Source organism: Jiulongibacter sediminis (assembly GCF_001306455.1).
Taxonomy (GTDB): Bacteria; Bacteroidota; Bacteroidia; order Cytophagales; family Spirosomataceae; genus Jiulongibacter; species Jiulongibacter sediminis.
The window spans coordinates 288358-403700 of record NZ_LGTQ01000009.1 but is presented as its reverse complement, the minus strand read 5'-3'; the positions used below and the strand labels follow the sequence as shown (position 1 = coordinate 403700).

104 protein-coding genes (2 of these 104 only partly in view) are annotated in these 115343 nt (G+C 41.8%); 56 read left to right on the top strand and 48 right to left on the bottom strand.

Features of this window, described 5'->3' with window-relative positions; genetic code table 11:
- Window positions 1-2205 carry the 3' portion of an endopeptidase La gene (lon, locus tag AFM12_RS12500; RefSeq protein ID WP_055148927.1) on the top strand. Its footprint begins 264 nt before the window's first position, so the window shows 2205 of its 2469 coding nt (coding positions 265-2469); the start codon falls outside the window, past its left edge; it ends in the stop codon at window positions 2203-2205.
- Between the two features lie 73 nt (window positions 2206-2278).
- On the opposite strand, the gene AFM12_RS12495 is transcribed toward lon, so the two are convergent.
- Both AFM12_RS12495 and bamJ read right to left on the bottom strand, forming a co-directional pair.
- Window positions 2279-4333, bottom strand: a complete 2055-nt coding sequence (locus tag AFM12_RS12495; RefSeq protein ID WP_055148687.1) for a carboxy terminal-processing peptidase — start codon at window positions 4331-4333, stop codon at window positions 2279-2281.
- Between the two features lie 51 nt (window positions 4334-4384).
- Window positions 4385-5053, bottom strand: coding sequence for a BamJ family beta-barrel-assembly machinery protein (bamJ, locus tag AFM12_RS12490; protein WP_082391323.1), 669 nt, complete (start codon window positions 5051-5053; stop codon window positions 4385-4387).
- A 174-nt stretch (window positions 5054-5227) separates the two neighbouring features.
- On the opposite strand from bamJ, the gene AFM12_RS12485 reads away from it, so the two are divergent.
- Window positions 5228-6139: a hypothetical protein gene (locus AFM12_RS12485; RefSeq protein ID WP_055148685.1), complete on the top strand. Its 912-nt coding sequence runs from the start codon at window positions 5228-5230 to the stop codon at window positions 6137-6139.
- 29 nt (window positions 6140-6168) lie between these two features.
- Here the strand turns inward: AFM12_RS12485 and AFM12_RS12480 are convergent, their stop codons facing one another.
- The 6 genes from AFM12_RS12480 to rplS all read right to left on the bottom strand — a co-directional run bounded on the left by AFM12_RS12480 (window position 6169) and on the right by rplS (window position 11173).
- Entirely contained in the window at window positions 6169-6687 is a 519-nt protein-coding gene (locus AFM12_RS12480; RefSeq protein ID WP_055148683.1) for a KdsC family phosphatase, read from the bottom strand.
- Between the two features lie 79 nt (window positions 6688-6766).
- Window positions 6767-7375 carry a helix-hairpin-helix domain-containing protein gene (locus AFM12_RS12475; RefSeq protein WP_055148681.1) on the bottom strand — a complete coding sequence of 203 codons (609 nt, stop codon included), beginning with the start codon at window positions 7373-7375 and terminating at the stop codon, window positions 6767-6769.
- A gap of 28 nt (window positions 7376-7403) precedes the next feature.
- Entirely contained in the window at window positions 7404-7964 is a 561-nt protein-coding gene (locus tag AFM12_RS12470) for an OmpA family protein (protein ID WP_055148679.1), read from the bottom strand.
- A 169-nt stretch (window positions 7965-8133) separates the two neighbouring features.
- Window positions 8134-9690 (bottom strand): transcription termination factor Rho, encoded by a 1557-nt coding sequence (gene rho / locus AFM12_RS12465; RefSeq protein WP_055148677.1) that lies wholly within the window; start codon window positions 9688-9690, stop codon window positions 8134-8136.
- 245 nt (window positions 9691-9935) lie between these two features.
- Window positions 9936-10706: a diaminopimelate epimerase gene (dapF, locus tag AFM12_RS12460; RefSeq protein ID WP_055148925.1), complete on the bottom strand. Its 771-nt coding sequence runs from the start codon at window positions 10704-10706 to the stop codon at window positions 9936-9938.
- A 110-nt stretch (window positions 10707-10816) separates the two neighbouring features.
- Window positions 10817-11173 (bottom strand): 50S ribosomal protein L19, encoded by a 357-nt coding sequence (rplS, locus tag AFM12_RS12455; RefSeq protein ID WP_055148675.1) that lies wholly within the window; start codon window positions 11171-11173, stop codon window positions 10817-10819.
- A gap of 238 nt (window positions 11174-11411) precedes the next feature.
- On the opposite strand from rplS, the gene ispE reads away from it, so the two are divergent.
- On the top strand, window positions 11412-12221 hold the full coding sequence (gene ispE, locus AFM12_RS12450) for a 4-(cytidine 5'-diphospho)-2-C-methyl-D-erythritol kinase (protein WP_055148673.1): 810 nt from the start codon (window positions 11412-11414) through the stop codon (window positions 12219-12221).
- Window positions 12222-12223: 2 nt separating this feature from the next.
- Window positions 12224-12820 (top strand): cytochrome c oxidase subunit 3, encoded by a 597-nt coding sequence (locus tag AFM12_RS12445; protein ID WP_055148671.1) that lies wholly within the window; start codon window positions 12224-12226, stop codon window positions 12818-12820.
- On the opposite strand, the gene AFM12_RS12440 is transcribed toward AFM12_RS12445, so the two are convergent.
- Together AFM12_RS12440 and AFM12_RS12435 are read right to left on the bottom strand one after the other, a co-directional pair.
- A complete protein-coding gene (locus AFM12_RS12440; RefSeq protein ID WP_082391322.1) occupies window positions 12817-13569 on the bottom strand; it encodes a GLPGLI family protein in 753 nt (250 codons plus the stop codon). The two genes, AFM12_RS12445 and AFM12_RS12440, sit on opposite strands and share 4 nt — an antisense overlap.
- Before the next feature lie 7 nt (window positions 13570-13576).
- Complete coding sequence (locus tag AFM12_RS12435; protein ID WP_055148667.1) at window positions 13577-16381, bottom strand: TonB-dependent receptor; 2805 nt, start codon at window positions 16379-16381, stop codon at window positions 13577-13579.
- Window positions 16382-16486: 105 nt separating this feature from the next.
- Here AFM12_RS12435 and recO point away from each other — a divergent pair, with 105 nt between their 5' ends.
- Window positions 16487-17176 (top strand): DNA repair protein RecO, encoded by a 690-nt coding sequence (gene recO / locus AFM12_RS12430; protein ID WP_055148665.1) that lies wholly within the window; start codon window positions 16487-16489, stop codon window positions 17174-17176.
- Here recO and murI read toward each other — a convergent pair.
- The 3 genes from murI to AFM12_RS12415 all read right to left on the bottom strand — a co-directional run bounded on the left by murI (window position 17166) and on the right by AFM12_RS12415 (window position 21742).
- Window positions 17166-17930: a glutamate racemase gene (murI, locus tag AFM12_RS12425; RefSeq protein ID WP_055148663.1), complete on the bottom strand. Its 765-nt coding sequence runs from the start codon at window positions 17928-17930 to the stop codon at window positions 17166-17168. The genes recO and murI overlap by 11 nt on opposite strands.
- 43 nt (window positions 17931-17973) lie before the next feature.
- Window positions 17974-20604 (bottom strand): valine--tRNA ligase, encoded by a 2631-nt coding sequence (locus tag AFM12_RS12420; RefSeq protein WP_055148661.1) that lies wholly within the window; start codon window positions 20602-20604, stop codon window positions 17974-17976.
- 268 nt (window positions 20605-20872) lie between these two features.
- Entirely contained in the window at window positions 20873-21742 is an 870-nt protein-coding gene (locus AFM12_RS12415) for an aldose 1-epimerase family protein (protein ID WP_055148659.1), read from the bottom strand.
- 202 nt (window positions 21743-21944) lie between these two features.
- Here AFM12_RS12415 and rpsJ point away from each other — a divergent pair, with 202 nt between their 5' ends.
- Window positions 21945-22250, top strand: coding sequence for a 30S ribosomal protein S10 (gene rpsJ / locus AFM12_RS12410; protein WP_055148657.1), 306 nt, complete (start codon window positions 21945-21947; stop codon window positions 22248-22250).
- 56 nt (window positions 22251-22306) lie between these two features.
- On the opposite strand, the gene AFM12_RS12405 is transcribed toward rpsJ, so the two are convergent.
- Window positions 22307-23029, bottom strand: a complete 723-nt coding sequence (locus AFM12_RS12405) for a LytR/AlgR family response regulator transcription factor (RefSeq protein ID WP_055148655.1) — start codon at window positions 23027-23029, stop codon at window positions 22307-22309.
- Window positions 23026-24084: a sensor histidine kinase gene (locus AFM12_RS12400; protein WP_055148653.1), complete on the bottom strand. Its 1059-nt coding sequence runs from the start codon at window positions 24082-24084 to the stop codon at window positions 23026-23028. The genes AFM12_RS12405 and AFM12_RS12400 overlap by 4 nt, the downstream gene beginning before the upstream one ends.
- A gap of 237 nt (window positions 24085-24321) precedes the next feature.
- Here AFM12_RS12400 and AFM12_RS12390 point away from each other — a divergent pair, with 237 nt between their 5' ends.
- The 9 genes from AFM12_RS12390 to AFM12_RS12350 all read left to right on the top strand — a co-directional run bounded on the left by AFM12_RS12390 (window position 24322) and on the right by AFM12_RS12350 (window position 34651).
- The gene (locus AFM12_RS12390) at window positions 24322-26883 is read left to right on the top strand and encodes a TonB-dependent receptor (RefSeq protein ID WP_055148649.1); all 2562 of its coding nucleotides are present in this window, start codon (window positions 24322-24324) and stop codon (window positions 26881-26883) included.
- 31 nt (window positions 26884-26914) lie between these two features.
- The gene (locus AFM12_RS12385; RefSeq protein ID WP_055148647.1) at window positions 26915-27412 is read left to right on the top strand and encodes a PepSY domain-containing protein; all 498 of its coding nucleotides are present in this window, start codon (window positions 26915-26917) and stop codon (window positions 27410-27412) included.
- A gap of 153 nt (window positions 27413-27565) precedes the next feature.
- Window positions 27566-28519 carry an NAD(P)-dependent alcohol dehydrogenase gene (locus AFM12_RS12380; RefSeq protein WP_055148645.1) on the top strand — a complete coding sequence of 318 codons (954 nt, stop codon included), beginning with the start codon at window positions 27566-27568 and terminating at the stop codon, window positions 28517-28519.
- Window positions 28520-28735: 216 nt separating this feature from the next.
- Window positions 28736-30439, top strand: a complete 1704-nt coding sequence (locus tag AFM12_RS12375; protein ID WP_082391321.1) for a carbohydrate-binding domain-containing protein — start codon at window positions 28736-28738, stop codon at window positions 30437-30439.
- A 4-nt stretch (window positions 30440-30443) separates the two neighbouring features.
- Window positions 30444-31898 carry a CotH kinase family protein gene (locus tag AFM12_RS12370; protein ID WP_055148641.1) on the top strand — a complete coding sequence of 485 codons (1455 nt, stop codon included), beginning with the start codon at window positions 30444-30446 and terminating at the stop codon, window positions 31896-31898.
- A complete protein-coding gene (locus tag AFM12_RS12365) occupies window positions 31870-32655 on the top strand; it encodes a polyphosphate polymerase domain-containing protein (RefSeq protein ID WP_055148639.1) in 786 nt (261 codons plus the stop codon). The genes AFM12_RS12370 and AFM12_RS12365 overlap by 29 nt, the downstream gene beginning before the upstream one ends.
- Window positions 32652-33257: a DUF4956 domain-containing protein gene (locus tag AFM12_RS12360; RefSeq protein ID WP_055148637.1), complete on the top strand. Its 606-nt coding sequence runs from the start codon at window positions 32652-32654 to the stop codon at window positions 33255-33257. The genes AFM12_RS12365 and AFM12_RS12360 overlap by 4 nt, the downstream gene beginning before the upstream one ends.
- 12 nt (window positions 33258-33269) lie before the next feature.
- A complete protein-coding gene (locus AFM12_RS12355) occupies window positions 33270-33911 on the top strand; it encodes a DUF2490 domain-containing protein (protein WP_055148635.1) in 642 nt (213 codons plus the stop codon).
- 44 nt (window positions 33912-33955) lie between these two features.
- Complete coding sequence (locus AFM12_RS12350) at window positions 33956-34651, top strand: intradiol ring-cleavage dioxygenase (protein ID WP_055148633.1); 696 nt, start codon at window positions 33956-33958, stop codon at window positions 34649-34651.
- Window positions 34652-34802: 151 nt separating this feature from the next.
- On the opposite strand, the gene AFM12_RS12345 is transcribed toward AFM12_RS12350, so the two are convergent.
- Window positions 34803-35753, bottom strand: a complete 951-nt coding sequence (locus AFM12_RS12345; RefSeq protein WP_055148631.1) for a hypothetical protein — start codon at window positions 35751-35753, stop codon at window positions 34803-34805.
- Between the two features lie 40 nt (window positions 35754-35793).
- On the opposite strand from AFM12_RS12345, the gene upp reads away from it, so the two are divergent.
- Complete coding sequence (gene upp, locus AFM12_RS12340) at window positions 35794-36510, top strand: uracil phosphoribosyltransferase (protein WP_310586873.1); 717 nt, start codon at window positions 35794-35796, stop codon at window positions 36508-36510.
- A gap of 53 nt (window positions 36511-36563) precedes the next feature.
- Here upp and AFM12_RS12335 read toward each other — a convergent pair whose 3' ends face one another.
- The gene (locus tag AFM12_RS12335) at window positions 36564-37817 is read right to left on the bottom strand and encodes an ammonium transporter (RefSeq protein ID WP_229308499.1); all 1254 of its coding nucleotides are present in this window, start codon (window positions 37815-37817) and stop codon (window positions 36564-36566) included.
- A gap of 292 nt (window positions 37818-38109) precedes the next feature.
- Between AFM12_RS12335 and AFM12_RS12330 the strand changes: the two genes are divergently transcribed.
- Entirely contained in the window at window positions 38110-39369 is a 1260-nt protein-coding gene (locus tag AFM12_RS12330) for an MFS transporter (protein ID WP_055148629.1), read from the top strand.
- Between the two features lie 124 nt (window positions 39370-39493).
- On the opposite strand, the gene AFM12_RS12325 is transcribed toward AFM12_RS12330, so the two are convergent.
- Complete coding sequence (locus tag AFM12_RS12325) at window positions 39494-40768, bottom strand: sterol desaturase family protein (RefSeq protein WP_055148627.1); 1275 nt, start codon at window positions 40766-40768, stop codon at window positions 39494-39496.
- Between the two features lie 197 nt (window positions 40769-40965).
- Here AFM12_RS12325 and AFM12_RS12320 point away from each other — a divergent pair, with 197 nt between their 5' ends.
- Both AFM12_RS12320 and AFM12_RS12315 read left to right on the top strand, forming a co-directional pair.
- Complete coding sequence (locus AFM12_RS12320) at window positions 40966-42939, top strand: DUF3858 domain-containing protein (protein ID WP_055148625.1); 1974 nt, start codon at window positions 40966-40968, stop codon at window positions 42937-42939.
- 1 nt (window position 42940) lies between these two features.
- Window positions 42941-44860: a DUF3858 domain-containing protein gene (locus AFM12_RS12315; protein WP_055148623.1), complete on the top strand. Its 1920-nt coding sequence runs from the start codon at window positions 42941-42943 to the stop codon at window positions 44858-44860.
- A gap of 36 nt (window positions 44861-44896) precedes the next feature.
- Here the strand turns inward: AFM12_RS12315 and AFM12_RS12310 are convergent, their stop codons facing one another.
- Complete coding sequence (locus AFM12_RS12310; protein WP_055148621.1) at window positions 44897-45502, bottom strand: 3-keto-disaccharide hydrolase; 606 nt, start codon at window positions 45500-45502, stop codon at window positions 44897-44899.
- Between the two features lie 218 nt (window positions 45503-45720).
- On the opposite strand from AFM12_RS12310, the gene AFM12_RS12305 reads away from it, so the two are divergent.
- The 5 genes from AFM12_RS12305 (at window position 45721) to AFM12_RS12285 (ending at window position 50219) form a co-directional block, all read left to right on the top strand.
- A complete protein-coding gene (locus tag AFM12_RS12305; RefSeq protein WP_055148921.1) occupies window positions 45721-46272 on the top strand; it encodes a hypothetical protein in 552 nt (183 codons plus the stop codon).
- A gap of 6 nt (window positions 46273-46278) precedes the next feature.
- Window positions 46279-47196, top strand: coding sequence for an SMP-30/gluconolactonase/LRE family protein (locus tag AFM12_RS12300; protein ID WP_055148619.1), 918 nt, complete (start codon window positions 46279-46281; stop codon window positions 47194-47196).
- 240 nt (window positions 47197-47436) lie between these two features.
- Window positions 47437-48159: a 3-keto-disaccharide hydrolase gene (locus AFM12_RS12295; RefSeq protein WP_216598513.1), complete on the top strand. Its 723-nt coding sequence runs from the start codon at window positions 47437-47439 to the stop codon at window positions 48157-48159.
- Between the two features lie 61 nt (window positions 48160-48220).
- Window positions 48221-49156 carry a sugar phosphate isomerase/epimerase family protein gene (locus AFM12_RS12290; protein ID WP_055148617.1) on the top strand — a complete coding sequence of 312 codons (936 nt, stop codon included), beginning with the start codon at window positions 48221-48223 and terminating at the stop codon, window positions 49154-49156.
- Between the two features lie 70 nt (window positions 49157-49226).
- On the top strand, window positions 49227-50219 hold the full coding sequence (locus AFM12_RS12285) for a hypothetical protein (RefSeq protein ID WP_055148615.1): 993 nt from the start codon (window positions 49227-49229) through the stop codon (window positions 50217-50219).
- A gap of 43 nt (window positions 50220-50262) precedes the next feature.
- Here the strand turns inward: AFM12_RS12285 and AFM12_RS12280 are convergent, their stop codons facing one another.
- Entirely contained in the window at window positions 50263-50856 is a 594-nt protein-coding gene (locus AFM12_RS12280; protein WP_055148613.1) for a gluconate 2-dehydrogenase subunit 3 family protein, read from the bottom strand.
- 3 nt (window positions 50857-50859) lie between these two features.
- A complete protein-coding gene (locus tag AFM12_RS12275) occupies window positions 50860-52566 on the bottom strand; it encodes a GMC oxidoreductase (RefSeq protein ID WP_055148611.1) in 1707 nt (568 codons plus the stop codon).
- 159 nt (window positions 52567-52725) lie between these two features.
- Between AFM12_RS12275 and AFM12_RS12270 the strand changes: the two genes are divergently transcribed.
- The 3 genes from AFM12_RS12270 to AFM12_RS12260 all read left to right on the top strand — a co-directional run bounded on the left by AFM12_RS12270 (window position 52726) and on the right by AFM12_RS12260 (window position 56068).
- Window positions 52726-54879 (top strand): T9SS type A sorting domain-containing protein, encoded by a 2154-nt coding sequence (locus AFM12_RS12270; RefSeq protein WP_055148609.1) that lies wholly within the window; start codon window positions 52726-52728, stop codon window positions 54877-54879.
- A 146-nt stretch (window positions 54880-55025) separates the two neighbouring features.
- Window positions 55026-55529: a DUF8051 family protein gene (locus tag AFM12_RS12265; protein ID WP_131458346.1), complete on the top strand. Its 504-nt coding sequence runs from the start codon at window positions 55026-55028 to the stop codon at window positions 55527-55529.
- Entirely contained in the window at window positions 55526-56068 is a 543-nt protein-coding gene (locus AFM12_RS12260; protein WP_055148605.1) for a TetR/AcrR family transcriptional regulator, read from the top strand. The genes AFM12_RS12265 and AFM12_RS12260 overlap by 4 nt, the downstream gene beginning before the upstream one ends.
- A 9-nt stretch (window positions 56069-56077) precedes the next feature.
- Here the strand turns inward: AFM12_RS12260 and AFM12_RS12255 are convergent, their stop codons facing one another.
- The gene (locus AFM12_RS12255; RefSeq protein WP_055148603.1) at window positions 56078-56695 is read right to left on the bottom strand and encodes a hypothetical protein; all 618 of its coding nucleotides are present in this window, start codon (window positions 56693-56695) and stop codon (window positions 56078-56080) included.
- 187 nt (window positions 56696-56882) lie between these two features.
- Here AFM12_RS12255 and AFM12_RS19840 point away from each other — a divergent pair, with 187 nt between their 5' ends.
- On the top strand, window positions 56883-57047 hold the full coding sequence (locus AFM12_RS19840; protein ID WP_165492346.1) for a hypothetical protein: 165 nt from the start codon (window positions 56883-56885) through the stop codon (window positions 57045-57047).
- 2 nt (window positions 57048-57049) lie between these two features.
- Window positions 57050-57754 (top strand): DUF4386 domain-containing protein, encoded by a 705-nt coding sequence (locus AFM12_RS12250; RefSeq protein WP_055148601.1) that lies wholly within the window; start codon window positions 57050-57052, stop codon window positions 57752-57754.
- A gap of 3 nt (window positions 57755-57757) precedes the next feature.
- Here the strand turns inward: AFM12_RS12250 and AFM12_RS12245 are convergent, their stop codons facing one another.
- The 4 genes from AFM12_RS12245 to AFM12_RS12225 form a co-directional block, all read right to left on the bottom strand.
- Window positions 57758-58339, bottom strand: a complete 582-nt coding sequence (locus tag AFM12_RS12245; protein ID WP_055148599.1) for a Crp/Fnr family transcriptional regulator — start codon at window positions 58337-58339, stop codon at window positions 57758-57760.
- A gap of 565 nt (window positions 58340-58904) precedes the next feature.
- Window positions 58905-60239, bottom strand: a complete 1335-nt coding sequence (locus tag AFM12_RS12235; RefSeq protein ID WP_055148595.1) for a PhoH family protein — start codon at window positions 60237-60239, stop codon at window positions 58905-58907.
- Between the two features lie 112 nt (window positions 60240-60351).
- A complete protein-coding gene (locus AFM12_RS12230) occupies window positions 60352-61530 on the bottom strand; it encodes a thiolase family protein (protein ID WP_055148594.1) in 1179 nt (392 codons plus the stop codon).
- Between the two features lie 144 nt (window positions 61531-61674).
- Complete coding sequence (locus AFM12_RS12225) at window positions 61675-63066, bottom strand: purine-cytosine permease family protein (protein ID WP_055148592.1); 1392 nt, start codon at window positions 63064-63066, stop codon at window positions 61675-61677.
- A 113-nt stretch (window positions 63067-63179) separates the two neighbouring features.
- Between AFM12_RS12225 and AFM12_RS12220 the strand changes: the two genes are divergently transcribed.
- Entirely contained in the window at window positions 63180-63722 is a 543-nt protein-coding gene (locus tag AFM12_RS12220) for a hypothetical protein (protein WP_131458344.1), read from the top strand.
- Window positions 63723-63767: 45 nt separating this feature from the next.
- Here AFM12_RS12220 and AFM12_RS12215 read toward each other — a convergent pair whose 3' ends face one another.
- Window positions 63768-65171, bottom strand: a complete 1404-nt coding sequence (locus tag AFM12_RS12215; protein ID WP_055148588.1) for a PQQ-dependent sugar dehydrogenase — start codon at window positions 65169-65171, stop codon at window positions 63768-63770.
- Between the two features lie 104 nt (window positions 65172-65275).
- On the bottom strand, window positions 65276-66061 hold the full coding sequence (locus tag AFM12_RS12210; protein WP_055148919.1) for a 2-oxo acid dehydrogenase subunit E2: 786 nt from the start codon (window positions 66059-66061) through the stop codon (window positions 65276-65278).
- A gap of 284 nt (window positions 66062-66345) precedes the next feature.
- Here AFM12_RS12210 and clpB point away from each other — a divergent pair, with 284 nt between their 5' ends.
- From clpB to AFM12_RS12185, 5 genes are all read left to right on the top strand, one after another.
- The gene (gene clpB / locus AFM12_RS12205) at window positions 66346-68976 is read left to right on the top strand and encodes an ATP-dependent chaperone ClpB (RefSeq protein WP_055148585.1); all 2631 of its coding nucleotides are present in this window, start codon (window positions 66346-66348) and stop codon (window positions 68974-68976) included.
- A 481-nt stretch (window positions 68977-69457) separates the two neighbouring features.
- On the top strand, window positions 69458-70408 hold the full coding sequence (locus AFM12_RS12200; protein WP_055148583.1) for a Kelch repeat-containing protein: 951 nt from the start codon (window positions 69458-69460) through the stop codon (window positions 70406-70408).
- A 164-nt stretch (window positions 70409-70572) separates the two neighbouring features.
- Entirely contained in the window at window positions 70573-73503 is a 2931-nt protein-coding gene (locus AFM12_RS12195) for a DEAD/DEAH box helicase (RefSeq protein WP_055148579.1), read from the top strand.
- 93 nt (window positions 73504-73596) lie between these two features.
- Entirely contained in the window at window positions 73597-75033 is a 1437-nt protein-coding gene (locus AFM12_RS12190) for a sulfatase-like hydrolase/transferase (RefSeq protein WP_055148577.1), read from the top strand.
- A 109-nt stretch (window positions 75034-75142) separates the two neighbouring features.
- Window positions 75143-75742 carry an SET domain-containing protein gene (locus tag AFM12_RS12185; protein ID WP_055148575.1) on the top strand — a complete coding sequence of 200 codons (600 nt, stop codon included), beginning with the start codon at window positions 75143-75145 and terminating at the stop codon, window positions 75740-75742.
- On the opposite strand, the gene AFM12_RS12180 is transcribed toward AFM12_RS12185, so the two are convergent.
- The 3 genes from AFM12_RS12180 to AFM12_RS12170 all read right to left on the bottom strand — a co-directional run bounded on the left by AFM12_RS12180 (window position 75739) and on the right by AFM12_RS12170 (window position 78011).
- Window positions 75739-76890 (bottom strand): lycopene cyclase family protein, encoded by a 1152-nt coding sequence (locus AFM12_RS12180; RefSeq protein WP_055148574.1) that lies wholly within the window; start codon window positions 76888-76890, stop codon window positions 75739-75741. The genes AFM12_RS12185 and AFM12_RS12180 overlap by 4 nt on opposite strands.
- Before the next feature lie 2 nt (window positions 76891-76892).
- Window positions 76893-77672 carry a TIGR00266 family protein gene (locus AFM12_RS12175; RefSeq protein ID WP_055148572.1) on the bottom strand — a complete coding sequence of 260 codons (780 nt, stop codon included), beginning with the start codon at window positions 77670-77672 and terminating at the stop codon, window positions 76893-76895.
- 129 nt (window positions 77673-77801) lie between these two features.
- Window positions 77802-78011 (bottom strand): hypothetical protein, encoded by a 210-nt coding sequence (locus tag AFM12_RS12170; RefSeq protein ID WP_055148918.1) that lies wholly within the window; start codon window positions 78009-78011, stop codon window positions 77802-77804.
- A gap of 344 nt (window positions 78012-78355) precedes the next feature.
- On the opposite strand from AFM12_RS12170, the gene AFM12_RS12165 reads away from it, so the two are divergent.
- Window positions 78356-78703 carry a type II toxin-antitoxin system RelE/ParE family toxin gene (locus AFM12_RS12165; RefSeq protein WP_055148570.1) on the top strand — a complete coding sequence of 116 codons (348 nt, stop codon included), beginning with the start codon at window positions 78356-78358 and terminating at the stop codon, window positions 78701-78703.
- Complete coding sequence (locus AFM12_RS12160) at window positions 78690-78995, top strand: helix-turn-helix domain-containing protein (RefSeq protein ID WP_055148568.1); 306 nt, start codon at window positions 78690-78692, stop codon at window positions 78993-78995. The genes AFM12_RS12165 and AFM12_RS12160 overlap by 14 nt, the downstream gene beginning before the upstream one ends.
- A 63-nt stretch (window positions 78996-79058) precedes the next feature.
- Here AFM12_RS12160 and AFM12_RS12155 read toward each other — a convergent pair whose 3' ends face one another.
- Complete coding sequence (locus AFM12_RS12155) at window positions 79059-79997, bottom strand: alpha/beta hydrolase (RefSeq protein WP_055148565.1); 939 nt, start codon at window positions 79995-79997, stop codon at window positions 79059-79061.
- A 230-nt stretch (window positions 79998-80227) separates the two neighbouring features.
- On the opposite strand from AFM12_RS12155, the gene AFM12_RS12150 reads away from it, so the two are divergent.
- Both AFM12_RS12150 and AFM12_RS12145 read left to right on the top strand, forming a co-directional pair.
- Window positions 80228-80701 (top strand): Crp/Fnr family transcriptional regulator, encoded by a 474-nt coding sequence (locus tag AFM12_RS12150; protein WP_055148564.1) that lies wholly within the window; start codon window positions 80228-80230, stop codon window positions 80699-80701.
- Between the two features lie 83 nt (window positions 80702-80784).
- On the top strand, window positions 80785-81195 hold the full coding sequence (locus tag AFM12_RS12145; protein WP_055148563.1) for a DoxX family protein: 411 nt from the start codon (window positions 80785-80787) through the stop codon (window positions 81193-81195).
- Window positions 81196-81373: 178 nt separating this feature from the next.
- On the opposite strand, the gene gltX is transcribed toward AFM12_RS12145, so the two are convergent.
- The gene (gene gltX / locus AFM12_RS12140; protein ID WP_055148561.1) at window positions 81374-82867 is read right to left on the bottom strand and encodes a glutamate--tRNA ligase; all 1494 of its coding nucleotides are present in this window, start codon (window positions 82865-82867) and stop codon (window positions 81374-81376) included.
- 109 nt (window positions 82868-82976) lie between these two features.
- Between gltX and AFM12_RS12135 the strand changes: the two genes are divergently transcribed.
- The 5 genes from AFM12_RS12135 to AFM12_RS12115 all read left to right on the top strand — a co-directional run bounded on the left by AFM12_RS12135 (window position 82977) and on the right by AFM12_RS12115 (window position 88825).
- Complete coding sequence (locus AFM12_RS12135; protein WP_055148559.1) at window positions 82977-84416, top strand: sulfatase family protein; 1440 nt, start codon at window positions 82977-82979, stop codon at window positions 84414-84416.
- 113 nt (window positions 84417-84529) lie between these two features.
- Window positions 84530-85597, top strand: a complete 1068-nt coding sequence (locus tag AFM12_RS12130; RefSeq protein ID WP_055148555.1) for an NAD-dependent epimerase/dehydratase family protein — start codon at window positions 84530-84532, stop codon at window positions 85595-85597.
- Between the two features lie 444 nt (window positions 85598-86041).
- Window positions 86042-86983, top strand: a complete 942-nt coding sequence (rsgA, locus tag AFM12_RS12125) for a ribosome small subunit-dependent GTPase A (RefSeq protein WP_055148553.1) — start codon at window positions 86042-86044, stop codon at window positions 86981-86983.
- Window positions 86984-87222: 239 nt separating this feature from the next.
- A complete protein-coding gene (locus AFM12_RS12120) occupies window positions 87223-87906 on the top strand; it encodes a GNAT family N-acetyltransferase (RefSeq protein ID WP_055148551.1) in 684 nt (227 codons plus the stop codon).
- A gap of 40 nt (window positions 87907-87946) precedes the next feature.
- Window positions 87947-88825, top strand: a complete 879-nt coding sequence (locus tag AFM12_RS12115) for a DMT family transporter (RefSeq protein ID WP_055148549.1) — start codon at window positions 87947-87949, stop codon at window positions 88823-88825.
- 18 nt (window positions 88826-88843) lie between these two features.
- On the opposite strand, the gene AFM12_RS12110 is transcribed toward AFM12_RS12115, so the two are convergent.
- Both AFM12_RS12110 and AFM12_RS12105 read right to left on the bottom strand, forming a co-directional pair.
- Window positions 88844-89092: a type B 50S ribosomal protein L31 gene (locus AFM12_RS12110; RefSeq protein WP_055148547.1), complete on the bottom strand. Its 249-nt coding sequence runs from the start codon at window positions 89090-89092 to the stop codon at window positions 88844-88846.
- Window positions 89093-89226: 134 nt separating this feature from the next.
- Window positions 89227-90309, bottom strand: coding sequence for an aminotransferase class V-fold PLP-dependent enzyme (locus AFM12_RS12105; RefSeq protein WP_055148545.1), 1083 nt, complete (start codon window positions 90307-90309; stop codon window positions 89227-89229).
- A 213-nt stretch (window positions 90310-90522) separates the two neighbouring features.
- Between AFM12_RS12105 and AFM12_RS12100 the strand changes: the two genes are divergently transcribed.
- The 9 genes from AFM12_RS12100 to AFM12_RS12060 all read left to right on the top strand — a co-directional run bounded on the left by AFM12_RS12100 (window position 90523) and on the right by AFM12_RS12060 (window position 96419).
- Window positions 90523-91098: a DUF4494 domain-containing protein gene (locus AFM12_RS12100; RefSeq protein ID WP_082391318.1), complete on the top strand. Its 576-nt coding sequence runs from the start codon at window positions 90523-90525 to the stop codon at window positions 91096-91098.
- An 80-nt stretch (window positions 91099-91178) separates the two neighbouring features.
- Window positions 91179-92459 carry a serine hydroxymethyltransferase gene (gene glyA / locus AFM12_RS12095; RefSeq protein WP_055148543.1) on the top strand — a complete coding sequence of 427 codons (1281 nt, stop codon included), beginning with the start codon at window positions 91179-91181 and terminating at the stop codon, window positions 92457-92459.
- An 81-nt stretch (window positions 92460-92540) separates the two neighbouring features.
- Window positions 92541-93404 (top strand): twin-arginine translocase subunit TatC, encoded by an 864-nt coding sequence (gene tatC, locus AFM12_RS12090; protein WP_055148541.1) that lies wholly within the window; start codon window positions 92541-92543, stop codon window positions 93402-93404.
- Between the two features lie 148 nt (window positions 93405-93552).
- Window positions 93553-93882: an ArsR/SmtB family transcription factor gene (locus tag AFM12_RS12085; RefSeq protein ID WP_055148539.1), complete on the top strand. Its 330-nt coding sequence runs from the start codon at window positions 93553-93555 to the stop codon at window positions 93880-93882.
- A complete protein-coding gene (locus tag AFM12_RS19915) occupies window positions 93879-94697 on the top strand; it encodes an SRPBCC domain-containing protein (protein WP_229308498.1) in 819 nt (272 codons plus the stop codon). Before AFM12_RS12085 ends, AFM12_RS19915 begins: the two co-directional genes overlap by 4 nt.
- 88 nt (window positions 94698-94785) lie before the next feature.
- Entirely contained in the window at window positions 94786-95271 is a 486-nt protein-coding gene (locus AFM12_RS12075; protein WP_055148537.1) for an SRPBCC family protein, read from the top strand.
- Window positions 95272-95280: 9 nt separating this feature from the next.
- The gene (locus tag AFM12_RS12070) at window positions 95281-95658 is read left to right on the top strand and encodes a DoxX family protein (RefSeq protein ID WP_055148535.1); all 378 of its coding nucleotides are present in this window, start codon (window positions 95281-95283) and stop codon (window positions 95656-95658) included.
- A 90-nt stretch (window positions 95659-95748) separates the two neighbouring features.
- Window positions 95749-96114, top strand: coding sequence for an iron chaperone (locus AFM12_RS12065; RefSeq protein WP_055148533.1), 366 nt, complete (start codon window positions 95749-95751; stop codon window positions 96112-96114).
- Complete coding sequence (locus AFM12_RS12060) at window positions 96114-96419, top strand: MmcQ/YjbR family DNA-binding protein (RefSeq protein ID WP_055148531.1); 306 nt, start codon at window positions 96114-96116, stop codon at window positions 96417-96419. Before AFM12_RS12065 ends, AFM12_RS12060 begins: the two co-directional genes overlap by 1 nt.
- A gap of 3 nt (window positions 96420-96422) precedes the next feature.
- Here the strand turns inward: AFM12_RS12060 and AFM12_RS12055 are convergent, their stop codons facing one another.
- From AFM12_RS12055 to AFM12_RS12045, 3 genes are read right to left on the bottom strand one after another with little or no spacing between them, the layout of a single operon-like run.
- Complete coding sequence (locus AFM12_RS12055; RefSeq protein ID WP_082391317.1) at window positions 96423-97754, bottom strand: TolC family protein; 1332 nt, start codon at window positions 97752-97754, stop codon at window positions 96423-96425.
- Entirely contained in the window at window positions 97735-100926 is a 3192-nt protein-coding gene (locus AFM12_RS12050; protein ID WP_055148527.1) for an efflux RND transporter permease subunit, read from the bottom strand. Before AFM12_RS12050 ends, AFM12_RS12055 begins: the two co-directional genes overlap by 20 nt.
- A 2-nt stretch (window positions 100927-100928) precedes the next feature.
- On the bottom strand, window positions 100929-102044 hold the full coding sequence (locus AFM12_RS12045; protein ID WP_055148526.1) for an efflux RND transporter periplasmic adaptor subunit: 1116 nt from the start codon (window positions 102042-102044) through the stop codon (window positions 100929-100931).
- Window positions 102045-102331: 287 nt separating this feature from the next.
- On the opposite strand from AFM12_RS12045, the gene AFM12_RS12040 reads away from it, so the two are divergent.
- Window positions 102332-103690 carry an enolase C-terminal domain-like protein gene (locus AFM12_RS12040; protein ID WP_055148525.1) on the top strand — a complete coding sequence of 453 codons (1359 nt, stop codon included), beginning with the start codon at window positions 102332-102334 and terminating at the stop codon, window positions 103688-103690.
- 4 nt (window positions 103691-103694) lie between these two features.
- Here the strand turns inward: AFM12_RS12040 and AFM12_RS12035 are convergent, their stop codons facing one another.
- From AFM12_RS12035 to AFM12_RS12015, 5 genes are all read right to left on the bottom strand, one after another.
- A complete protein-coding gene (locus AFM12_RS12035) occupies window positions 103695-104363 on the bottom strand; it encodes a DUF2461 domain-containing protein (RefSeq protein WP_055148524.1) in 669 nt (222 codons plus the stop codon).
- Between the two features lie 80 nt (window positions 104364-104443).
- A complete protein-coding gene (locus AFM12_RS12030; protein ID WP_055148523.1) occupies window positions 104444-105223 on the bottom strand; it encodes a hypothetical protein in 780 nt (259 codons plus the stop codon).
- Between the two features lie 15 nt (window positions 105224-105238).
- Entirely contained in the window at window positions 105239-106474 is a 1236-nt protein-coding gene (locus AFM12_RS12025) for a DEAD/DEAH box helicase (RefSeq protein ID WP_055148916.1), read from the bottom strand.
- Between the two features lie 104 nt (window positions 106475-106578).
- On the bottom strand, window positions 106579-107337 hold the full coding sequence (locus tag AFM12_RS12020) for an SDR family NAD(P)-dependent oxidoreductase (RefSeq protein WP_055148521.1): 759 nt from the start codon (window positions 107335-107337) through the stop codon (window positions 106579-106581).
- Between the two features lie 84 nt (window positions 107338-107421).
- Window positions 107422-108333, bottom strand: coding sequence for a helix-turn-helix domain-containing protein (locus tag AFM12_RS12015; protein WP_055148519.1), 912 nt, complete (start codon window positions 108331-108333; stop codon window positions 107422-107424).
- 273 nt (window positions 108334-108606) lie between these two features.
- Here AFM12_RS12015 and azu point away from each other — a divergent pair, with 273 nt between their 5' ends.
- A complete protein-coding gene (azu, locus tag AFM12_RS12010) occupies window positions 108607-109116 on the top strand; it encodes an azurin (protein WP_095533222.1) in 510 nt (169 codons plus the stop codon).
- Between the two features lie 49 nt (window positions 109117-109165).
- On the opposite strand, the gene AFM12_RS12005 is transcribed toward azu, so the two are convergent.
- The 5 genes from AFM12_RS12005 to AFM12_RS11985 form a co-directional block, all read right to left on the bottom strand.
- Entirely contained in the window at window positions 109166-110080 is a 915-nt protein-coding gene (locus AFM12_RS12005; protein ID WP_055148517.1) for a mechanosensitive ion channel family protein, read from the bottom strand.
- A gap of 52 nt (window positions 110081-110132) precedes the next feature.
- Window positions 110133-112217: a hypothetical protein gene (locus AFM12_RS12000; RefSeq protein ID WP_095533224.1), complete on the bottom strand. Its 2085-nt coding sequence runs from the start codon at window positions 112215-112217 to the stop codon at window positions 110133-110135.
- A gap of 133 nt (window positions 112218-112350) precedes the next feature.
- Window positions 112351-112761 carry an OmpA family protein gene (locus AFM12_RS11995; protein ID WP_055148515.1) on the bottom strand — a complete coding sequence of 137 codons (411 nt, stop codon included), beginning with the start codon at window positions 112759-112761 and terminating at the stop codon, window positions 112351-112353.
- Between the two features lie 91 nt (window positions 112762-112852).
- Window positions 112853-114238 (bottom strand): glycoside hydrolase family 140 protein, encoded by a 1386-nt coding sequence (locus AFM12_RS11990; protein WP_055148513.1) that lies wholly within the window; start codon window positions 114236-114238, stop codon window positions 112853-112855.
- Between the two features lie 49 nt (window positions 114239-114287).
- Complete coding sequence (locus AFM12_RS11985) at window positions 114288-114731, bottom strand: type I restriction enzyme HsdR N-terminal domain-containing protein (RefSeq protein WP_055148913.1); 444 nt, start codon at window positions 114729-114731, stop codon at window positions 114288-114290.
- A gap of 32 nt (window positions 114732-114763) precedes the next feature.
- Between AFM12_RS11985 and AFM12_RS11980 the strand changes: the two genes are divergently transcribed.
- Window positions 114764-115343, top strand: the 5' portion of a protein-coding gene (locus AFM12_RS11980) for an AMP nucleosidase (RefSeq protein ID WP_055148510.1). It continues 197 nt past the right edge of the window; the window shows 580 of its 777 coding nt (coding positions 1-580); the start codon lies at window positions 114764-114766; its stop codon lies off the right edge, out of view.

Sequence of the window (115343 nt, the reverse complement as noted above, 5' to 3'; positions counted from 1 at the left end):
AGACAGACGAAAGAGGAGCCTACAGAAGATGATGTCTATAAGATTGGCACAATTGGTAACATTCTGAAAATGATTGTATTGCCGGATGGCAATGTTACTATCATCGTGCAGGGACGCAGAAGATTCAATATCAGGGAGTTTGTAAGAACCACCCCTTATCTGGTAGCCGCGGTAGATTATATCCCTGATTCTTTTCCGGGAGCTCGTAGAAAAGAGAGTAAGGCCCTGATAGAAAGCCTGAAAGAAACGGCAACGAAAATCCTGAACCTTAACCCGGAGATACCGAGAGATGCTCAGACGGCAATCAGCAATATTGACTCACCTATCTTTCTTACACACTTTTTATCATCAAACCTCAACATAGGAATTGCCGAGAAGCAGCTACTTCTTGAAACCTATGATGGGAAGGAACAGGCTCATAAATTGCTTGAGCATCTCCTCAAAGAGGTGGAGCTACTGGAAATCAAAAAAGATATCCAATCAAAGGCCAGTTCAGATATCGATCAGCAGCAGAGAGAGTACTACTTACGTCAGCAGATAAAAGTACTTCAGGAAGAGCTTGGAATGGATTCCCCTGATCAGGAAGTTGAGAAACTTCGAATGAAAGGGGCAAAAAAGAAATGGCCGCATGAAATCAATGAGCATTTCAATAAAGAGCTCAATAAAATCATGCGAATGAACTCTATGGCTCCTGAATATGGTGTGGCTCTTAGCTATGCCGAATTGCTGGTAGACCTGCCTTGGGGTGAAGTGAGCCAGGATAATTTCAATCTGAAGAGAGCGAAGAAGATTCTTGATAACGACCATTATGGCCTTAAAAAAGTCAAAGAGCGTATTATTGAATATCTGGCAGTTTTGAAGCTCAGGTCAGATATGAAGGCTCCTATTCTATGCCTTTATGGCCCTCCGGGTGTAGGAAAAACCTCTTTAGGGAAATCAATCGCTAAAGCACTTGGGAGAGAGTATGTAAGAATGGCTCTCGGCGGACTTCATGACGAAGCCGAAATTCGTGGGCACAGAAAAACCTATATCGGTGCCATGCCTGGTAAAGTGATTCAAAATATCAACAAAGCAAAAACGGCTAACCCAGTTTTTGTTTTAGATGAGATTGATAAAATAGCAAGAGATCACCGAGGTGACCCATCAAGTGCATTGCTTGAGGTTCTTGACCCCGAGCAAAACAATGCCTTTAAGGACAATTACCTTGAAGTAGATTTTGATCTTTCAAAGGTTCTCTTCATCGCTACTGCAAACTCTTTGGATACCATTCAGCCTGCATTAAGAGACCGAATGGAAATCATCGAGCTTACGGGTTACACGGTTGAAGAGAAAGTGGAAATTGCAAAACGACATTTGTTGCCTAAACAACTCAAAGAGCACGGGCTTACTTCAAAAGATTTGAAAATCAATAAACAGGCACTCATCAAAATTGTTGAGGGCTACACCCGTGAATCTGGCGTGAGAAGTCTGGAGCAAAAAATTGGGAGCGTGGTCAGAAAAGTGGCGAAATCTATTGCTATGGAAGAGGAGTACCCTCACAGCATGACCCCTGCCGACATAGAGGAGTTATTGGGAATCTCTCATTTTGACAAAGACCTTTATGAGGGTAATGAGCTTGCCGGAGTAGTAACTGGCCTGGCCTGGACGCCAGTGGGTGGAGACATTCTCTTCATAGAAACTAACCTAAGTCGGGGTAAAGGGAATCTTACCCTTTCAGGTCAATTGGGAGATGTTATGAAAGAATCTGCGATGACGGCTCTTTCATACCTGAAAGCTAATGCCGCGGATTTGGAGATCGATTATAAAATTTTCCAGCACTATGACCTACATATTCACGTACCACAAGGTGCAGTGCCTAAGGATGGGCCATCAGCAGGTATTACGATTTTGACTTCCATGGCTTCCATCTATACGCAGCGTAAAATCAAGAAGAACCTGGCTATGACCGGTGAGATTACTTTACGTGGGAAAGTACTGCCAGTCGGTGGTATAAAAGAGAAAATTCTAGCCGCCAAGCGTGCAAAAATCAAGGAAATAATTCTCTGCTACCGGAATCAAAAAGACGTGGAAGAAATTGGTGAGGAATATACCAATGGACTTACCTTCCATTATGTTGATATGGTCCAGGATGTTCTGGAAATTGCCCTTCTCAAAAAGAAAGTAGACAACCCGATCAGGTTTGAACTACCTGAAGAGAAAAAGTAAATTGAAATATTTAATAAACAAAAAGACTCCATTCAGGAGTCTTTTTGTTTATAACGTTCTTTTCTTAGTTAAGTCAAGACATCCTGATCAAATCAGTAAGAACTTTACCGGCTTCATTCAGGTATAAATCATCTGAATGATCATCTCCGGTTTTTGTTTTTCTAAGCTTCTTAATCGCAGTACGGTTTCCTTCATCTTCCTCCTTTTCTTTGAGGCGTTCTTCATAATTCAGTGAGAACTCGTCCTGATCTTTCTGCTCTTTATAGATTTCGATCTCTTTCTTTAAGGTCATCATCTCCTCAGAGCCCTCCAGACGTTTATCAAAGCTTGATCTTAGCTTTTCTCTCAATCGATCAGTCACGACTTTCTGGTCCTCAAAATCTGAACTTCTGATTTCATCATAAGGAAGAGCCGTAGGTCTACTACTTTCACCACTTTCAGTAGAAACCCATGGTGATGGGAAAGCGATATCAGGAATTACACCCTTCCGCTGAGTACTATTCCCTGTAATTCTATAGAACTTTTCTGTAGTCAATTTTAGCTGACCGTATCGCTCACGTTCTTCCAGCCCAGTTGTACCTGGCCTTTTATTCGATGCCACTTTTGGTGATAATAAAAACTGATCCAGGTTTACCAATTGCTGTACCGTACCTTTTCCAAAAGACTGCTCACCGACAATTAAACCACGATTATAATCTTGGATAGCACCGGCAAAAATCTCAGAAGCAGAAGCTGAATAACGGTTTTGAAGAATCAAGAGTGGACCGTCATACGTTACAGACGGGTCTCTGTCATTCTCTACATCTATACGTCCGCGTCCTGTTTTTCGTTGAACCACCGGCCCCTCAGGAATAAAAAGACCTGTTAAATCAATAGCCTCTGTTAATGAGCCCCCGCCATTATTCCGCAAGTCTACAATTACACCATCGATACCTTCATTTTGAAAATCTTCCAGAAACCGCTTCACATCTTTGGTTGTACTTTGAAAATCAGCACCACGGCGGGCTCCGTCAAAATCACGATAAAACATTGGAATATCAATCAAACCAATTTTATAAGTTTTACCGTCTTCCTCAATTTCCATCACCTCACCTTCAGCGACAGCTTCTTCCAGTTTTATTTTTTCTCTAACAATTCTCACCTCACGAGGCTCAGAACTAGCAGGAGCCTCTTTTGCTTTTAAGAGTAACCGCACCACTGTTCCCTTTTTACCACGAATCAGTTTTACAGCGTCGTCTGTTAACCAGCCAATGATGTCCTGAAACTCCCCATCATCACCCTGAGCCACACCGAGAATGTAGTCGTCTTTATTTGCGAGCTGGGTTTTAAATAATGGGCCTCCTGGAATAATATCGACGATCATCACGTAGTCACCTTCATTGCGAAGCTGAGCACCAATACCCTCCAATGACTGGCTCATGTCAATATTGAACTGGGCCGCCGTGCTCGGTATCATGTAAGACGTGTGAGGATCAATAGCCTCTGTAAATGCGTTCATGTAGGTCTGAAAAACATCTTCGGCTCTCCATTTGGCCACACGAGACTCATAACGTTCATATCTTTTCTGAAGCGTTTTCGCAATACTGGAATCCGAACTACCGCTTAATTTCATGCTCAGAGCCTGACCAAGCAGAATTTTACTCCATTCTTCATCGAGCTCCTCCTGACTAGCAGCCCAATCTAACTCGCGGCGATTGGCATTATACGTCTCATCGGACTCAAAGTTGAAGGGTTTTGAAAGATACTCCTCTATAAAAGCAAAACGATCTCTATAAATCTTTCTGAAGCGATTGTAAACAAGAAAAGGGAGCTCCAGATCTCCTGTCAATAAAGCATCATCAAGAGAATATCGATATTGCTCAAACTCCTCAATGTCATTTTTGGTAAAATAAGAATGGGACCGATCAACGTCTGACAAAAAATTATCAAAAACATGAGATGATAATGAATCATCCACCTGAAATTTCTGATAATGGTAATTACTCAAAAACTGCGTGGCGAACTGCTCAACACGCTTGTGAGTATTACTTGGCTCCAGATCTTCATAACTGTATTTGGGAGTTTCTGACTGAGCAAAAAGAGTCAGGCATGAGAAACTAACGAATAGCGTTAATACTAACTTTTTCATAAATCTTTGTTTAATAGATGCCCATAGGGCTGAAGAACCAAAGCTCTCCTATTACTGTACAATTTCCAGCAACTCAACGTCGAAAATCAACGTTGAATTCGGACCAATTTTGCCCTGACCTCTTGGCCCGTAAGCCAAATCTGCCGGGATAAATAATTTCCATTTTGAGCCTACAGGCATCATCTGTAAAGCCTCTACCCAGCCCTTAATCACCTGGGTTACACCAAAAGTAGCCGGAGAACCTCTCTCTACAGAACTATCAAAGACTGTACCGTCGATGAGCGTTCCATGATAGTGAACCTTCACTTTATCTGTCGATAAAGGTTTGGCCCCATCACCAGCGTTTAAGATCTCATATTGAAGGCCAGTAGCCGTTTCCATAACACCTTCTCTTGTTTTATTACTAGCCAGAAAATCATTGCCAATTTTCAAGTTTTCATTAGCTACTTTCTCCGCTGCCTGCTGAAAATAGGTCTGCAGGTACATTCCACACAATTGAGCCGGAATAGCAAGTTCTGAATCATTTAAAACATCTGCTATCGCCGCCTTCATAATATCTAAATCTGGCTGAATGTTTTGAGCTTTTATGCTTTGGGCTACACTTACTCCGATGGCATAGCTTAGCGAATCTGTATCGTTTCCTAAAGTCGTCTGTGCATTTAATGATGTAAAATAGCTCACCAAAATGGTGATAAATAAAACAGTGGTTTTCTTGATCATTATTCGATTTTGATTGAATTATACTAAGTTCTCAATCTAGAGATTTCACTTTAATTAACACAGCATTCACATAAAAAATTACGTTTCAGATCAAATACTTTCTTATTAAAACGTTAATGAGTTTTGGTATAGTTTTTGAAAACTTAAAACATAAGCTAACGAAACAATCATTTCATGATAAAGTCAATTCTTAATATCCCCGTACAAATTATCAATAGCGTTGCCGGCTTTTTCCAGAAACTGGCACAGGCCACTAAAAGACCGATGCGTTCAGGTGTGCTTACGCTTAAAAGTCTGATTTCAGCAGTAGTTGTTGCACTTTCTGTTTTTGTACTTTTCTATTTTGCACAGCCTTTTGGAATTAGAGAGAATACTGCACTCAATAAAACCCTTTTAATTAGTATCGCCAGTGCAGCCGGTTTTATTGGTATCCTTATTTCAGACTACCTTCTACCTTTCACTTTCAAAAAATTCTTTGATTCATCTCAGTGGACGGTGATCAGACAGTTTTCCCTTTTTGTTTTAAGATTTTTCTTTGTAGGTCTTTTGGTAATGGTTTTCAGTAATCAGGTAGGTCTTGCTAAGTTTGACCTTCCAATGGTATTGCTAGAGTTTACTGGCTTTGGTGCTGTCATTGGTTTCATTATTTCTTTTCTTCAGGAGAGTACCTTGAGAAGTAAATTCTCTTTAAAGTCTGAGATAATAAACCGAAACCTTCAGAACTTCACGCCAGTGGAAAGTCAAAAAATGCTTTTCCCTGTAATGGCTTTTTCAGGAGCTAACGAAAAGCTAAGTCTGGTTCCAAATCAATTGGTATCGGTAAGTATCTCAAAATATAAGTCTCAGTTATTGTATCAAAACTTCTTTGGCCTTGCCGATAAAGAGCTTGACATTCAGGCTGAGGATGTAAAGAAAGAGCTTCAAAAACACCCTCAATTCATACAAATTTCAGATCATGAGTACGCTAATGCTCATGCCCTGTACAAAGTCACGGGCGACGCCTCAGGTTATGAGCTTCATATTGCTAAAAGGTCAAAACCGGTAAGACTTAGCCGGAAATTTGAAAAGACAATTGAAAGTTTATAATTAAAAAAGGGGGCTTAGTGCCCCCTTTTTTAATATTGTTTCATCCAGGTGTCCTGGGTTTTCATCACTAATTCTATCACATCTCTGACAGCCCCATGTCCTCCTTTTGACGGACATATGAAATCGGCCTGATCCAGAACCTCCGGGCGGGCATCTACCGGGCATGCTTTGAAAATTTTACGACCTTTCATCAATAATAAATCAGGAATATCATCTCCGATATAAAGTACTTCTTCTTCCTCTAGTTCCCATTTTGCCAGTAGCGAATCAAGCACGGCTGGTTTTCCGTCAGTACTCACTGATAAGTGGATCTCAGGAATTCCAAGCCCTCCAAGCCTGGTTCTGATGCTTTCCTGTTTACCGCCGGATATCACAGCCATTTTATAGCCTGCTTTTAATGCCATTTGAACGGCATAACCATCTTTCACATTAAAAACCCGCTGTACGTCAATATCCGTGACAATTATAGTTCCGTCAGTAAAAACGCCATCTACATCAAAGATGAGCGTACTTATTTTCCCAATTCTACCTTTCAGTCTTAAATCCATGGCAGCAAAGATGGCCACTGCCGGGCAATAAAAAAAGCGGCACTTTATGTACCGCTTTTCTATCTTGATTGGGCTGAAATTACTGTCTTCCCTTATCTAATTCATCCTGCCAGGCTTTCAGCTCATCCCACTTACCATCACGGGCCAGCTCAGCCTGCTTTGGCCAGGTAGTAGGATCATGCATCTGGAATCTAGGACCGGCATTACTTAAAATACCTTTTATGGTTTCTGCCGAAGCATTTGCCAAATCAGCGAAAGTATAAATACCGGCATCATGGCAAAGACCTTCAATTTTAGGACCAATACCTTCCACTACTTTCAAATCATCCTTTTTCTTAGGCTTATCTGAAGCCAGAGAGGCTACACCAGCAACGGCCGTCCCGCTTACCGCACCCGTCGCTGCAGCAGCTAGTTTAGCCTTATTACAAGCATCCAAATCAGCTTCAAGCTTGCTGATCTTTGCCTTCAGACCGTCCATATCGGCAGTAGCAGCCCTGGATACTTTATTCTTACGACAAGCCTCCAGCTCACCTTCCAGAAAATTAATTCTGTCCTGGAGCTCCGAAGCATGAGATTTATATCTGTTAACTAATCGGTTCATATACCACCACAGAAGAAAAAGCGGTAGCAATAAGGCCCAGAATATATCCAAAGGGAAATTGGTAAATAGACATTTAAGGTTTTCCATCTTTATTTTTGATTAAGGGTTTTAAAGTTTATTCCATGAGTCTTATCGTGACTCTCCTGTTTTTGGCTCTGCCTTCAGGTGTATCATTTGACGCGATTGGTTCACGCTCACCTCTACCCGAAGTAACCAGTTGATCGGCTTCAAATCCTTCATTAATGAGCATTTCTTTCACCGTATTCGCTCTTTTTACAGAGAGTGGGTCATTAGTGGCGTCAGAGCCGTCATTATCGGTATGGCCTACCAGCGAAAGCTTTTTATCACGGTGTGCAGCCAGATACTTTTGGGCAGTATTCAGGAAATTCTCAATTTCAGCATTTTTTGAAATTCCATTTTTTGCCGTTTCGAAATAAACATCCAAAGGGGTAAATAATAGTTCTTCTTCTTCGGCTTCGGTCATTTCTTCAGCGGCCATTGCAGAGGCACCGTCGTCTTCGGATATCACGGCTTCCGACTCATCAGCCACGGCATCGATGCTCTCCTCGATAGCATATTCGCCATCAGAGCAATGAGGCCTGCGTTGACAGTTCCAGAACCAACTGTAAAGAAGTGACCCCAACAGAATCAAAAGAGGAATCAGAAATCTGTTCATGATTGTTAAGGGGTTTAGGATTAAAAATTGTCACTAACGTTTTTCTAGACGTACGACAGATAATAAAGTTACAACTATCAGCGAAAAAACATTAATAACCTTAAAAAAACAAGGCCAAAACCTTATGTATTAAGGTTTTGGCCCAGCTAAAACTATCGTAAGAAATTATTTATCTGTTCATCGTAAGAAGGAACTCTTCATTACTTCTGGTTCCTTTCATTTTGTCAAGAAGAAATTCCATGGATTCCATAGGGTTCATGTCTCCGATATATTTTCTAAGCAACCAAACTTTATTCAATTCATCCTTTGACATCAAAAGATCCTCTCTTCTGGTACCGGAAGTCAAAATATCAATCGCAGGGAAAACACGTTTATTAGCCAGTCTTCTGTCGAGCTGAAGCTCCATGTTACCTGTCCCTTTGAATTCCTCAAAAATAACCTCATCCATCTTGGAACCTGTATCAATAAGAGCTGTAGCGATAATGGTCAATGACCCGCCATTTTCTATATTTCTGGCTGCACCAAAGAACCTCTTTGGTTTATGTAATGCCTTAGCATCCACACCACCGGATAAAATCTTACCTGAAGAAGGAACTACCGTGTTGTGAGCCCTTGCCAAACGCGTGATTGAGTCAAGAAGTATCACAACGTCATGACCACTTTCAGTCAGTCTTTTGGCCTTTTCTAGCACCATTCCTGATACTTTCACATGCTTATCTGCTGTTTCGTCAAAAGTTGAGCTAATCACCTCAGCTCTAACAGAGCGAGCCATATCGGTCACCTCTTCAGGACGTTCGTCTATTAAAAGGATGATTAGATATATCTCCGGGTGATTTCTTGCGATGGCATTGGCTATTTCTTTTAGAAGTACCGTTTTACCTGTTTTAGGCTGTGCCACAATCATTCCACGCTGACCTTTACCAATAGGGGCAAAAAGATCAAGCACTCTGGTACTCATGATCTCAGGCTTCGTGGAAAGTGAGATTTTCTCGTTAGGAAACAGAGGAGTAAGGTATTCAAATGGAATACGATCTCTGATTTCTTCTGATGTTTTCCCATTCACTGAAATTACTTTCAATAAAGCAAAATACTTTTCACCATCTTTTGGTGGTCTTACTGTTCCACGTATGGTGTCACCTGTTTTCAAACCAAAAAGTTTGATCTGAGAAGGTGATACGTAAATATCATCAGGACTGGCCAGATAGTCAAAATCCGGCGAACGAAGGAAACCATAACTACCTTCAGACATGATTTCCAGAACACCTTCGTTGTCAATCAGTCCGTCAAATTCCTTAACAAGGTTATTGAAATTTCGCTTTATATCTCTTGAGTAATCTTCGCGTTTTTTCTTCTCAACAGGATCTTCCTGATCCTCATCATCATCACTACCATCTTCTACCAAACCCAGGTCTTCATCAGTGATGTCCGGAATTTCTTCCTCAAGGTCTGAAAGGTCAATATCGTCATCCTCAGAACTTTCTTCAGCTCCTGAATCAGATGTTTTAGGCTTTGCAATTCTTTTTCTTGTACGTGGCCTTTTGCCAGGCTTTGTTTCCACTTTTTCTTCTTTCTTTGCTTCTGCTTTAGATTCATGAGCAGCATTTTTTCGAAGAATTTGCTCAACTAAATCGGACTTCTTCAAGCCCTTGATATCAATACCTAAGTCTGAAGCTATTGTTTTCAACTCTGACAATAGTTTGACTTTTAAGTCTTTTTCCTGGTACATGAAAATGGAATTAATTAATGAGGTTGTAGAATCAGCAAGGCTGACTAATTAACATAGATGTATCTTGACTTTTCAACTAAATCTTACTTCTCGAATAGATTGAGGAAAAAACCGTAATGGAAATGTGAAATGGCAAATTCCTGCTTGAGAATGGAATCGAGGGGACGTTGTTCTGATTCCGATGCAATGTTAAAACGAATATTTCTATATGTCAATACATTTTAACAAAGATTTATCTGTAAGGGCTACCAAATCCCCTTAAAAACCCTGAGAGCCGGGCCTTCAAGCCAGATATTAGAAAATGAGCCATCTGTTTTCTGCTCAAACGAAACCTCAAGCTGACCACCCAGCGTATTAATGGCCACCGGAGATTTCATTTGATGCTTCTGCCAGGCATCAAGAGCACAAGCGGTTACTCCGGTACCACATGAATACGTTTCGGCCTCCACTCCTCTCTCGTAGGTACGCACTGCAATAGACTGTGAGCCTTTTAACTCCACAAAATTGATATTACTACCTCCGGCAGCCTGCCAGTACTCATTGTATCTGATGGCCGCCCCTTCTTTGTTTACATCCAGAGCCCCTAAGTTGTCAGAGTAGATAACAACATGAGGAGAGCCGGTATTATAAAATGAATTTCCATCAACTTCAGCCACAGCCGCCGTATCTGTCATTTTTAGGCGAACTTTATCGTCAATCAAAAGTGCCTCATGCGGCCCGTCAACAGCTATGAATGAGGTTTCTTTTTCAAATATTCCGAGATCGGCCGCAAACTTCACGGTACATCGGCCTCCATTACCGCACATGCTCCCTTCACGGCCGTCAGCATTATAATAAACCATTCTGAAATCATAACCATCAGCGTTTTTCAGAAGAATAAGACCATCAGCCCCCACTCCAAAACGCCTTGAGCATATAGCAGCGATTTCTTCCTGACTCAGATTGATCTCTACCTCCCTGGCATCGATCATCACAAAATCATTACCTGTACCCTGATATTTGAAAAAACTTAGCATTGAAGTCCTGTACTTTTTTTGATGGAATGAAATAAAAAAAAGCCGCCTCATTAAGGCGGCGTTTTCCAACACAAATTATGAAAAAGCTATTACTTATATTCTTTAATATCTTATTTCTTCAATTCTTTGATCTTGGCCGCTTTACCGTGCTTGTTTCTTAGGTAATAAAGCTTCGCTCTTCTTACTTTACCTTTTCTCAAGACCTCGATCTTTTCAATACTTGGGGACAATATAGGAAAAATTCTCTCTACCCCAATACCGTTAGAAATTTTTCTAACTGTGAAGGTTTCGCCTGTTGTTCCGTAGTTTTTACGTTGGATAACAGCTCCCTGGAATACCTGAATACGCTCTTTGTTACCTTCTTTGATGCGTACGTGAACGTTCACTGTGTCACCTGCTTTGAAATCAGGGATTTCATTTGTTTCAGGCAATAATGACGCTTCAATTTCTCTTACTAAATCGCTCATTTTTTAAAATTTTAAGTGTTTTACGCTTAAGAAAGAGGCTGCTATTCAGGATAATACGCAGCGTATCTAAAAACAGGGTGCAAAGGTAATATTAAATTATATAGCTTACAAGACCAGAAATAAAATTATTAACAACTTAGTTCACTGTAACTAAGCTTTTTGAGGCCAGCTTCAAATTGTGATTTTCAATGTGACAAAAATTCATTTCAAAACAGAACTCCTTGCTTACTTTTGAAGCATGATCTGTTTCCCGAATGCCAAAATCAATATTGGCCTTAACATCACCGAAAAACGCTCTGACGGTTTCCATAATCTCGAATCTGTCTTTTATCCGGTTAAATGGCGGGATGCCTTAGAAGCAATCCCGGCGGAGCGATTGATATTTAACACAACAGGACTGGATATTCCGGGAAAACCGGAAAACAATTTGATTCTTAAAGCTTTTGATTTAATAAAACCCTTTGCGAAAAAAGAATCAAACGTGCACATCCATCTGCATAAAGTGATACCCATGGGTGCCGGATTGGGCGGCGGATCAGCTGACGGTGCATTTGCACTTAAACTTTTCAATGAATTGCTCGAGTGTGACTTATCGATCCTACAGCTTCAGCAAATGGCCGCCACCTTAGGTAGTGACTGTCCTTTTTTCATTGAAAACAAACCCGTTTTTTGTTTTGATCGCGGCATTAAATTTAAAACGATTGAGCTCGATTTGACGGGTTACACTATCGTTTGTATTAATCCAGGCATCCACATTAGCACAGCAGAGGCTTACGGCTCGATTATACCAACCAAACCGAAGGAGTCCGTAATAACTCTGATCGAAGAGCCTATTGAGAAATGGAAAGGTTTAATCAAAAATGACTTTGAAGAACCCCTAGCAAAAAAGTACCCTCTTATCGACGAGTTGGTGAATAGTTTGTACCGAAAAGGAGCTATTTATGCAGCTATGACAGGCAGTGGATCAACAGTGTACGGAATATTTAAAGAAGAGCCGCATCTGAAAAACCAATTCTCTGAATACGCTGTTTGGAAAGGAGAACTTTAAATATGTCTAATTTTCTAACCAAAAGACGGGAACCGTTTCAGTTTATGCTCTATCTTGGCATAGCCAGTAGTGCACTACTGTTCCTTTTTGTTTTCTTGGTTTTTGTAAAGAAAGAGCTTGTCAATCAAGATATTCCGGTTCAGCTACCGGGAGCTTTCTGGCTGAGTACACTTCTGATTTTGGCCAGTAGTGTCACCTTACAGCTGGTCAGTCGAGCCTTAAATAATCAACAATTCGCATTACACAGACACCTACTGATGGCTACTTATTTTTTGGCTCTTGGTTTTCTGATGACGCAGATATGGGGCTGGATGTCGCTTTTGAGAAATAATATTTTACCTTCTAATAACACGGGAGGCTCTTTCATTTTTATCCTCTCCGGCATTCATTTGATTCATACTTTGGGAGGTTTAGTCGCCTTAAGTCTTGTGGTGTACAAGTCAATGAAAAACAGGTCATACATTGACTCTTTTGTAGATAGCGTAAACCCTCCCAATATCTTACGATTGAAGCTAGTAACCCTCTACTGGCATTTTCTTGACATCGTCTGGATCATCATTTTCCTATTCTTTCTGTGGCATAGCTCAGCCAACAGTTAAAAACGTAAACTCCAATACCAAGGCCTTTTAGCTTTAACAGAGAGATCAATAAACTCCGCAACCGATTCATTGTATTCTTGCCAATTCACCTTTTTCCCTTTCATTTTTTTGGGCAGTTTGATAGGGTCTTCGGGCTCTCCTAAAACTATTCTCTCTGCCTCTACCAGAAGCTGGGTTCCATTCACTTCATATCCCAGAATCATTCCAGGCAAGCCATTGAGGTTTTCCGGGCCACCAGGTACGGGTATATCGGCGGCAAACCAGGCTACAATTTCTTGTCCTTTAAGGGTATCCTGCGTCACTGCCTTCATACACATGTGACCTACTATTTCCCTTAATTCATTCATTATCCTCCATTTTGGCACTTTTAATTCATCCTCTATCAAATATGTCTTTCCTAATGACTCCAGATAGAGCATGGAGGTACTCTCTGCGAAATTCTTGATAATGAAATAATTATCCTTGAATGATGACCATGCATTAAGTTCGTATGGTTCTCCGTAGGTATATACCGTTTTTTCGGGTGAAAATTGCAATTTCATTCTGGTACTATACCCTTCTTCATTTCCCCAGCTCAGCATAATCCGATCTCTTTCCTGCTCAGTGATGTATTCTGCACTAGCATATATTTCGGCATAATTAATTCGATATCGAAATTCTATTTCACCAGTCAGGTTTTGGCCTTTTGTTACCAAGGACAAAAAAGATAACAGGAAGATAATGAAGGCTCTCAATATTCTACTTTTCATATATTTATTATCTATATCTTTTTACTTCAACTCCCCTCATATTGTAAGTGAAGCCTATTAGAAAATATCTGGATAGCGTGTTTATTTCTCTAAACAGAACATAATTCTGACTGGCCTGTTGCGTAACGTTGATATTACGTTTCAGAATATCAAAGCCAGACAAGCGTACCTCCCATTTTTTCTTTTCACCGAGATGTTTATACAAAAAAGCGTTCCAGATAGGCACTTTCTGGTCAAAAGAAAGTCGTTCATTTGAAAAATGTGAATAATCAAAATTAGAATCAATGTAGAAATCTTTGGGTAGCTTCAGGTTCATTCTGGCCCAAAGTGATCGGTTAATTATTTTTTGATTTTGCTGGGTATTAATCTCATATTTTGTTTCCGAGTTAGAGATTCTGGCACCCGCATAAAAAGCAAACCCATCAATTGGGGTCAAGGTAATTGAGGCATTATAATTATACCCAATTCTGCTTGTGTTATTCTCCACATTATTAATCAAAGAGATGTAGTTGCTGAAACTTGGGCTACCGCCGATATCTACAGAAAACTTGGTTTTAATGATAGGAAAACCAATACTTCCATAGATGTTTCCCGAATTACCTCCCGAGACATTACCCGGGCTGTAAGTAGTTACCAATGTTTCAGGGTTTATGGTTTGGTTTTGAACTACCCTGTTGGTATAAAGAGAGCCACGTGCATAAATATAAAACCTGATAAATGTAGCAGGGTCATATTTATTGTATCTGGCCGTAAAGGAATGACTGGTCTCTGGTTGAAGATCAGGATTACCTTCTCTGATAAAGAGAGGGTTAGATATATCCTTAAAAGGCTGCAGGTCAGAAATTGAGGGCGGCGTCATACTTAGACTATAGTCAAAACCCATATATTGGTTACCTTTCATCCTTTTATTGAAATCAATATTTGGTGTAAGAGCCATGTATGTTTTATCCACCTGACCTAACGAGGGAGAGCTATTCCGGACAGAAAAATCACCATTTAAGTCATACCGGACACCGGCCAACCCCAGCGATAAATTATTTCCCTTTGATGTAAATCGAATACTTGAACCAAACCTGTTATATACAATCCTGTTATCAAAATACCTGCTTAAATCTTCATTTAAAGTTTCAGCATTCTCATTGCTCAAATCGTAGACTTCCCGATGAACCGTAGAATTGGTAACGCTATAATTGTAAAAACTTTCAGAGAAAACCTTCTTTCCAATAGGCTCTACATACAGAGCACTTGATTTTATTAACTGTGTACCATTCAGGGAAGCATTTAACTGATCTAAATTTCTAAAATAGGTATCAGGGTCTGAAGAATTTAATACATCAACAGCCGTTTTCAATGTACCTTCAGTGTCTGCCTTACTCCCATTATTTAAAAAACTCAGGGCTAAAACTCTTCCGTTCTTTTTAAACTTATGTCTGAAAATGGCTGACCCCTGATAAGACATAGAAAATTTATCGTTCACGTTATTTCGTTGCATAGAGCTTTCACTATCCACTGACCTGATAAGACTTTGTAAACTCGATAATGAATTGTTTAAATTACTATAACGACCCTGACCGATAAGCGTTAACGTATTGCTACTGTCTATTTCATTTTGAAAGCGAATATTCAGTCGATGATGCCCTGTTAGGTTTTCCTGTATACTCTGATCTGTTGTCTCAAAAGTGGCGGTAGGATTAAGTAAATTGATCCGAGACTCATAGGTATCAATCTGCTGGTCGCTTCTGCTGAAGAAGTAGCTTGAATTAAGCTCCTTCTTTTTTTTCAGGTAGTTATAATTAATTCCGGCAGCTTGATTATTTGAATATCCCGAACTGAGGTCATTGTATGGAATGTTGAATGACTCTTCGCTGTTGGATGAGCTGTAGTAGACATTATTATTAAATCCAAAATCTCCAATTCCTGAATATCTGTTATATGCACCCGAGCCTTGAAATTCCTGCAAATCATCCCAAGTAATTCCAGATTGATTGGTATTGTTCCCATATCCTATTACTGAAAACTGTTGTTCCTTATCAAACCTGTTAAAAAGCCCGCTTGTATTCCATCGATTATCTGTTCCTCCTGAAGCCGTTATTTTTCCAAAGCCTCCTTTCTTAGCCTCCTCTTTAAGTTCTACATTCATGGTTTTTTCCCGCAATCCATCTTGCACTCCGGTGAGCTTAGACTGTTCTGATTTATCATCAAAAAACTGTACTTTTTTCACGGCATCAGCATTGAGATTTTGTGTAGCTACTTTGGTATTGTTTCCAAAAAAACGGCGACCATCGACCGTCACTTTTTGAACTTGTTCGCCCTGGGCTACCACATTGCCATCTTTATCCACCTCCACTCCCGGAAGTTTTCTGATCAGCTCTTCAAGAGTTGCCCCGGGAGGCACTTTAAACTTGCTTGCGTCGTACTCAATTGTATCGCCTTTGATACTGATTGGAGCTTTGGCCGTTTTAACCACTACCTCATAAAGCTCTTTTGATATAGGGTTCAGTACTATTTTCTCTAAATTCAAATCTCCGGTTTCCGGCAAAACAAGTTCTTCCTGATGAGGCAAATAACTAACATAAGTCGCTTTAATAAGCATTGGCTTTCTTTCCAAATTTTTGAAAATAAAGTCGCCCTCGTCATTTGTTAGAGCATAGGTAATCAAGGACGAATCAGATGGAGCCAAAATCAGCACTGAGGTATACGATAGGGCTGTGCCGGAGCTGTCTTCAATATGACCTGAGACTGTTACACGATTTTGAGCATTAGCGAAAAAAGAGGTGAGCAGGAAGCAAAGAAGTAGTTGTGGAAGTTTCATACTATAAGGAAGTTGAGTAATTAAACCGAAGATATAAGATTTTTGACACAAAAACGACTAAATAATTAGTTATTACAATTATTTAACTTTTGCTGTTCTTTGCACATGCTTCATAAAACCAAAGGCATAGTTCTCAGTTTTATTCCTTATCGGGAGACTTCGGTGATTTGTAAAATCTATACAGAGAAGTTTGGGGTGCAGAGCTATATTGAGAATGGTGTACGCACAGCCCGCGGCAAAAATAAAATCGCCCTTTTTCAGCCCTTAACTTTGCTTGATCTGGTGGTTTATCATGATCAGAAAAAAGACCTCCACCGAATTTCTGAAATCAAGTGTACCGCTCCACTGAAAAGCCTGCCGTTTGAGGTTCGGAAATCAACGATTTCCATTTTTCTGAATGAGGTGATCAGCAAAACATTGAAAGAGCAAACAGAGAACGAAGCTTTATTCTTTTTTCTCTACCAATCCATTGTCACTCTTGACGAGATGACCTCAGGTATTGAGAATTTTCACCTTATTTTTCTGACGAAATACAGTAATTACCTAGGCTTTGCACCACAAGACGCCATAGAAGTAGAAAATCAGTTTAAAGAATTCGGGGTAACAATTCCGGTGGAAACGGAGACAAAAAAATATCTCAATTTACTCCTGAAAGCAGACTTTACAGATACACTTGATATGGGAAAGGTTTTCAGAAATCACCTTCTTGATGTTCTTTTAACTTTTTACCGATTGCATCAGGAGGAATTTGGCGAATTGAAATCTTTGCCCGTCTTGCGGGAAATTATGAGCTAAGTCGAAGCTTGGCAAGCAGTTTTGCATATTTGGCAAGGTTTTCCACTTTTCTACCAGACTCATAGAACACTGTATGACCAGACCCTGAAGTCTTCAAACCCACCTCTTTCTCTAAAACCCGTTTCACCTGACGGGCCGTCCCTTCATTTCCATCTAAAGCCTGGAGGGTAGGAAAAAGCTGCTCTATTATCCTTTCATAAAAGGTAAAATGCGTACAACCAAGAACAATGAAATGGTGTTCTTGGCTAAACAGTTTCTCAATCTCCTGCTTCAGGTACTCCTCAACTTCTTTACCCTCAAAAATGCCTTTCTCTGCAAATTCAACAAGTTTTGGCAAGGGCAGGTTATCCAATCTTTCACCAATCCCAAGCTGAGCTACAAGATTTTTGTAGCGGTCAGCATTTAACGTAACAGGGGTGGCACAGGCCAAAATCCGTTTATTATCTTCACTGTGATCAGCGGCTACTTTCACGGCTGGCTGAATAGCCACAATAGGAAAATCATATTTTTCACGAAGGTATTCTACCGCAACATTTGTGGCCGTATTGCAGGCAAGAACAATGACATCACAACCCTTTTCCCTTAGAAATAATATGGATTCTTCAACAAAACCCTTGATCTCCTCTTTGGTCCGGTATGAATAAGGTACGTGATCGGTATCGGCAAAATAAATGTAGTCTTCATGTGGCATAAGCCTTGTTAGCTCATGAAGCAAAGTCAATCCACCAATTCCGGAATCAAATACGCCGATCATTATCTAAGACTTAAGACGAAAGATTTAAGATCAAAGACCAATACTACCCGAGCTTCGCAAGGGCCTCTTCCAGGGCCTTGATCTTTGATTCAGCATCAGCCAGTTTGTCTTTTTCCCGTTGAACAATTTCTGGTTTCGCATTTTGTACGAAACGCTCGTTGGACAATTTCTTTTCTACTGAAACCTTGAAACCTCTGGCATATTCCAATTCTTTCAAGGTATTTGAACGCTCTTCTTCTACGTCAATATTATCACCAAGATCAAGACCGAATTCATCGCCTTTAATCACCAAACTGGCTCCTGAAACCTCCTCTACAAAGTTAACCTCACTGATATTCGCAAGCTTGCCGACCAGATCCGTCAGTTCCTTATATTTTGAAATATCTGCCGTTTTGATACTCAAAGGCAAAGCCTCTTTCGGAGAAATTTGTTTTGACTGGCGGGTATTTCTTACCCAAGAAACTAACTCAAAAACGATTTCCAAATCGGAAAGAATACCTTGTTCCACAGCTCCACCAGACGGAAACTCCGCTTGACAAATAGTCGCTTTTTCACCTCTTTCACTCAGGTTTTGCCAGATTTCTTCGGTAATAAAAGGTGTCCAAGGATGAACGAGCCTCATGAGTTCATCAAAAAACTCAATGGTCAAATCGAATGTAGTTTTATCAATAGGCAAACTTTGACCATCCACATAGGCCGGTTTGACCATCTCCAGATATTGTGAGCAGAAGTCATTCCAGATGAGGTTATAGGTGCTTAACAAAGCATCACTCATGCGGTACTTGCCGTAATGATCCTGTACCTCCGCAATGGTCTGGTTAAGTTTTGACCTGAACCATTTTACAGCCACTTCAGATGCCTGAGGCACCGCCGCGTTTTCATCCACATTCCATCCTTTCACCAGTCGGAAAGCGTTCCATATTTTATTGGAGAAGTTTCTTCCCTGCTCACATAGTTTTTCGTCAAAAGGCAAATCGTTACCCGCCGGTGAACTGAAAAGCATACCTGTTCTTACCCCATCCGCTCCGTACTTCTCAATCAACTCCAAAGGATCAGGCGAATTACCCAAAGACTTTGACATTTTTCTACCCTGCTTATCACGAACGATACCGGTCAGATAAACATTTTTGAAAGGGTAAGTGCCCTTGTATTCGTAACCAGCAATGATCATGCGGGCCACCCAGAAAAACAGAATTTCAGGAGCAGTTACAAGATCATTTGTCGGGTAGTAATAGTTAATGTCTTCATTATCTGGATTTTTAAAACCGTCGAAAACACTCATTGGCCATAGCCAGGAGCTAAACCAGGTATCCAGAACATCTTCGTCTTGCGTCAGATCTTTTTCACTTAACGCAAAAAGCTGATACTTATCCCGGGCAATTTTCAAAGCCTCTTGCTTTGATTTTGCCACTATGCAAGTACCATCTTCCAGGTAGTAAGCCGGAATCCGATGCCCCCACCAAAGCTGACGACTAATACACCAATCACGCACATTTTCCATCCAGTGATTATAGGTGTTCTTGAATTTAGGCGGAATCAATTGAATGGTATCATCCATAACGTTATCCCAAGCTGGTTTGCTCAGGCGATCCATTTTCAGGAACCACTGTAAAGAGATTTTAGGCTCAATAACAGCACCTGTACGCTCAGATGTGCCTACGTTTGAGGTATAATCCTCGACCTTGATCAGATTACCGGATTCCTCCAGCATTTTCACAATCTTCTTACGAGCCACAAAACGATCTTCACCTACCAAAATCTTAGCTTTCTCGTTGAGTTTAGCATCATCTGTCAAAAGATCAATAACTTCCAGATTGTGCTTTTTGCCAAGTGCAAAGTCATTCTGATCATGAGCCGGGGTTACCTTAAGACATCCTGTACCGAACTCCATTTCCACATATTCGTCGGCAATAACTTCGATTTCTCTGTTGATCAATGGAATACGAACCTTCTTCCCAACCAGATTTTTATAGCGTTCATCCTCAGGATTAACACAAATGGCAGCATCGGCCATAATGGTTTCCGGGCGGGTAGTAGCGATCAACACATCACCATCATTCCCTTCATACTTAATGTAAACCAGCTTTTGAGGACGCTCTACAGTAATTACTTCCTCGTCAGAAACCGTGGTTTTAGCCTCCGGATCCCAGTTTACCATGCGATATCCGCGGTAGATATCCTCTTTATTATAAAGATCAACGAAAACCTCAATAACGGCATCGTACAGACTATCTTCCATGGTAAAACGGGTGCGATCCCAATCACACGAAGCACCTAGTTTTCTTAATTGCTGAAGAATGATTCCACCATATTTTTCGGTCCATTCCCAGCAATATTGTAAAAACTCATCACGGCTAAGGTCAGCCTTATTAATGCCCTTCTCTTTCAGCATGGCCACCACTTTGGCCTCTGTAGCAATAGAGGCGTGATCAGTGCCTGGCACCCAACAAGCCTCCTTTCCCTCCATTCGGGCTTTACGGATGAGCACATCCTGAATGGTATTATTCAACATATGTCCCATATGAAGCACGCCCGTCACATTTGGTGGCGGAATGACGATGGTATATGGCTCTTTCTCAGGATTTGGAGTCGATTTGAAAAATCCATTCTCCATCCAGTAGCTATACCATTTATCTTCGGTTTCTTTGGGATTATATGTTTTTGAGATCTCCATGAAGGCCTGTTTTTAATTTGAAGCCGCAAAATTAGGGAATTTGCTTTTCATTAAGGCACTATTTGCATTGACTATCTGTGGTGAAAGCAAGACAGGTATCCGTAAGAAAAGCGAAAAGGCCAAACCAGGGATCAATGACTATTTTACAGAAGGATTGCCTACTCAGTTAATAAGCATCATCCTTTTCGTTCACCTGAATCACTCCCATTTTCACAACAGGTAAAAGGTCTCATTTTGTAAAACTATGACCGTATTCCATCAATACTAATCAGCTTACTTCCACACTCCAGGCCCGTTCAAAGCTCTCCCCTACCCCAAGTTTATTGATCCCTTCTTTATTTTTCAGGTCCTGATCATGGTCAACATCATCTGCCACACCGCACCAAGGCTCCAGGCAAACGAATGGAGCATCTTTAGCCGCCCAGATTCCGAAAAAAGGAAAGTCTTTGAAATTAAAGAGCAAGGCCGTCTCATTCTTTTGATTTCGGATTGCTATTTGGTCAGAGCCCAGACCTTTGAAAACCAGAGCATCATCTTTGAAAAGCTCTTTGGTTAACGGCAATTTTCCGTGATCAAGGAAAACAGCCTGCTGCTCACCGTTGAGTAGACCGGCCTCATTGAGAAGCCATTTCTTAGGGTCTGAATCAAAGTTAAATTCCAGGTAATAATCAGTGTAAAGGTGTTCTGGCTGAAGTGGCACTGCAAAAGCCGGGTGACCACCTACTGAGAAATACATTTCACCTGCCCCTACATTTTTGACCTCATAAGTGGTGGTCAGCTTATTCTTCTCAACAGCGTAAATTAGTCGAAACTCAAATTCAAACGGGTACACTTTCTTGGTTTCCACATCTGATTTCAGCAGAAAAATGGCTTGAGTTTCTGACTTTGACTCCACGGTAAACATCATATCGCGAGCAAAACCGTGTCTCGGCAGATCGTAAGTTTGCCCATCAAACGTATACATATTGTCTTTTAATGCTCCCACAATAGGAAACAGAACAGGAGATGACTTACCCCAGTACCTCGGATTGGCATCCCATAGATATTCCACACCCGTTTTCTTATTCACCAGACTTTTTAATTCTGCACCTTTGGGTTTAATCCAAACCTTAATAAAATCGTTTTGAAGACAGACCATTTATAGCCGATTTGATTCAGCTGCGAATTAACACAAATTGACCTGATTTTATGAGGCTTACACTGAAAATTGACCCGCCATTTATTTAATGGTCAATATTTGAAAACTTTAAAAATTCATTTACCTTTGCAGCCCATTTGAGAGGACGGAGTATATGGTTCTTTCGTTCTCAGATGTTTAACACTTTAAATTATTTGAACCGATGTCTCAGAAAATCAGAATTAAGCTGAAGTCATTTGACCACAATCTTCTTGACAACTCAGCAGAGAAAATCGTAAAGGCTGTAAAATCTACAGGAGCCGTAATCAGTGGCCCAATTCCTTTACCAACCAAGAAAGAGAAATTCACAGTTTTGCGTTCACCGCACGTTTCTAAGAAATCAAGAGAGCAGTTCCAGCTTTGTACTTACAAGAGATTGATCGATATCTTCTCTGCAAGCCCAAACACGGTAGATGCCTTGATGAAATTAGAATTGCCGTCTGGTGTTGACGTAGAAATCAAAGTATAACTTGAGTACAACGTATTTTCAGAGCCCGGCTTGAGCAATCAGGTCGGGCTTTTTGTTTACACCCTTTTCCCCTCAATGGCGTCTTTGAAAGTCTTCTTGTAGGAGTCGCTGATCGAAAAATAGTTTTTCCCGATTTTAACTTTATCCCGTTCAATCTCTTCAATCGCATCAAAAGCCACAATGGTTGAGTTATGAATCCTGATAAATTGCTTTGAAGGTAAGGTTTCTTCGAGCGATTTCATGGTTTGCAGGCTTACGATCTGCTTGTCCTTTGTCATCACTTTTACGTAATCTTTGAGCCCCTGTATGTACAGAATATCTGCCAGATTAACCTTCATAAGCTTAGACCCATCTTTAAGGAAAATGAAGTCTTCCTGAGCATTTTGCGGTGTACCCAAAACTGAAGGAGCTTTTTCCCTCTCCTTTACCCTTTGGTTCACTTTCTCTACGGCTTTCAGGAAACGTTCAAAAGTGATCGGCTTTAGCAAATAGTCCGTAACATCAAGTTCAAAACCTTCAATGGCGTACTCCGAATAGGCGGTTGTAAGAATCACGAAAGGCTTACTTTTAATCAGCTTCAGCAAGGTAAGGCCGCTGATTTCTTTCATTCTGATATCTGAAAAGAGCACATCAATCTCATTCTCCCGCATAAACTCCAGGGCCTCCAGAGGGTTGCCAAAATCTTTCAACAAATCAAGACCCGGGGCAGAGTTTACGTACTCTACCATTAACTTTCTGGCCAGAGGCTCATCCTCCACTACCACACATTTCAGATTCATAGGTTTTCGTCCAGTTCGATAATCAATTTGATATGATAACTGTCGGCGTTTTCATCAACAATGAGCTCATGGCGATCATGATAACTTAGATTCAGCCTTCTAACCGTGTTCTTCAGGCCTATTCCTTTAGGTTCACTATTATCTTCTGAAGCTTCTTCCGGCTTACTGTTTGACACCGTGTAGGTACAAATATGGTCATTAAAATCAATCTCAACCTTTACCCATGAATTTTTATCGCCCTTCTCTACCCCATGCTTGAAAGCATTTTCAAGGAAAGTAATGAAAATCAGCGGCGTTATTTTTAGAGTCTCATAGTCACCGGTAATTTTGAGTTCTATTGGGAAACCTTCGTCAAGTCTCAACTTTTCAAGGTCAATATAGTTTTTGATATACTCAATCTCCCGCCCTACCGGCACCTTTTCGGTATTGGCCTCATAAATCATATACCGCATCATTTGAGAGAGCTTAGCAATCACATCTTTGGTATTTGGCGAGTTAGTATGAGCCAGATAATACAGATTGTTTAACGTATTGAACAAAAAGTGGGGGTTGATTTGCTCTTTAAGAAAACGAAGCTCAGATTGAAGCTTGTCATTTTCTACCTGCTTGCGTTCAGCTTCTAACTCAAAATAATCACTCAAAAAACGTAAAGACGCAACAAACGTTACAATAAAGATTGTAGATGAAGTATGCTGAGTGATAAACCTTACACTACCCAGCCAGTTGAAAGTCCGGCCACCAGCATCAAAATAAATCTGTCTCTTCAGCCAGATTTGGATGGTTATCATTACCGCAAGACTAATGACAATTTCTAAAAGAAAAACACCCCATTTCCCCTTTTTTAGAGCTTTAGGAAGTAAAACGAAGTAGTTAAAGTAACTAATAGCCATCATTGTGATCAACTGCGTGATGGCATCAAGAAACGCTCTTCCATAGTTAGGCTCCACTCCCTTTCTTGGAAAAGAGACCAGATAGAAGAAAAACGAAAAATACAGAGCCCAGAAAATCAAGTGCAATAGCAGCAGCTTATTTTTCCTGAAAAGTGAAGCAAACATTATTATGATTTTGATGCGGGCGAAAAGTAAGCATTATTTTGAACATAGCTCGTTGGCCACCTTCTCCTTTTCTACCATTGCCTCTAAAAGTCTGATAATTAAGGTAAAAAGATCGAAAAAGCACCTTCTCGCCACATTGAACCAGAATGTCGATTAATGTTGACCAAGAATATATAATTAAAATAGATGCCGTTTTTCTGATTTTGTTTTGCAGCAGTTCATTTAAACAAGACAAACATGAAAAAGCCCATTGTTGCTTTGCTTTTTATCCTAATCGGGTTTAGCCTTACGGTCAACGCTCAAAGACCTGGTGGCCCTCCAAGTGGTGATGGAAACGGAAGACCATCTCGACCGGGTCAAAGTACACCGCCATCATTTGATATGGACGCTGGTACGCCCAAGGGCAACTCTAAAATCACTGGGTTTGTAATCGATTCTGCCGTAACTATCGCCGTAGAATACGCCAACGTTGCTTTAATAGATCAGGAATCGAAAAAGGTGATCGATGGAACAATGGCTGATGGCAACGGTAAATTCCAGTTTACCCGTGTGGCTAAAGGAACATACTCACTGAAAGTGACCTTTATAGGATACGAAGATGCCCTAGTTGAGAATGTTAAGGTTGAAAAAGGAGAAGATATTGATCTCGGAACCGTAAAACTGGCTATTTCTGCCAAAGTACTGGACGAAGTTACCGTTACAGGACTTAAATCAATCATTGAAGAAAAAGTGGACCGTTTGGTTTATAACGCTGAAAATGATGTCACATCCAAAGGTGGAGACGGCACCGACGTGCTTCGTAAAGTACCTATGCTTGCCGTAGATCTTGACGGAAACCTTTCTCTTCGTGGAAGCGAAAACATCAGAGTTTTGATCAATAATAAGCCGTCAACAATTGTAGCCAGCTCTGTAGCCGATGCTTTGAAAATGATTCCGGCAGATTTGATTAAAACCGTTGAGGTCATTACTTCTCCATCTGCTAAGTATGATGCAGAAGGCACCACTGGTATTGTGAATATCATTACGAAAAGATCAAGCGTACAGGGTTATAACCTTAACATCAATACCGGTGTGGGCGTAAGAGGCACTAACCTTGGCCTAAATGGCAATTTAAGGGTTGGAAAAGTCGGATTCTCCCTTGGGGGTTTCGGCCGTGCCTTTTACAATAAGTCAGCCACTGAGCTAAACCAAACTACAATGGCTGAGGCTGGACAGTTCAAAACTACTCAAACGGCAGATGCCCGTGATTTCGGTATGTTTGGCCGGTATAACCTGGGAATGGATGTAGAGATCAGCAAGTCTGAGTATATAACGGGTAACGTGTCTTTTGGCACAAGAAACATGAACCGTGATCAGGACATGCTCATCAGTAACTTCACCAATGATGTACTCAACAGAGAGACTAACCGACTCCTTGACACAAAAAATAGCTCAAATAACGTAGATGTTAATCTGGACTACGTAAAGATTTTCAAACCAACTCATGAGTGGTCTGTATCTACCCAGTACAGCCAAAATAACATGGTTAATAATTTTGACGCCAGCAACTTCACTTTGAGTGGTGAAAGCTTGGGCGAGCAGCAAAACCTGAATGCCAGCATCAATAAAGAAATCACCGTACAAACTGACTATATGATGCCTATCGGTCAAAGACAAATGTTTGAGACAGGAGTTAAAGGTATTTTCAGAGAAGTTAACAGTGATTTTGAATATCTGGCTGGCTTTGGAGGCTCACTGGAAGCTGATGCAAGAAACCCTGCAGGCTTCCTGAACTATAATCAGAATGTTCAGGCGGGTTACTTGTCATACACGTACACTACTCCTAGCAAATGGTCATTCAAAGCCGGAGCACGCTATGAAAGAACTACCATTGACGCCGATGATAGCGGAGTAATTCTTGACATAAACGGTTATGACAACCTGGTGCCAAGTGTCAATATTTCAAAAATCATGAAAAATGGTTTGGCCGTAAAACTCGCCTACAATAACCGTATTCAGCGACCTGGACTGCAGCAATTAAACCCGAACTTCAATGCTGCAAACCCTCAGAGTATTGAAATAGGCAACCCAAATCTTGAGCCTGAAATCTCAAACAACGTGGAATTAGGCTTGAGTAAATCAATCAAAAGAAATTACGTAAACCTATCTTTCTATGCCCGCCAGACCAATAACTCCATTTTGAGATTAACGTCGCCTTCTGATACACTTGCTGGGGCATTGGTAACCACTTACGAAAACATTGGTAAAGAGCAGACAAGCGGCCTTAACTTATTCGGAAACTTCTTCCTGACTCCAAAATGGAGTCTAAACGGTGGATTTGACCTTTATTACACCTACATGGAAGGACAAGTTCAGACATTGGATGGTTTTGAGGTAGCCAGCAATAATGGAATCGTTATCGGAGGAAGAATGATGTCACAGATTTCATTGAACAAAGGCTGGGCAGTACAGGCTTTTGGTGGAATGAGGGGTAATCAGGTAACACTCCAGGGGCAAAGAACCGGTTTTGGCTTCTATTCATTAGGACTTAGAAAAGACATCAATGAAAAGAAAGGAAGCCTTGGGTTTGCCTTTGACAACTTCCTCGGAGGCATGACCATGAGAAGCACCAGCGTCTCTCCATTGTTTAGCCAGGAAAGCATCAACTACATATACAACCAAAATGTTAAAGTTACTTTCCAGTACAAATTGGGTAATATGAAGTTTGTAGCCAAAAAGAAAACACGTTCTGTGAATAATACAGACGGCGTTGGTGGCGGAGACGACAACCCGGCTCAGGGAGGCGGATTTAACAGATAAACCAATTTAATAACAACAAGACTGAAGAACTATGACAAGTAAATGGATGAGAGTCATTCACCGTTATTTAGGCTTCTTTTTGGCCGGTATTATGGCCATGTATGCCCTAAGTGGAATGGTAATGATTTACAGAACCACAGACTTTTTAAAGGAAGAAAAGCACATGCAGAAAACACTGGAACCCGGCTTAAATGCTGAGGGACTGGGGCCTGCTTTAAGAATGAGACTTCAGGTTCAGAAAGAAGAAGGAGATATCATTTATTTCAATGACGGTACCTATAATAAAGTAACGGGCGAGGCTGATTATACGGTCAAAGAACTCCCAACTTTGTTACACAAAATGGAAACCATTCATAAGGCAACAGTAAATTCACCGCTTTACTTCCTGAATATTTTCTTTGGATTATCACTTCTGTTTTTTGTGATTTCTACTTTCTGGATGTTTGCACCGCAAACCAAAATCTTTAAGAAAGGACTTTGGTTTACAGCAGGTGGAATAATGTTGACTATCATCCTGCTTTACGTATAGAAAAGAGTTAATGGTTAAAATAGATAAGGGCGTTTCCGATTTCGGATTCGCCCTTTGTCTTTGATAGAGCTGTAAATATGATAGAAACCGCTGGTCAATAATCTATTGATTCTTCCCTTCAGCTTTCTTTCTTTAGATAAATTTTAAAAAGCTATGAAAGCAGTACTCGCAAAAACTTACCGCAAACCGGAAGAACTTGAAATTTCTGAAATCCCAGTTCCGAGCCCAAAAGAAAATGAAGTTATTGTCAAAGTCAAAGCCACCACTATTAATGATTGGGACTGGGCTTTGGTCAGAGGAAAACCCATGGTTTACCGACTTCTTTATGGCCTTTTCAAACCCAAAAAACCGATACCCGGAATGGAACTCTCAGGTATCGTGAGATCCGTAGGCTCAGAAGTTACATCGTTTAAAGAGGGTGATGAGGTTTTCGGCGACACTTCTCAATACGGCTGGGGTACTTTTGCCGAATATGCCTGTGTTAATGAAAAGTCACTCCTGTTAAAGCCCGAGAAAATGAGCTTTGAAGACGCCGCGGCCATGCCTCATGCTTCGCTTCTGGCCTGGCAAAGTCTGGTAGATATTGGTAAGGTTTCTGAAGGAATGAAGATTCTGGTGAATGGGGCCGGTGGAGGAATGGGTACATTTGGCCTTCAAATTGCCAAAACGTTCAACTGCCAGGTTACGGGTGTAGACAGTGGAGCCAAACTGGAGATGATGAAAGCATTAGGGTTTGATGAGGTGATTGACTATCAAAAAGAAGATTTCACCCAAAAAGGGGTTCTATATGACCTGATTATTGATGCTAAAACCACCCGCTCACCTAGTAGTTACATCAAATGCCTTAAACCGGGTGGAAAGTATATAACTGTAGGCGGCTCTCCACTCAATCTGATCCGACTCCTGCTCTCAAAAATCATTTACAAAGACCGCATTAATATCCTTGGTTTAGTACCCAATAAAGGGTTGGACATAATTGTCGATCTATATCTGGAAGGTAAAATCAAAACCCAATTAGATGGTCCATACCCTTTTGAGAAAATACCCGAACTGATACGCTATTTTGGCGAAGCCCGACATAAGGGGAAAATTGTAGTGAAAGTTTGAATTCAATAGATCTTTTTTCATGAAAACCGTTTCTCATTCGGTCATATGGACGAAAAGGCTTACACTTTTGGCCTAAAAATAATACAGACAAGACAGGCCTTATTGTCGATAATAAGGGACCTTCTATAGATTTTATACAATTTAGCTCCATAATCAGGCTTCGTTTTGGATATGGGTGTGCGTAGAGAATAAAAAAGCAAAACTCTTTACACCCATATGAACAGATTAAGAATAAAAGCTTTAATGCTTACTGGTCTATTAACGCTACTAATGGCCTGCAACGACCTGAACGAAGTAACCCCTGATACCGAAACCGGGGTTGAAATTCCGGATGTGGAAACCGAACTGGAGAATCCCAATGAAACAGAGGCTGACTATAACTGGGATGACACGGGAGCCACTAATATTATCCTTAAAAACTCAATTGTGGAAATTTCAGGGGAAGGTGCCTCTTCATCTGGCTCAGAAATAACCATATCAAAAGCCGGCACTTATAACATAAGTGGCAGTCTTACCGACGGGCAATTAGTTATTGATTCTGATGATTCGGAAAATGTGAATATCATTTTAAACGCAGCCAGTATTACCAGCAAAACCTCCTCTGCTATATCTATAATAAGTGCCGAAAAGGTAGTGTTTCAGTTAAAAGAAGGGACTGAAAACACCATTACCGATGCCGGTACCTACGATGCCAACGACGAAAAAAACGGGGCCCTTTACAGTAAAGCCGACCTTAGTTTTTTTGGCCAGGGAAGTCTGACGGTCAATGCAAATTTTGAAGATGGAATCGTTTCAAAAGACGGCCTGATTATAGAAAGCGGAAGTTTCATTGTGAACGCTGCTGACGATGCTATTCGTGGAAAAGATTATGTATTAATCCATAACGGTAATTTTGATCTATCCGCAGGAGGTGACGGTATTACTTCTACGAATGATGAGGATGAGTCACTCGGCTTTGTGGATCTGAAAAATGGAAACTATACCATAGCTTCTGGTGCTGACGCCATTCAGGCAGTCACGGTTTTAACCCTTGAAAACGGAACTTATGACTTAACTACAGGTGGTGGTAGCAGTAAGTCAACAACGAACACAGCTAAAGCTCTGAAAGCAGGTGTAAAACTTTTGGTTAGTGGTGGTACCTATGACATCAACTCCGCAGATGATGCCCTTCACTCCAATCAGTACATCACTATAAAAGACGGCTCTTTTGAGATTGTCACTGCAGACGACGGAGTTCATGCCGACGAAGCCCTGCTGATTGATGGTGGCAGCATAACGGTCTCAAAATCCTATGAAGGCCTGGAAAGTGCCAGCATCACCGTCAACGATGGGAATATCTGGATAACCTCTAGTGATGACGGCATTAATGCCGCCGATGGAAGTAGTTCAGGCTTTGGAGGGCCCGGTGGTTTTAGCAATAGTGGGGCTACCTCTGTTTTTCTTTATATCAATGGCGGTTACCTGGTGGTCAATGCATCTGGTGATGGCCTGGATGCTAACGGGTCAATAGTTATGACCGGAGGTACCGTTTTGGTACATGGACCAACGGAAAGTATGAATGGCTCGCTGGACTATGACAGGAGTTTTCAAATCAGCGGAGGTACACTTGTCGCCGTAGGTAGCTCAAGAATGGCTCAAAAGCCGGATAACAGCAGCACTCAACCCTCTATTCTTGCAAATTTAAGTCAGACGCAATCAGCGGGAGTAGTTTTTGATATTACTGATTCAAAAGGCGAAGAAATAATTTGCTTTCAACCTATGAAAAAATACCAATCGATCGTCTATTCAGGATCTAATTTGAAAAGTGGAAACAGTTATAATCTCAGTATAGGCGGCACCTCTACGGGAGCAAACTCAGATGGGCTGATTGCAGGTGGAAATTACAGCGGAGGTACCTCATTTGGAACAATAACATTATAAAGCAATGGGGGGCAACATTAATAGCTATTTAAAGGTAACAATTTGCGTGACAGGAATTATTCTATTAGAATCCTGTAATAAGAACGAATTTTCAATTCCTTCTTCTGTGGTCGCTGGCTGGACTGAGGAGAGTCATGGAAACAGTGTAAGTCCTGATTATGATCTTGTATTTCCTCAGACAATGGTCAACACAATAACCATAAACCTTGGACTGGATTCCTGGGAGAAAATTGAAGAAGATATGACCTCACTTTCCGGAAATGCTTTTGGCACAGGTGGAGGATTGGGCGGTAGGCCAAATCAAGGTGGTGGGCTGCCAAATGGTGCCCCCCCAGCAGGTCAGCCCGGCGGAGGATTTAATCCCGGAGGTGGGCAGGGTGGAGCTGTTAGTATTTTCAGCAGAGATCCCATCTATGTAGGAACCTCTATCTCGTTCAATGATAAGACATGGGAGCATGTAGGTTTTAGATTGAAAGGAAATTCCAGCCTTAGCAAGTCCTGGTCTTCAGGGGTATATAAATTGCCATTCAGACTTCATTTTGACAAGATGGAAGATGAGTTTCCGGCAGTAAAAGATCAACGATTTTATGGCTTCAAAGAATTGTCTTTTTCACCGGCTTTCAATGATCCCTCCCTTATGAGAGAAAAACTGGCAGCTGACTTGTTTAGAAATGCCGGTATACCCGCGGCACAAACTTCATTTTGTAAAGTATATATAGATTTTGGTGAAGGTGTGAAATACTGTGGAGTTTATACCATTGTAGAAGTGATAGATGACACTATGGTAGAAAGTCAATATGGTGAAAAAGATGGTAATATATACAAGCCGGAAAGCACCCTGCAGAGTTTTCTGGAATCTCAGTTTGAGAAAAAGAATAATAAGGAGCAGGCAGATTTTTCAGATGTGAGAACACTGGTGGAGCGGTTAAATAGTTCAGACAGATTAAATTCAAAGGATTCATGGAAGAATATGCTGGAAAAGGTATTTGATGTTGATCATTTTTTGAATTATCTGGCCATAAATAATACCATTGTAAACTGGGATTCCTACGGAGGAATGGCTCATAATTATTATCTATATAACCATAAGGGATCACTAAAATGGATTCCATGGGATCATAATGAGGCCTTAAGTTTAAACAATAGAAGTATAAATCTTGAGCTGACCGGAGTGAGCAGTAATTGGCCATTGATAAGTTATCTGGCTGAAGACACAGATTATTATCAGCAATACAGATCAAATGTTAATTCATTTGTCAATGGAGCTTTTGAAGTATCTCTGGTACATTCTATGATTGACAAAAACTATAACCTAATTAAAAATTATGTCATAGGGGCTGAACCTGAAGTAGTAGGCTATACCTATCTTACGGGGTCAGAAAGCTTTGAGAATGGAGTTTCAGCCCTAAAAAATCATGTAGAATCAAGATATGAAACAGCAAAATCATTTAGCAAGTGATCTTGAAGATCGCCTTATGGGATTTAGCAGTTTAGGATTGGCCGAAATGAGCCGAGCAGAATTGCTTGACAGGCGTGAGGTAAAATATACGTTTGAGAAAATACTGATCCCTGATTTACTCAAAGGCTTGGAACAGCACTACCGAATTCTGGAAATAAACGAGAAACGCATCTTTAAATATGTTTCAGAGTATTTTGACACAGAAGATCTTCATTTTTTTCATCAGCATCGCTCCGGTCGACTAAACAGGTATAAGGTTCGAAAAAGACAATATCTGGATTCGGGCCTAGCGTTTTTTGAAGTAAAATTTAAGAATAATCATGGCCGTACAATGAAATCAAGAATTGAAACAAAGTTCCCTGCGAAGGGTGAAATTCTCCATGATGAAAATGCTTTTCTCCAGGAGGTCAGCCCTTTCTTCAGAGAAATCCTTGAACCTACAGTTTCAGTCTCTTATAACCGGGTAACACTTGTGAACAAGACTTCTTCAGAGCGGGTGACCATTGATCTTAATCTGCAGGTAAGTAGAGAGGGGAAGGAGAGGGGATTTGAAGATTTAGTGGTACTGGAAGTAAAGCAGGATAAACTCAAACAAACTGAAATACGGAAACGCCTCAAAAAACTGGGTCAAAGACCCGGAACTATAAGCAAATATTGCCTTGGTATTATCTCTTCAGAAGACGATGTTCGATATAACAGGTTGAAACCTACTTTTGACAAACTTTATAAACCCTTTTTAAAAACTTTAAATAAATGACAGAACTATTGGAACTGATGGGGCAGAATGCCTTTCTGGGAAAACTATCAGATAAGTTTTTTCTGAGACTGCTGGTTGATATGCTGGCCACTTTTGTGATGGTAAGATTGGTTTACTATCGCTTTTATAAAAAGACCGAGCTATTTCTAACCTTTTTCGGCTTTAATATGGTCATCTTCCTTATTTCCTACCTTTTAAACAGAGTAGATATGACCATGGGAGCGGCATTTGGGCTTTTCGCTGTTTTTAGCATGCTGCGGTTTAGAACTGAAGGAATTAACACCAAAGACATGACCTACCTTTTTCTGGTTATAGCTATGGGACTTGTGACAGCCGTTTCAAAAGGCAGCTGGGATGAACTAGGTGTGATAAACCTCATTATTATTGTAACCACTGTCCTACTAGATGGTAACATTCTCACGAAAAAGGAAGTGTTCCATCAGATTGATTATGACAATCTGGAAAATATAAAACCTGAGAACAGAGAATATCTTCTGGAAGACCTCAAATTAAGAACAGGAATAAGCGTGCATCGCGTAGATATAATATCTATTGATATGCTTCGTGACTCTGCCAGAATTCATGCTTTCTATTACGCCTAGAATACACAGGATATGAAAAAAATAGTTGTAGTCATTCTGATTTTGTCAGGATTTAAAAGCTCGGCACAGATAGGCGTTTGGAGTAAAATAACTGCTGAAGCCGATATCATAAAAAACCTGGAACTTGAAGTTAATACTCAAGCCAGAACCTCCGAAATAGGTACTCCTTTCAAAAGCTTCCTGGGAGAGGCCGGATTAAAATACGATTTACCAAAGGGTTTCAGCCTGGCAGCTTTTTACAGGCTCATCGCTGAACCTGACGCCGAAAAATTGGCAGCCGATACTTATCATAGATTTTACGGCGAACTTAAATACAAAACCAAGGCTTTTGAGCCACTAAGAATTGGGTACAGATTAAGGTATCAACAGCAGTTTAAAGATGACCTTGACGGACTAAGCCTGGATGCTAATTATTTACGTAATAAGGTAGAAATCAGCACTAAACTCAGTAAGAAAATTGAGCCTTATCTTTCTGCCGACCTCTTTTACGAAACCGGTGGAGACTTTGATCAGTTAAGATATACTTTAGGTACTGAATACGATATTTCAAAAAAACTTGTTCTGGATGTAGGTATTCAAACCGATGACCGGCTAAACAGTTCTAAATCAAATCAATGGAGAATTAACTGGGGACTTAAATTTAAAATCAACTAATCATCCAAGGTCTCAAAAGGTTATGAGAGAAACGAAAAAATAAAATGAAAAGAAAAGACTTCATTAAAAAAGGAATTGGCTTTTTGTCCGCTGCACCGGTTACACTGGCCTGCGTAAAGAATACAGTAAATGCCGGCGAAAACCTTGAAGCCAATGGTAGCACTAATGGCTCGTCATCCGAAAACTGCGAGGTCACCAATTCTGAAACAGCCGGACCATTCCCTATAAAAAATCCATCCAATTTCGTTTATCAGGATATTACCCTGGACAGGCAAGGTGTACCACTTGAAGTACAGCTAAGCATCAAAGATGCGTCTAACGGCTGCGAAGCCCTGGAAGGTGCCAGAGTTGATATCTGGCATTGTGATTCCGATGGAAATTATTCCCAATATGGTGGTCATTCTAACGCCAATTTCCTAAGGGGTAGACAGATTACCGACAGTAACGGAATGGTGGTTTTCAAAACAATTTTCCCCGGCTGGTATCCCGGTAGAGCCGTGCATATTCATGTTCAGGTTTTTAATAATTCCGGAAATTCAGAACTGATTACTCAAATCGCTTTCCCGGCAGAGGTGTGTGATGCTGTTTTTCAAAATGCCACAGATTTTTATTCCAACGGCCTTGCAGATACCTCGAATGAAAGAGATGGAATTTTCAGAGATGGATTCGAAAACGAGATGGCCAGCATTACAGGCTCAGTAAACGAGGGCTTTGTGCTCACGCATAATATTGAGGTCTAATCTTTCGTGGCACGACTAACCACAAAAGGAAAAGTGTCGTACAACGTATAATTTACCCCATTTAAGAAAAAGAGAAGTCTTTTCACGACCGGGTTTCGACGAGATTAGTCATGGCACGACTAACCACGGAAGTAAGAATGTCTTAACCCGACTACTCCAAACTCAAAAACCAATCAAGTAGCTCCTCCTCATCCACAATACTCCATGAATGCGGATGACGTGAGTTATCCGGCCGGTAGCCTTTGTCTTCAGTCAGAACGAGTTCAGCGTTTTTATTTCCGTCAATTTTGAGTTGATTAATCAAAGCCGCGGCGTCTATAGCATTCATACCGTAATAATCTTTTCCTCTGTTTTCTATCCACCAATGAACATCAGGTTCAGTGTAAGCTCTTACGGCAATATCTTTGAAAAAACGGGCATTCCCACCATGCTCAGCCACATAGCAGTATGGGGAATAATTGACATAATCATGCATCACATCTTCAGGTTTTCCACCTAATTTTTTGGCCAGATACTGACTTACCCATTTGCCCTCATTAGCTCCTATTTCGTTGATATTGAGCCGCCAGGCCTTATCGGCTTCTTTCCAAAACCTTACCATATCAAGAGGGGAATCGCAGGTCATTACTGCTTTGGGTTGAATACATATCCGGCAATCACCACTTTGAGAAAATACCGCCATTTTCAACGCCCGGGTACCTTCAAGTGACATTCCTCCAAAAAGCAAGTTTTCGGTTGGTATCTCATGTTTTTGGCAAGCATCTTCAATGTATGCCTCAAGCTCCTGCATTGCAGTGGCTTCAAACAAAAACTCAAAAGGATTCGCAGTACTGACAAAAATGACCGCGAGCTCCCTGGCATTTGCCTTTGGTACCATTGAAAAAACAGAATTGCTATCCGCTTCAGCATGAAAAAAGACTACAGCACCTTTTGGCTTACCCTCGGGCATCCAAACCGAGTAACCTGATGGTGCCGCAGGAATACTAATTTCTGAAGTTAGCTCGCTTTGACCTATAGCCGGCTGATACTGTATGTCAATTTGCTGAGCATAAACAATTTGTGTAAGAAGTAAACCAAAAAAGAGAGTGCAATACTTTTTCATTACCCTAAAGTAACAGACATTCTTAAAACACTTTGAGCCATTGGCGTTAATAAAACTTAATGTTGGCGACTTCGGTAAAAACTGTAAATTGATTTCTCAAATAAACCCTGACATGTATATCCTGACCGAAAACAGCAGTATTGCCAATCATTTTTTAGCCGAAATCAGAGATACTGAAATTCAAAAAGACCGGGCCCGTTTCCGAAAAAACATTGAGCGATTGGGTGAAATCCTTGCCTACGAAGTCTCTAAAAATATGGGTTATAAACCGGCCAAAGTTGAAACACCTTTGGGCATTAAAGAAACACGTTTACTCAGCCAGCAACCCGTTCTCTGTACTATTATGAGGGCCGGCCTTCCGTTACATCAGGGTATGCTGAATTACTTTGACAAAGCCGATAGTGCCTTTATAGGAGCCTATAGAGGCAAACATGATGCGAAAGAGAATTTTGATATTGAGATGGACTACATCAGCAGCCCGGATATTCAGGGAAGAACGTTAATTCTTTGTGATCCAATGATTGCCTCGGGCAAATCGCTGGAGAAGGCTTATCATGCCATGCTTCGTTATGGAATTCCCAAAAGAACCTATCTTGTCGGGGCAATTGCCTCTTCCAGAGGAGCCCGATTTGTTCAGGCACGTATGCCCGAGTGCAGGCTCTATCTGGGCGACCTTGACCAAGACCTAAACGACAAATCGTATATCGTTCCGGGTTTGGGTGATGCCGGCGATTTATCTTACGGAAATAAGACTTAAAAACAGAAGAGCCCGCTTTTGGCGAGCTCTTCTGCTTAGGCTTTATTGACCAATTACATATAGTCATCATAGGCATCAATACTGTACTCCACAGCATCAATACCTACTTCCTCTTCATCAGGTTTCACTCTGATACCCATGATTTTATCCAATATCTTAAATACCACAAAAGTGACGACAGATGAGAACGCAGCTATCGTAAACACGCCTAGGGCCTGAACCCCAAGCTGATGAGCATCACCGGTAGTAAACAAGCCGCTTTCTTCTGCAAAGAGCCCTACCGCCAATGTACCGAAAGTACCATTTATACCATGCACCGCAATAGCACCTACAGGATCGTCAATTTTTGCTCTGTCGATAAGAACTACAGCCACATCAACCAAAATACCCGCTACCAAACCAATAAGAATGGCCGAATAAGGGCCAACCACATTACAGCCTGCAGTGATGGCAACTAAACCCGCCAAAACACCATTGATCACCATCGTGATATCTACTTTGGTATATCTGAAATAGGTGTAAAAAGTAGTGGCAACTCCACCGGCAGCTGAAGCGAGAAAAGTGTTAGTAGCCACTTTGCCGATCAAATCCCATTTACCAACTGCTGCTAAAGTACTGCCGGGATTAAAGCCAAACCAACCAAACCAAAGGATAAAGGCACCTACAGCGGCCAAAGGTATATTATGACCCATGATGGAGTTTGGAGTACCATCTGGCTTATATTTACCTATTCTGGGTCCAACAGCAATGGCACCTGCAAGAGCCGCAAAACCGCCCATAGCATGTACTGCGGCAGAACCGGCAAAGTCATTAAAACCCAAAGCTGCCAGCCATCCATTAGGGTTCCACACCCAGTTCGCGGCCAGAGGATACATAAAGGCACAGAAAATAACCACAAAAACGGTGTAAGCCCAAACTTTCATTCTTTCTGTGATAGCACCTGATACGATAGAAACAGCCGCTATGGCAAAACCCAATTGAATAAACCAAAACAAGGAATTAGAAATAGTCAAACCCAATCCAAGATCTTCTTTACTGATACCTGTACCAAAGGCAAACCAGCCATTGGATGCTCCGTAAGCAATACCGAAACCAACAGCGTAAAACGCCAGGCCACCAAACATGATATCAATCATCACTTTGGCAATAATACTGACTGAGTTTTTAGATCTGATAAATCCGGCTTCAAGCAGAGCGAAGCCACCTTCCATTTGAAAAATAAGTGCGGCACATAAAGCCACCCACACCGTGTCAATAGCATTGACCATCTCGGCCTGATTGGCCAAGACTTCCTGCATTTCTTCCATTAAACTGTCATTTTGTTGTAGGCCGCAAAAATGATTATTTCTTTTGGAAATAACCTATATTATTTTGATTTTATATTGAACTATTTCCATAAAAACAGAATATAATTCTGAAAATAAGATCATTACACCCTCTAAACGCAACAAACTTTCTTCTGAAATACGATTATTGACAAGAATAAAATATCTCAATTCTATAGTTTCTCAATTGTGATCCGAAAAAAGTAAAGGTCACCTATCAGCTAAAAAAAAACCTTATTTTTGCTCCACTTATACCCTAAACCTGTAATAAACTATGGCTATTCAGCTCAATTCAGAAGACTGGAAAAAACTGCTCAGTCTGCCGGTCATTGTGGCCGCCCTCGGCTACTTCGTTGACATCTATGATATGCAGCTTTTCGGAATTGTGAGGATTCCGAGCCTCAAGAGCCTCGGGCTTTCTGATGAGGAAGTCAGCATATTTGGCAAAGACATTTTGAACTACCAGATGATTGGTTTGCTGCTCGGTGGCATTCTTTGGGGTGTTTTAGGGGATAAAAAAGGAAGACTTTCTGTTCTTTTCGGCTCCATTATCACCTATTCTTTGGCGAACATTGCCTGCGGACTTATCCCTCAGATTGAGTTTATGGATAAAGTGGAAGCGTATAAATGGTTAAGGTTTATTGCGGGTATAGGTCTTGCCGGTGAGCTTGGGGCAGGTATCACTTTAGTTTCAGAAAGTTTACCAAAAAATTTACGGGCAATAGGCACATCGCTTGTTGCCGGCATAGGGCTTCTAGGAGCTGTGGTGGGTAATTTTACCGTACGGCTATCAGGCGACTGGACTATCGCTTATTTCATTGGCGGTGCCATGGGTTTTGCACTTTTACTGTTACGCGTTGGGGTTATTGAAAGTGGGATGTACAAAAACATCACCCATGATAAATCAATTCAGAAAGGTAATTTCCTAACATTTTTCACCAATTGGGATCGCTTCATTAAATACCTCAAATGTATCGGCATCGGGATTCCTACCTGGTTTTGTATCGGCATTCTCGCCTATTTCATCAATGAATTTGGCGTAGCTCTTGGCATTGAAGAGCCTCTAAACCCCGGAGATGCCGTAATGTGGGCGTACATCGGTATATCAGCTGGTGATTTCTTAAGTGGTTTTATAAGTCATCAGTTAAATTCCCGGAAAAAAGCTATTTTCTGGATGATGGCATTTTCAGCAGCCGGGGTTCTTTTATTTCTTTTTGCAGGGTTTAAATCAGCCTGGGCTATGTATGCCATTTGTGTTTGGTTAGGTCTGGGTACAGGTTACTGGGCAATGTTTGTCACTGTAGGTGCAGAGCAGTTTGGCACTAATATCAGAGCTACAGCGGCTACTACTGTACCAAACATGGTTAGAGGTGCTTTGCCTGCTATGACAGGACTATTCACACTCTTCAAACCAGATTTCGGGGTGATTATGGCCGGTGCGGCCGTTGGGCTTTTAGCCTATTTCATTGGCTTCGTCAGTACCCTGACTATCGAAGAAACCCACGGGAAGGACCTTGATTACCTCGAAGAATAGGTAAAAATACGTATAGAAAAGAGTAGAAATTGCGTTTGTGCTTTAGCGTTAGTATACTAGTTTTGTAGAGTATTTTATTGCCATGAAAAAGATCTTGCAGCTACACTCCGTGTAGCTGCTTTTTTTAAATCTTAGTACTTACTACTCCGGCAATTCTAATCTCTCTAAAGACGAAATAACCGGTGACCAACGTAGCCGCAATGAAATAAACCGGGAATATAAGATTTAAAGCCATCCCTCCATTCTCTAAAGAATACCAGGCCTGTCCGTTTTGAATAAACAGGAACAGACCAAAACCATTTTTGAGTAACTCTTGCCAAAAGGCTTTGGGATTCTTATCCATCAGTTCAGTATAGCTGTAAACACTAAAAAAGAGAAAGAACCCGTACGTGAATAGCTCAGTAAGGTTCAAATCAGGTACAGCATTGAAAAATAACATCAAGAAGGCAAAAGTGCTGAAAAACTGAATCCATGACCAAGTCTGCATACCGGTTGAGAGCTTTGGATAATACTTCTCGAAATGATACGGATCTTCAATTTTGTATACGGGGTATTTGGCCTCAACATCGGCTGGTCTCCAGCCCGTTGGCATGTAGAAAACCCGCAGTTTGTCCATCCAGTTTTTTGTTCGCCAGGCGTCTTTGATCAACAGCCAAAGGTGCTGATAATTGATTTTGATGGGATTCCATGTACGAACAGGACGTGTAATTCCATAAACCGCAGGCACATCGTCTAACTCCTCCTGAAAGGTTCCGAAAAGTTTATCCCAAATGATGAAAATTTGGCCGTGATTTTTATCAATATATTCCGGATTAATGGCGTGATGAACTCTGTGATGAGAAGGCGTCACAATGATTTTCTCAAGCCATCCCATTTTCCCGATATAAACTGTATGGTACCAAAACTGAGCAAAAAGCTGAATGGGAGCCACAATGGCAATGATCTTCGGATCAACTCCCAACAAAGCCGCCGGAAGTAGGAAAATAGTAAAGAATTTGATGAGATCAGAAACACTTTGCCGCAAAGCACAGGCTAAGTTAAATTCTTCAGAGCTGTGATGAATTAAATGCTGGTTCCAGAAAAAATTGATCTGATGATTCAGGCGATGCCCCCAGTACCCGGCAAAATCAAGGGCAATAAAAGCGATGACCACATTCACCCAGGTAAACGGAATATGAATTAAGGCTACTTTTTCAACCAACCAGACGTAAGTCAACAATGAAACACCGATACCTAAGACATCTTTCAGCGTATTGGTAAACCCGGAACTAAGGCTGGAAATCATGTCCATGCTTTTGAAATCATCGCCTTTCACAAACTTGCCATATAGCTTCTCCCCCATTACCAGAATAAAGAAAACCGGCGAGGCATAAATCAATATTTGAGCGTAAGTCTCCATTTAGTATGCTTGCAGAGTATTAGAAGTCAAAGTTATGATTTATAAACGTTTAGCACAAAAAAATGATGTCATGCATCACTCTGATTTAACTGGCATTTGAAAAAAAGAGAACCCTTCGGCATAACCTTTTTGACTTTTGGTACAAAAAATGCACTAAATTGGGTCGACACAATATTAATTATTCCACCCATTTCAATATGCAGAAGAAACACAATTTCCTTCTACTTCTAACGCTATTCTGCGGTTTGGCACAAGCCCAGGAACTCGAATTTGGCGAAGTAAAACCTTCAGAATTCACCCAGACATACAGTAATCTTGATAGTACCGCCTCATCAATCGTGCTCTACGATTACGGTGACTCCCAATTTATATATTCCCCCTCCCGCGGTTTTGAGATAGAAACCTTGGTTCATGTCAGAAAGAAAATTTTAAAAGAATCTGCTCTGGATGAAGCCTCCATAAATGTTAACTTCTTTGACGAATCCCGTACCTCCGGCGAGAATATTTATAAGATAAAAGGAGCTACCTATAATCTTGAAAACGGAGAAGTAGTGGAATCTAAACTCGGCAAAAAAGAAGTCTACTATGATCGGGGAGAACGATTTTCCACGAAAAAGTTTTCACTTCCTGACGTAAAAGTGGGCTCCATTATTGAATATACTTATATCAGGCAAACACCCCTAAATACTTACAACAAGCCACGTACATGGAGTTTCCAGAGTGACAAACCTGTGGTGTGGAGCGAATATAATATTACTATACCTTCCTATTTCTATTATCAGATTATCATGGGTGGCTACCTGCCTTTAACCGTTAATGAAAGGGAGCAAATAAGTATGACTATTCAGGGGACCGATTTGATGGCAAACGCAATGAAATATCGTTTTGCCGTAGGCAATGCCCCTGCATTTAAAGATGAACCCTATATCACTACCTCAAGTGACTATGTTTCTAAAGTAGAGTTTGAGCTTTCATCTATCTCTTTCCCCAACCAACCGGTAAAAGACTATAATACAACCTGGGAACAACTGGATAAAACCTTGCTGGAATCTGACCGATGGGGTGAAGGCCTATTAAATCAAAGTTTCTTGAAAGAAGAGGTGGCACAGTTTGCCACAATGGAAGACCAATCTGAAAAGTTGAAAGCCATCCATGCCTATTTGGTCAAAAACTATAAGTGGAATAAAACTGTGGGTTTGTTTCCTCAGGAAAACATGCGAAAAGTTCATTCTGAAAAAGAAGGTACGGCTTCTGAATTAAACCTGTTGGCTAACGCCTTTTTAAGGAGTGCAGGTTTCAGTGCGAATCCAATAATTTTGAGCACCAGGAATAACGGACGTATAAACACCGTGTACCCGCTCATGGATAAGTTTAATTACACCATGGCCTGCGTTAATCTGGATGGCAAAAAAATACTCTTTGACATTACAGACCCCCTTTTACCAATGGGAGTAATCCCAGCAATATGTATCAATGGGTTTGGTCGCGAAATATCTGAGTTCGGCAATGAATTTGTTCCGTTGGAGTCTGCACAAGGGTATTACGAGTATGAGGAAATTTCGGCAACCATCAATCCCGATGACGGAATTATCAGTGGCACGTATACTACTAATGAACTGGGCTACCCAGCTAATCTGCTTCGAAAAACATTTGAAGAAATGGATAATGAGGAGTTTGAGGAGAAAATCAGGGAGAACCACTCAGAATGGGAAATCAGTGACTTTCAATCCTCTAATATTGAGAATATTGACGAGGCAGCCACCATTTCATACAAGTTTAGCAAAGAAGATGGCGGAGTAATGCCGGATATTATTTATCTCTCCCCCCTCATGACGGGTCAGATAAAAGACAATCCGTTTATGCGAAAAGAAAGACAGTTCCCTGTGGATTTTGGCCATGTCACTAACCAGATGGTAAAAGCCGAGTACGTCATTCCGGAGGGCTTCATTGTTGAAGAGCTCCCTAAACCCGCCACCGTGATGCTTCCTGACAAAGGAGGAAAATTTATGTATTTCGTCCAGAACCAAAATGGTAAACTTACCGTGTTCTCAAGGTTAAACCTATTTAAATCAGAATACTCCGCACAGGAATATGCCTACCTGAGAGAGTTTTATGACCTTATTGTGGAGAAACATGCCGAGCAAATTGTATTAAACCGCGTTGAAGAATAAAATGAAAAAAACAGTACTTGTATTTTTTCTTTTGGTTACGGCCAGATCAATCGGTATTGCTCAGGTAGTCAATAAACAATTACTCATTCATGCTAAACAAACCGAAAATGTAGATGCCGTCGTTTTGTTTGATAAAACAGATTTTTTTGTCGAAAACGAGGGTCAATCTTTGATCAAACGACATTGGGCCGTCATGATTTTCAACGAATCAGGAGCGGAAGATTTCGCATACATTTCAGCCAATTATGACAAATTCTCAAAAGTCAAAAATATTGAGGGCTACCTCTATGACGAAAACGCCGATAAGCTTGATAAAATTAAAACACGAGATACCGAAAAAGTAGGTCTGGGGCAGTACGAATCAGGCATTACAGATAATATGGTAAAATATGGAGAGTTTGAGTCTTTGCCTGATGACTATCCCTATGTAGTGGAATTCAGCTATGAGAAAGAAGATAAAAACATGCTCTTTTATCCAAGCTGGATACCACTAAGAAGTGAAGATGTCAAAGTACTTTCCTCCTCTTTTGTCATTAAAACAGAAGGTATCCCGTTCAGATTTAAAGAAGTTAATACCGATTTGCCGGAGGTTATCAAAGAGACCACAAATCCCTTCATGAAATCATGGGAGATTAAAAACTATGGCCCTGTTAAGTTTGAGGAATACTCTCACCAAAATCAGCTTCCCCAAGTTTATGCTTCTCCCCAAAACTTTGAAATTGAAAACTATAAAGGCGTTTTTCAGCAGTGGGAAGATATTTCTGCTTTCTACTCCAATCTGAATGAAGGTAGAGACCATCTGCCTGTTTCAAAAGTGAATGAGCTTAAGGCTTTGATAAAACCTGAAATGGACAATTATAAAAAGATAAAGACCACTTACGAATTCATGCAGTCGCACACCAGATATGTGAGCATTCAGCTGGGCATTGGTGGATGGCAGAGTATGACCGCTACTGAGGTGGCTGAGAAGGGTTTTGGTGATTGCAAAGCTCTGACAAATTATACAATAGCCCTTTTGAAAACTATTGGCATCAAGGCCTACCCTGCTCTCATTAAGGCCGGTGGCTATTATGATCCCTCGCTTGAAGATTTCCCTTCAATGCAGTTTAATCATGTTATAGCCTGCGTACCAGTAGAAAAAGATACATTATGGCTTGAATGCACCAGCCAAACAGAGTCTGCTGGCTACCTCGGAGATTTTACCGGAAACCGAAAAGCATTAATTATAAAACCTGAGAGTGGCAAATTGGTTAATACCATTCAATATGAACCAAAAGATAATTTTCAACATCGAATGGCCGAAGTTTGGCTGGAGAAAGATGGTAAAGCCAAGGTGAAAATTGACTCAAAATACGGAGGCATTCAGCATGACAGAAGGGCCTACGTTTCAAGTCAAATGGATGAAACCGAGCAGCGGAAGTTTCTTCAAAGTTCTATAGACCTTCCAACTTTTGATCTCAAAGATTTCAGCTTTCAGCTCAAAAAGCAACAGATTCCGACAATCACAGAGAAAGCCGAAGTAGAGGTCAGAAAACTGGCTTCTACCTCCGGCAAAAGGATATTTCTGAAGACCAATATTCTTTCTAACTTTTATAAGACACCACCAAAAACTGAAGAGAGGATTACCAAACTCTTTCTGAATCCCAGCTCATTTACGTTTGAGGATACGGATGACATTATTTTCCATTTACCCGAAGGCCTGACAATTGAAACTTTACCTAAAGAGGCAAGTATTGAGAGTATTTTTGGCAGATACCAGAATTCTTATACCCGGGAGGGAAATATTCTGAAATATCATCGTGAAGTAAGTGTAGCAGGTGGAGAGTATGAAAAAGAAGACTACGAAAAGTGGCTTGAGTTTGTCAAAGATATTAACCGGGCCGACAGAGCCAGAGTGGTCTTCTTGACCGGGGGTACCTAATTGAAGACGCCGAGTCTAGGGCCCGGCGTTTATTCTCTACAGTCTCTTCACCATCAAATTCTTCCATTCGACTTTAATGCCACCTCCATCATGAATTTGGAGGGCAATTGAGCCTTCAGCAGCACCGATTTTATCATCGGTTAACGTGATCATCTCATGGCCATTTAGCCAGGTAGTAATTTTAGGGCCTACCACTCTTACTTTCATGGTATTCCAGTCGCCCATTTTTAAGTACTTATCCTTTTCAGGGTCAGGCTTGATAAGCCAGCCTCGGCCATACGATTCATAAATTCCACCGGTATCATGACCCGGAGGAGCCACCTCCGCCTGCCAGCCGGTAATTTTGGTACCTTCAATCGAAGATCTGATAAAGATCCCGCTGTTTCCATTGGCCTGTTGCCTGAAGTCAACACTTAACTCAAAATCCTTAAAAGTTTCATTCGTGCCCAGATAACCATATCCTTTATCGGGTCCACTTTCGCAAACCAGAAGCCCATCCTCTACAAACCATTTTTCGGTTCCATAAATCGTCCAGCCATCCAGGTTTTTCCCATTGAAAAGGGAAGTATATCCATTTTTTTGTGCCGTGCTTTGACAAGCGGCAAATCCAATCAAAACAAGAAGAAGATAAATTTTTCTCATCGTACTATACTAAAGGGTAATTAAAGTTTGTAATGAAATTTCAAGGTACAAATATGATTTGAACACCGCACACCACACTCCTCAATTATAGACCAAAAGCAAATGTTTATTTGACCAAAACTGAAATCCTGATTTTCATCACCAAATGCCCCATTCTTATCTCTGCTGTATTGCAGAAAGGGATTATTCCTTTTAAATTGAAACAAAAACCCTATCGAATGAAATACTTACTTGGCTTTTTGGCTTTAACCATTTTTCAATGTGGAGCCCAGATTCCTAATGTTGAGCAGCAAATCGCCGATGCTGTACTGGCATTAGATGCCGCTGATCGCGAGGAAGCCACCGTCTTTGGATACAACTCAGATGGTGATCTCATAACAATAAAGAAAGGAACCAATGCTCAGGTGTGCCTGGCCGACGATCCCGGCAAAGAGGGATTTAGTGTTGCCTGCTACCACAAAGACCTTGAACCTTTCATGGCTCGTGGCCGTGAACTCAGGGCTGAAGGAAAAGACCGTGGAGAAGTAGAACAAATCAGGGAAGAGGAAGCCAAAAACGGCAAATTAAAAATGCCCGAAGGTTCGTCTACCCTTGCTGTGTTAAGCGGTCCCAGTAAAGAAGAAGCCAACATTCGATACGTAGTTTATATCCCATGGGCCACAGCCGAGAGCACAGGTCTTCCTACTAAACCCATGGTTGCTGGTGGTCCCTGGATCATGTTTCCGGGAAGCTACAGAGCTCATATCATGATTTCCCCTCCAAACAATTAACTAAAAATGTCAACCCAAATTCAAAAAAAGAACAGACATAAGACTTTCTTAACCAGTTTCCTGTCATGTGTCTTGTGTCTTGTGTCCTATGTCTCAATTTGCCAATCCTCCGGCTTAATAGCCGAAGGAGCAGAACTCACTCTGATTTCAGACCAATTTGCCTTTACCGAAGGCCCTGCCGTTGACAAAAAAGGGAATGTCTACTTCACTGATCAGCCCAATGACCGCATCTGGAAATACTCTGCAAAAGGAGAACTCAGCCTTTATATGGAGCCCAGTGGCCGTGCTAATGGATTGTTCTTCGATGGCGAAGGAAATCTGATTGCCTGTGCCGACGCCGACAATGAACTATGGAAAATTTCTAAAAAGAAGAAGGTTGAGGTGCTTGCCAAAAACTGGGATAATATGCGTTTTAATGGTCCAAATGACGTTTGGGTACATGGCACTGGAGGTATGTATTTTACCGATCCCTTTTATAAGAGAGATTATTGGAAACATACCGAAATGGAACAGAAGGAGATGCGGGTTTATTACCGATCACCTTCCGGTGAAATCGGTATTGCCGCAGATGGTTTTGTACAGCCAAACGGTATAGTGGGCAAAGACAACACTCTTTTCATCACTGACATCAGAGGACAAAAAACCTACAAATATGAAATACAGTCTGATGGATCACTTACCAACAAAACACTCTTTTGCGAACAAGGCTCTGATGGATTGACCGTTGACGAACGGGGTAATCTATATCTTGTAGGCAGAGGCGTAACTATTTATAATCCTGTTGGAGAAATTATTGAAAAAATAGATGTACCCGAGGGTTGGACGGCCAATATCACCTTCGGAGGAAAAGATCGAAAAACATTATTCATAACAGCTTCAAAGTCGGTTTATACCCTGCGTATGAACGTCAGTGGAGCCAAATAAAAACCCCTTGAACCTATGAAATGAACATAAAATTTCCTCATCACAAATTTCACAAACCGGTGATGATGAAATTTTTTAGTGAATTCCTGAATGTCTTAAAATTTTTAAGACATTAAATTTCAATGACTTAAAAATTTTATACAGATGAAAATTTTATCGGCAGCAAGTCTTGCCTTTGCTTCAAGCCTGTTCTTTTCTCAATGTCAAAGCAGCGGAGAATCAAGCACCGAAACGGACAATATGATGGAAGATGCTCTGGCTTTGGGTGTCGGTGCCAAACCAACTGATGAAGCTGAAATGTACCTCGACGGAACCCGCGAAATGCTTGATGAAAAATGGGAATACTGGGAAGGACCTCGTTTCTCAGGGGAATATCCCATCAAATGGATGAGTGTAGAAGATCAGGAAACCGGCCAGTGGGTGGTCAGTTCAAACGACCCGGGAGGTAAAGGCGGAAAATACGGTTCGGCGGATATTGTAACCAAAGATAAATTCAAAGACTTCAGAGCTCATGTGGAGTTTTTTGTGGCTACACCGGGTGGTAATAGCGGTGTTTATCTTCAAAACCGCTATGAGATCCAAGTTTTGGATGGAGACACCACTTCGCATGGAATGGGAGCTATCATCAACGAAACTCCCTCTCCTTACCATTTATATAAAGGAATCGGTCAATGGAACGCTTACGATATTCAGTTCAGAGCTGCACGTTTTGATGAAAACGGTGAGTTAACCGAGAAGCCTATGGCAACGGTCTATTTCAACGGTGCCAAAGCACATACCAATGTCAAAATCAATCAGGTTTGGGGTGGAGAAAACTCTGGCCTTGATGGAGGAAACGACGGTGGAAAAGGAATCACAAATAGACTAGGTGGTCTAAAACTTCAGGCTGAAGGTCACGATGTGCTTTACCGCAATATTTGGATCGAAGAAAAAGACTTCACTGAACCGGATACAGATTTTTGAGTTCAGGTTTAGACGAGTTCAACCACCAAAATTTAAACCACCTCTAATTATTAACATATAAATGAATAGAAGAAACGTCATTAAGTCCGGTTTAGCCGGAGCTGCAGCTTTCGCTGCCGGAAGTCAGGTTGGCTTTGCCAAAGAAGCCAAAAAGAAAAAGCATAACTTCTCTTTTTGCCTCAATACGAGCACAATTATGCGTCAAAATCTCGGGCTTATGGGAGAGATAGAAACAGCCGCAAAAGTGGGTTATAACGGAATAGAAATATGGATGCGAACCCTGCAACAATACCTCAAAGACGGAGGCAAAACTGCTGATGTTCGGAAAAAAGCGGAAGACCTCGGTATTGTCATTGAAGACTCCATCGGTTTTGCCGCCTGGATTGTCGATAATGATGAAGAGCGTGGTAAGGCTATGGATCAGATCAAAATGGAAATGGATTTGCTGGCTCAGATTGGCTGTAAGCGTATTGCTGCCCCTCCGTTTGGAGCGACAAATCCACCGGATATTGACCTCCGCAAAGCCGCGGAAAGATTCCATGAAGTATGCGAGCTAGGAAAAGAAATGGGGGTTTTACCTCAATTAGAGCTATGGGGTTTCTCACACAATCTTCATCTTTTCGGAGAAACGCTGTTTGTGGCTGCCGAAAGCGGTCATCCTGATGCTGTGATACTGCCTGATGTTTATCACCTTCGCCGTGGTGGCTCCCCTTTTGAAGCTCTTGAGATGATCAATAGCAGTAAAATTCAGATGTTCCACATGAACGACTACCCTGGCAGCACTCCTAAAGCAGATTTGACAGATGGAATGCGGGTTTTACCAGGTGACGGAGACGCCCCTTTCGGAGAAATCTTAAATACGCTGAATGATAAAGGTGTGCCTATTGTACTTTCCCTGGAAATTTTCAATGAAGACGTCTGGAAAATGGATGCCAGCGAAGCTGCTGCTTTGGGTTTGAAAAAGATGAAAGAGGTGGTGGCGAAAGCGATAGCCTAAGAGATTATCAGACTGATCTGGCATTTCGGGTCAGTCTGCCTACCTTTATGAACTACTTTTTAACAGACTTATGAGCAGCTCATTCAGGTATTTTTCGATCTTCTCAATTCTTCTTTCTTTATGGGCTGTAATGGCCTTTTTTTATTTTTTACCCCCAGCTAGTCTTCACAAAACGATCCTACCTGAAGCCATTGTCATAGATCTGGCTTTGACCATACCAGCCATATACTTTTTGATGATTCGCAAAGGGACAATTCCCAAAACCACGGTAATCCCTGTATTTGTGATCGGCTTAGTCATTGCCACGCTAATCCTTCCAAAAGATCAGCAAAATTCACTTGATTTTGTCAAAAAGTGGATTGCTCCCGTCATTGAATTGGGAGCTTTGACCTATGTCTCAACCAAAATCTATCAGGCGAGAAAAGCGTTTAAAATCAAAGAACAACACCTTGATTTCTATCAGGCTCTAAAGCAAGCCACTGCTGAAATTCTACCGCCGAAATTGAGCGTTTTTCTGGCGACTGAGCTAGCCACCTTTTATTATGGCCTTCTATACTGGAGAAAAGTTAAACCAAAAGAATTCACCTATCATCAAAACACAGGAACGGCAGTTCTCCTATATGCTCTTGTCGGTCTAGTCGGTATTGAAACCATTGCCTTTCATTTACTTCTCGGGCGTTGGAGTATCGTAGCTGCGTGGATTCTGACAGTTTTGAGTGTTTACAGTGGAATACAGATTTTGGGCTTTGCCAAATCTTTGAGTAAAAGACCAATTCGCATTGAGAACAACCGACTCTTTCTCCCCTACGGAATTATGGCAGAGGCCAATATTGGATTTGATCAGATCGAAAGAATTGAACCCTCAAAAAACTCAATGGAATTGGATAAAAATACTGTTCAACTTTCCCCTCTTGGAGACCTCGACAGCTACAATCTCATTCTACATTTCAAAAAACACATTCAGTTTACCAGCTTTTACGGCTCAAAAAAAGAATGTGTTTCTCTGGCCATTTTTATTGACCAAAAAGAGGAGTTCCTGGAAATGTTGCAAAGCAAAATCTAAACTAAAAAGCCACCCCCTTTAAGGAATGGCCTTTCTCTCAATATCACAAACTATACGTTTTACCGACATCTGCCAGCGGAATACATCCCTGATAAGGCCCGGGAACCGGATCATAGGTTAGAATATTCTTACCCACCTCCTCTGACGAAAAATACCCCCAAAGGGCTAGTGACTTCAAGCTTCGGTAGAAACCGACGGGTTCCTGAACACCTGCGGGTGTTCCCCAGATGGAGCCGTTGTACTTCGGAGAATTAGCCTCCTCCTCTTTGAGCATCGCTGATTTGTCTTCAGGACTTAGGTCTGCGAAACGGCTACCATATTTGTCCTTTGCCTTGGCATCAAAAGCTTCCATAGCGGCAGCCATGCCTTCCTGACCTTCTTTAGTATTGAGTTTTCCGTACACCAGGTCGATGAACATATCCACTTTCATTTCCAGAGCTCCCGGAGTTTCTGTTTTTGGTAAAATGGTATCCACCAGTGAGGAGACCAGTTCGGCATTTTTCACGGATAAAAACTGTGGTTTCCAATTCAGCCTGGAAGTCTCCTGACAAGACTGTAACAGGGCAAATAAGGAGGGTACCATAAAAGCAGACCCGGCCGCCATTGCTGATTTTTTTAGTGCTTCTCTTCTTTGCATGATTTACAGGTTTTTCTTGTTGAGTTCTTCTACTGCGAAATTGGCGGCACGGGCTGTAATGGCCATATAAGTCAATGATGGATTGACACAGCTCGATGAGGTCATACAAGCTCCATCCGTCACAAAAACATTCTTTACGGCATGCACCTGATTGTTTCCATTCAGCACCGAAGTTTTGGGATCACGACCCATTCGGGCTGTCCCCATTTCATGGATGCCATACCCCATTCCGTGCTTATTATCAAAACCAACAATGTCTTTCAATCCCGCTTTTTCAAGCATTTCTACAGCATCAATCTGAATTTGCTCGTTCATGGCCAGCTCATTTTCTTTGAATTCGGCATCGAGCACCAGTGTTGGTCTTCCCCACTGATCCAGCTTGTCTTTATCCAGATAGACCTTGTTTTCATAATTCGGCAAACACTCAGCAAAACCGGTAATGAAAAACTCCCAGTCACCCGGTGTCATGAGCGAATCTTTAAACTCTCCACCGAAGGCTTCCTGATTTGCCCCGGCACCCCAGTTGCTTCGCTCGGCACGTCCCTGATAACCGAAACCTCTCACAAATTTATCTGTATTGGTTTTCTCATCTACGTTCCAGTAACGCGGGATATAAATTCCGTTTGGACGGCGACCTTTATAGTATTTGTCTTCATGACCATCAAATTTTCCATGAGCACCCACCCGGTAGGTATGATCCATCAGGTTGTGTCCCAGTTGACCACTGTCGTTGCCTAGTCCGTTCTCAAAACGATTTGAAGTAGAATTCAATAAAATCTGTGTGGTATTGATGGTTGAGGCATTACAGAAAATAATCTTGGCGTAATATTCAACCGTTTCTTTGGTTTCCGAATCAATCACTCGTACACCAGTCGCTTTGCCCAGCTCTTCATCATAGATAATTTCAGAGGCAATTGAGAAAGGCCTAATCGTCAGATTGCCTGTGGCATTAGCCGCAGGAAGCGTCACGGCATTACTGCTGAAATAAGCTCCGTAAGGGCAACCTCTATCGCAACGGTTTCTTGATTGACATTGACCTCGACCATTGAGTGGCTCTGTCAAATGGGCCACCCGTCCGATAGTCATCACACGTCCCGGGAATTCCTTCTCAATGCGGGCTTTGATGTCTTTCTCCACACAGTTCATCTCCATTGGAGGCAGGAAGTGGCTGTCAGGCAATTGAGGTAAACCCAAGGCCTGACCACTGATACCAGCAAACTTCTCTACATGCGTATACCATGGAGCGATATCTTTATAACGAATAGGCCAGTCAACACCATGACCGTCTTTCAGGTTGGCTTCAAAATCGAGGTCAGACCAGCGGTAAGTTTGTTTTCCCCAAAGTAGCGAGCGGCCACCCATCTGATTCGCCCTGATCCATAAGAAAGGCTTTTCTTCACGGTATGGGTTTTCGCTGTCTTTGCCGTAGAAGTGTTTGTTGTTTTCCCCGACAAAGCCCGAACGGGCCACCACCTGCCTGTCAGCCATATCATCTACCGAGGCCGCACCACGGAGGTCCAAATCCCAGGGATCATTATTCATGGTTGGATAATCGGTGATATGCTCAACCAAACGTCCACGCTCCAGAACCAGGGTTTTGAGGCCTTTTTCACATAATTCCTTCGCTGCCCAGCCACCGCTGATACCAGAACCGATCACGATCGCATCATAGGTCATGTTGCTTTTCGCGTCGATATTAAAATTCGCCATTGATCTATTCTTTTTAGAAGATTTAAATGTACTAAAAGAATTTAGCGTGGATCAAGTTTTGTGGAAAATTAGGGTTGATTCAAATGATTTCTCAAAATGAGACAACCTCTTTCATTCAGAAAGCATTACATTTAAATCAACTCTTGAAAACACACTCTCATGAAAAGACAACTATTCGCACTCCTGCTTTTCATTCCTGTTTTGGTGAATGCCCAAAACGCTCAAATGGACCCGCCTGCCATTATAAGCATGGAAATGCTAGGTCAAAGTCATGGATTCAGGTGGGGACCATATTTCACATACCCCGACCGAATTCAGACTATCAAAAACAACAGCTGCCTGGAGTTCAATATCACTATCAGCCCTCCTGGCTATTTCTTTTTGGAAGGCCGTTTGCACGAGAATGATACAACTTTAACTATAAGAAAGGGTTTTGAGCTGAACAGTTATCACGCTAAACCCTCAGAAAACCCGACTATTCAAAGCGATAGAATTATTATGTTGAATAATTTTTCTTTCCTGAAAAGTGATAGTGTTTTCATTTTTGACTACTCCCTAAATCAAATTTCCAGCTTTGCTATTGATGTACAGAACCTAAAAGGGAAAAGAATTGATGGAAACTCGCTGGTAACCTATCGAAATAAAGAAGAAGGGTTCTCAATTGATTATTATGACCTTAATAGCGGCACTTTGGACAGTTCCAGTACTGTAAGCGATTCTCTACTTTCCGTAAAGAATATCGGTAACCGAAGTATGCTCATCACTAAAAATGGTTACAGCGTCCATCGTTTTGATTCTACAACAAACACTTATAGTCTTCTCACCCACTCTGTTGAACTTCCAGCTAATCTGTGGCAGCACGGGAAAGACAACAGTTTTAATAGCTGGGAACCTCAAAAGATTATTTTCTATTCTGCAAGAACAGGAGAAAGTAAGGCCGCTTCAATAGTAAGCGAGTTATTGCTGGCCGATGAACAAACCAACGGGTTTGTAGCACTTTATCAGAATCAGATTATCTATTATGCCAATGACTTACAAGAGGTCGGCCGTTTTAATCTTCCTGAAAATTTACAGAATGCCGACAAGATTTTCCTAAAGGATAGCCGCCTTATTATTCAAAAATCAAACAGCTTCGGGTTGTTCGATTTGAATGGTAAATTGATACTGGAAAAAGAATTTGAAAGCCCTTTTGAGAATATTAAACTCAGCAATTCCGGTGATTTTATCTATCTCTCGGTTGACAAAACGCTACTAAAAATCAGCCAGCAAGGTCAACTGATATGGCAAAAAGGCTTTCCCGGAGGGTATATTAAAGACTTTCTGATCAATGACGATGAATCCCTTTTTGTTTATCATATCGATTTCAAATTCAGTGAAGCTGTTTTGTTCAGGCTTGAAAATGATGAAGGTCGCTGCCGGTTAAAACCACAGCCCAATCCAATTTCCTTAACCCCAACAGAGTGCATGCCAGCACATGGTGTATTAGATCAGTTCTTTGCTATGTTTAATGGAATCAAAGTTTATGCTCCGGTATATAACCCTATTAATGCCTCTTATTCTCCAATATATATTAATTCAGACTTTACCTATAACTGGTATAAAGATGGGGTACTTGAACAGTCGGCCCTAATCTATGACGCAGAGCCTGATCATTATTATCAATTGGAGATTGTTCAGGGAAACTGTAAGGTAAGGACAGAAGAAGTGTATTTTGAATACCCGGATAATGAAAATGCAGAAAACCCCGTCATAAACATTTTGAATGATCCAAAGTTTGTGGGGGATGAAATGATTTTCAATGGCAGCTGCACCAATAATGTCCCCTATTTTACTATTGACTCTACTGAAGAGTTTTCAGGTGCTCAGGACTTCTCAAGAATAATTGATAGAGAAAATACATTGATTTCTCTTCAATGTGTTTCGCAATCTGTTGACCGCTATAAACATCATCCACGAAATGAATTACGTGGTGGATTTAATGAGCCACTTTTCTGTGGTTCCGAGATTGTGACTAAAAATATCATTGTCGTGGATACCAGCGAAGTTATACTTTCATCGGAAAAGGACTTTGAGCTCTCGATTTACCCGAACCCTGCCACTCAATTCATTCAAATCAGGAGTTTACAAAATGAAAAATTGAAGGATCTTGATATTTACAACTTAAATGGAATACGGGTCTCTCATTATCCGGAGAATGCGATCTCAGCCGACCAAACATTTCGACTGGATCAAAATTTATTTACCCCAGGAACTTATGTATTGAGAATGAATTTTGGGACAACGTTGGTTACCAAAAAACTCATAGTGCTTTAGGTTTCTTCATGGCCTAAACATTCAAGCCGGCAGGAATTCGGTTTAGATCCTCAAATACGCCGATTTAAAAAATTAGACAGAAAACTGGTCTTGGCAGAATTTTTTATAATTTTACATACCGAACGGTCGGTTTTATTTAAATCTTTATGAAAACACCAACACTTATCTCTTCCCTACTTGTCTTATCTGCTGTCAATTTAACACTTATGGTGCCTGGCGGATTTATTGAATCCCGCGACTTCTCGCATATCTCTCCGATGATTTTAGGGGCTTTCAATATCCTTCTGACAGCCTTAGGCATGATCAGCTTTTTTCTCGCCTATTTTGTTTTTCGGAAACAACGCTGGGCCTTCATGGCCTCACTTCTCTGCAGCATTGGCTATTTTATTGTTTATGTAATTGACCTTGCCGAGATTTTCCCTAAATCACCCAGTCCTATGCCTACTTCACTTCTATCTCTGGAGATTTTCGGCACCATTCTTTCTATTCCTTTGTCTTTGTATGCCTTCAAAGCATTTGACAAGGAGAAAACTGAAGGCCCTTCTTCGCCTGTAGGAAATACGATTTATTGGATTATCGCTGCCGCTATGATTATCGGGCTGGGGATTATTATTTTCGCAACAAAGTCGGCAATGACAGCAAACACATGAAAACAAAAGACAAAATATTGGAAGTGGCCTTTCAGGTTTTTATTAACCACGGATATCATCATACTTCCATGCGGCAACTCGTTGAGGCCTCTGGTATGTCAAAAGGGGCCTTTTATCATCATTTCAAAAGTAAAAGTGAGCTGTACCAAGAGGTCATTGAACGCTACTTCCTTTCGTTTTACAGATCCGTGGACTGGGAACGGTTTGAGAAGGCCAATCTGACTCTTTCAGAAATTGAAAACGAAATTCGTGGGTTTTATTTGAGTTTTGTTCCTCAAATCACAGCTCTCACTACAGAAGGTATGTCAAGGTACTACATCATGTATTTTGAAGCATACTCCTTACTGGCCGACTTCAAAACGACGGTTAGGGATTTTTACAATAGACTGAAACAATTGATAATTCAGGCACCAGACAATTCAAAGGAAGCTCAGAAAAAAGCCACACAAATGATTGCTACATACGAAGGGTTACTGTTTCTGTTGGCCATCCACCCAGAACAGAACATTGAAATGCTTCTGGAGGAAATTTCCGAATAGACTATCCAATCACTCCCAGAAAAACGTCTCGTACTTCACATCGTTTTCATCCATAAAAACTCCGAATTTAGAGAATGCATCATTTTCATGGAACCGTTCTTTAAGGGCCAGCAAAAGGCCTGTTCGGTCTCCCATTTTAATGCCAAGAACAGTAGCCAGTTTCGCCACTTCGGTTGGTTCCAGCGTGTATTTGTATTCGTAATCCAGGCCTCCTTTCAGTTCTTTGACTTTGGGACCTGTATCCAAACCTTCAAAAATCAGTTGCCTTTTTTCATTGAACCTTAAGCTCATCGAGACCTTGATGTCGTCGCTTTGCGATTCAAAGAGACTGATAAAGTTTAATTCAGCCGATTTTGAGTTCCCTTGTTTCGATTTAAAAAGCTGGATAGAATCAATAATGACAATGATAAGAAACACCACCAAAATGATAAAGGCCACCGGGACCGTAAACATGGAAAAGTAGGGGACTGTAGTCCAGATACAATCTCCTGACCTACAGGATTCTGAATCTAATATTTCGCCCAGCAAACCGATGACGGCCGGCGAAAAACCAATCAATAAAATCACTACGATCCACAAAGGGAGTCGGGTCATTAAATGTCTTCTGTTTTTGATGATCAGTCCCATGGGCAATGGTTTTGGTTAAAGTTTCTTTTTGGTTCTACATGTTTCAAGTCGCTGCGGGTTAATCAACTTCCTTCCTATCTCAGATTTGAATCTAAATAAGAGGCTATCTACTCAATTCTTATCTTAAGTCAATGCACAAGATAGCAGGAGGTAGGACCTTTGCACAAAGTTTAGAATTAAAAATAATATGCAAAAACTTAACAAACCTCTTCCGGTGTTGCTCGGCCTTATCCTTGGAGCTACCATCGGTTTTTTTACAGAAAATATTGCCCTCTGGCTAAGTCTTGGTCTGGCATTGGGGGCTGGTATTTATTCAGTTAAAAAGAACGAACCAGAAAACGAAACAAAATAGCCATGACTCTTAAACAAGCAAAAATTTCTTCCAAATCAGCAGGTCTTTTGTACCTCATCATAGCCCTGGTAGGTGGATTAAGCATTGGTTATATGCCAACGGAAATTGTAGTGGATGGTGATGCATCGCTGACCTTCCAAAACCTTATAAACAACCAAAATCTCTTTAAATGGGGAATTGCCGGGGATATTGCAGTACTTATCATGGAGACTCTGCTGACCGTAATTCTTTATCAACTTTTCAAAGCTGAAAACGAAACGGGGATGACCATTGCCACTTTTTCAAGGATGGCCATGGCTATCATTATGGGAGTAAATCTGGTCATTTATATGGTACCTGCCATTCTTCTGCAAAAGCCGGATTTTATGAATTCATTCAGTCAGCCGGAAATAGAATCACTGACCTTACTGTCTTTCAAGCTTCATAACTATGGTGTATTGGCCTGGCAAGTATTCTTCGCGATTCATCTGTTTACGCTTGGTTTCGTGATTCGCAATTCAGGAAATGTCCCCAAATACCTCGGCATAACCATGCTCATTGGAGGCATCGGTTATGGTGGAGACAGTATTATTCAGCTCCTTTTTCTGGAGGCAGAATGGCTGAGTCTTACATTTTCCAGCTTGTTGGTTTTGGCGGTGGCTGCCGAATTTTGGTTTGCCTTCTGGCTGCTGATCAAAGGCTACAGGAGAAGCGAAATAAACGGTTGATAGCTATTTCCTTTTGGTATGTACTCGTTTTTTAATTCGGCTCAGAGATTCCGGAGTGACACCCAAATAACTGGCAATTTGATGCTGAGGCACTCTGTTCATAAGGTTTGGACTGTTTTCCTGTAAATCAGCAAAACGTTCTTCAGGAGAGGAGGTCATAAAAGCGGCCATTCTCTCCTGAAGCTTTCCGGCATCTTTTTCCACTTCTGATCTGATGAATTCATTGAGTCGTGGTATTCGGTCGCACATTTCGTCCACCAAAGATTGGTTGCCTACCGTTAGCAGGCAGTCCTCTGCACATTCTAGAAAGTGTTTGGATGGAATCTGATTCGTGTAACTGGAAAAAGAATTGACAGCGTGCCCTTCGGTAAAAAAAGCAGTGGTACGTTCCAGACCGTCTTTTAAGAGGTACTCCCTGACGCATCCCCTTATTACGGCATAGCATTCTTTGGCAATATCACCTTCCCGAAGAAGTATCGTCCCTTTTTTGAAAGTCTTCAATTGTGTGTGCTCCACAATGATGTCCACTTCATCGGCATTTAGAAACGGATAAGCAGACATGAATTTTCTAAACTCTTCTTTCATCCCCCTAAGTTAACACTTATGCCGAATTGGTTTTCTATTCGTAACTGCTCTGAAATGAATAATTGAGGTGTAGACTTTGCTGGTTTTTAAACTTGGTAAAGTATAATGATTATTTTAGTATCGGATCCGCAGGATCCATGAGGGAGACTGTGCTTTGGAAATACTTTCAGTTATTTCATTCTAAAATATTCTGAATAAATACCATAGTGCTCAATTTTGAGAAATTCTAGAAATTCATCTTTAAGTCTACCTTCATAAGCATTTGACTCTTCGATTTTCATTCTGTAATTCCTAGAAATCGAGATATCCTTTGTTGAAGTATTTAAAAGAATAGTATCGATTCCAAATTCAACAGTCTTTGCAAAGGAAAAAACTCCCTTTAGGTTTTCAGTTTTATTTAGGTGCTTGTAAAACATAATGGAACATTTTGATTCAATACAAAATTACCAATACTTCCTGTCTTAAATAACCTAAATATTAGGAGTACCCATGAGATGCTTAGTCTCTTTTTGAGCCATTCTTCTTCCTTTATCGTAACCTCCGTGATGGACTCTGCTACCTACCCCTACAACATCTCATTCGCCAAATTCGCCAGTTCTGAACGTTCCCCTTTTTCCAGTTTGATATGGGCAAAGAGTGGGTGGCCTTTGAGTTTGTCGATCAGGTAGGTAAGTCCGTTCGACTGCTCGTCCATGTATGGCGTGTCTATTTGAGCAATATCTCCCGTAAACACAATTTTGGTGCCTTCGCCTGCCCGGGTAATGATGGTTTTGACTTCATGTGGGGTAAGGTTTTGGGCTTCGTCTACAATGAACATCACATTGGCAAAGCTACGGCCGCGGATAAACGCCAAAGCAGTAATGGTTAGCTTTCCGCTTTCTTCCAACTCCTCCAGCACCTTTGCTCTCTTCTCAGTGCCTTTGAATTGCGATTTGATGAATTTCAGGTTATCAAAAAGAGGCTGCATATATGGAGAGATTTTCTCCTCTGCCCCACCCGGCAAAAAGCCGATCTCACGATTGCTTAGTGGAATAATTGGTCTTGCCAGAATGATTTGGTCATACTTATTTTTTTGCTCCAAAGCTGCGGCCAAAGCCAAAAGAGTTTTCCCTGTTCCGGCAACACCTTGTACTGCCACGAGTTTGATTTCGTCATTCATCAAGGCATCCAAGGCGAAGGTCTGCTCGGCATTTTTAGGCTTCACACCATAAGCATAGGCTTTTTCCACCCGCTCCAGCATGTCGTCCACGGCATCATAACGAGCCAGCACCGACTCCGAGCAATTATTCAACACATAATAGCCATTAGCTACTTTTGAGCCGTTTAGTATCCCGTTTTCTTGAATACGACCTTTGGCGTAAAGCTCATGGATAATCTCAGAGTCCAGCTGATTGAAAGACGAGGCTCCCTCAGAGACCGTATCCATGTCTTTCACCTTGCCGGTGAGGTAATCCTCGGCATTGAGTCCAATAGCCTTGGCCTTTATTCTAAGATTGATGTCTTTGGTTACGAGGGTAACATTCTTTTCGCCGAACTCCTGTTGCAGGGAAAGGGCGGAATTGATGATCTTGTGGTCGTTTTTGTCGCTGCCGTAAATTTTGGTAGCATCCTTCTCAAGGCCATCAGTGGCCATAACAATCTTTACCCGTCCCTTTTTAGGAGTAATTTTAATCCAGTTGTCAAGTCCACCGACCCCTGAGAGCTTATCAAGAAAGCGAATTACCGCCCGGGCTTCAAAATTCTTGGTATCGTTGCCAATCTTAAAATTATCAAGTTCTTCAAGAACTGTGATAGGGATGGCCACATCATTTTCCTCAAAGTTCTGGATGGAGTTGTGGTCAAATAACAAAACTGAAGTGTCCAACACAAACAGTTTGCCTTTCGCTCTCTTCTTGGTCATAAGGGATTATTAAGCCGTAAATCGAAATCATCTCTGTGATCGAGTACAAGCTAGTATATCCCACTTGAATAATCAAGAATTTTAATTTGAAGTTTAGCTAAATGACCAAATATTAGATTAGTTCAACAATCATCGCAGAAGCACCGCCCCCACCATTGCAAATAGCGGCCATGCCTTTCTTAGCCCCTTTGCTTTGCAATACATTGAGCAAAGAGACCAAAATCCGTGCACCGGAGCAGCCCAAGGGGTGACCAATAGAAACGGCTCCACCATTGACATTCATTTTAGTATGTGAAATATCAAAATGCTTTGCAAAGGCCATGGGCACAGCCGAGAAAGCTTCATTGACTTCAAAATAGTCGATATCACTCAGACTCAAACCAGCTCTTTCCAGGCTTTTTTCTGCGGCTAATATTGGAGCAATGGTGAACCACTCCGGCTCACGGGCTCCATCCGCTGAAGAGCAAATTTTTGCAATAGGTCTCAACCCATGCTTTTCAACTGCTTCCTCCGAAGCCAGAATCAGGCAAGCAGCTCCGTCATTGATAGTTGAAGCATTGGCAGCCGTAACCGTCCCTTCTTTGGTAAAAACAGGTTTCAGATTCGGTATTTTATCAAAGAATACCTTTTTGTATTCCTCGTCCTCTGAAATCACCACGTCATTGCCTTTGCGATCTTTGAGTACGACCGGAAGAACCTCTTTGGCAAATTCTCCTGAGGCCCAGGCCTCGGCTGCTCTTTTGTAGGAATTAATGGCGTATTCATCCTGCATTTCACGGGTAAGTTCAAATCGCTCAGCGGTAGCATCTGCAAAACAACCCATCGCTTTGTCCTGATAAGGATCTGTCAAACCATCTTTCGCTAGTCCGTCAATCATCTGTCCGTTTCCATAACCATAGCCAAAACGGGCTTTATCCAAATAAAACGGAATCTGACTCATATTCTCCATTCCGCCGACGGCAACCATTTCATTCAAGCCAAGTTGAATACTTTGAGCTCCGATCATAGTGGCTTTCATTCCACTGGCACAAACTTTATTGATGAGTGTAACAGGAGTAGACTGAGCAAGACCGGCCTTCACCGCTACCTGTCGTGCCGGAGCTTGACCGAGGTTAGAGGGTACCACATTTCCAAAGAAAAGTTCTTCGATAAGTTCAGGTTTGATGCCGGCATCCTCCAACGTCCCTTTCACGATACTGGCCCCAAGATCAGTAGCAGAAAAATCTTTAAATACTCCTCCGAAACTTCCGATCGGGGTTCTTTTGGCAGCGACAATATAGACGGTCTTCATAGGTTTTGTTTTTCTGGTGGCAATGTCCTCATAAAATCATCAAAGTGCAAAATCATGGTTGTGATTGATGGTTTTTAGCTTGGGCCTGAGTATAAAAAAAGGCGACCCAAAAAGGCCGCCTTTCTTCATATCAATCAACTTTCATCAGGAATGTCCTTTCTGGGTCCATTTGCTAAGCAATAGGAACAAGACTCCACAAGAAAGCCAGGCCGGTAAAGTCAGGAATGAAAGGAAAGTGCCTGTAGATACCGAATAGGTATAAAAGGCAATTACCGCAACAGCCCAGGCCAGCATTACGGCCCAGTTAACGTTGAGTCCTTTGGCCTCAGCAAAACGAGGGATAAGATTCCACTTTTTGCTCAAGTATTCATCAAAAAAGATAATGGCACCCACCGGAGCCAGTATGAAACCATAAACGGCTACAAAATCCAACAATTTCATCGCAAAGGCCGGGAAAATACCGGCAACCGTGGCGATTCCACCAGCCAGAATAGTGGCCCAACTGGTTTTCATGTTCGGGAATAAAGTCTGAAAAGCAAGGCCAGCTCTGTAGATGGTCGGGTTGGCGGTGGTCCAGCCGGCAAGTAATACCACCAAAACACCAAATACGCCAATGGCACTGTACGCCAACGGACCAGGTGCCACAGAAGGAGCTTCACCAGCTGCCAACATGGCTTGAGCCTCAGTAGACTGTAGATAGACAGAGTATAATAAAGCCGCTGCAATCCAGGCCATAAAGTGACCAACATACATACCGGCAGCGGTTGTCCAGCCTGATTTTGGCGATTTCGCATAACGGAAGACTGAAAGGTCAGACATGCCAACATGCATAGCCGCATTAGCAAACCAGCTCCAGATGGCTACATGCCAAAACGTATATTTGATCTGACCCGGAAACGGCTCTCCGCCTTCTCCCCAGATATCCCAAAACTCTCCAAAGGAGCTAACGCCCAGTTGTTTTAGGGCCACGAATCCCCCAATCAGAAAGCCGAGAATAATTACCGGTGACATCCAGTTTGCGGCTTTTGAGACCATCTGATAGCCTTTGACGGCTATCCAAGTGGTAATTGCCCCCAGCACCAGCACGATCAAAATCCAGGTCAGGCCATTCGGCATCGTATCCGTGAGTTTCGGCATTTCCATGCTAAATGGAATACCGACAGCCGTAGCTGAAACCGTAAACATGGAACCGGCAAGGAAACAGAAGAGGACGCCATTGGCGACATTATAAAACTTCACCAGCCCTTTCCCACAGATTTTTTCCAGTTGAAAATAAAGGGTAAGTCGGTTTTTGACAGCAATCTCGGCGGTTAGAAAACGCCAGCACAAGACGGCCAGCAGGTTTCCGACAATCAAGCCGACGATCAGATCAAAGGCACTCACACCGGTGGTTAAAAAGAGCGGCCCGATGACAAATTCGGTACCTGCGGCATGTTCGCCGGCATACATTCCAAGGAAGCTCCGCCAGTCTTTCCAGGATTTTTGAGGAACGGGTTGACGTTCAAATTCTTCATTTTGTGAATTTTCCTCTGCCATTTTTGTTTTGTTAGGGTTAAACGTGTGGCTAAGTTATGAGAATCCCCGATTTCATCTATCCTTTTCTGACACAGCCCGCAAAAAACAAAACTGACCTTCTATCTTTGCCCTTGATGAAAACACTTTTCGCTGCTCTTTTCGGCTCCATAATCCTGCTTTCGTGCTCCCAGCAAAACAAAGCGGATGTTAATATCTTCTTTGACTCAGAGGACTTCGCCAATGAAATCATTGAAAAAATGGAGATGGCAAAACCAGTGGTGCACAAAAAAAACACAATCAATCAGGAAGAATCAGAGGCTGAACTTTCAGACATTGACTGGTCAAAAGAGCTGGAACTTTTAAAGCAGGCCAATATTAATAAGGCTGCTTTTCAATTGAGTTATGAAACGGAAGAGTCGCCTCTTCAAACACATTATTCACTTGTCTCTGACGACCCCCTGCCGGTCAAAGAAATGACAATTCTCAAAGACAGCACGGGTCAGATTTCCCAAATTAAAGCTCACCTGAGTACCGATAACTACCTTTACGCTTCTGAGAAAAACCTTGTCTTTAATTTTGATCAGAACCTGGTTACCGATTATCATGTCAATGGATGGCAAGAACTTTTCATTGGCGACCGAAAGACTTTTGAAATCAATGGTGAAGTAAAAAAATAGCCGGATGATCTCCCACCCGGCCATATTCTACTCTATTAATTCCAACTATTGAGGCGTAAGCCTGTAAACCGTTCCCGGATTTTCAATACCTACATAAATGAATCCGTCAGGGGCTTCAAAGACATTTCTCAAACGACCGATGTTGATCAACTCTTTTTCCTGATTGGCAATCTTGTTCTCACTGATATCAAGTCTGTCGATATAGTTAAAACGTAGTGAGCCCACCAGTATATCACCATTCCAGCCGGGATATTTTGACGAAGAAACATAGGTCATACCACACGGAGCTATAGACGGCAGATAGTAAATCTGTGGCTGCACCATGCCTTCTTTGGCTGAGATATCGGTAAACGTGGTTCCATTATAGTTAATACCATAAGAGATGACCGGCCAGCCGAAATTCTTTCCTTTTTCGATGATATTCACTTCGTCACCTCCACGTGGACCGTGCTCGTGCTCCCAAATCTGGTCAACATCCGGTTTGTAAATCAAACCCTGAGGGTTTCTGTGGCCATACGACCAGATAGATTTCACGGCATTCGGTGTATTCACAAAAGGATTATCCTGAGGAATAGAACCATCATCATTGAAACGGTGGATTTTACCACAGCCGTTTTCAAGACTTTGCGGATTTTCATCTCTTTTTCCACGATCACCTACTGAGAGATATAAATAATTTTCATCGTCAAAGGCCATACGTGCACCGTAATGGTGACGAGTCGTCAGGTATGGATGAGCCTCAAAAAGCTCTTCTTTCTGCACCAACGTATTACCAGAAAGTTTTCCTCTGATCATAGCGGTTGTAGAGAGTGTTTCGCCACCTTCTTCTTTAAACTTGGCATATGTGAGGTAAATCCAGCCGTTCTCGTCATAATCCGGATGCAGTTTGATATCAAATAAACCGCCCTGGCCTTCGGCCAAAACAGCCGGCACACCACTGATTTTTATTTTTGAGTTATCCGATCCAACTTTCCAAAGATCTCCCTCGCGATCAGTGATCAACAGAGAGCCGTCAGGCAGAGAGGTTAAACCCCAAGGACTATCAATGTCTTCAAGAACCGGCACCATCTTCAGGGTCATTCCCTGAGAACTGTAAGTGTCCGTTTTTTCTACCTCCTCAAAATCATATTGATTTACGGTACCAAGACTACTTACAATCAACTCGGCCAGCTCTTCAATGCCAGCATCACTGACGGTGCCTTTCCAGGCTGGCATTCCGTTTTCAAGCCATCCGTTGGTAATGCTGGTGATAATTTCGTCTTTACTTTTACCGTGTTTCCATTGACGATCAACAAAAGCCTCTACTTTTTCACCATGACAGGTGGCACAGTATTGACCGTAAGTCTTTCTGGCCTCGGCAAATTGATTGTCATTCTTTTGAACCGAAGCATTTTTTGCACAGCTGATGAGCAGTGCAATCGCAAAAACAAGTGCAGCGATCTGTTTCATTTTCCTTTAGGGGTAAGTCTTTTTTTATTTGAGAAAGTGAAGTTAGTCAATTGCTTCAAAGGCCAAAACTGATAATGCTAAATGGAGTAGGTTTGTCGATGAATCTACTCAAAAATTTCCGGTTGACTCACAAATCTCTTGTACTGTTTAAAAAGAATACCAGCGTGCGAAGCATCCACCACGCGGTGGTCAAGAGCTGCTGCGAGGGTAATGACTGTTCTGATTTTGACTTCATCATTGATCACCAAAGGCTTCTTTTTTACCCCACCCATAATGAGCACAAAAGAGATATTGGCTGCCGGAAAAAGGGCGGGGTACCCATTATCTAGCCCCAGCGTTCCGATGTTGGAGACGATGTAGGAGCCGAAATTATTCGCCGAAAGTTCGCCAAAAGACATACCCCAGTCGATGATCATTTTGCGGATAAACCAGTAAGCCAGATTGCGAAAAGGCCAGGGAATGGCGGCCAGACGATCTTTCATCTGCATGGTATTGTTCTCCGTTCCTTTGCGAGCCTCTACAATTTTGTTTTGAAGAAACTCGACCAAAGTGGCATAATTCATCTGGTCAATATCCTCCACTTTTACAGAGCCCATTTCATTGGCTCTAAGCAAAACGCTCACCGTAGCGGTTAGTTTATCATGTGTTCTCACATTCCCTCTCCGGATGTAGGTATTCAACTCAGGAAGCTTTTCCTTAATCGCCTGAGCCGTAGCCAAAGTAAAAAAGTGAGTCAGCGTAATTTTTAGTCCTTCCTTTCTTTTTTGAGCGATGTATTCCTGAAGCTCGGTAATATCTACTTCTACCGAACCCAAAATCTTTGAGTCATCAGGTTTTTTATAAAGAGTGCTGGCTGTTTTTCGCCAGGCGTTATTGAGGCTTGTACTCATAAGCTCAAAATTAGTTTTTTCTGACCAATGCCAAAGCTGCTTTAAAGAACGCCTTTCATTTATTGAATCGCTGCTTTCCCATTTTTCAATCTGATTGACAAAAAACTGCCATTCCTGCCTCAATAAAGTCCACAACCCTCTCACAATCAGACTTTTTGGCACAAAAAAGATAAACTTCTCAAGCGAAAACGGTCAATATTTCCGAATTTCAACATTTGCACTCTTTTTGATCAATCATCAATACGTTCTCAAATGAACAACAACACTTAAAAAGCATTACGACCATGAATCTTAATCAATATACAATCAAAGCTCAGGAGGTGATTCAACAAGCTGTGCAGATTGCTCAGGGAAATCAGCAGCAGGCTGTTGAAACCGGGCACCTGTTGAAAGCCTTACTGGAACAAGACCCTAACACTTCGTCATTTTTATTCAATAAACTTGGCGTTTCAGATACTCTTTTGAATCAAAAGCTTGAAGCTCTTGTCGATGGGTACCCGAAAGTTAGCGGTGGCGGGCAGCCTTATCTGAGCAATAACTTGTCAACCGTTTTATCAAGTGCTCAAAGCAAAGTCAAAGCATTTGATGATGAATACGTGAGTGTGGAAATCCTTTATCTTGCCCTGGCATCAGCGAAGGATTCGGTGGCCCAGCTTCTTAAAGAGCAGGGTTTTGTGGAGAAAGAAGTTGAAAAAGCAATTAAAGAACTAAGAGGAAAGAATAATCCCGTGAAAGATCAAAACGCAGAAAATAAATATCAGGCCTTAAGCAGGTACAGTATAAACCTCAATGAGCAGGCCAAAAAAGGAAAGATTGACCCGGTGATCGGGCGAGATGAGGAGATCAGAAGAGTGCTTCAGATTCTCTCGAGACGTACTAAAAACAACCCCATTCTCTTGGGTGAACCAGGTGTGGGCAAAACCGCTATTGTGGAAGGGCTCGCCCAGCGAATTGTGCAGGGCGATGTGCCGGAAAACCTGCAATCAAAAACCATTATTTCATTAGACATGGGTCTTTTGGTGGCCGGAGCCAAATACAAAGGTGAGTTTGAGGAGCGTCTGAAAGCCGTCATTAAAGAAGTTACTGATTCTGATGGTGAGCTCATTCTCTTCATTGATGAGATTCACACCCTTATCGGTGCCGGTGGAGGCGAAGGTGCCATGGATGCTGCAAACCTGTTGAAGCCAGCCTTGGCACGTGGTGAATTGCATGCCATTGGGGCCACTACGCTGAAAGAGTATCAGAAATACATTGAGAAAGACAAGGCACTAGAGCGTAGGTTCCAGTCGGTCATTGTTGATGAACCGGATGTGGCCGATGCCATCTCTATTTTGAGAGGTATCAAAGAAAAATACGAGGTACACCACGGTGTTCGTATTCAGGATGATGCCGTAATTTCAGCGGTTGAATTATCGAACAGATATATTTCTGACCGTTTTTTGCCCGACAAGGCTATTGACCTGATGGACGAAGCCGCTTCTAAATTGAGATTAGAAATGGACTCCATGCCGGAGGAAATGGACGAGCTCAGAAGGCGTATCATGCAGCTGGAAATTGAGCGTGAAGCTATCCGTCGTGAAAAAGACAAAGAAAAAGAGGCGGTTCTCAATAAAGAATTGGCTGAACTGAACGAGAAGTTCAATACCTACAAAGCTCAGTGGGAAAACGAAAAAGGCAAAGTCGATGAAATCCGTCAATTGAAAGAGAGCATCGATCACCTGAAATTTGAAGCTGAACAGGCTGAGCGTGGCGGTGATTTTGGTAAGGTAGCCGAAATAAGATACGGAAAATTACCGCAAGCCGAAGAACGTTTAAAAGAACTGGCCTCAAATGCGGGAGCCTCTGTAGAAAGCGGTGAAAGCCTTATCAATGAAGAAGTTACAGCAGAAGATATTGCGGAAGTGGTAGCCAAATGGACAGGTATTCCGGTCTCAAAAATGCTCCAAAGTGAACGTGAGAAACTGCTTCACCTGGAGGACGAATTGAAGAAAAGAGTGGCAGGTCAGGGCGAGGCCATTGAAATGGTGGCGGATGCCGTTAGACGTTCAAGAGCTGGCATGCAAGACCCTAAAAAGCCAATCGGTAGCTTCCTGTTTTTAGGAACCACTGGCGTGGGTAAAACAGAATTGGCGAAAACGCTGGCTCAATATCTTTTCAATGACGACTCCGCCATGGTGCGTATAGATATGTCAGAGTATCAGGAAAGGCACGCTGTAAGCCGTTTAGTAGGAGCCCCTCCGGGATACGTCGGTTATGATGAAGGAGGTCAATTGACAGAAGCCGTGAGAAGGAAACCGTACTCCGTAATTTTGCTGGATGAGATCGAAAAAGCTCACCCGGATGTGTGGAATACCTTATTACAAGTACTCGATGATGGGCGACTTACGGACAATAAAGGTCGCGTAGCGAACTTCAAAAACACCATCATCATCATGACTTCAAATATTGGATCACACCTGATTCAGGAAAAGTATTTAGAGTCAAAAGGTGACGACAACGCATGGCACACGTATTATAAACAGGAAGCAAAGGATAATGTGATGGAATTGCTCAAACAGTCTGTCAGACCTGAGTTCCTGAACCGGATCGACGAGATCGTACTGTTTGATCCGCTGAGCAAATCGAATATCCGCCAGATTGTGGAAATTCAGTTTAATCAGATCAAAAACAGACTGGTAGAGCAAGGCATTACTTTGGATGCAACCACAGATGTACTGGATAAACTCGGCGAACAGGGTTTTGACCCCGTTTTCGGGGCCAGGCCACTCAAAAGAGTAATTCAGCGATTGGTTCTAAACGAGCTATCAAAGAAAATTCTTGGTGGTGAGATTGACAAAGACGCGGTAATAGCCATGGATTTGGATGTTGATGGTAACATCATCTTCGAAAACGTGCTCAAAGCCGAAGTGGTGTAAGTTCACCAATATGAATCAGCGTTTTGAACGCATTAAATAAGAACTATAATAGGTTAGGGTTGAATAGATAGAAAGGCCGTTCTCGTTGAGGACGGTCTTTTTTTTGCTTCTGGCCATACAACAAAAGTTAGAACTATAATAGGTTGGACGGTGCGACGACTCGCCGGGACCCGTAGTCTTGAATAGAGATAAAGGCCGTTCTCGTTGAAAGCGGTCTTTTTTTTTGCTTCTGGCCCAACAACAAAAGTTAGAACTATAATCGGTTGGGCGGGACGCGTAGTCTTGAATAGAGTTAAAGGCCGTTCTCACTGAGAGCGGTCTTTTTTTCAACAGGTCAGACAAAAAGTGTCAGACATGCTGAAGTCATTTTTGAAAAGCCCATTTTGACAATCTGCTCGACAGAAAGGAAACGGTTGTCGGTAGCCGAAAGAACTTCAAAAAAATCTCCTTATTTTGGTACGATTATAAACCCTTTTGAAATATGAAAAAACTGCTCCTTTCTTCCGTCATTACACTTCTTTGTTTAAGTACTTTTGCTCAAAACTGGCAACTGGTTGAAACCAAAAATGAAAGCATTCACCGTAGTGAAAACAGTTTCGTGGCCATCAAAAACAAATTATATCTTTTCGGTGGCCGCGGTATTAAACCATTGGAAGTTTACGATGTAAAAACTAAAACCTGGAAGAAGAAGGGTGAAACTCCACTTGAAATTCATCATTTTCAGGGGGTAGCTTATAATGGAGAAATATATGTATTGGGAGCTCTTACGGGCCCTTTCCCACATGAAACACCGATCCCGAATATCATGATTTACAACCCGGAAAAGGACGGGTGGAGAGAAGGTCCTGAAATTCCAAGGAAACGTGGTTCGGCCGGTTGTTTTGTGTATAAAAACAAGATTTACATGGTTTGTGGTATCACTGATGGTCATTGGGATGGTCACGTGACCTGGTTTGATGAATATGACCCTGCCACTAACCAATGGAAAGAATTGCCCGATGCTCCTCAAGCCCGAGATCACATCAATGTGACCATGGTAGGCGATAAACTTGTAGTAGCCGCCGGTAGAAGATCAACTCATAAAACAGGGCACGTCTTTGATATCGTCATTCCGGAAACAGATGTGTACGATTTTAAAACGGGCCAATGGACAACTGCAGAAGATAATATCCCAACTACTCGTGCAGGAAATGGGGCAGTTACTTATAAAGGTAAGGCAGTTTTCATGGGCGGCGAAGGTCCTCACCATCTTGAGGCACATGACGAGGTTGAAGCCTTTGACCCAAAAACGATGACCTGGGAGAGCCTTCCGAGCTTGAACCAAGGTCGCCATGGTACTTCTGCACAAATGGTCGGTAAAAAAATCTACATCTCTTCAGGTGTAGCCAATCGTGGTGGCCAGCCGGAGAGGAATACGATGGAGTGTTTTTAATTAGAAATCGTCCGATGACTTACCTTTTATTTGAAAAAGTCATCGGATAAATCCTCCTGTTGATAACTTAATTTGCCCACTGAGACACTCCTGCCTATTTTCGAGGTTTACTTTTTAAATCGAACGTCATTTTAATTCAAAATGGCTGCTTTTAAACCCTGAAAATGAAGGTATCAACCGCCGAGCCTTTTCAAATCATCTACTCGCTCTTTGAGCATCAGTACCTTGGCTATCTGTTTGAATCTTACATGGTCCAATTAAATGCCAAAGAGGAGCTGACCTATGCCTATCAGAATGTTTCTTCCATGAATATCAAGGAGTTTTCAAAAGGCATTGACGAGGTCGATATTGAACTGGTGAAGCTTATGGATGCCATTCAGCAGGATGCCATTCTAAAAAAATTTAATCCCAAAAAACTTAAACCTTTCGACTACTTCACTAAGGTTTATGGGGAAAAGCCGGATCTGGCTCTTCAGGCAGCTATTGAGGAATACCTCAATAAATACCGGGCGTCTATATTGCCAAAACTGATTGGCAAACGCTTTTTTGTGATGTCAAACGACGGCATTCCGATGGGTCAGGAGGTTAATGTGTTGGACGAACCGGCGAAGGTGTATCTCAATTTTGACCGCAAAGAAGATCATACCATTTATTTCCCTGTGATTAAATGCAAGGGTGAAAAGGTGCGTCTGCAGCATGTGGGTGCTCAGATTTTATGTGATTCTCCGGCCTTTCTTTTGAGCGAAAACAGTCTGTATCATTTTGAGCCATACGTTGATGCGAAAAAGCTCAAACCTTTTCTGGATAAAAACAATATCCGCATTGACCGAAAAATTGAGAAAACGTACTTCAGGAAGTTTGTAGGGCCATTAGTAGCCCAATTTAACGTTTTTGGCCATGGTGAGGGCTTTAATATTGTCGAAGAACAGGCCACCGCAAAACCAATTCTTCTTCTAACTGAAAGTGGCGGAGGAAAAATTGCCAAAGACCTTTTTTCTCAAGGTCAGGATGACGATGTTACCAGCTCAAAAATTACATTTGACCTCAGCTTTGCCTATGGCGACAAGACTTTCCGTTTCGATAGCTTCGCCGCTAACTCCTATGTCAACGTTGAAGAAAAAGATGATGCATGGATTTTCCATAAAATGAAACGTGATCTTGCTTTTGAAAAGCAAATCATAGAGAAAATTAAATCGCTTGGTCAAAACCTTATCCATGGCCGTAAAGCTCTGCCAAAATCAGAAGCTTTCAGCTGGTTACAGCTCAACGCTGATGCACTTAAGGAAGCGGGGATAGACGTAAAACAAGCACCTGACGCCAAAAAAGAATATTTCCTTGGTGTTTCTTCTATTGAGGTTAATATCGTCGAGAATAACGACTGGTTTGACATTAAAACGAAGGTCCGTTTCGGGAGTTTTGAGTTACCTATTCTAAAACTCAGAGAACTTGTTCTGGCCAATATCAGGGAGTTCAGATTACCCGATGGTAAGATTGCAGTGATACCTGAAGAGTGGTTTATCCGATACCATGAACTGTTTACACTATCAGATCTTGGTGATGAAGATGAGCTGATTCTCAAAAAACACCATATCGCCATGGTGCAAAATCTGGACGAGGATGGATTAGCCAACACGGTCATTGGACGTAAACTCGAAAACCTCCAACATTTTGACGAAATCAAATCTTACGATGTTCCCAAAGAATTTCAGGGAGAACTGAGGCCGTACCAAAAAGCCGGATACGACTGGCTTTGTTTCCTCCGTGATTTTAATCTGGGGGGCTGTCTGGCCGATGATATGGGTCTTGGTAAAACAGTGATGACCCTGGCATTTCTACAATCGCTTAAATCAGACGGAGTCAAACACCCAACGCTGTTGGTGATGCCTACCTCATTATTGTATAACTGGCAAAAAGAAGCTGAACGCTTTACACCTGAACTGAAGGTCTTGGTACACTCTGGTACTTTAAGAACAAAAGATACAGGACATTTCGGAGAATACGACCTTATTCTAACCTCCTACGGAGTCCTAAGATTGGATATTGATTTTATCGAGAAATTTAGATTTGAATATGTAATTCTTGATGAATCCCAAGCCATTAAAAACCCGGCATCCAATATTTCAAAGGCCGTTCGCCTGCTGAATTGTAAAAACCGATTAATCCTGACCGGTACGCCATTGGAAAACAATACCATGGATTTATGGAGTCAAATGACTTTTGTCAATCCGGGACTATTAGGGTCGCAATCGTATTTTAAAGATAAATACCAGCAGCCTATCGAGAAAAAACAGGACGAAGCAGCCACTAAACGACTTTACAGCAAAATAAAGCCTTTCATGCTTCGCAGGCATAAATCTCAGGTAGCCACTGAGCTACCTGAAAAAATCGATAGTGTACAATACTGCGATATGTCTGAACAGCAGGAAAAAGTATACGAAGAAACGAAGGCCTACTACCGTAATCTCATCCTTGACCATATTGAGCAGCAAGGCATTAACAAGTCTCAGCTTGTTGTTTTACAGGGCCTTACCAAGCTTCGCCAAATTGCCAATAATCCACTTATGGTAGATGAAGAATATGAGGGCGATAGTGGCAAAGATTCAGACGTAATTCATAAGCTCAAAAGTGTTATTGAAGGCGGAAGTAAAGTGCTCGTTTTTAGTCAGTTCGTCAAACATCTAAATATTATCCGAAAGTATCTGGATAAGCATAAAATTTGCCACTCCTATCTCGATGGAGGCACAAAAGACCGCAAAAAGGAAGTAGAGAAATTTCAGGAAAACCCTGATATTAAGGTCTTCCTCATTTCACTAAAAGCTGGAGGCGTTGGTCTTAACCTTACGGCTGCAGAATATGTATTTCTTCTTGACCCTTGGTGGAACCCGGCCATAGAAGCTCAGGCGGTGGACCGGGCTCATAGAATCGGTCAGAAAAACACAGTATTTACCTATAAGTTTATCAGTAGAAACACGGTGGAGGAAAAGATTTTGACTCTTCAGAGAGCGAAAAGAAAACTTTTCGATGAGCTTATCACCACCGAAGAAACCTTCTCAAAATCGTTGGATCAGGAGGATATCATGAGTTTACTCGATTAAAATAAACCTCACAGGTCTTGAAGACCTGTGAGGTTTATTTTACAGGTTATCGGTGTTTGAGAAATTTGTATCTTGTCTTCCAAACCCTATCCCATGAAAAAAGCCCTCGGATTTCTTTGCCTTGTCAGTCTATTCATTTCCTGCTCAAAGGAAGAAAAAACTCAAACCCCCAACGTCATCATCATCTACGCCGATGATCTAGGATATGGAGATGTGAGTGCCTATGAAAGCGGAACACTTCATACCCCAAATATTGACCGACTAGCCGCTGGCGGTATAAAATTTACTCAAGCCTACGCCACCTCTGCTACCTGTACTCCAAGTCGTTTTTCACTTTTGACAGGCATTTACCCTTGGCGAAATGAGCGGGCTCGAGTACTAGCTGGTGATGCTCCCCTACTCATTCATCCAGATACCACTACTATTGCCGATATCTTCAGCAGTGCAGGCTACAGCACCGCTGTAATTGGGAAATGGCATCTCGGTTTCGACTACAGTTATATCATGGCCGCTACTAACGACCGTGTACCCACGGTCTATGTGAAAAATAAGATGGTTGAAAATCTTAGCCCTGACGACCCGCTTTATGTCAACTATCAGGAAAATTTCGAAGGTGAACCGACGGCCATCTCAAATCCGGAACTCATGACCAAAATAAAGTGGCAGCACGGTCATAATATGTCCGTGCATAATGGTATTCCCCGAATTGGCTTCATGAAGGGTGGAAAGTCAGCTCTTTGGACTGACGAGACCATGTATGAAATCTTTCTCAATGAGGTTTATAGCTTTATCGATGCCAACCGTCAGAAACCATTCTTCCTGTATTACGGACTCCATGAGCCACATGTTCCGCGGGTTCCGAACGAAAAGTTCGTAGGGAAATCAGGCATGGGTCCTCGTGGAGATGCTATTCTGGAAGCTGATTACTGTGTAGGTCAATTATTAGACAAACTGGGAAAAGACGGACTATTAGAAAACACCCTAATCATTTTCAGCTCAGATAACGGCCCTGTTCTGAACGACGGCTACTATGACGACGCTGTTGAAAAACTCGGTGATCACACACCAAGAGGACCTTTACGAGGAGGGAAATACAGTTTATTTGAGGCCGGAACCCGCGTACCATTCATTACTTACTGGAAAGGAAAAATAAACCCCGGAACCTCTGACGAAATGATTTCTCAATTAGACATAGCCGCATCCATGAAATCACTCATAAGTTCAGGCGAAAGCCATTATGATGGTCAAAATTTCCTAAACATGCTTTTGGGTAAAGAGCAAAAAGGTAGAGAAGAGTTGGTCATTCAAGCTATGGGAAGAACAGCCCTTCGCTGGAAAAATTGGGCTTATCTCCCGGCAAATCAAGGCCCTGCTGTGGTACAACATGTCAATAATGAAACCGGGTTTTCAATGGAAGAACAGCTCTATGATTTGTCAAGAGATCTGGGGCAAAACCAAAACCTCGCAGAAACTGAATCTGAAATGCTTGAAAAGCTACGAAACAGGTATCTTGAATTGACGAAAAGATAATTATTAACCACTCATTATAAGCCACTTAATTAGAAAAAATAATTTCAACCTCTTTTGTATCACTGATTCAACTTTTGCATAAAATTGCTGCAAAAAACTGAATCAAAATATGTTTCATCCTGATACTAAACTAGTCTATATCAACGACCAGATTGGCTATGGCGTTTTTGCCACTGCGTTTATTCCGGAAGGCACCATTACCTATGTAAAAGACGCCCTTGAAGTTTGTGTAAAACCAGAGGAGTTTCGCAATTATGAGCCTGCCCTTCAGGAGGTGATTGAAAAATATTCTTATATGGATCAGGATGGCGTTCGTGTGGTCAGCTGGGATTTTGCCAAGTATGTTAATCATTGCTGCCACTGCAATTCCATGAGTACTGGTTACGGATTTGAAATTGCTATCCATGATATCTTTCCCGGTGAACAAATTACCGATGAATACGGCCTTTTTAATCTAACAGAACCAATGACTATTGCCTGCGGCAAAGAAGGATGTCGTGGCACCTTGATGCCCTCAGACTTTGATCATTACTATTTAGATTGGGACGCCAAAGTCTCTAAAAGTATTCAGCATCTTTTTGACGTGCCTCAACCGCTTTACCCGGTCATGGACCAAAAAACCATAGCCGAGATTGAGGAACTGAAGAAAAGGCCGGAAAGCTACAAATCTGTTTATGCTTTGAAGCATAAATTGTTAAAAGCGGCTTAACCTATTAACTCCCGGTAAATCGCCTTTAAAAAAGGCCATGGATTCACTGAAGTGACGATTTTCAAATCATCTAAAATGTCAGATTCACCGTCAAGAAACCTGAAGATGGTCTCCAGACGGTTATTTCTGTAGAGTTGCCCGAAAAATGCAGGACCAAGGTGATTCTCGTACTGCAACACATTCAGAAGCAAAGTATCAAAAAAGTGATATTTCTTTTTGAAAACGCCTGTCGATGGATGTTGTCTCTTTTTGAGATTTTCAATGATCTTCTTCACATTTCCTCCGGCATTCTTAAACGAATAACCCGTTGACGCTCTCACCCAGCCACCAGCCGTACCTATTTTGGTCAAATGCTTTGAGTGATACTTATGAAAAGGAAAATTGGTCATAGGAATTATACCATCCTCCTCTTCGGTCACCTCAAATTTATGATTCTTAAAATACTCAGTAACATAAGACCTGATCTGATCCAGATAGACCGATTCATCAACGAGATCAGGGCTAAAAAAAGTGTACTCAAACAAGGCTTCCCGACTATTCACCGGCAAAATGTACATGAAGGAAGTAGTATTTTTGTAGATCAACCGATAGTCCATCATGGTGAAGTTCTGTTGGTCAAAGACCGGCTCATCAAACTTCAGGAACTGACCCTTAAAATGCTGGGCAACTTTATGGCTCTCCCGGTCTTTAAAGTAGGTTTCAGGTAATCGACTGTCAAAACAATGGCCCGCTTTAAAAGTCTTGCCCTGAACAGAAATCTCAATCCCTTCGGTTGATTCCCGTGTAGTCTGAACATTCTCAGTAATCCATTTGACCCGACCAGATTGTTCTATTTTTGACTTGGCAAAATTATAAAAATCGAGGCTTCGGAGCATTTTGTAGTGGTAGGGCGAAGTATTAAGTTTTAACAACTCTTTACTGTCTGCAAAAGTGGTTTGAGACCACGAATGCCTGATCAGCTCGTCCCATTGACCTTTCCCTTTTTCCCAAAAACACCAGGTTTTATCATTTTCGTCTTTGAGGTCAGCATCAAAAATTACAAGAGATTGATCAGCAAAAAAAGAATCATTCAGCAAAGCCAAAGCCAGCTGAAGCCCTGCGGCCCCTGCCCCGATGATGGCGAAGTCATATTGCTCTATTTCCTTCAATTCTAGCTCTCAAACATATCCGCTAATCCACCCAAAACTGAGCCTCCTTCTTTTCTTGAATTTCCACCCATGGGCGACAGGCGACGAATCAGTTTGGAGATCGGAAGAGACTGAATCCAAACCTTACCTGTTCCGGAAAGGGTTGCCAAAAACATACCTTCGCCCCCAAAAACCATGGAGCGTAATCCTCCGGCCGCCTGAATATCAAAATTAAGCTGTGGCTCAAAACCCACGATACAACCTGTGTCAATTCTAAGGGTTTCGTTATTCAAGGTTTTCTCCATCACCACTCCGCCGGAGTGAATAAAGGCCATACCATCGCCCTGAATACGTTCCAGAATGAAGCCTTCACCTCCAAAAAGTCCGGCCCCGAAACGTTTATTGAAATGAATAGAAATCCGGGTTCCCATGGCCGCACAAAGAAAAGCGTCTTTCTGAACAATCAGCGTTTGCTGATAAATCTGACTCAGATCCACGGCTTTGATTGTTCCGGGGTATGGAGCAGCAAAAGAAACTTTTCGTTTCCCTACGCCACGGTTGGTAAAATGGGTCATGAAAAGTGACTCTCCCATGAGGACGCGGCTACCGGCCTGAAAAAGCTTACCAAGGACAGACTGATTGGCTTGACTCCCGTCACCCATGCGGGTTTCAAAAGAAATACCGTCTTCCATATAAAGCATACTTCCTGCCTCAGCAATGACGGTTTCGTTAGGATCTAATTCAATTTCTACAACCTGGATGTCTTCTCCCAAAATGTTGTAGTCGATTTCATGACTTCTCATAGTTTGTTGGTTATTGGGTTTAAATAAATAATAGCAATTGTGGTTTCGACAGGCTCAACCACCGATATTGTTACTTAATTTTATTCGATGACAAATCCGACTTAAGTCCGGTGACTGAGCTTGTCGAAGTCACTTTTTCTTCTTCGGCTTCGCCATTTGCTCCTCAATATCAATATCACGAAGCTTTTTATCGTCGACATTCTTATTGAGAAACTCATTAATTCGTTCGATATCATAACTCATTTGGATCTCTCCGAATGAGTTGATTTTGATATTAAAACCATCAAGGTCTTTGTGTACTTTTGGCTTTTCTTCGATCTCTTCTTTCTTCTTGCTCATGGTATTTTTAGTAATGCTTTGTGCCTTCGACACCTCAGCGGTAAAACAAATTTACAGTATAAGATACGAACCCAATGCAGTTTTTGACCAATCGTAAAAAGTCTGTTTTAATGGTCAAAAAAGAGGATAAGCATCTTTTTGCCCCGATAACAAGGGTTTTCTTCGAGAGTTCCTGATTCTTAAAGAAAACTTATCACTTAATTTATCTTTACTCCTTAATGTTTAACCATTCGGTTTCTTGAACCATTAAGAAATTAAGGTTTTAAGGGGATTAAGAAATTTTCAATTAGTTGTTACCTAATTAGATAACAATTTTTATCTTTGTCTTATCTAAATTCACTTGAATGAATGAAAAGCCAATTAGAGAAATCCTCTATTTTGAGGACCATTACCTGAACTTCTACAATAGTTTAAGGCCACAAGTCAAAAAGAAATTTAACTGGACTTTACAGCTCATTTCAACACTAGAGCGAATTCCTGAAAAGTTTTTCAAACATTTGACTGGGACAGATGGACTATTTGAAGTCAGAGTGGAAGTTGGTTCAAACATTTACAGAGTTTTCAGCTTTTTTGATAAAGGGCAACTCATCATTCTTGTCAACGGCTTTCAAAAGAAAACGCAAAAGACCCCAAAAAATGAAATTGAAATGGCTTTAAAACTTAAACAACAATATTTCGATGGAAAAGACTAAAAACAAATTGACTTCATTTTCAGACCACCTGGATCAGGAATACGGCACAAGAGGAACTGAAACACGTGAGGCCTATGAGCAGGAATTTGAGGCTTTTAAACTTGGGGTAATGCTTCAGGAGCTTCGCAAAGAAAAGGGTATGACACAGGAAGAACTTGCTCAAAAGTGCGGCACAACAAAGACCTATATCTCAAGAATCGAAAATAATGCCTCTGATATTCGGCTCTCGACGCTTATGCGAATTATCCGGGAGGGTTTAGGTGGACAGCTGAGCCTTAATGTTAGTTTTTAACACCTCAATACAAAAAAAATAAAATAGGTAGGCAAGAAATATTAATAAGCTCTTTTTCTTAACTCAATTCTGAGACAAAACAAACTCCGCAATTACCGGAATTAGCTCAGGATGCAGCGGCAAATCAGGATTTGAATAGGTGGCGAGGTTTGCAGACTGCTCCTCTCCTACTTCTTTGAAAATGTGATTCATACCTTCAATGATTCTCAATTCAGATTGCGGATTAGCCTTGTGTAAAAGCTCGGCATTCTCAACACTCACCTGGATGTCGGTGGTCCCCTGGACGATGAGCACAGGCATTTTAAGTTTCGCCAGCTCGGCAGCAGGGTCATACGTCATCCATGAAATCATATAAAGCTGTACCGATGGCCGGAAAACAGATAAAAGAGGAAAAGACATCTTTTCTACCGTTTTGTCTATCTTCAGGCTATCCATGATTGTTCTGGCCTCTTTGGCAAACTGTTCCGGTAATTTTGATTCCAGTTGCTCCTGCAAAATCAGGTCAATCGCTTTGCCGGCACCCGCCAGAGACACAAAATCATCGGTATTTGTTTGAGCCGCCGACAACATTCCTATAAGTGAACCTTCACTATGACCAAGGATAAAAATTCGGTCAAAACCTGCATTTTTATAATGATGAACTATGGCATTAACATCATTCACAAAATCTTCAAACCTCAGCTCAGACTCCTTCAAATCAGCCACCTTGCTCTTCCCCACCCCTCTTTTATCAAAACGAACAGTTGAAATCCCTTTCTCAAACAATCCCTCAGCCAGAAACCGAAGACTATTGTTTTTCATCATCGGGTTATTGCCATTCAAGTCTGTAGGGCCGGAACCAGCGATGATAATGGCCAATGGACTTTTCTCGGGCCTATTGGCCTTCATCAATACCGAATGCAAGTTGACATCGCCTGAGGAAACAAAGATGGTGTCTGTTTGTTGGGCGAAGGAGGTGTTTATAAAAAAACCTGTAATAAGGGTTTTGAATAGTTTTTTCATAGACTGAATAAAGATAATATTCCTTTTCTGTCTTAAATTAAAACAAGCTAATTTACTCTTCGATAGTATCAGTATAATATGCCCAAGATACTTTTCAAAGTATTTGGATAGTTTTGAGTAAAGATGAATTCTGCACCCCATGAGATGCAGATAATTAAGACATACTCACTAACGAATTTCATCTTCACTTCTGTTCTTGCCATTTGAACAAACCATAATAGGAACTGGTAATGGAAAAAATAAGCGTAAAAAAGGGAGTTGTTTTACAACGAAAAGGAGATATCAACTCCAGGGTTTATTTTGTTGAAAGTGGTTTATTGCGAAGCTATACAATTGATGAAAAAGGGAAAGAACATATCTATATGTTTGGTCCGGAAGGTTGGTTGGTTGCTGATAGTTGTGAGCCCAATGCACCGTGTCAATTATTTATAGATGCTATTGAAGACACTACTATAAACGTCGTTTCAAAAGAGGACTTGTTGAAAGAAGGTCCTGATATAAATGCTTTGTTAAGAAGGATAGATACGATGCAAACCAGGATTATAATGTTAATGAGTTCAAATGCTAAAGAAAGATATGAGCATTTTATCAAAACCTATCCAAACATTATTCAAAGGGTTCCATTAAAAATGGTAGCCTCTTATTTAGGAATTACACCTGAGGCTTTAAGTCGTGTCCGGCATGAAATTTCTCAAAAAAATTAACCCAATTTCATTTCTTGATGTACATCAATGCACGGGCCTACGAAAACGATGACTTTTGCTCCTCGAACAAAAAAGAATGTAAAATGACAAACCAAAAAAACAACAAAGCAATTAACATCGTATTATGGGTTGCACAAGGACTATTGGCTGTAATGTTTATTATGGCAGGTATGATGAAAGCTAGTCAGCCAATCGCGGCATTGGCAGAATCACTTCCATGGGTAACATCCACTCCAATAGGATTGGTAAGGTTTATTGGTATTAGCGAATTTTTGGGAGGCATAGGCTTATTGCTTCCATCTGTTTTCCGTATAAAACCATTATTGACAGTTTGGGCAGCTTTAGGCCTTGCATTAGTAATGGTTTTAGCCGCAGGATTTCATGCTTCAAGAGATGAATATTCAAATATTGGAATGAACATTGTGTTGATAGGCGTTGCTCTTTTTATTGCCTGGGGAAGAAGTAAAAAAGCCATTATACTCGCAAAAAGTTAATGGTGAATCAGTAACTTCATAAAATCCAGAGCCCAAAAAAGACGGCTTACAATATCATCAAGAAAAAATAGCAGTTTGAAGCCAAACTTTGAGTTTATCTTTTTTCTGCTATTTTTTTGTAAGGAAGGTTATCAAAAGTAAAACTGATACCTCCTAAATTTAAACTGGTAAAAAGGCCCTATTTCAATCTCTCTATCGCCCTCTCAATTCTCCCAATCACCTCATCTTTCCCAAGAATCTGAAGCATTAGCATAAGGTCCGGGCCGTTGCCTACACCGGTTACGGCCAGACGGAGAGCTTGCATCACTTTGCCTGGCTTGATTTCGTGTTCAGGAAGGCCTTCCCATATGGCATGATGGATATTTTCGGTGGTGAAATCGTCCACTCCTTTCAGTAAATCCACAATGATTGGCATCGCTTTTTTGGCCAAATCATCCCATTTCTTTTCGACGATAGCCATATCATATTCAGCCGGTGCATTGAAAAGGTAAGGCACCTCACTGACAATCTCTTTGACAAACTTCACGCGGTCTTTCATCAAAGTCACCAGATTGGCCGCCAGAGGCTCATCGTTGACCATAGCATTCACCTGAGCCACTAGCTCTGATTCAGGCATTTTTTTGATATAATGCTCATTAAACCACTGGGCCTTTTGAATATCAAAACGAGCTCCTGATTTATTGATTTTCTCCAATGAAAAGGCCTGAACCAACTCCTCCAGATTGAAAAACTCCTGCTCCGTACCCGGGTTCCAGCCCAGCAGGGCAAGGAAATTCAACACTGCTTCCGGCAAATAGCCATCCTCTCTGAAACCTCTTGAAACCTCTCCTGCTTCATCTTTCCACTCCATCGGGAAAACGGGGAAGTCGCCCAGCAAACCATCTCTTTTGCTCAGCTTTCCGTTGCCTTCCGGTTTCAGCAATAAAGGCAAATGAGCAAACTCAGGATGCTGCCAGCCAAAGGCTCTGTACAATAAAACATGCAGTGGTGCAGACGGCAGCCACTCCTCTCCTCTGATCACATGGGTAATGCCCATTTCATGATCATCCACAATGTTTGCCAGATGGTAAGTAGGCATTCCGTCAGCTTTGAGAAGCACTTTATCATCAATGGTACTGCTATGCACCACCACCCAGTCGCGGATAATATCTTTGAAACGAATCTCCTCTTTAATGGGCACATTGAGACGAATCACGTGCGGCTCACCCGCAGCAATTTTTGCCTCAACTTCCTCTTTTGAAAGGGTAAAAGAGTTTTTCATCTTCATTCGGGTCACCGAATTGTACGAAGGATTATCCACCTTGGCAGCCTCCAGTTCAGCTCTCATTTCGGCCAATTCATCGGCCGTATCAAAGGCGTAATAGGCTTTGCCTGTATCAATCAATTGCTGAGCATATTTGTGGTAAATATCCTTCCGCTCCGACTGACGATACGGAGCATGAGGCCCACCTACAGACTGGCCTTCATCAAAATTGACACCCAGCCATTTCAAACTGTCAACAATGTATTCTTCCGCACCGGCCACATACCTTGACTGGTCGGTATCCTCTATTCTCAGAATAAACTCACCACCATTCTTTTTGGCAAAAAGGTAATTATAAAGGGCCGTACGAACCCCTCCGATATGTAATGGTCCTGTGGGACTTGGTGCAAAACGAACTCTTACTGACATATTTTAATCTACAAAATTGGGCTGCAAAAGTAGCAATTTTTCAGGACTGATACCCTTCTCCTCCATAACATTGCCTGTTTTTGTTAACTTGCTCAAAACATCAACCTGAATGAAGAAATACTTCCTTTTCCTGCCTCTATTATTCCTTTTACACAGTGCCATCACCCTCCAAAAATCAGATAGTCCGAATATCGTTCTCATTTTTATGGATGATATGGGCTATGGCGATTTGAGTTGCTACGGAGCCAGCACCTATCGTACTGAAAATATTGATCGTCTTGCAGCTGAAGGCATTCGTTTCACCAGTTTCCTTTCGGCACAGGCTGTATGCAGTGCATCCCGAGCGGCCCTAATGACGGGTACTTACCCAAATCGTATGAATATTCATGGGGCCTATTTCCCGGGAGATAAGGTGGGGCTTCACCCCAATGAAACAACCATTGCTGAGCTTCTCAAAGAAAAGGGCTATGCCACAGCAATTTATGGCAAATGGCACTTGGGCGACGAAAAAGAATTTTTACCCTTGCAGCAAGGATTTGATGAATATGTCGGCATCCCTTATTCAAATGACATGTGGCCCATGGGTTATGATGGCAAGCCCTCCAGTGCGGGCTGGAAAGCCACCATTGCCAAACTGCCGATCGTCGTCGATAATGAAATTTCAGAATACGTAGAAACGCTAGAAGACCAGGCAAAATTGACCACACTTTACACTGAAAAGGCCGTTTCGTTCATCGAAAAGAACAAAAACAAGCCCTTCTTCCTTTACCTCCCGCACTCTATGCCGCATGTTCCAATTGGTGTTTCAGATAAATTCAAAGGAAAAAGCGGTCAGGGCCTTTATGCAGATTTGATGTTGGAAATCGACTGGTCCGTAGGGCAGATTATGCAAACCCTTCAAAAGAATGGCTTGGAAGAAAACACTTTGGTGATTTTCACCAGCGATAATGGTCCCTGGCTGAATTACGGCAATCACGCCGGCTCCAGTGGCGGTTTCCGTGAAGGAAAAGGGGTGAGTTATGAAGGCGGCCATCGGGTGCCGGGCATCGTTCGCTGGAAAGGCCATGTGCCTGCCGGTATGGTTTGTAACCAACTGACTTCTACCATTGACCTGCTACCAACCATCTCTGAAATATGCGGAACTTCAATGCCGGCCAACAAAATTGATGGTGTTAGTCTCAAAGAAATTTTTGATGGAAATATGGACGCCAAACCTCGGGAATTTTTTGCCTATTACTATCGACGCAATAATCTGGAAGCCGTTCGCAAAGATCAGTGGAAGCTGGTTTTGCCGCATTATGGTCGAACTTTCAAAGGTTTTTTACCCGGAAAAGACGGATACCCGGGCCCAAGTACCGAAAACCATGAAGAACCGATGGCTCTCTATGACCTCAGACGCGACCCGGGCGAAGAATACGATGTGCAAAGAATGTATCCTGAAATCGTAAAAGAACTGGAAGCATACGCCGAAACCATCAGAGCGGACATTGGTGATGATTTAACCGGTGTGGAAGGTGAAAATAGAAGGCCCCGGGGGGATTTGAATTGATTTATTAAACGGCAATCCTTGAAATAAAAATTCAATAGGTTTTAAGGAGCAATACTCCCCCCTTTCAGTCTAAAATGCCTAGACTTGCATAAATTTTTCGACAAAACACCTCAATGACAAAAGTATTGATCACCGGCGGTGCCGGATTTGTGGGCTCTTCACTGGCTCTTGAACTCAAAAAAAATTACCCTTCTTACCATATCATTTGTCTGGATAACCTTAAAAGAAAAGGTTCTGAACTTAATGTGGCTCGACTTACGAAAAGCGGAATTGAGTTTGTGCATGGTGATATCAGAAACAAAGAAGACTTTGACGCCCTTCCGGATGTTGATTTTGTCCTTGAGGCCTCAGCTGAGCCTTCAGTTCTGGCCGGTTTAAATGGGGGTACACCCGATTATTTAATGAACACCAATCTATTTGGAACGGTGAATTGTCTCAATTATGCTGTTCGGTCAAAAGCAGCTTTCATCTTCTTGTCGACAAGCAGGATCTACCCTATCAAAAGCATTGAGACCCTAAACTTTGATGAAAAAGAAACTCGTTTTGCTCTTTCTGATGAGCAAAACCTACTAGGAGTATCCTCAAAAGGGATTGCAGAAAATTTCCCTTTAGACGGGGCTCGCTCTCTTTATGGTACCACCAAACTGGCTTCTGAGCTTATTATTCAGGAGTATAATGAGTTTTATGGCTTAAAAACATTGGTTAACCGTTGTGGGGTTTTAACCGGTCCATGGCAAATGGGCAAGGTGGATCAGGGGGTAATGGTGCTTTGGATTGCCAAACATTATTTTGAGAAAAAGCTGGCCTATATCGGATATGATGGCAGCGGCAAACAAACCCGGGACATGCTTCATGTCAAAGACCTGTATCGACTTATCGACTGGCAGATGCATCATATGGAAGACGTAAACGGAGAAACATTCAATGTGGGTGGTGGAACAGAGGTGAGCACATCGTTGCAGGAATTGACAAAGATTTGTCAGGAAGTGACCGGAAAAACAATTCCTATTGATAAAATCACTGAAAACAGACCCGCAGATATCAAACTCTACGTGACTGATAATTCAAAAGTTACCGAAAGAACGGGATGGGAGCCGGAGATAGGAATAAAACAGATTGTGGAGGAAATAACAGAGTGGCTTCAGGCACATGAAGAAGACCTGAGATCCATTTTGAGTTGACAATAGAAAATCAGGGGCAATAAAAATTGCCCCTTTTCTTTTAATAGAAATGTTGTTCGGAAAGTCAATATTACTTCCAGTATGAATTAGAAGCCTGTGTGGTGGCAGGCTTTCCTTTTTTACCTCCTAAAGATGCTACGACTACTCCGACAGCTACGGCGGCTAGGCCGAATAAAACTCCCTTTTTCATGTCTAATAAAATTTAAATAAGTGACCTTTGTTATGCTTTTGTGCGAATACACCTAAATTAACCGAAGTAGAAGAAAAAATGTTGCCCGAAATCTTAAAATTATCTTAAAATATGATTTAACGGTAAACTATTTATTTTTCGGCTCCGAAATCGTTTGAAAAGTATGATCAAGAGCATATTTAAGTACATTTGATAAAATCAGAGCTCTTCATGCCCCATTTTTCTGATGAATAATATTTTAAGTTTTTTTTAAGTTGTCAAAAAGCACTGAAATAGAAGGTATTGTCTGGCGTTCAACAGGCTCATGGTACGAAGTCCGTACAAATGAAAGCGAATTATACCGCTGTCGCCTTAAAGGAAAATTTAAGATTAAAGGTTTGAAAGTAACCAATCCTCTCGCCGTTGGTGATAAAGTCATCTTTCATCTTGAAGATAATGCTGAAAATACCGGGGTTATTTCTGAGATTTTGCCTCGGGAAAATTACATCATCCGAAAGTCTGTTCACAAAACTGCTCACGGTCATTTGCTCGCTTGTAATATAGATCAGGCTATCCTGATTGTGACTTTAGTCATGCCCAGAACTTCACTCGGCTTTATTGACCGCTTTCTGGTGAGCTCTGAGTCTTTCAGAATACCTACTGTACTTCTCTTCAATAAGTGTGACCTTCTTGATTCCGAAAGTGAGGCTTATCAAAAAGAAATCATGGATATGTATGAGGGTTTGGGTTATCCCTGCCACAGTATCTCTGCCCTTGAAAAAATCAACCTGAAGGCTGTTGACCAACTTATCGAAGGTAAAACGTCTCTTATTTCAGGTCACTCGGGTGTGGGTAAATCTCAATTAATAAGCGAAATCATACCTGAGCTTGAACTGGCCACATCTGAAGTCTCAACTTTTGCCAACAAGGGAGTACATACAACTACTTTTGCAGAGATGTTTGAAGCCCGACCGGGAACCTATGTAATCGACAGTCCGGGAATTAAAGAACTTGGTTTGATGGACATGGAAAACGAGGAAATCAGCCACTACTTCCCTGAGATGAGGGAGCTTCTGGGTGAATGTAAATTCCACAACTGCCTTCACGTTAATGAGCCCAAATGTGCCGTAAAGGATGCCGTAATTGCCGGTGAAATCTCAGAGAGCAGATTCAACAGTTATCTTAGTATGCTTGAAAATATTGACAATCGCCGGTAGTTAAATAAATTGTTAAGATTGTCTATTGTATCTAATAAGACTTTATCTTTGCAGCGTTTTAAGGAAATGACAAACATCAAGCTTCCCATATCGCCTACCCGACGAATGAGGTCCGCAAGGACCCAATGAGAACTCTGCCTTCACGGTAGCTTTCTGCCTTCCGTTTTTATATTTTCTTTCATATTAAAGTTTAGGATACAGCGTCTCCTGACGAGAGGATAAGCCCCTCACAAACGACGATGAGCTCATTAAAAAAGACATTTTTCAAAGACTATATCATTCAGGTGGCTGGTAAAGAGCATGAGGTATATGCTAAAACCATCACCGATGAAATGGCCTCCAGTGCAAAAGCCCGTGGTACGGGTATTGCACAGCGTACACCAGAATACATCATCTCGAAGATGCAGGAGGGCAAAGCCATCATTGCCACCCATAAAAATGGCGACTGGATAGGTTTCTGCTACATAGAAACATGGGAGCATGGCCGCTTTGTGGCTAACTCCGGCCTTATAGTTCATCCTGATCACCGTAAAAGTGGTATAGCGACAGCTATCAAAGGCAAAGCTTTCAAACTCTCCAGAGAGAAATATCCCGATGCCAACATCATAGGTCTAACCACCAGCATGGCAGTAATGAAAATTAACTCTGAGCTTGGTTATGAGCCGGTACCCTTCAGTGAGCTACCAAAAGACGATGCTTTCTGGAAAGGTTGCCAAACCTGCGTCAACTACGATATTCTGACTCGTACCAACAGAGCTCACTGCCTGTGCACAGGTATGAAATATCACGCAAAAAAGGAAGACCGTGCCGAGCGGAAAGATCCTAAATGGGATTTCGTGAGAGAATCTTCACTGTACGAAAAGTGGATCAGCATGAAGCAGCGAATTCTTCTGAAAAAAGATAAGGAGAAAAAAAATAGCTGACCGTTGTAAGCCAAAACAGTTTGTTTTTAACTAGTAGAAAATGCTTGGTAAACAATTCTCAGACTATGTTCTGCTTCACAGCATGATTATTTTGCTAGGCCTTACCGCTATTTTGGGTAAACTGATTACGCTTTCGGCCTTAGATGTTGTGCTTTATCGGTCAATGATTGCATCAGCGGCCTTTGCGATTTTGATTTCCCTGAAAAAACAAAAACAGGACTGGAGTTCTCTTTTACCGATACTCAGCGTTGGAGCCATTCTGGGGATCCACTGGATCTGCTTTTTTGGCTCAGCCAAACTCTCGAATGTTTCTGTAAGCTTAATCACAGTTTCTACAACAGCCTTTTTCACGAGCATCATAGAGCCCTTGAGCCAACGAAAAAAGATTGAGGTTTTTGATGTTCTTTTAGGTCTTCTGGTGATCCTGGGAATGACCCTGATTTTCTTTGCCATACCAAAACATGGACTTGCCATTTTGATAGGACTGCTGGCGGGTTTCTTATCCGCTATATATGTTGTCGCCAACGCCAGATTGATACAAAGGCACTCGGCATTAAAGTTGAACACCATTGAACTTACCGGTGCCTTTCTGATTTGTCTTCCTATCCTTCCATTTATTAAATCAGCTGAGATGTGGGCCCTACCTCAAAATCTAGATTTGATTTATTTGCTTGTTCTGGCACTTTTGTGTACTGTTCTCCCCTATATGGTCAACCTAAATCTGTTAAAAAAATTCACAGCGTTTGAGATGAACCTCGCCATTAACCTGGAACCCGTTTACGGCATCCTGATGGCATGGGTGATCTTCAAAGAAGAAGAGCTTTTAAATGTCCGATTTTACATTGGAGCAGGTTTGATTCTACTTTCCCTACTGTTGTATGGCAATAAAAAAGCCCTAACCAAAAGGAAAGGGCTCTGAAAAATCTTAAGCTCCAGCTTATTTTCTGTTGCCGTAACGTTTCTTAAATTTATCAACACGTCCTGCAGTATCCACAAGCATGCTTTTACCAGTGTAGAACGGGTGAGACTTTGAGCTAACCTCCACTTTACATACAGGGTACTCTTTGCCATCTTCCCAAGTGATGGTCTCTTTTGTCTCTACACATGAACGTGTAATGAATTTGTCATCTGAAGATAAATCCCAGAAAACTACTTCTCTATAATTTGGATGAATGTCTTTTTGCATTGCTTATATCTCTAAATAATACTCAGTTCTTCTTAAAACGGGCTGCAAAGATAATCATATTTTTTATAGTTCAAAAATCCATATTGAGAATAATTTCTCAATAAACGGCTAACCCTCAGCTTTTTTAACTTCCACTAAAATAACTCATCAAAGGCGGCGATTAGGGCATCTATCTGCTCAGGGGTATTGGCAATGAAATTGGCAATTCTGATCTGGCTCTCCTTTTTGGGGCCATAACCAGCACCTACGATGAGATTTTTTACTTTTAAGGCGTTGATGATCTCAGCAGAAGGTCTCTCCGTATTGATCACCGCCACCGTTCTGGAACGGTGCTCAGGCTTCTCAACACCCAATGAAAAACCTTCCTTCTTCTCAAAGTATTTATAGAGCTTATTGACCTTGGCATCGGTCTCTTTTCTCAAATTATCAATACCTCTCTTATTCATATCCTCCGCTACGCGGCCAAGAAGGTAAATACCCATAACGTTAGGCGTTGCCGGAGTCTGATAAGCCCTGCTTTGTTTCCAAAGGTCCGGCAAACAATGATGTGCCCCTATAGAGCCCTTGGCAGCCAACTCTTCAGACTTGGCCAGACAAGTCTCATTGGCAATCCAAACTCCAAGCCCAGCCGGTAAGCCAAAAGATTTCTGAACAGAGAAAAAAGCAGTATCCACCAGAGAAAAATCAATTTCAGGAATAGGGGCTGAAGAAACCATATCTACCGCCACGAGCTTTGAGGAATTTCCACGCTTCAATTTATTAATATCAGGCTCTCGGGTTTGAACTCCAGTGCTGGTCTCGTTTTGTGTAACACAAATAAGCTCTGCAAATTCCGGAACCTCAATTTCAGCGTAACTAAAGCCCTCACCCATTGGCTTTTCCAACTTATGAGCATGACGCCCCAGGCTATCAGCATATTGATAAAACTTCTTTGAGAATGAGCCATTCACCAGGTGAAAGGTTTCCAGCTCTGTGCAGTTTAGAACAATTCTTTCCCAAATTTCAGAGGCCGTACCGGTAAACATGATGGCGTTTTCAGCAGGTATGTTCATCAACTCCCTCAGTTGCTCGTCAGTATGCTGATAAATATCCTTGAATTGCTGACTTCGGTGAGAAATTGACCCCAATTGCTGATCGACAAAATCCTGTAAAAACTCCTCAAAACGTGGGTAAAGCTCAGCCGGACCGGCCGTAAAGAATGTTTTACTTCTAGACATCAAAACTGTTATTGAAAATGAAGGCACAAAATTATACGAAATACGGACAATTGCCGTGTAACAGTCTAATAGATTTTATTTCTTTCCGGACATAAACAATCATCTGCTTAGTGATTTAGCATCTTCCGTTTTTTTTGAAATTGAAGGGAGTCGTTCTCCATGTAAACCCTACATTTGCAGCTTCATTTTTCATCAAAAAAAGAATCTATTCTAATGCATACAAGTTGGTATCAGGTCAAAATCAAATTTCAACAGGTTATTGAAGACGATAAGGTCAAAAACATCACAGAAGCTTATCTTTTTGATGCGGTCTCCTATACTGATGCCGAGGCACGTGGCTATGATTACCTGGCCGGTGGCCGTCCGCACTTTGAGCTGACAGCCATTACCAAAATGAAACTAGCCGAGGTTTTTGTTCAGGAAAACAACGCCGAGGTTTGGTTTAAATGCCGTGTGCAGTACATCATTTTTGATGAGAAAACGAAACAGGAGAAGAAAACGGCCGTAGTGATGCTGATCAATGCTTTAAATGTTAAAGATGCTTATGAAGCCTTGGTTCAAAGACTTGGAGCCACAGAAGACTATATTATTTCAGATATCAATGCCACTAAAATTCTCGAAGTTATCCCATACGATCAAATGGATGCCAAAAAGGTAGAAAACGGCAATTTCAGGCCATTGGCTGAGATCGAGGCCGAAGCCACACAAAATGCTGAACCTGTGATTCCTGCTCCGGTAAACGAGCTTGATGATTCTGAATCAGAAGGCGACGAAGAAGAAACCGAATAAAAAAGATATTTATAGAGCAAAATAAAGGGCTTCCCTTATTTTTGCAGTTCATTTCAAAAACCTCATAAAAAACAGCGTTCATGTCTACGATAACTCGTGATACTCAAGTATTTGATCTGATTAAGAGAGAGCACCAAAGGCAGCTTCATGGTATAGAGCTGATTGCCTCTGAAAACTTTGTTTCTGAGCAGGTAATGGAAGCTACAGGCAGTGTTTTAACCAATAAATATGCTGAAGGCCTACCTGGCAAACGCTATTATGGTGGATGTGAAGTAGTCGATGAGCTGGAGCAACTGGCCATTGATAGACTCAAAGAACTTTTTGGACTTACGTGGGCAAACGTACAGCCGCACTCAGGTGCTCAGGCAAATACAGCGGTTTTCCTAGCCTGTCTGGAGCCTGGTGATAAAATCTTAGGTTTTGACCTTTCTCATGGTGGTCACCTTTCTCATGGTTCTAAAGTTAATATCTCAGGAAAGTATTTTGAGCCACATTTTTATGGTGTTGAAAAAGAAACCGGGCTTATCGACTGGGATAAAGTAGAGCAGAAGGCATTGGCTGAAAAGCCGAAAATGATCATTTGTGGTGCTTCGGCTTACTCAAGAGACTGGGACTATGAACGATTGAGAAATATTGCCGACAAGATCGGAGCTATATTGTTGGCTGACATTTCTCACCCTGCCGGTTTGATTGCCAAAGGACTTTTAAACGATCCGTTTGATCATTGTCATATTGTAACCACAACCACCCACAAAACTCTTAGAGGAACTCGCGGTGGTGTGATTATGATGCGTAATGATTTTGATAACCCTTTCGGAAAGAAAACTATGAAAGGTGCTATCAGAAGTATGTCTTCGCTACTAGACTCCGGAGTGTTCCCAGGCACACAGGGTGGACCGCTTGAGCATGCCATTGCCGGTAAAGCTGTGGCTTTTGGAGAAGCGTTGACTGACCAGTACGCTGATTACGTAAAGCAGGTTCAGAAAAACGCCAATGTGATGGCTAACGAATTTGTGAAACTCGGCTATAAAGTAATTTCTGGTGGTACAGATAACCATTTGGCATTGATTGACCTTAGACCAAAAGGCATTACAGGTAAACTGGCAGAGAACACGCTAATCAAAGCCGACATAACGGTAAACAAAAACATGGTGCCTTTTGATGAAGCAAAAGCGATGGTTACCAGCGGTATGCGTGTAGGTGCTGCTGCCATGACCACAAGAGGCCTGAAAGAAGATGATTTTGTGAGAATGGTAGGTCTGGTTGACAAAGTCTTAACCAACAATGATAACGATGCGGTGATCGCTTCTGTAAGAGGAGAGATTAATGAGTGGATGAAGGATTATCCTTTGTTTCAATAAGATAAGATTAAAATATTGAACCTTGTTCGTGAACTACGGGCAAGGTTTTTTGTTACTTTTAAAGTCAGATTATTAATCAAAATGGCATTAGACCAATCTAAAGAAATCGACTACGACGAAGATCAGGAAGAAGGATCAGAAATGACCTTTATTGAACATCTGGAAGAATTAAGATGGCATCTGATTCGTAGTTTGGGAGCAATATTAGTGTTTATGATCCTTGCGTGGTTTTCTATGCACTGGATTTTCAATACAATCATACTTGGCCCCTCAGAGCCTGACTTCTGGACCTACAGAATGATGTGTAAAATTGGTACAGCGGTGGGCTGGACCGGGCTTTGTGTTGAGAAAATGAATTTCTCGCTCATGAGTCGACAGGTTTCAGGGCAGTTTATGATGCAGCTTACTGCTTCGGCTATTGGTGGTTTAGTGATCGCATTCCCTTACGTTTTCTGGGAGATTTGGCGTTTTGTGAAACCAGGGCTGAAAATCACTGAGAAAAAGGCAAGTCGTGGAGCTGTTTTCTATGTAACTATGCTTTTTTTAATGGGAATTTGTTTTGGCTACTTCATTGTGGCTCCTTTTGCTATCAATTTCCTCGTGAACTTCCAGATTGACCCAAGCATTGAAAACCAGTTTGATATTCAGTCTTATATCGGGGTTCTTTCCACGCTGGTATTGGCCTGTGGGGTAACTTTTCAGATGCCTATGGCGATCTTTGTTCTAACGAAAGTTGGAGTTGTTAACCCTACCTTTTTGCAAACTTATCGTCGTCATGCAATCGTCGTACTTTTAATCGTAGCAGCGATTATTACTCCGTCTCCAGATATGATCTCCCAGATTTTAGTGGCCATTCCATTATACTTCCTTTACGAGGTTAGTATTGTGGTTTCCAGGAGAGAATACAGACGACAGTTGAAAGAGGAAGCCAAATCGGCTATTTAGGACTAAAAAAAGCTTATACAAAAAGCTCAATCTGGTAACAGGTTGGGCTTTTTTTGTTTTTAGCAATTGGCGATAATCCGACTTTTTTTCAAACACTTTATTGTGCAAGTAAAAACTTGCATATATATTTGCAAGCAAATACTTGCGTATGGAAGCTAGAAGAGATGTATTTCAAGCGATTGCTGACCCCACAAGGAGAGAAATAATTGGCATGGTGGCCAAAGAGCCACAAAATATCAATGCATTAGCTGAGAATTTTGATATAAGTCGGCAGGCTGTTTCGCTGCACCTGAAAATTTTGAATGAATGTGGTTTAATCATCGTACACAAAAAAGGCCGGGAGCGGGTTTGCGAAGCTAAACTTGACCAGCTCGCTGAAGTAAATCAATGGGTTAAGCAATACAAACAATTCTGGGAGCAGAAACTGGATGCCCTGGAAGTTTACTTAGATTCTTTACATAAAGACGATAAAAAATGAGCTATAACGGAGATACTACAGATAGGGAGATCATTTTGACCCGAACCCTCAATCATCCTGTTGAAAAAGTCTGGGAGGTTTTTGCAAAACCAGAGCACATAAAAAATTGGTGGGGGCCAAATGGCTTTAGCATTGAGATATCAAAAATGGACCTGCAACCTCAGGGTGACTGGCAATTTGTGATGGACGGGCCAGATGGCCAAACCTGGGATACTCATTTCGTTTTTCATAAAATAGTGCCCCTGAAAACCTTTTCCTATGACCACCTCGGTACACCCAAATTCAGATCGATCATCACATTTAAATCAGAGGGCAAAAAAACACACCTTCATTGGCATATGATTTTTGAGTCCAGAGAGGTTTTTCTGGAAACAGTGAAGGCAGTTGGAGCTAACGAAGGGTTGAAGCAGACTGTTGGAAATTTAGAGAACTATCTGGCAGACCATACGATAAAAACACAAGAACCTGAAGAGGAAAGACAGATCAGACTCAGCCGGGTGATCAATCACCCCATTAAAAATGTATGGCAGGTTTGGACAGAACCAGATCATATCAAAAACTGGTGGGGGCCACATGGTTTTACCAACACCATCAGTAAAATGGAAATGAACCCTGGTGGAGAATGGAATCTGACCATGCATGGACCAGACGGTACCAATTACCGTAATGAATCAGTTTTTGTGGAAATCATCCATCATAAAAAGATTGTGTATGATCATCTGACCGGGCCAAAGTTCAGGGCTACTGTCCTCTTTAAAGATCTTGGAGATAAAACTAATATCGATTGCGACTTGTTTTTGAGACTCGCGAAATGATGATCCGAACCGTCGAAGTTTTCAATGCCGCAGAAGGTCAGAAAGACAATTATACCAGAATGGAACAATACTTAAATACTCTTTGAATATGTCAAAACCATTAATCATATCAAGACAATACAAACACAGTCCGGAGAAAATCTATGACGCCTTTGCCTCAGCCGAGGCCCTTGGAGCCTGGTGGGGCCCGGCCGGCATGGGTCTGAATGTCCTCGCTCATGATTTTACACCCGGGGGCAAATTCCATTATACTATGGAAATGGGTGAGCAGATTTCGTATGGAATCATGGAGTTTATTTCCATGAAAAGACCAACAGAAATTCAATGGTTGAATTCATTTGCTGATGGTAAAGGGAATAAAATCAAACCTCCTTTTGCAGCTGAATTTCCACTGGAGATTCATAATACCGTAAATCTGGAGGCCAATAAGGAAGGAACTCTATTGACTATCAAGGGAGTACCCTATAACGCTACTGAAGAGGAAATCGCTTTTTTTGAAGGAATGTTTGAAGGAATGAATCAAGGTTTTTCCGGAACTTTTGATCAACTTGAATCTTATTTATCAAAACTATAATCACCTGAAATGAACAGACAAAACATTACGTATTGGGTTGTTACCGGCCTTTTTTCAGCTTTTATGATCTTCTCTTCCATCGGTAATATTACAAAAGACCCTGAAGCGGTAAAAATGATTACGGGGCTGGGTTATCCTGAGTACTTCATTCCTTATATCGGATATATGAAGGTGATTGGTTCTGTCCTGATATTACTACCGATGATCCCCCGAAATGTGAAAGAGTGGGCCTACGCCGGTTTATTTTTTGATCTGCTTTCAGCCTTTGTTTCTATCATTCTAACCGAAGGTTTCTCGCCCCAGGTAGCTTTCTTCTTTGTCTTTGTAGGCTTCCTGTTTCTCTCTTATTATTTCTGGTACAGAAAGATGGGGTGGCTGAAAGCCTGACGCATTTCAACTAGTATTTTGACGTAATCAGCCTGCCGGATATCCGGCAGGTCATTTTATTTTTACCTATCATAACTAATTTACTCCTCTATGAAAGGCTTAAAACCAGCTACTGTCGAAGAATACATCGCAAATTTTCCGGAGCACACGCAGGAACTTCTGCATCAAATGCGAGAGCTTATTCGATCAAATGCTCCGGATGCCAAAGAGGAAATTTCTTACGGGATGCCCGGCTATAAGTTGAACAAAAAGCCTCTGGTTTACTTTGCAGGTTACGATAAACATATTGGTTTTTATGCTACGCCTGTAGGCCACTCGGAGTTTGCAGAAGAGTTTTCAAAATACAAAACCGGTAAAGGCTCCGTCCAATTTCCGATCGATCAGCCGCTACCTGAAGATTTAATTGTTCGGGTTGTCAAATTTAGAGTGAAAGGAAACCTGGAAATGAAGAAATAATGACTTTTGACGAAATCAGGACCTTCTGCCTTTCACTGGAAAATGTCATTGAAAAACCTCATTTTGACCGAACGGCTTTCCGTTCTAAAAGAATATTCCTGACGCACATTCCAGAAACTTATCACATCAATGTCAAGCTAACTCCTAAAGATCAGGACCTGTTTTCTTTACCCAACAAATCCGTAATATATCCTGTAACTAACAAATGGGGATTACAGGGCTGGACCACCATTGAATTCAACCAACTGGATGATGAAACCTTAATCCAGATTATTGAAACTGCTTACCAGATTGCCTCAACATAAACTTTAATACTGAGCATCCTGAATTTTACCTGCAATGCTGTATACCTGAAGCTCACTGAGTTTAGCATCATATTTGGCCCGGTTACGGTTGGTTAAAGCCAAAATATAGTTCGACTGAGCCTCACGAAACGCCAAAGAAGTGATCTGACGAAGACGGTAACGTTCTTCAGAACGCTCAAAATTCAGTCGGCTTGTGATTACATTTTGCTCCAGAGCTTTCCAGATAGTAAGCCTGTTTTGGTATGTGCTCCAGGCATTCTCAAAGTCCCTTAGAATCTGCTGATAAAGGAGATCAAAATTTAACTCCTGATTCAGACGGGTAATTTTTGCATTCTGCTCCTGTACTTTTCTTCGGCCACCGTCAAAAACTGCCCAGTTTACATTCAAACTTGTTGTAAGACCATTGGACTGAATTCTGTCAAGAAAGGACGCCGGGTTATTTTTTGATCGGTTGATGCCGTAGTCACCATTTAAACTGATGGTCGGCAGCTTGGTAGTGGTCGTTAACTTCTCGTCAATTTCACTCAAACGAATATCAGAGGCAGCCAGAAGTAACTGAACATTAGCCCCCTTTATTCCCTTAAGCAGCTGTTCTTTGGTCAGCAATGGAGCAAACGCGACGTTGGTGTCCACCTCATAATCAGTCAAAACATCTGAATTGAGAATAAAATTGAGATTATGACGGGCATTTTTAATCAGCTGATCCTGATTCAGCACCGCTATACTATCGGTATTCACGTCTACCTCCGCATTCGAAATATCAAGCAAAGTGCCCACACCATAATCATACGAAACTCTTGCCCGCTCAAGTCGCTCTTTTGATATTTCCAATAACTCTTTTAAACTCTTTGTATCTACCTCAAGTCTGGCAACCTCGTAATAGGCATTAAAGAGCTGCAAGAGTACATTTTCCAAAGCCAGACGGGCATTGAGCTGGCTGGCAGTATAACTTTGAAGGTTTCTTTCTAGATTAAACTGACGGTTAAAACCATCAAAAAGGACATAGTTGACCCCAACTCCGGCATTGACACTATTTGAGGCCGCAAAAGTCAGATTGGTCTCCCGGCCATCCTGAAAAACAGCTGTCGAATTATCCAGATTATAATTGGCACCTCCGGAAACCGTGACCGTTGGTTTATATCCCAGATTATCTTTGGAGGCATTACCCTCTGCAATTTCAATAGCGTTTTTAGCAATTTTGATGTTGAAATTTTTCTCAAGTGCCATTTCAACAGCCCTGTCTTTTGACAAATATTCCTGAGTATAAGCAAGGTTCAAACCTAGAAACAGAGAAAGTATAAATGGTGTTGAACGCTTAAACATGTAATTCTTCATTATTTAATTCAATAACAGCTCTTTCTACTTCTTCTTTTGAGATTTTATTGCCGGTCAGTAACCATTTAAAACCAACCTTTATTCTGTTGCTGGTTGACAATAAGATAGGAAGTACAATCAATGTGAGCACGGTGGCAATGGCAATACCATAGGCGATACTAATGGCCATTGGAATGAGAAACTGGGCCTGACGACTTTTCTCAAGAATAAGCGGAGCCAGTCCGGCAATAGTGGTTAGCGAAGTCAGGAAAATCGCTCTGAATCGTGAAGTCCCGGCCTGGATAAGAGCAGTATCAAAATCCATCCCTTCTTTGAGATAACTATTGAATTTACCAATTAAAACCAGACCATCATTCACCATAATCCCGATAAGGGCAATGATACCGAGAGCAGACAGGAAATTGATCGGAAGATCATGAAACCAGTGCCCCCAGGCAATACCAATCATACTCAATGGTATCATAATCAACAACAAGAAAGGCTGACCGTATGACCTGAAAGTAAACGCAATAGTGGCATACATCAGAAAAAGAATGATGGGCACTACCAGTTTTACTGAGGCCAGAAGCTTACCTGATTCACGGTTCTGACCTTCATACAGTGCGGAAACACTCGGGTATTTCGCCAGAATTTGTGGAATCTCATTTTGTCTTAAATCTTCAATGATATCAGGGGCGGAGGCCTTCGGATCCTTCAAATCTGCTGTCACCTGAATTTCACGACGTCCCTCGAGGTGATTGATCGCAATTTCTCCTCTTTCTATCGTGTAGTTCGCTATCTCTTTGAAAGGCACTCTGGCACCATCCGGCGTCAGAATTTTCATTTTGTCGAGGTTATTGATGCTCGATCTGTTTGCCAGCTCATAGCGTACCCAGACTTTGATTTCATCCTGTCCCCTTTGAAAACGCTGAACCTGCAAGCCGAAGAAAGCACTCCTCACCTGAGACATCACATCCTGAGTGTTTAAGCCGAGTGGAAAAGCACTCGGTTTAAGCTTGATTTTAATCTCTTTGATTCCTTTCGGGTCATTATCAGCTATATCCTTCAATATTGGATTTTCAGCCATAGCCAGCTTTAACTCCTCTTTGGCTTTCTTGAGTTCAGCAATATTATTGCCCAGCAAAGAAACAGACACCGGAGAGCCGCCGAAGTTTCCACCAGAGCCAAAAGTCAATAATTCAGTACCGTAAATATCACCGACATTCTCCCGAACTGAGTTTGTTATTTCAGGCGAGGAAAAAGCTCTCAATTCACCGGGAAGCAGGTTAATCACCAAACTTCCATTAGCCGAACCCGGCCCAATATTTTTTATCACACTCTGGAAAACCTCATCTCCGGTACCCTGTTTTTCAGTGTACTCCTCGTTGACCTCCCAGGCTTTCTTTTCAATGTAGGTCAAAATGGAATCCGTTATGCTCACATTAGTACCCTCCTCCATTTTAAGGGTAATACGGATGCGGTCAGAGGCCACATTTGGGAAAAAGGAAGTACGAATAATACCGCCCTGAATAGCTCCCATAGTAGCTATCAAAAGACCCACAAAGATGGAGATGGTCAAAAATTTATACTCTACTACAAATCTGAGCATTGGTTCGTAAACCCGATCTCTCACAAAATTGATAAACCGCTCCCCTATTTTATTGAACTCCCTCAATTTTGAGAAGACCAGAGCCAAACCCTTTTTTTTCTCTTTCTTATCCTGAGGCTCCAAAGCCTTCGAATGAGCAAGGTGAGCAGGAAGAATAATTAAGGCTTCAAGTAAAGAAACCGATAAGGTTAGAATTACAATTACAGCCACTTCACTGAAAAACTCACCGATTCTACTATCGAGAAATAGGAAGGTGCCAAAAGCGAGCAAAGTGGTGATAATGGCTGAAACAATAGGTGGAATCACTTCCATAGTACCATCAATGGCAGCCGTTATCTTGTCTTTTCCTTTCTCATAATGGTGATAAATATTTTCAGCAATTACGATACCGTCATCCACCAGAATACCGATCACGATGATCATCCCGAAAAGGGACAGAACATTGATAGTCACATCAAAAAAGGAGGCAAAAATGAACATCCCCAAAAAGGAGATCGGCAGCCCCATTGCCACCCAAAAGGCAAGTCGTGTATTGAGAAAAAGCGAAAGAAAAATCAGTACCAACAGCATCCCCATGGCGGCATTTTCACCCAGAAGCTGTGTTCTTTGATTCAGCGTTACCGAGGCATCAAAAAGAATATCGAGATTGACATTCTCATGAGTTTCATTGAATTCTTCAATATAAGCTTTGATTTTCTCTGCGGACGAAATCAAATCTTCGTCATTGGTATTGCTGACTCCAATATTCACGGCTAGTTTCCCATTCACAAAGCTCATGTTCGGTGTTTCCGAGAATCGGTCACGAACATCAGCGACTTCTCTGAGTGTGATGACTTTACCGTTCGGGTTACTTCTTACGATGAGCTTATCCAGTTCTTTCGCCGTGTAGGTTCGGCCATTGGCCCTGATCAGGTACTCCTCCTGTGAGGTTTTTATATTTCCTCCGGTTACCAAAATGTTTTCTCTGGAAACCGCCTGAGCCACTTCCTGAAAAGTAATGCCATAGGCCAGCATGTCTTTTTCACGAACCGCAATTTCTATTTCCTCTTCCGGGAAACCTGAGAGCTCAACCTGTGAAATACCATCCATTCCACGAAGATCATTTTCAATATCGCGGGCAATACTTTTCAGAGTACTTAAAGGTAGATTTTCACCACTTACCGAGAAATTGATGGTTTCTCTGACGTTTTCGGTTTTCTCTACCACCAACGGCTCCATTCCTGTCGGGAAAGACGGCACCCGGTCAACGGCGTTTTTGACTTCGGCGAGCAAGACATTGATATCCTGCCCTTTTTCAATTTCCACCGTAACGGTACCAGAGCTTTCTCTTGAAACAGAGGTAACTCGGTCAATCCCCACAAGTCCTTTGAGATTATCCTCAATTTTGAGAATCACCCCTTCTTCAATCTCCTGAGGTGATGCACCCGGATAAATGGCTGCAATAGTGATGATTTTAGAATCGGAAAGTGGAAAAAAGGAGGATTTCAGATTTAGAATTCCGAAAATTCCGAAAATGACAAAGGCGGCAATGACGACGTTCACCGCCACCGGAAACTTGATAAAATAGGCTATTATTTTTCGCATGCTTACTCCGGATTTGAGATTTGAACAATCATTCCATCATACGCACCCGGTAAGGCTCTGTTTAGCATCAGAGCTCCATTTTCTACTCCTCTGATCATGGCTTTTCTATCCGAAACACTCACTACTGTCACCGACTCCTTCTTTAAAACCGAGTCATTTCTTACCACAAAAACGCTATTATCAGAAGTTAAAAGCGATCTGTCAATCTCCATTACATTTGGTTCTGTCTGAGCAGTCACAGAAGCTTCAAGAAACATTCCTTCGGTCAATCCGGCCCCGCTGAGTTGAATAAAGGCCTGAACCGTTTGAGTGGCCGGGTCAATAATACCATTCACCCTTTTTACAAAACCATTCCAGGTATGTTCTCCGCTGAGATCGTTGACGGTAACCCTTTTCCCAATCTTCAAATACTCCAGGTAGTCAGCATTAATATTGGCTTCCAGCTCAAAAACTGCAGGATTAATGAGTGACCCCAGCTTTTGACCGGTACGGATTAAGGTTCCGGGATCAACCAAGGCCTCAGTCAAAATTCCACTGAAGGGAGCTGTGATTTTATATTTAACCAATCTTTCTTCCAGATTTTTGATGGTGAAATAGGTAGAAACAATCTGGCGGGAGTTGATAAAGTATTTCTCCTTTTCGTTCAAAGGCTCCGGTAATTCTTTGAGCGTTTTCTGAATATCAAATTCGTTCAGATAAGCCTGCCATTGGTCAAAAGACTCCGGCAAGTCGAACTTCAAATCAGGCATAATAGAAACAATAGAGTTGTAGAGATTGCTTCGCTGAGCCACCAAACTGGAGTAAAACTCTTTAGAATCCATTTGAAGCAACTGTTCTCCTTTTTGGTATCGCTGACCCGGTTTGAAAGCTCTTTTACCTGGCAAAAGCACCCCCTGAACCTCAGAGTAAAGCTCAATACGCTCCTGAGCCTTGATAGTTCCATTGGTTTCTATCATGATGGGCAGGTCCATATTTTGGGCGGGAGCCACATAGACGGTATTGACCGTCTGATCTCTTCTGGCCCTTGGCGGCTGCTTACTATCTTTTAGCTTTTTGGAGAGAAAAAAGGCACCGGCAAGAATGGCCAGACCCAGTAAAATACTGATGAGAAGTCTCATTTGATCTTTAATATTGATTGACTTGTTAATGATATCGGCAAAAACGCATGGGTGCCGATCCGACTAGTGGTCGCAAAGAAATCCCAAAAGCGACTCGTTTCAAACTTATTTTGTTGCAAAATGCCTGATTTTATATCTATTCCGCAATAAGATCGACCTTTATTAATATTCAGATGAAGAAAACCTCCTCAATCCTTACCAATAATATTTAACCTCTTGGTTTTCGCGGCACTTACTCTTCGTTGGGAATTTTTCTTTGTATTTTCAAGATTCCTAAACCTATTGAAATGAAATCAACACGAAGAAACCTCCTCAAAGGCCTGGGACTGGCATCTGCCGGTTACCTTGGTTTTCCATCAGCCACGCTGGCTGGTCAATATCAACAAAAAACCAAAGGACTGAGCCAGGTAAAAATTACCAAAGTCAAGGCAATAGCCACCTGCCCACATGGTATAGAGCTCATTGTTGTTAAAGTAGAAACTTCAGAACCAGGCCTCTATGGTATTGGATGTGCCACTTTTAGACAAAGAGCTCATGCGGTAGTAGCGGCAATTGACAGCTATCTCAATGACTTTTGTATCGGCCGGGATGTCGATAATATTGAAGACATCTGGCAGGCCACCTATCAAAGTTCATATTGGCGAAATGGTCCTGTTTTAAATAATGCTTTAAGTGGCCTTGATCAGGCACTTTGGGATATTAAAGGTAAGCGAGCCAACATGCCGGTTTATCAATTACTTGGCGGTAAATGCCGTTTCGGAATAGATTGTTATGCCCACGCCAGCGGAAATAGCCCTGGAGAAGTCTCTGAAAGTGTTCAAAGTTTTATGGAACGAGGTTTCAGGCATGTCAGAATTCAAATGGGTGGTTATGGTGCAAGTCAGCTACTCGGTGGCTATGGCGATCAAAAAACACCTGCGACTCCTGATTTCAAACAACAGAAGTTCGGAATGCCGGATGACAATTACATGGATTCAGTGGTTTACACCAAAAGCGTATTGGACATGTTTTCAACTGTACGATCCCAATGCGGAGAGAAAGTGGAGCTTTTGCATGATATTCATGAACGTGTTCAACCCATGGAAGCGATCAGGCTGATTAAAGGACTGGAGGAGTTCAGACCATTCTTTATTGAAGACCCTTTTTCTCCTGAAAACAACCGCTACTTCCCGATGCTAAGGCAGCAAACTTCAGTACCCATTGCCATGGGTGAGCTTTTCAATAGCCCGCATGAGTGGACAGACCCAATGAAAAACCAGTGGTTCGATTATATAAGAATTCACGTTTCTCAAATAGGAGGCATCACTCCGGCTATGAAGGTGGCACGCCTGGGTGAGGCCTTCAACATCAGAACCGCCTGGCACGGACCCGGAGATGTTTCTCCTGTAGGTCATGCCGCGAATGCTCATATTGATTTTGCTATCTGGAATTTCGGAATTCAGGAATCTGTGCATTTTTCAGATACCCTGAAAGAGATTTTTCCGGGATCACCATGGGTTGAGAACGGGTATATGTATGTTAATGAATCACCCGGTCATGGTGTTGACATCAATGAAAAAGAAGCTAAGAAGTATCCGATCCCGGCTGTTCAGATGAACAACTGGACTCAACTGCGAAAAAATGATGGAACACTGATAAGACCCTGAAAAATCAGGAAACTTTATTCAGGAAATCACCTAAAGGCTTAAGTGTTTGAAAAACCGTTTTGGCATGCTCCAGAAAATCGGGTTTGGTTACCTCAATGTCTTTCACCTGATGTGTAGCCAAAAAACTCTTTCTTTTAAGAAGTTCAATGTGAGGATTTTCTTCGTCATAACCTTTGGGTGGCCGTTTCAGGCTTTCGCCTTCAAGTTCACCAAAAGTGCTTTTGAAGGCAGGATCGTTAATGACTTTTAAAAGATCAGCCCCATTATAGTCAATCTCCTGCCGGATGTTTTTCAGCCAGTCGCCCTGCGGCATATAAGCTCCACCGGCAAGCATACTTTCGCCCGGCCCGATATGTATGTAATAACCCGATCTTGAATGAATATCTGATCGTTTTTTAGCTGAAGTAATATGAGCACCAAAATGCGTTTTGTAAGGTGACTTATCTTTAGAAAAGCGAACATCACGGTAAATTCTGAATACTGTACTTTTAGCTGTATGATGGGCAATTTCCGGATCAAAAGTGGCAATGGCCTTGATCAGCTCATCAATAAAACCGTCAAAATTATCTTTAGCCTCCTGATAGACCGACTTGTTCTCTGTAAACCAGTCGCGATCATTATTGGCCTTGAGATCTTTGAGGAATTGAAAAGTACTTTTAGCTATTAAACTCATGAACTTTGTATTTTGATCAAGGTCTCAAATTAGCAAATTTGAGCTTATGCTCTTGCTAAAATAAGGAGCAAAACTCCATTTCAGACAATCTTAAGTCGGCTAAAAAGCATTTTGGCCGAAAGAGCGGCCACCACATTAATCAATAAAGCCAGCAAAAAAGACCAGCCGATTCCAAATGCGGGGATAAGGTAAACCAGCGAAACTAAAAAAGTGGCAAAACCCACTACCCCGGTAAACATACCTACGAGTGTAAGCCTTACCTGATGCATCCCCTGACCTATGTGAACAAAAACCGCCAACGTGGCCGTCATTACTGGAAAAGGTGTCAGAATACCACTCCATGTGGGCCCGAGCAACTTTGCGAAGTAGGTAAGAGCCACCACAAAAACTGTAATCATGATCATCCGTAGAGGAATGTCAAACCGGATTTTCCTCGAAAGGCCAATATCATTCCCTTTTACTTTCGGGAAGAAGCGAAGAGTGACCCCTATCATGGTCAGCAACACTACAAACCAAACTTCCGCCGGTAATAAAGGGGTAAAATTCATGAGTATACTACCTGGTAACAGAAAGGCAGCGATACCAATAAGCAAACTCGAAAAAGCCTTAAAACGCTGACCTGCAATCATATAAGCAGAACAAAAGCCCAACCAACAGATCAGCCCAACCAAAGCTCCGGGAATAGCATTTACGGCGAAAACTTCTCCCTGCTCTAATGCGATAAATAGTAAAATAGCTCCGCCAACCCATGGCATACCGGCTATTACACCACCAACCACATTCCCCCATTTTCTGCTGGCCAGCGTTACCAAAGCAATGACGGTAGGCATGGCCAGCACTTTGAACCAGAAAGTATCCATTTGATAAAAAAGGGTTTAATGTTTTTTTCTGAATCTGTTTTTAGCGTGTCGGCTTCTGTTACCTCCACCTCGCTGCTGTGGTTTTTGATTGCTTTTAGGTTGAGGCTCGTTAAAGGCTTCAGTTGGCTCAAAACCCTCCAGAATCTCTGTTTCAATTTTCATTTCCAGCAACTTCTCTATTCCTCTCAAATACGCCACTTCATCCGCTGAAACCAAAGAAATAGCTTCTCCGCTAGCCCCTGCCCTACCTGTACGACCGATGCGGTGAACGTAATCTTCAGGCACGTTAGGTAGCTCAAAGTTAATCACATGCGGCAGCTGCGGAATATCTAGACCTCTTGCCGCAATGTCTGTAGCCACCAAAACACTAATTTCTCCCGTTTTAAAACCTTCCAGAGCCTTGGTTCTGGCATTTTGAGTTTTATTGCCATGAATTGCGGCAGCAGTAATCTTCTGTTTTTGAAACTTTTGAGCCAGTCGGTTGGCTCCATGTTTTGTTCTGGTAAAAACCAGAACCTGATGCCAGTTGCCCTCCCAAATCAATTTAATGATTAACTCGGTTTTCTGAGCCTTATCCACTCTGTAGACCTTTTGATTAACAAGTTCGGCGGTCGTATTTTCAGGGGCGGCGGCAACAGTTACCGGGTTATCAAGAAAAGTAGCCGCCAGTTTTTTGATCTCCGGCGAAAAAGTGGCCGAGAAAAGTAAATTTTGCTTTCGGTCAGGCATCAGGGATATCACTTTCCTGATATCACGGATAAAACCCATATCAAGCATTCGGTCGGCCTCGTCAAGTACTAGGTACTCCACTTGGGTGAGTTGCAGAAGTTTTTGCTGCTGCAGATCCAACAAACGCCCCGGCGTGGCCACCAAAATATCAACACCTTGTTTCAATCGTGCGACTTGCGAATGCTGTTTGACTCCACCAAAAATAACGGCCGCTTCCAGACCGGTATGTCTGGCATATTCACGAGTTTCATCATAGACCTGAGCGGCCAATTCCCGGGTAGGCGTTAACACCAAAGCCCTGATGGGGCGGCGTTTGGTGATTGGTTTTTCAGATAAAAGTTGAATAAGCGGTAAGGCGAAGCCAGCTGTTTTCCCCGTACCTGTTTGAGCCGAAGCTAAAACATCTTTTCCTTGCAATACGGCCGGAATGGCCTTTTCCTGAATAAGTGTAGGTGTGGTGTATCCTTTCTCTTCAATTCCTTTGAGCAGTACATCGCTCAGTCCCAGTTCTTTAAATGACATATGTTTGGTTTGTGAAACGACCATCCATTTGACGTCATTTCTGTGAGGTGCAAAGGTAGAACTTATTCCCAAGCTCTACCTCTACACTCTCAAATCTCTTCTTACTACACATTAATCCCGCCACTCACTTCAATCCGCTGTCCGTTAATCCAACGGGCATCTTCTGAACAAAGGAAAGCTACTACACCACCGATATCTTCTGCGACTCCTACCCGGCCTAGGGGAGACATTCCACTTAGCCTCTCTTTCAGTTGCGGGTTATTGCGAATGGCTGCATTATTGAAATCAGTTTCAATGGGGCCGGGAGCCACCACATTGGGTTTGATACCTCTGTGGCCCAGTTCCTTGGCAAAATATTTTGTCAATGTCTCCACCGCTCCTTTCATGGACGCATAAATGGAATAACCCGGATTCACGAAACGAGTGGTTCCGCTGGAAAGTGTAACAATTCCACCGTCATTATTCATCAAAGGCAACAGCTTTTGTGTCAGAAAATAGACACCCTTATAATGCGTATTCATAAAGGCATCAAACTGGTCTTCCGTAGCCGTTTCAAAGGGTATAGTGCCTCCCATACCGGCATTATGTATCAAATAGTCAAAACCTGGATTTTCAAAAGTGCTTTCAAGGCTCTCCTTTACTTCGCCTGTAAAAGCCGAGAGTCCGCTCAAATCGGTTAAATCTAACTTCAAGGCCACTGACCTTGCTCCCTTTTCCTGAACAGATTTCACAGTTTCTTTGGCCAAATCTTTGTTTCCTTGATAGGTGAGTATAACATCCAATCCTTTTTCTGCCAATCTAATGGCCATTTCTTTACCAAGTCCACGGCTTCCACCGGTTACTAATGCAATTTTTCTTTTCATCTTCTTCTTTGATTTTTTGTTAGACAAAGGTCAGCTTGTTAAGTGCCACCTTGTTTGCGGGCATCAAATCAATAGTTGTAAAAATCAAACCTCTATCACAGCACGGTATTGAATAGGCGACAAACCTGTGTATCGTTTGAAAAAATTTGAAAAATGGGCTGTCTCTTCAAAACCCAGACAATAACTAACCTCAGAGACATTCCAGGAAGTTTCCTTTAATAAATATTGAGCTTCCCTGGCTATTCTTCGATTTATAATTTGAGAAGTTGGCAATTCTGTTGCCTCTTTCAATACCTTGTTTAAATAGTTAACATGAACAGACAATCGGTCAGCAAAATCACTTGGAGATCTCAACTGGACTCTTTGTTCAGGACTATCTAAGGTAAACTGCCGCTCTAATAATTCCAGAAAAAGAGAAGTGATGCGTTTAGTGGCATTTTGAGCCGACTGATGAGCAGGTGCAGGCTGAAGTTTCTGACCGAAATGCACCACTTCCATGACGTAGTTCCTCAGCAAATCATACTTATAAGCATAGTCAGAATTCAATTCCTGCTTCATTTTCTCAAAAATAGACGAGAGTTTCTCAAATTCAGGCCTATTTAATTTGAACACAGGGTGGTGATCTGAACGAAAGAGAGGCAACTCATCATAACCTCCGCCTTCCATTGTTTTAGGAATGAAGCTATCTGTAAACACGCAAAAGAATCCAGACTGATTCAGGTCTTGAGGAAAGTAATGATAAGGTACCCTTGGCGTGGAAAATAGTAATCCATATTCCTCTATCTCAATGGTCTCGTCGGCGTATTCTACCCTGTTTCTTCCATGAATGAGGCTTATTTTATGATAAGTGCGGCGATTATACGACATCTTCGGTTTTTCCGTGGCACCCTTGTACAATTCATCTATGACAAACAAATTGAAATGACCCACATCCTGAGCCAGACTAGACGGAGCCTCCTGATTAATTTCTGTATAAAACTGACTGATATCTCGCATTGGCTACTATTGCAAAAATCAAAGATATCACTTTAAACACAAATTCGGCTCCAACGATATTTGGAGGAATGACTTAGTCTTTCTCCAAACTGCTTTCATAAGAAATACCAATAAGTTATAGGTAGCATTTTGGGAAATTCCAGTATCTCTATAAGTGAGGTCCGTAGGTAAAAGAAAACTGCTAATTTCCAATCTCCCAGTTGACCAAACTGAACTAAAACGGCTTGGGAAGCATTGGTTTCTTAGGAATCAATCTTTCAAATAATACGTACAATGAAAAAACTAATGATAACATTGGCTGCGGTAGCCGTTTTGAGTTCATGCAGCAGTAGCTCAGAAGAAAACACAGAAACTCTTGAATCTACTGAAAATGCGGTAGCTGAAGTGGCAGAACCGGCGGCTCCTGCAAAACAGGAAGTGACTGTAGAGCTGGAATCAAATGATATGATGAAATTTAATAAGACCGAGATTTTCGTACCTGCTGGCTCAACGGTTACTTTGAATCTGACGCATACAGGAAAAATGGAAAAGGCTGTGATGGGTCATAACTTTGTGCTTTTGGCCAAAGGCACCGATATCCCTGCTTTTGTCAGCACCGCAATTGCCGCTAAAGAAAATGATTACATCCCTGAAAGCGATGCCATTATTGCTCACACAGGTTTGATCGGCGGCGGAGAAAGCACTTCAGTAACTTTTGAAGCTCCTGCCCCAGGAACATATCAGTTTATCTGTAGTTTCCCTGGTCACTACGGAGCTATGAAGGGTGAGTTTATCGTAGAGTAAACCCATTCAAATCATTGACAGAAAGGAGTTTCCATACAGAAGCTCCTTTTTATTTGCTCTTATCTGAGGAGTCTTTGGCTTGCCTCAGCTCCACAGGTATACTGGTTTGTGAACCATAGAGCTTAATTTCCGTGATATCGGCCGGCATATTGAGACCGTGTTCCAGAATAGCGTTTTTGACATTCTTCACCACTTCGCTTTTGATCTCCAACGCACCCCGGCGATATTCCATGGTACTTGTCCAGAAAAAAACTTTGAGATTTACTGTACTAACGCCTAATGATTCCACTGTCACGAAACTATCGTGCTCACCCTCATCAATGACATCTGGAGTAGCCGTAACCGCCTTTATAATCACCTCTTTGGCCAGCTCAATATTGTCTTCATAATCTATACCCACTTCAAACTCCAGACGATAAAAACCGTCTTCTGTATAGTTATAGACTGCTTTTTTAATGACATCGCTGTTTGGGATATAAACATCTCTACCATCAAAGGTTTTCATTTTCGTATATCTGAACTCCATGGCCTTTACCTTTCCAAAAATATCACCCACCAGTACCGTGTCATTGACATTAAAAGGGCGATTAAAGGCCAGAATAATTCCGGAAATAAAGTTCTCCCCCACGTCTTTGAAAGCAAAACCCACAATGATGGCCGAGGCCCCGGCAGCCGTGAGTAAGCCTGTAGCCAGATAACCCAACCCGGCAACATCTAAGGCCAACAGAATGAACAATGTAATGATGACCAGTCGAATAGTTTTACTAAGAAAATTGGTCACTAAAGGATCCTTCGACCTTCTTTTCAATGCATTATTGAAAACTCTTGACAGAAAAGTGGAAATCAGAAAACCAACAGCCACGATCAGGACAGCCAAAAGAAGAGAAGGAACCTGACTAATAATTCTCCCCAAAAGGGAGACCAGTGAATCAATAAAACGGTCAATGGTAATTTCCAGATTCATACCGAAATGGGATTTTCACTCAATTTACGAATAGCAATTGGAAGGAGATTACTTAAGGCATTGCAACAAGCCCTTCCCACCTCACTTCCCAATCTTCCGGAAAAGCATCTGAAGTAGCCATCAAAGCCAATGCCGTCAGGAGTCCCCCATTTCCCGGTAAATAAATAGTTAATCGCTGATCCTGGAAGTTATGCCCGTTCTTGAGATAAGTATTGGTTTTAATGGGCATCAACAATGCATCAACAGCCTTTTCTTTCATGCCCAAACGCGTGGCAGTCATTGAGACCATCGGGAAATCCCACCCCCAGGTGTCATGCCATTTCCAATCTGTCCAGATTTTTTCGAAAGTGGCTTTCATAACTTCTTTATCCAGTCCGCTGGTTTCAGGCAGCATTCCGTAAGTGCCCAGAACGCTAGGGTGATCAGTCATGAATTTTTCTGTGGTGTAAGAATCCGGAGTACTTTCTGTGGCCAAATAAACTCCTTCATTTTGAGGTAAGTCAGAGAGATTTTGAAGCACCTCATCCCATTTCTCATTTCGGGGTTTTCCTAATCTTTCACTCCAACTTTGAGCCGTTTCCAAAGCCCATCGCCAATAGGCCAGTTCATAGGTTGGGTTGTAGGTATCCTGAGGGTTAAATCTTTCCTGTGCAGGGATCACCCCCGGTCCCAGAATGTACCTGCCCGTGCTATCTTTCCACGCCAAGTCCGCCATAAACTCAGCCGTCTCATTGACAATTCTTTCATAAGTTTTAAGATTTTCCTCAGATGGATCTTGCTGATAAAGAAGTTCAGCAAACCAGATGGGATGCGGCTGATTCCATAATAAATAAGAACCTACAGAAGATGCTGTTTCTCCACCTTCATTATCGGTCATTTTTTGCCAACGGACTCCTTTAAAACCTTGTCTTTCCGCAATGGCTCGGGCACCTTCCATGGCTCTTGTGTACCAGCTCATTTGTTCTCTTAAAACTTCAGACCTACTCCAAAGCGGCCAATGGGTACTATGCCACCAAGGCATTTCCATATGCGGTTTTCCATACCAGCTGTTATAAGTCAAACCTGTTTCCTGCGGGAAACTACTACCACCACAATTGATCTTGGTCAGATACATGGAAAGAATCATTCTTCTTTCTAATTCTGTGGCCCGCTCATCCGTAACTTGTCCGAAATCGATCATGCCTCCGCTGTTCCAGAAATTCTCCCATGCCATGGCATTCTCCTGCCGGGAAGTTTCAAAACCTTGAGACGTCCGGGAGCGGCCCTGTTCATAAGTTACCGAAAAAGTCCATATTCCATCACCTTTATCGGGCTGTATATTCACAGAAGAATAGCTTTGGTCGGTTACCGTAATTTCACCGTCCGAAGAAACCAAAGTTTGATAATTATGACCTTTAACATGAGAGCTAATGGAGAGTCCGCCTTCAACTTTTTGAGTGTGGCAAACCTCTTCTCCTTCTCCAAAAGTATTGCCGCCATACTTCCAAACATCCAGTGGCTCAGGAAAGGCAATGTTGACTTTAAGATTTCCAGCTTTGATTAACTCTGACTCTACTTTGACCGAAATTTTATCTTCTTTTTGATCACAAAAAGTTATTACCGAAACAGGCTTTCCTTCAATCATATATTGACTACTTATTTCACCAGTCCAAACATCCAAAGTTTGATCGATTGATTGAATATCATTCAATTCAGCCAGTGAGCCATCTTCTTTAACAAACTGAAAACGAAGCTTTGCCAAATGCATCCGATGTGGATTTTGACGCAAATAATTTCCGGCTTTCCCGGCCTCAGTGTTTGAAGGATGCTGTCTGGCATAAGGCACTTTGCGGCCATGGGACTCAATATCCGCCATGGTTTCTTCAATTCGGTACTCCCGCTCAGCCGTGTAACTATACCAGGCCCATTCAGATTGCGTTCCCAATGGAACACCATTTTCATAAAAATCAGGGAATGATTGCAGGCCAGTGACATCAACAGTCATAGCGAAACGTCCATTTCCAACAGTTAATGAATTCAATGAATCTGCTTCGGTGAGATAAACGTTATGACGACTGACTACCGTTTTACGGTCAATTGGCTCACTGGAAGAACGGCCAGCCACGGCGAGGGTTAGCAAAAAGAGTAGTTTTTTCAAGACGGGTTGAGTTTTATACCCATCAAAGTTCAGCTTTTGAATGAATAGACCGTACAAGGCTTTCATGTACTTTCGGGGAAAGACTCTATTCAATCGATGAAAGAAGGATTCGGGGTGTTTTTAACTGAAACAACTACAAGGCAATCGGCGTAAACAAAATATCCACCCGCCGGTTTCGGGCTCTCCCCTCCCAGGTATTATTATCGTAGGCAGGCTCATCAAAAGCAAAATCTTTAAACTTGATAATCTCCTGTGGAACCTTAAAATTACGGAGAAGGTCAATGACACTTTGACTCCTCATTCGGCTCAAACGCTCATTAAACTCACGCCCACCTATGGGATCTGTATGGCTCATAATGCTGATTTCGTAGAACTCGATATTGGGTATATCGTTGACAATTTCCCAAAGGCTCTGCCGCTGCTCGCCGTCAATGTACCAACTGCCACCACCAAAATAAATGCTCTTCTGAATCTCTTTTGGCTGCTGAGCAACAAGTGGCAAGGGTAAAATAATCGAGAAGATAAGGAAGAGCTTTTTCATCATTGAAGAATTGATCTAATCAATTTACAATGAGCAGCTTGAAAAGTCAATCAAAGTCCAATCTTTAACATCCGTTTACCAGTTAACGGTAATTTTACTTCAAAACCAGTACCCAATCATTTCCGTCAACTTTCTCACCCGGCGGGTCAAAGGATTGGGTGTTTTTATTTTCAACAGTCCGCTCAAACTTCAATTCGCCCGAACGGGGATTATACCAGAATACATTGAGCTGATTAACCGGAAGGCTTCCCATTTTGAGTTGAATTGTCCGACCATTATAGGTGTAAACGTATAGACTACCGGTCGTTTGAGCCGCGGCCAGATAATCATATTTTTCACCCTGATTCATAATGAATTCCACAGCCGGCTTGCGACTGTAATAGTCGTCATCCGCTTCCATCAATGCCTTCAGATGTTGCATTTGACCGGCTCCATCTGCATCCAGAGCTTCTTTCCAGGTAATGAGTGGACTGTAACTGGCTCCCTCACCCAGCTCATTTTTATAAAACTGCATAATCGCATTATGTCCATAAGTGAAACCAGAGCCACCTGCCAAGATAGACCACCAGGCATATCTTCTCAAATCAGCGGCTGTCCAATACGGCTGAGTGCCGTCATGCAATCCGTGAGGTATACCCTCATAGGACGGCTCAGCATCCAATACTGGTTTGGGATTATTAAGGGTCAAAGCCTCTTCCACGAAACGATAATTATCCTCTCCATAACCTCTGGATTCTTCATTGGCGGGGTCTTGTCTATAATCCCTATGACCTGATTGAAACATATCAAAATCTAGCCATGCCTCATCGTGAAACCAGTCGAAACTGGCTGTACGACCAAAAGGGTGATAAGTAATCAAATGATCTTTATCGGTTTTGCGAAGAGTGTAGCCAATGGTTTGCCAAACTTCGGGTTTTATATCACCGCGTACATCGCCACCGTTCAGCCAGACGATGTTTGGGTATTTCCCGAATCTCGAAGTCAGAAAACGAGTGTAGCTTTCTACCTCATTGAGCGGTAATTCTATACCTTTGAAACTACTGCCCCAGATACAGACCATCCCGATAAATATCTCTCTTTTTTGAGCTTCCTGAACCACATATTCTACATGATCCCAATAATCATATTCAGCATCATCCTCAAAACTTTCTCCATCCGTCACCAAGAGCTTACCCAATGAATTTGATTCGATTGCTCTGTCGCCGTAAACATTCTCCACATCAGGCTTATGCATCACCATCACCTGAATCACATTATAGCCTTTGGTGGCCCGGTCATCGAGATATTGAATAGCCTCTTCTCTGCTAAGTTTTGAAAACAATAACCAACCTGTATCTGCCAGCCAGAAAAAAGGTTTACCTTCTGCAGTTTGAAGAAAACGGCGATTTTCGGAAACGGCTAGTTTCGGGATGCTTTGCCCAAAACCGGTCAAAAACAGTAAACTAAAAGCAAAGGGGAGGATTAGTTTTTTTGTACTCATAGGGTTTCAAAAGGCTTACCTGAGCAAGTTAACCAAAGCCTTTCAAATATTATGGAAGTGGTGGAAAACCCTGCATTTGCAGTGAGTCGCCCGTCTCAAAATTCATTTCAAAACAATAGGTTTTCAAACCATTACTTACTGCCATGAAGGGAGCTTTGAGAACCTTATTATACCGTGAAGCCTGAGCTACTGTTTTCTTTGAAACGGCTACTTCCGGAGCTTTGCACTCAATCAAAAAGTAGGGTTTTGCCTCTCGATCATAGACGACAATGTCTGACCTTTTCTCGAGGCTTTCGTATTGCAATCCACCCTCCAGTTTGATTAGATTTTTGGAGAAAGAGAATTGATTAATGAGTAAGTGAACAAGATGCTGACGCACCCATTCTTCAGGGGTAAGTCGCACATTTTTTTTGCGTAGGATATCAAAAACAAAGGTTTTGCCCTCAATTTCAGTAATTTTGCAGGCAATAGGCGGAAGATTTAATTTCTGCATCTCGTTCATCAACATTCAAAGAAAAGAAACCTATGACAAATAAAGAAGACATTGTCAAAAACTGGCTTCCACGCTACACCGGCACAGCCATTGAAGAATTCAGGCCCTATATTTTATTGACCAATTTTGGCAACTACGTAGAAATGTTTGCCGAAAAATTTGGCGTAGAAGTCAAAGGAAAAGATCGGGCCATGCAAACCGCTTCAGCCGGTGATATTACCATCATCAATTTCGGGATGGGGTCTGCTGTAGCAGCGACGGTTATGGATCTACTCACAGCGGTTATGCCGAAAGCTGTCTTATTCCTCGGCAAATGCGGTGGATTGAAACCTATCACAGAGCTTGGAGACTTCATCCTCCCGATTGCTGCCATCCGCGGAGAAGGTACCAGCAATGACTACGCCTTACCGGAGATTCCGGCTTTGCCTTCGTTCAGACTTCAGCGTTCTGTTTCTGAAATGATCATCAAACATGACATGGATTACTGGACCGGAACAGTTTACACCACCAACCGCAGAGTTTGGGAGCATGACGAAAAGTTTAAAAACTATTTGAAAGAAGTCAGAGCCTTGGGAATTGACATGGAAACGGCCACTATTTTCATTGTTGGCT

What these genes read in the sequence shown, in the direction of transcription:
- AFM12_RS12320 (WP_055148625.1), top strand. Translation starts at nt 40,966, where the DNA reads ATGCAGAAGAAACACAATTTCCTTCTACTTCTAACGCTATTCTGCGGT.
- rpsJ (WP_055148657.1), top strand. Translation starts at nt 21,945, where the DNA reads ATGTCTCAGAAAATCAGAATTAAGCTGAAGTCATTTGACCACAATCTT.
- AFM12_RS12310 (WP_055148621.1), bottom strand. Translation starts at nt 45,502, where the DNA reads ATGAGAAAAATTTATCTTCTTCTTGTTTTGATTGGATTTGCCGCTTGT.
- AFM12_RS12175 (WP_055148572.1), bottom strand. Translation starts at nt 77,672, where the DNA reads ATGAGAAGTCATGAAATCGACTACAACATTTTGGGAGAAGACATCCAG.
- AFM12_RS12400 (WP_055148653.1), bottom strand. Translation starts at nt 24,084, where the DNA reads ATGTTTGCTTCACTTTTCAGGAAAAATAAGCTGCTGCTATTGCACTTG.
- AFM12_RS12375 (WP_082391321.1), top strand. Translation starts at nt 28,736, where the DNA reads ATGAACAGATTAAGAATAAAAGCTTTAATGCTTACTGGTCTATTAACG.
- AFM12_RS12195 (WP_055148579.1), top strand. Translation starts at nt 70,573, where the DNA reads ATGAAGGTATCAACCGCCGAGCCTTTTCAAATCATCTACTCGCTCTTT.
- AFM12_RS12025 (WP_055148916.1), bottom strand. Translation starts at nt 106,474, where the DNA reads ATGTCATTTAAAGAACTGGGACTGAGCGATGTACTGCTCAAAGGAATT.
- AFM12_RS12380 (WP_055148645.1), top strand. Translation starts at nt 27,566, where the DNA reads ATGAAAGCAGTACTCGCAAAAACTTACCGCAAACCGGAAGAACTTGAA.
- AFM12_RS12270 (WP_055148609.1), top strand. Translation starts at nt 52,726, where the DNA reads ATGAAAAGACAACTATTCGCACTCCTGCTTTTCATTCCTGTTTTGGTG.
- AFM12_RS12130 (WP_055148555.1), top strand. Translation starts at nt 84,530, where the DNA reads ATGACAAAAGTATTGATCACCGGCGGTGCCGGATTTGTGGGCTCTTCA.
- dapF (WP_055148925.1), bottom strand. Translation starts at nt 10,706, where the DNA reads ATGCTAAGTTTTTTCAAATATCAGGGTACAGGTAATGATTTTGTGATG.
- AFM12_RS12470 (WP_055148679.1), bottom strand. Translation starts at nt 7,964, where the DNA reads ATGAACAGATTTCTGATTCCTCTTTTGATTCTGTTGGGGTCACTTCTT.
- AFM12_RS12275 (WP_055148611.1), bottom strand. Translation starts at nt 52,566, where the DNA reads ATGGCGAATTTTAATATCGACGCGAAAAGCAACATGACCTATGATGCG.
- AFM12_RS12015 (WP_055148519.1), bottom strand. Translation starts at nt 108,333, where the DNA reads ATGCGAGATATCAGTCAGTTTTATACAGAAATTAATCAGGAGGCTCCG.
- AFM12_RS12285 (WP_055148615.1), top strand. Translation starts at nt 49,227, where the DNA reads ATGAGCAGCTCATTCAGGTATTTTTCGATCTTCTCAATTCTTCTTTCT.
- AFM12_RS12070 (WP_055148535.1), top strand. Translation starts at nt 95,281, where the DNA reads ATGAACAGACAAAACATTACGTATTGGGTTGTTACCGGCCTTTTTTCA.
- AFM12_RS12160 (WP_055148568.1), top strand. Translation starts at nt 78,690, where the DNA reads ATGGAAAAGACTAAAAACAAATTGACTTCATTTTCAGACCACCTGGAT.
- AFM12_RS19840 (WP_165492346.1), top strand. Translation starts at nt 56,883, where the DNA reads ATGCAAAAACTTAACAAACCTCTTCCGGTGTTGCTCGGCCTTATCCTT.
- rplS (WP_055148675.1), bottom strand. Translation starts at nt 11,173, where the DNA reads ATGAGCGATTTAGTAAGAGAAATTGAAGCGTCATTATTGCCTGAAACA.
- AFM12_RS12045 (WP_055148526.1), bottom strand. Translation starts at nt 102,044, where the DNA reads ATGAGACTTCTCATCAGTATTTTACTGGGTCTGGCCATTCTTGCCGGT.
- AFM12_RS12040 (WP_055148525.1), top strand. Translation starts at nt 102,332, where the DNA reads ATGAAATCAACACGAAGAAACCTCCTCAAAGGCCTGGGACTGGCATCT.
- AFM12_RS12415 (WP_055148659.1), bottom strand. Translation starts at nt 21,742, where the DNA reads ATGGTCTGTCTTCAAAACGATTTTATTAAGGTTTGGATTAAACCCAAA.
- AFM12_RS12250 (WP_055148601.1), top strand. Translation starts at nt 57,050, where the DNA reads ATGACTCTTAAACAAGCAAAAATTTCTTCCAAATCAGCAGGTCTTTTG.
- AFM12_RS12245 (WP_055148599.1), bottom strand. Translation starts at nt 58,339, where the DNA reads ATGAAAGAAGAGTTTAGAAAATTCATGTCTGCTTATCCGTTTCTAAAT.
- AFM12_RS12190 (WP_055148577.1), top strand. Translation starts at nt 73,597, where the DNA reads ATGAAAAAAGCCCTCGGATTTCTTTGCCTTGTCAGTCTATTCATTTCC.
- AFM12_RS12315 (WP_055148623.1), top strand. Translation starts at nt 42,941, where the DNA reads ATGAAAAAAACAGTACTTGTATTTTTTCTTTTGGTTACGGCCAGATCA.
- ispE (WP_055148673.1), top strand. Translation starts at nt 11,412, where the DNA reads ATGATCTGTTTCCCGAATGCCAAAATCAATATTGGCCTTAACATCACC.
- AFM12_RS11985 (WP_055148913.1), bottom strand. Translation starts at nt 114,731, where the DNA reads ATGCAGAAATTAAATCTTCCGCCTATTGCCTGCAAAATTACTGAAATT.
- AFM12_RS12075 (WP_055148537.1), top strand. Translation starts at nt 94,786, where the DNA reads ATGTCAAAACCATTAATCATATCAAGACAATACAAACACAGTCCGGAG.
- AFM12_RS12365 (WP_055148639.1), top strand. Translation starts at nt 31,870, where the DNA reads ATGAAACAGCAAAATCATTTAGCAAGTGATCTTGAAGATCGCCTTATG.
- AFM12_RS12325 (WP_055148627.1), bottom strand. Translation starts at nt 40,768, where the DNA reads ATGGAGACTTACGCTCAAATATTGATTTATGCCTCGCCGGTTTTCTTT.
- AFM12_RS12305 (WP_055148921.1), top strand. Translation starts at nt 45,721, where the DNA reads ATGAAATACTTACTTGGCTTTTTGGCTTTAACCATTTTTCAATGTGGA.
- AFM12_RS12485 (WP_055148685.1), top strand. Translation starts at nt 5,228, where the DNA reads ATGATAAAGTCAATTCTTAATATCCCCGTACAAATTATCAATAGCGTT.
- AFM12_RS12210 (WP_055148919.1), bottom strand. Translation starts at nt 66,061, where the DNA reads ATGAGTACAAGCCTCAATAACGCCTGGCGAAAAACAGCCAGCACTCTT.
- AFM12_RS12100 (WP_082391318.1), top strand. Translation starts at nt 90,523, where the DNA reads ATGCATACAAGTTGGTATCAGGTCAAAATCAAATTTCAACAGGTTATT.
- bamJ (WP_082391323.1), bottom strand. Translation starts at nt 5,053, where the DNA reads ATGATCAAGAAAACCACTGTTTTATTTATCACCATTTTGGTGAGCTAT.
- AFM12_RS12300 (WP_055148619.1), top strand. Translation starts at nt 46,279, where the DNA reads ATGTCAACCCAAATTCAAAAAAAGAACAGACATAAGACTTTCTTAACC.
- recO (WP_055148665.1), top strand. Translation starts at nt 16,487, where the DNA reads ATGCTTCATAAAACCAAAGGCATAGTTCTCAGTTTTATTCCTTATCGG.
- AFM12_RS12290 (WP_055148617.1), top strand. Translation starts at nt 48,221, where the DNA reads ATGAATAGAAGAAACGTCATTAAGTCCGGTTTAGCCGGAGCTGCAGCT.
- AFM12_RS12005 (WP_055148517.1), bottom strand. Translation starts at nt 110,080, where the DNA reads ATGAATCTGGAAATTACCATTGACCGTTTTATTGATTCACTGGTCTCC.
- AFM12_RS12480 (WP_055148683.1), bottom strand. Translation starts at nt 6,687, where the DNA reads ATGGATTTAAGACTGAAAGGTAGAATTGGGAAAATAAGTACGCTCATC.
- AFM12_RS12155 (WP_055148565.1), bottom strand. Translation starts at nt 79,997, where the DNA reads ATGAAAAAACTATTCAAAACCCTTATTACAGGTTTTTTTATAAACACC.
- AFM12_RS12050 (WP_055148527.1), bottom strand. Translation starts at nt 100,926, where the DNA reads ATGCGAAAAATAATAGCCTATTTTATCAAGTTTCCGGTGGCGGTGAAC.
- AFM12_RS12255 (WP_055148603.1), bottom strand. Translation starts at nt 56,695, where the DNA reads ATGGGACTGATCATCAAAAACAGAAGACATTTAATGACCCGACTCCCT.
- AFM12_RS19915 (WP_229308498.1), top strand. Translation starts at nt 93,879, where the DNA reads ATGAGCTATAACGGAGATACTACAGATAGGGAGATCATTTTGACCCGA.
- AFM12_RS12440 (WP_082391322.1), bottom strand. Translation starts at nt 13,569, where the DNA reads ATGAAAAGTAGAATATTGAGAGCCTTCATTATCTTCCTGTTATCTTTT.
- AFM12_RS12390 (WP_055148649.1), top strand. Translation starts at nt 24,322, where the DNA reads ATGAAAAAGCCCATTGTTGCTTTGCTTTTTATCCTAATCGGGTTTAGC.
- AFM12_RS12135 (WP_055148559.1), top strand. Translation starts at nt 82,977, where the DNA reads ATGAAGAAATACTTCCTTTTCCTGCCTCTATTATTCCTTTTACACAGT.
- rho (WP_055148677.1), bottom strand. Translation starts at nt 9,690, where the DNA reads ATGTACCAGGAAAAAGACTTAAAAGTCAAACTATTGTCAGAGTTGAAA.
- AFM12_RS12225 (WP_055148592.1), bottom strand. Translation starts at nt 63,066, where the DNA reads ATGGCAGAGGAAAATTCACAAAATGAAGAATTTGAACGTCAACCCGTT.
- AFM12_RS11995 (WP_055148515.1), bottom strand. Translation starts at nt 112,761, where the DNA reads ATGATGAAAAAGCTCTTCCTTATCTTCTCGATTATTTTACCCTTGCCA.
- AFM12_RS11990 (WP_055148513.1), bottom strand. Translation starts at nt 114,238, where the DNA reads ATGAGTACAAAAAAACTAATCCTCCCCTTTGCTTTTAGTTTACTGTTT.
- AFM12_RS12360 (WP_055148637.1), top strand. Translation starts at nt 32,652, where the DNA reads ATGACAGAACTATTGGAACTGATGGGGCAGAATGCCTTTCTGGGAAAA.
- AFM12_RS12230 (WP_055148594.1), bottom strand. Translation starts at nt 61,530, where the DNA reads ATGAAGACCGTCTATATTGTCGCTGCCAAAAGAACCCCGATCGGAAGT.
- AFM12_RS12260 (WP_055148605.1), top strand. Translation starts at nt 55,526, where the DNA reads ATGAAAACAAAAGACAAAATATTGGAAGTGGCCTTTCAGGTTTTTATT.
- AFM12_RS12065 (WP_055148533.1), top strand. Translation starts at nt 95,749, where the DNA reads ATGAAAGGCTTAAAACCAGCTACTGTCGAAGAATACATCGCAAATTTT.
- AFM12_RS12150 (WP_055148564.1), top strand. Translation starts at nt 80,228, where the DNA reads ATGGAAAAAATAAGCGTAAAAAAGGGAGTTGTTTTACAACGAAAAGGA.
- AFM12_RS12020 (WP_055148521.1), bottom strand. Translation starts at nt 107,337, where the DNA reads ATGAAAAGAAAAATTGCATTAGTAACCGGTGGAAGCCGTGGACTTGGT.
- AFM12_RS12105 (WP_055148545.1), bottom strand. Translation starts at nt 90,309, where the DNA reads ATGTCTAGAAGTAAAACATTCTTTACGGCCGGTCCGGCTGAGCTTTAC.
- AFM12_RS12295 (WP_216598513.1), top strand. Translation starts at nt 47,437, where the DNA reads ATGATGGAAGATGCTCTGGCTTTGGGTGTCGGTGCCAAACCAACTGAT.
- gltX (WP_055148561.1), bottom strand. Translation starts at nt 82,867, where the DNA reads ATGTCAGTAAGAGTTCGTTTTGCACCAAGTCCCACAGGACCATTACAT.
- AFM12_RS12035 (WP_055148524.1), bottom strand. Translation starts at nt 104,363, where the DNA reads ATGAGTTTAATAGCTAAAAGTACTTTTCAATTCCTCAAAGATCTCAAG.
- AFM12_RS12185 (WP_055148575.1), top strand. Translation starts at nt 75,143, where the DNA reads ATGTTTCATCCTGATACTAAACTAGTCTATATCAACGACCAGATTGGC.
- murI (WP_055148663.1), bottom strand. Translation starts at nt 17,930, where the DNA reads ATGATCGGCGTATTTGATTCCGGAATTGGTGGATTGACTTTGCTTCAT.
- AFM12_RS12200 (WP_055148583.1), top strand. Translation starts at nt 69,458, where the DNA reads ATGAAAAAACTGCTCCTTTCTTCCGTCATTACACTTCTTTGTTTAAGT.
- AFM12_RS12110 (WP_055148547.1), bottom strand. Translation starts at nt 89,092, where the DNA reads ATGCAAAAAGACATTCATCCAAATTATAGAGAAGTAGTTTTCTGGGAT.
- AFM12_RS12420 (WP_055148661.1), bottom strand. Translation starts at nt 20,604, where the DNA reads ATGGAGATCTCAAAAACATATAATCCCAAAGAAACCGAAGATAAATGG.
- AFM12_RS12030 (WP_055148523.1), bottom strand. Translation starts at nt 105,223, where the DNA reads ATGGATACTTTCTGGTTCAAAGTGCTGGCCATGCCTACCGTCATTGCT.
- AFM12_RS12145 (WP_055148563.1), top strand. Translation starts at nt 80,785, where the DNA reads ATGACAAACCAAAAAAACAACAAAGCAATTAACATCGTATTATGGGTT.
- AFM12_RS12115 (WP_055148549.1), top strand. Translation starts at nt 87,947, where the DNA reads ATGCTTGGTAAACAATTCTCAGACTATGTTCTGCTTCACAGCATGATT.
- AFM12_RS12165 (WP_055148570.1), top strand. Translation starts at nt 78,356, where the DNA reads ATGAATGAAAAGCCAATTAGAGAAATCCTCTATTTTGAGGACCATTAC.
- AFM12_RS12085 (WP_055148539.1), top strand. Translation starts at nt 93,553, where the DNA reads ATGGAAGCTAGAAGAGATGTATTTCAAGCGATTGCTGACCCCACAAGG.
- AFM12_RS12355 (WP_055148635.1), top strand. Translation starts at nt 33,270, where the DNA reads ATGAAAAAAATAGTTGTAGTCATTCTGATTTTGTCAGGATTTAAAAGC.
- AFM12_RS12235 (WP_055148595.1), bottom strand. Translation starts at nt 60,239, where the DNA reads ATGACCAAGAAGAGAGCGAAAGGCAAACTGTTTGTGTTGGACACTTCA.
- clpB (WP_055148585.1), top strand. Translation starts at nt 66,346, where the DNA reads ATGAATCTTAATCAATATACAATCAAAGCTCAGGAGGTGATTCAACAA.
- glyA (WP_055148543.1), top strand. Translation starts at nt 91,179, where the DNA reads ATGTCTACGATAACTCGTGATACTCAAGTATTTGATCTGATTAAGAGA.
- AFM12_RS12215 (WP_055148588.1), bottom strand. Translation starts at nt 65,171, where the DNA reads ATGAAACAGATCGCTGCACTTGTTTTTGCGATTGCACTGCTCATCAGC.
- AFM12_RS12435 (WP_055148667.1), bottom strand. Translation starts at nt 16,381, where the DNA reads ATGAAACTTCCACAACTACTTCTTTGCTTCCTGCTCACCTCTTTTTTC.
- AFM12_RS12335 (WP_229308499.1), bottom strand. Translation starts at nt 37,817, where the DNA reads ATGGAAGAAATGCAGGAAGTCTTGGCCAATCAGGCCGAGATGGTCAAT.
- AFM12_RS12405 (WP_055148655.1), bottom strand. Translation starts at nt 23,029, where the DNA reads ATGAATCTGAAATGTGTGGTAGTGGAGGATGAGCCTCTGGCCAGAAAG.
- AFM12_RS12055 (WP_082391317.1), bottom strand. Translation starts at nt 97,754, where the DNA reads ATGAAGAATTACATGTTTAAGCGTTCAACACCATTTATACTTTCTCTG.
- azu (WP_095533222.1), top strand. Translation starts at nt 108,607, where the DNA reads ATGAAAAAACTAATGATAACATTGGCTGCGGTAGCCGTTTTGAGTTCA.
- AFM12_RS12345 (WP_055148631.1), bottom strand. Translation starts at nt 35,753, where the DNA reads ATGAAAAAGTATTGCACTCTCTTTTTTGGTTTACTTCTTACACAAATT.
- AFM12_RS12220 (WP_131458344.1), top strand. Translation starts at nt 63,180, where the DNA reads ATGAAAACACTTTTCGCTGCTCTTTTCGGCTCCATAATCCTGCTTTCG.
- AFM12_RS12330 (WP_055148629.1), top strand. Translation starts at nt 38,110, where the DNA reads ATGGCTATTCAGCTCAATTCAGAAGACTGGAAAAAACTGCTCAGTCTG.
- AFM12_RS12170 (WP_055148918.1), bottom strand. Translation starts at nt 78,011, where the DNA reads ATGAGCAAGAAGAAAGAAGAGATCGAAGAAAAGCCAAAAGTACACAAA.
- AFM12_RS12495 (WP_055148687.1), bottom strand. Translation starts at nt 4,333, where the DNA reads ATGAAAAAGTTAGTATTAACGCTATTCGTTAGTTTCTCATGCCTGACT.
- AFM12_RS12060 (WP_055148531.1), top strand. Translation starts at nt 96,114, where the DNA reads ATGACTTTTGACGAAATCAGGACCTTCTGCCTTTCACTGGAAAATGTC.
- tatC (WP_055148541.1), top strand. Translation starts at nt 92,541, where the DNA reads ATGGCATTAGACCAATCTAAAGAAATCGACTACGACGAAGATCAGGAA.
- AFM12_RS12370 (WP_055148641.1), top strand. Translation starts at nt 30,444, where the DNA reads ATGGGGGGCAACATTAATAGCTATTTAAAGGTAACAATTTGCGTGACA.
- AFM12_RS12265 (WP_131458346.1), top strand. Translation starts at nt 55,026, where the DNA reads ATGAAAACACCAACACTTATCTCTTCCCTACTTGTCTTATCTGCTGTC.
- AFM12_RS12445 (WP_055148671.1), top strand. Translation starts at nt 12,224, where the DNA reads ATGTCTAATTTTCTAACCAAAAGACGGGAACCGTTTCAGTTTATGCTC.
- AFM12_RS12385 (WP_055148647.1), top strand. Translation starts at nt 26,915, where the DNA reads ATGACAAGTAAATGGATGAGAGTCATTCACCGTTATTTAGGCTTCTTT.
- AFM12_RS12475 (WP_055148681.1), bottom strand. Translation starts at nt 7,375, where the DNA reads ATGGAAAACCTTAAATGTCTATTTACCAATTTCCCTTTGGATATATTC.
- AFM12_RS12120 (WP_055148551.1), top strand. Translation starts at nt 87,223, where the DNA reads ATGAGCTCATTAAAAAAGACATTTTTCAAAGACTATATCATTCAGGTG.
- AFM12_RS12280 (WP_055148613.1), bottom strand. Translation starts at nt 50,856, where the DNA reads ATGCAAAGAAGAGAAGCACTAAAAAAATCAGCAATGGCGGCCGGGTCT.
- AFM12_RS12350 (WP_055148633.1), top strand. Translation starts at nt 33,956, where the DNA reads ATGAAAAGAAAAGACTTCATTAAAAAAGGAATTGGCTTTTTGTCCGCT.